Annotated in this window: 100 protein-coding genes, 2 pseudogenes and 1 riboswitch (1 of these 103 running past the window's edge); of the genes and pseudogenes, 76 read left to right on the top strand and 26 right to left on the bottom strand. The window is 72.1% G+C overall.

The features are described 5' to 3' along the window. The 3 genes from HHX33_RS26020 to HHX33_RS26010 all read left to right on the top strand — a co-directional run. Positions 1 to 252, top strand: partial view of an SPW repeat protein gene (locus HHX33_RS26020; protein ID WP_182876893.1) — the 3' portion only. 216 nt of this gene lie to the left of the window's left edge; the window shows 252 of its 468 coding nt (coding positions 217-468); its start codon lies beyond the left edge, outside the window; the stop codon is at positions 250 to 252. 315 nt (positions 253 to 567) lie between these two features. Next, positions 568 to 712: riboswitch (cyclic di-AMP (ydaO/yuaA leader) on the top strand. Positions 713 to 1,023: 311 nt separating this feature from the next. Continuing rightward, positions 1,024 to 1,824 (top strand): CHAP domain-containing protein, encoded by an 801-nt coding sequence (locus tag HHX33_RS36495; protein ID WP_259402860.1) that lies wholly within the window; start codon positions 1,024 to 1,026, stop codon positions 1,822 to 1,824. 149 nt (positions 1,825 to 1,973) lie between these two features. Beyond that, a complete protein-coding gene (locus HHX33_RS26010; RefSeq protein WP_182876892.1) occupies positions 1,974 to 2,567 on the top strand; it encodes a hypothetical protein in 594 nt (197 codons plus the stop codon). Between the two features lie 100 nt (positions 2,568 to 2,667). Here the strand turns inward: HHX33_RS26010 and HHX33_RS26005 are convergent, their stop codons facing one another. Further along, positions 2,668 to 3,171, bottom strand: coding sequence for a MarR family winged helix-turn-helix transcriptional regulator (locus tag HHX33_RS26005; RefSeq protein ID WP_182876891.1), 504 nt, complete (start codon positions 3,169 to 3,171; stop codon positions 2,668 to 2,670). Positions 3,172 to 3,358: 187 nt separating this feature from the next. On the opposite strand from HHX33_RS26005, the gene HHX33_RS26000 reads away from it, so the two are divergent. Next, complete coding sequence (locus HHX33_RS26000; protein ID WP_030505005.1) at positions 3,359 to 3,538, top strand: DUF4236 domain-containing protein; 180 nt, start codon at positions 3,359 to 3,361, stop codon at positions 3,536 to 3,538. 120 nt (positions 3,539 to 3,658) lie between these two features. On the opposite strand, the gene HHX33_RS25995 is transcribed toward HHX33_RS26000, so the two are convergent. Continuing rightward, entirely contained in the window at positions 3,659 to 3,886 is a 228-nt protein-coding gene (locus HHX33_RS25995) for a DUF2945 domain-containing protein (RefSeq protein ID WP_150938517.1), read from the bottom strand. A 300-nt stretch (positions 3,887 to 4,186) separates the two neighbouring features. On the opposite strand from HHX33_RS25995, the gene HHX33_RS25990 reads away from it, so the two are divergent. From HHX33_RS25990 to HHX33_RS25980, 3 genes are all read left to right on the top strand, one after another. Then, positions 4,187 to 4,783 (top strand): hypothetical protein, encoded by a 597-nt coding sequence (locus HHX33_RS25990; protein ID WP_182876890.1) that lies wholly within the window; start codon positions 4,187 to 4,189, stop codon positions 4,781 to 4,783. 89 nt (positions 4,784 to 4,872) lie between these two features. Further along, positions 4,873 to 5,535, top strand: a complete 663-nt coding sequence (locus HHX33_RS25985; RefSeq protein WP_182876888.1) for a fasciclin domain-containing protein — start codon at positions 4,873 to 4,875, stop codon at positions 5,533 to 5,535. A 230-nt stretch (positions 5,536 to 5,765) separates the two neighbouring features. After that, positions 5,766 to 6,470, top strand: coding sequence for a hypothetical protein (locus HHX33_RS25980; RefSeq protein ID WP_182876886.1), 705 nt, complete (start codon positions 5,766 to 5,768; stop codon positions 6,468 to 6,470). A 66-nt stretch (positions 6,471 to 6,536) separates the two neighbouring features. Here HHX33_RS25980 and HHX33_RS25975 read toward each other — a convergent pair whose 3' ends face one another. Continuing rightward, a complete protein-coding gene (locus tag HHX33_RS25975) occupies positions 6,537 to 6,737 on the bottom strand; it encodes a transposase (RefSeq protein ID WP_182876885.1) in 201 nt (66 codons plus the stop codon). A 151-nt stretch (positions 6,738 to 6,888) separates the two neighbouring features. Here HHX33_RS25975 and HHX33_RS25970 point away from each other — a divergent pair, with 151 nt between their 5' ends. The 4 genes from HHX33_RS25970 to HHX33_RS25955 all read left to right on the top strand — a co-directional run bounded on the left by HHX33_RS25970 (position 6,889) and on the right by HHX33_RS25955 (position 11,357). Further along, complete coding sequence (locus HHX33_RS25970; protein ID WP_259402859.1) at positions 6,889 to 9,093, top strand: glycogen debranching N-terminal domain-containing protein; 2,205 nt, start codon at positions 6,889 to 6,891, stop codon at positions 9,091 to 9,093. 58 nt (positions 9,094 to 9,151) lie between these two features. Further along, positions 9,152 to 9,613 (top strand): DUF6157 family protein, encoded by a 462-nt coding sequence (locus HHX33_RS25965; RefSeq protein WP_220502191.1) that lies wholly within the window; start codon positions 9,152 to 9,154, stop codon positions 9,611 to 9,613. 73 nt (positions 9,614 to 9,686) lie between these two features. Continuing rightward, positions 9,687 to 10,355, top strand: a complete 669-nt coding sequence (locus HHX33_RS25960; protein ID WP_111699801.1) for a dienelactone hydrolase family protein — start codon at positions 9,687 to 9,689, stop codon at positions 10,353 to 10,355. A gap of 24 nt (positions 10,356 to 10,379) precedes the next feature. After that, entirely contained in the window at positions 10,380 to 11,357 is a 978-nt protein-coding gene (locus tag HHX33_RS25955; RefSeq protein WP_111699802.1) for an aldo/keto reductase, read from the top strand. An 81-nt stretch (positions 11,358 to 11,438) separates the two neighbouring features. On the opposite strand, the gene HHX33_RS25950 is transcribed toward HHX33_RS25955, so the two are convergent. Beyond that, positions 11,439 to 11,807: a MerR family transcriptional regulator gene (locus tag HHX33_RS25950; protein WP_111699803.1), complete on the bottom strand. Its 369-nt coding sequence runs from the start codon at positions 11,805 to 11,807 to the stop codon at positions 11,439 to 11,441. Positions 11,808 to 11,932: 125 nt separating this feature from the next. Here HHX33_RS25950 and HHX33_RS25945 point away from each other — a divergent pair, with 125 nt between their 5' ends. Next, the gene (locus HHX33_RS25945; RefSeq protein ID WP_182876883.1) at positions 11,933 to 13,006 is read left to right on the top strand and encodes an alkene reductase; all 1,074 of its coding nucleotides are present in this window, start codon (positions 11,933 to 11,935) and stop codon (positions 13,004 to 13,006) included. A 147-nt stretch (positions 13,007 to 13,153) separates the two neighbouring features. Here HHX33_RS25945 and HHX33_RS37755 read toward each other — a convergent pair. Beyond that, a pseudogene (locus HHX33_RS37755) lies at positions 13,154 to 13,441 on the bottom strand (cellulose binding domain-containing protein); the annotation flags it as partial. On the opposite strand from HHX33_RS37755, the gene HHX33_RS37750 reads away from it, so the two are divergent. Further along, complete coding sequence (locus HHX33_RS37750) at positions 13,374 to 13,721, top strand: hypothetical protein (RefSeq protein WP_396785708.1); 348 nt, start codon at positions 13,374 to 13,376, stop codon at positions 13,719 to 13,721. The pseudogene HHX33_RS37755 and the gene HHX33_RS37750 overlap by 68 nt on opposite strands. Here the strand turns inward: HHX33_RS37750 and HHX33_RS25940 are convergent. Then, positions 13,661 to 15,451 (bottom strand): annotated as a pseudogene (locus HHX33_RS25940) (glycoside hydrolase family 9 protein); the annotation flags it as partial. The gene HHX33_RS37750 and the pseudogene HHX33_RS25940 sit on opposite strands and share 61 nt — an antisense overlap. A gap of 170 nt (positions 15,452 to 15,621) precedes the next feature. Here HHX33_RS25940 and HHX33_RS25935 point away from each other — a divergent pair. The 4 genes from HHX33_RS25935 to HHX33_RS25920 all read left to right on the top strand — a co-directional run bounded on the left by HHX33_RS25935 (position 15,622) and on the right by HHX33_RS25920 (position 20,844). Next, positions 15,622 to 16,662, top strand: coding sequence for a LacI family DNA-binding transcriptional regulator (locus HHX33_RS25935; RefSeq protein WP_310741531.1), 1,041 nt, complete (start codon positions 15,622 to 15,624; stop codon positions 16,660 to 16,662). A 125-nt stretch (positions 16,663 to 16,787) separates the two neighbouring features. Then, positions 16,788 to 17,825: a carotenoid biosynthesis protein gene (locus tag HHX33_RS25930; RefSeq protein ID WP_182876881.1), complete on the top strand. Its 1,038-nt coding sequence runs from the start codon at positions 16,788 to 16,790 to the stop codon at positions 17,823 to 17,825. Next, on the top strand, positions 17,813 to 19,420 hold the full coding sequence (locus HHX33_RS25925) for a phytoene desaturase family protein (protein ID WP_182876880.1): 1,608 nt from the start codon (positions 17,813 to 17,815) through the stop codon (positions 19,418 to 19,420). The genes HHX33_RS25930 and HHX33_RS25925 overlap by 13 nt, the downstream gene beginning before the upstream one ends. After that, a complete protein-coding gene (locus tag HHX33_RS25920) occupies positions 19,417 to 20,844 on the top strand; it encodes a glycosyltransferase family A protein (protein ID WP_310741530.1) in 1,428 nt (475 codons plus the stop codon). Before HHX33_RS25925 ends, HHX33_RS25920 begins: the two co-directional genes overlap by 4 nt. On the opposite strand, the gene HHX33_RS25915 is transcribed toward HHX33_RS25920, so the two are convergent. Further along, a complete protein-coding gene (locus HHX33_RS25915; protein WP_310741529.1) occupies positions 20,795 to 21,481 on the bottom strand; it encodes a glycerol-3-phosphate acyltransferase in 687 nt (228 codons plus the stop codon). The two genes, HHX33_RS25920 and HHX33_RS25915, sit on opposite strands and share 50 nt — an antisense overlap. 43 nt (positions 21,482 to 21,524) lie before the next feature. Between HHX33_RS25915 and HHX33_RS36490 the strand changes: the two genes are divergently transcribed. Further along, the gene (locus tag HHX33_RS36490; protein WP_259402858.1) at positions 21,525 to 22,526 is read left to right on the top strand and encodes a hypothetical protein; all 1,002 of its coding nucleotides are present in this window, start codon (positions 21,525 to 21,527) and stop codon (positions 22,524 to 22,526) included. A gap of 58 nt (positions 22,527 to 22,584) precedes the next feature. Here HHX33_RS36490 and plsX read toward each other — a convergent pair whose 3' ends face one another. Genes plsX through crtI form a run of 3 tightly spaced genes read right to left on the bottom strand, consistent with a single transcriptional unit; the run spans position 22,585 to position 26,064 of the window. Then, complete coding sequence (gene plsX, locus HHX33_RS25905) at positions 22,585 to 23,619, bottom strand: phosphate acyltransferase PlsX (protein ID WP_182876878.1); 1,035 nt, start codon at positions 23,617 to 23,619, stop codon at positions 22,585 to 22,587. Between the two features lies 1 nt (position 23,620). Next, positions 23,621 to 24,541 carry a phytoene/squalene synthase family protein gene (locus HHX33_RS25900; RefSeq protein WP_182876876.1) on the bottom strand — a complete coding sequence of 307 codons (921 nt, stop codon included), beginning with the start codon at positions 24,539 to 24,541 and terminating at the stop codon, positions 23,621 to 23,623. Then, complete coding sequence (crtI, locus tag HHX33_RS25895; protein WP_182876875.1) at positions 24,538 to 26,064, bottom strand: phytoene desaturase family protein; 1,527 nt, start codon at positions 26,062 to 26,064, stop codon at positions 24,538 to 24,540. Before crtI ends, HHX33_RS25900 begins: the two co-directional genes overlap by 4 nt. 347 nt (positions 26,065 to 26,411) lie before the next feature. Between crtI and HHX33_RS25890 the strand changes: the two genes are divergently transcribed. From HHX33_RS25890 to HHX33_RS25875, 4 genes are all read left to right on the top strand, one after another. Beyond that, a complete protein-coding gene (locus HHX33_RS25890) occupies positions 26,412 to 27,470 on the top strand; it encodes a MerR family transcriptional regulator (protein ID WP_182876874.1) in 1,059 nt (352 codons plus the stop codon). A 112-nt stretch (positions 27,471 to 27,582) separates the two neighbouring features. Further along, on the top strand, positions 27,583 to 28,101 hold the full coding sequence (locus tag HHX33_RS25885; protein WP_182876873.1) for an RNA polymerase sigma factor: 519 nt from the start codon (positions 27,583 to 27,585) through the stop codon (positions 28,099 to 28,101). Continuing rightward, positions 28,098 to 29,126 (top strand): DUF523 and DUF1722 domain-containing protein, encoded by a 1,029-nt coding sequence (locus HHX33_RS25880; protein WP_310741528.1) that lies wholly within the window; start codon positions 28,098 to 28,100, stop codon positions 29,124 to 29,126. Before HHX33_RS25885 ends, HHX33_RS25880 begins: the two co-directional genes overlap by 4 nt. A gap of 56 nt (positions 29,127 to 29,182) precedes the next feature. Beyond that, positions 29,183 to 29,662, top strand: a complete 480-nt coding sequence (locus tag HHX33_RS25875; RefSeq protein ID WP_138460203.1) for a TspO/MBR family protein — start codon at positions 29,183 to 29,185, stop codon at positions 29,660 to 29,662. 93 nt (positions 29,663 to 29,755) lie between these two features. Here the strand turns inward: HHX33_RS25875 and HHX33_RS25870 are convergent, their stop codons facing one another. Further along, positions 29,756 to 30,265 carry a MarR family winged helix-turn-helix transcriptional regulator gene (locus tag HHX33_RS25870; RefSeq protein ID WP_111700313.1) on the bottom strand — a complete coding sequence of 170 codons (510 nt, stop codon included), beginning with the start codon at positions 30,263 to 30,265 and terminating at the stop codon, positions 29,756 to 29,758. A gap of 84 nt (positions 30,266 to 30,349) precedes the next feature. Between HHX33_RS25870 and HHX33_RS25865 the strand changes: the two genes are divergently transcribed. The 3 genes from HHX33_RS25865 (at position 30,350) to HHX33_RS37390 (ending at position 36,264) form a co-directional block, all read left to right on the top strand. After that, positions 30,350 to 32,653, top strand: coding sequence for a phosphoketolase (locus HHX33_RS25865; RefSeq protein ID WP_182876872.1), 2,304 nt, complete (start codon positions 30,350 to 30,352; stop codon positions 32,651 to 32,653). 69 nt (positions 32,654 to 32,722) lie between these two features. After that, a complete protein-coding gene (locus HHX33_RS25860; RefSeq protein ID WP_182876871.1) occupies positions 32,723 to 33,133 on the top strand; it encodes a hypothetical protein in 411 nt (136 codons plus the stop codon). Between the two features lie 23 nt (positions 33,134 to 33,156). Further along, positions 33,157 to 36,264, top strand: a complete 3,108-nt coding sequence (locus HHX33_RS37390) for a tetratricopeptide repeat protein (RefSeq protein ID WP_182876870.1) — start codon at positions 33,157 to 33,159, stop codon at positions 36,262 to 36,264. A gap of 51 nt (positions 36,265 to 36,315) precedes the next feature. Here the strand turns inward: HHX33_RS37390 and HHX33_RS25850 are convergent, their stop codons facing one another. From HHX33_RS25850 to HHX33_RS25840, 3 genes are all read right to left on the bottom strand, one after another. Then, positions 36,316 to 36,981, bottom strand: a complete 666-nt coding sequence (locus HHX33_RS25850) for a response regulator transcription factor (RefSeq protein ID WP_182876868.1) — start codon at positions 36,979 to 36,981, stop codon at positions 36,316 to 36,318. Continuing rightward, positions 36,978 to 37,640, bottom strand: coding sequence for a sensor histidine kinase (locus HHX33_RS25845; protein WP_182876867.1), 663 nt, complete (start codon positions 37,638 to 37,640; stop codon positions 36,978 to 36,980). The genes HHX33_RS25850 and HHX33_RS25845 overlap by 4 nt, the downstream gene beginning before the upstream one ends. Before the next feature lie 283 nt (positions 37,641 to 37,923). Continuing rightward, positions 37,924 to 38,820: a virginiamycin B lyase gene (locus HHX33_RS25840; protein ID WP_182876866.1), complete on the bottom strand. Its 897-nt coding sequence runs from the start codon at positions 38,818 to 38,820 to the stop codon at positions 37,924 to 37,926. Positions 38,821 to 38,948: 128 nt separating this feature from the next. Here HHX33_RS25840 and HHX33_RS25835 point away from each other — a divergent pair, with 128 nt between their 5' ends. Next, the gene (locus tag HHX33_RS25835; RefSeq protein ID WP_182876865.1) at positions 38,949 to 40,112 is read left to right on the top strand and encodes a hypothetical protein; all 1,164 of its coding nucleotides are present in this window, start codon (positions 38,949 to 38,951) and stop codon (positions 40,110 to 40,112) included. A gap of 94 nt (positions 40,113 to 40,206) precedes the next feature. Here HHX33_RS25835 and HHX33_RS25830 read toward each other — a convergent pair whose 3' ends face one another. Together HHX33_RS25830 and HHX33_RS25825 are read right to left on the bottom strand one after the other, a co-directional pair. Then, on the bottom strand, positions 40,207 to 41,568 hold the full coding sequence (locus HHX33_RS25830) for a cytochrome P450 (RefSeq protein ID WP_396785679.1): 1,362 nt from the start codon (positions 41,566 to 41,568) through the stop codon (positions 40,207 to 40,209). 83 nt (positions 41,569 to 41,651) lie between these two features. After that, positions 41,652 to 41,816, bottom strand: coding sequence for a hypothetical protein (locus tag HHX33_RS25825; RefSeq protein WP_182876863.1), 165 nt, complete (start codon positions 41,814 to 41,816; stop codon positions 41,652 to 41,654). A 144-nt stretch (positions 41,817 to 41,960) separates the two neighbouring features. Here HHX33_RS25825 and thrS point away from each other — a divergent pair, with 144 nt between their 5' ends. Together thrS and HHX33_RS25815 are read left to right on the top strand one after the other, a co-directional pair. Further along, positions 41,961 to 43,937 carry a threonine--tRNA ligase gene (gene thrS, locus HHX33_RS25820; RefSeq protein WP_182876862.1) on the top strand — a complete coding sequence of 659 codons (1,977 nt, stop codon included), beginning with the start codon at positions 41,961 to 41,963 and terminating at the stop codon, positions 43,935 to 43,937. 266 nt (positions 43,938 to 44,203) lie between these two features. Then, a complete protein-coding gene (locus HHX33_RS25815) occupies positions 44,204 to 44,755 on the top strand; it encodes an HIT family protein (RefSeq protein ID WP_111700325.1) in 552 nt (183 codons plus the stop codon). A gap of 21 nt (positions 44,756 to 44,776) precedes the next feature. Here the strand turns inward: HHX33_RS25815 and HHX33_RS25810 are convergent, their stop codons facing one another. From HHX33_RS25810 to HHX33_RS25800, 3 genes are all read right to left on the bottom strand, one after another. Further along, a complete protein-coding gene (locus tag HHX33_RS25810) occupies positions 44,777 to 46,984 on the bottom strand; it encodes a hypothetical protein (RefSeq protein WP_182876861.1) in 2,208 nt (735 codons plus the stop codon). Between the two features lie 144 nt (positions 46,985 to 47,128). Beyond that, positions 47,129 to 48,724, bottom strand: coding sequence for a glycoside hydrolase family 10 protein (locus HHX33_RS25805; RefSeq protein ID WP_182876860.1), 1,596 nt, complete (start codon positions 48,722 to 48,724; stop codon positions 47,129 to 47,131). A gap of 389 nt (positions 48,725 to 49,113) precedes the next feature. Beyond that, positions 49,114 to 51,246, bottom strand: coding sequence for an elongation factor G-like protein EF-G2 (locus HHX33_RS25800; RefSeq protein WP_182876859.1), 2,133 nt, complete (start codon positions 51,244 to 51,246; stop codon positions 49,114 to 49,116). Positions 51,247 to 51,501: 255 nt separating this feature from the next. Between HHX33_RS25800 and pgsA the strand changes: the two genes are divergently transcribed. From pgsA to HHX33_RS25705, 19 genes are all read left to right on the top strand, one after another. Next, the gene (pgsA, locus tag HHX33_RS25795; RefSeq protein WP_182876858.1) at positions 51,502 to 52,107 is read left to right on the top strand and encodes a phosphatidylinositol phosphate synthase; all 606 of its coding nucleotides are present in this window, start codon (positions 51,502 to 51,504) and stop codon (positions 52,105 to 52,107) included. Further along, positions 52,104 to 53,084, top strand: coding sequence for a phosphatidylinositol mannoside acyltransferase (locus tag HHX33_RS25790; RefSeq protein ID WP_182876857.1), 981 nt, complete (start codon positions 52,104 to 52,106; stop codon positions 53,082 to 53,084). The genes pgsA and HHX33_RS25790 overlap by 4 nt, the downstream gene beginning before the upstream one ends. Then, positions 53,081 to 54,214, top strand: coding sequence for a glycosyltransferase family 4 protein (locus HHX33_RS25785; RefSeq protein WP_182876856.1), 1,134 nt, complete (start codon positions 53,081 to 53,083; stop codon positions 54,212 to 54,214). The genes HHX33_RS25790 and HHX33_RS25785 overlap by 4 nt, the downstream gene beginning before the upstream one ends. Further along, a complete protein-coding gene (locus tag HHX33_RS25780; RefSeq protein WP_182876855.1) occupies positions 54,211 to 54,759 on the top strand; it encodes a hypothetical protein in 549 nt (182 codons plus the stop codon). The genes HHX33_RS25785 and HHX33_RS25780 overlap by 4 nt, the downstream gene beginning before the upstream one ends. Positions 54,760 to 54,889: 130 nt before the next feature. Further along, positions 54,890 to 55,894: a DUF3048 domain-containing protein gene (locus tag HHX33_RS25775; RefSeq protein WP_117408947.1), complete on the top strand. Its 1,005-nt coding sequence runs from the start codon at positions 54,890 to 54,892 to the stop codon at positions 55,892 to 55,894. 151 nt (positions 55,895 to 56,045) lie between these two features. Continuing rightward, complete coding sequence (gene pdxS, locus HHX33_RS25770) at positions 56,046 to 56,960, top strand: pyridoxal 5'-phosphate synthase lyase subunit PdxS (RefSeq protein WP_117408946.1); 915 nt, start codon at positions 56,046 to 56,048, stop codon at positions 56,958 to 56,960. Between the two features lie 453 nt (positions 56,961 to 57,413). Further along, positions 57,414 to 58,988, top strand: coding sequence for an alkaline phosphatase D family protein (locus HHX33_RS25765; RefSeq protein ID WP_259402856.1), 1,575 nt, complete (start codon positions 57,414 to 57,416; stop codon positions 58,986 to 58,988). A gap of 153 nt (positions 58,989 to 59,141) precedes the next feature. Beyond that, positions 59,142 to 59,567 carry a MarR family winged helix-turn-helix transcriptional regulator gene (locus HHX33_RS25760; protein WP_182876853.1) on the top strand — a complete coding sequence of 142 codons (426 nt, stop codon included), beginning with the start codon at positions 59,142 to 59,144 and terminating at the stop codon, positions 59,565 to 59,567. Positions 59,568 to 59,792: 225 nt separating this feature from the next. Next, entirely contained in the window at positions 59,793 to 60,383 is a 591-nt protein-coding gene (pdxT, locus tag HHX33_RS25755) for a pyridoxal 5'-phosphate synthase glutaminase subunit PdxT (protein ID WP_182876852.1), read from the top strand. Between the two features lie 3 nt (positions 60,384 to 60,386). Further along, positions 60,387 to 61,139 carry a YebC/PmpR family DNA-binding transcriptional regulator gene (locus tag HHX33_RS25750; protein WP_117408942.1) on the top strand — a complete coding sequence of 251 codons (753 nt, stop codon included), beginning with the start codon at positions 60,387 to 60,389 and terminating at the stop codon, positions 61,137 to 61,139. A gap of 102 nt (positions 61,140 to 61,241) precedes the next feature. Next, on the top strand, positions 61,242 to 62,456 hold the full coding sequence (gene eis / locus HHX33_RS25745) for a GNAT family N-acetyltransferase (RefSeq protein ID WP_182876851.1): 1,215 nt from the start codon (positions 61,242 to 61,244) through the stop codon (positions 62,454 to 62,456). A gap of 95 nt (positions 62,457 to 62,551) precedes the next feature. After that, on the top strand, positions 62,552 to 63,103 hold the full coding sequence (ruvC, locus tag HHX33_RS25740) for a crossover junction endodeoxyribonuclease RuvC (protein ID WP_138460278.1): 552 nt from the start codon (positions 62,552 to 62,554) through the stop codon (positions 63,101 to 63,103). An 88-nt stretch (positions 63,104 to 63,191) separates the two neighbouring features. Next, positions 63,192 to 63,809, top strand: a complete 618-nt coding sequence (gene ruvA / locus HHX33_RS25735; RefSeq protein ID WP_117408939.1) for a Holliday junction branch migration protein RuvA — start codon at positions 63,192 to 63,194, stop codon at positions 63,807 to 63,809. A 163-nt stretch (positions 63,810 to 63,972) separates the two neighbouring features. After that, positions 63,973 to 65,052, top strand: a complete 1,080-nt coding sequence (ruvB, locus tag HHX33_RS25730) for a Holliday junction branch migration DNA helicase RuvB (protein ID WP_182876850.1) — start codon at positions 63,973 to 63,975, stop codon at positions 65,050 to 65,052. Positions 65,053 to 65,314: 262 nt separating this feature from the next. Further along, positions 65,315 to 65,680 carry a preprotein translocase subunit YajC gene (gene yajC / locus HHX33_RS25725; RefSeq protein WP_310741527.1) on the top strand — a complete coding sequence of 122 codons (366 nt, stop codon included), beginning with the start codon at positions 65,315 to 65,317 and terminating at the stop codon, positions 65,678 to 65,680. Positions 65,681 to 65,778: 98 nt separating this feature from the next. Beyond that, positions 65,779 to 67,488: a protein translocase subunit SecD gene (secD, locus tag HHX33_RS25720; protein ID WP_310741526.1), complete on the top strand. Its 1,710-nt coding sequence runs from the start codon at positions 65,779 to 65,781 to the stop codon at positions 67,486 to 67,488. Beyond that, entirely contained in the window at positions 67,488 to 68,534 is a 1,047-nt protein-coding gene (gene secF, locus HHX33_RS25715) for a protein translocase subunit SecF (RefSeq protein WP_182876849.1), read from the top strand. The genes secD and secF overlap by 1 nt, the downstream gene beginning before the upstream one ends. A gap of 216 nt (positions 68,535 to 68,750) precedes the next feature. Beyond that, positions 68,751 to 69,257, top strand: coding sequence for an adenine phosphoribosyltransferase (locus HHX33_RS25710; protein WP_117408952.1), 507 nt, complete (start codon positions 68,751 to 68,753; stop codon positions 69,255 to 69,257). Positions 69,258 to 69,582: 325 nt separating this feature from the next. Continuing rightward, a complete protein-coding gene (locus HHX33_RS25705) occupies positions 69,583 to 71,763 on the top strand; it encodes a RelA/SpoT family protein (RefSeq protein WP_182876916.1) in 2,181 nt (726 codons plus the stop codon). A gap of 57 nt (positions 71,764 to 71,820) precedes the next feature. Here the strand turns inward: HHX33_RS25705 and HHX33_RS25700 are convergent, their stop codons facing one another. Then, a complete protein-coding gene (locus tag HHX33_RS25700) occupies positions 71,821 to 73,050 on the bottom strand; it encodes a DUF349 domain-containing protein (RefSeq protein ID WP_117408950.1) in 1,230 nt (409 codons plus the stop codon). Positions 73,051 to 73,109: 59 nt separating this feature from the next. Beyond that, complete coding sequence (locus HHX33_RS25695) at positions 73,110 to 73,985, bottom strand: peptidylprolyl isomerase (RefSeq protein WP_182876848.1); 876 nt, start codon at positions 73,983 to 73,985, stop codon at positions 73,110 to 73,112. A 238-nt stretch (positions 73,986 to 74,223) separates the two neighbouring features. Between HHX33_RS25695 and HHX33_RS25690 the strand changes: the two genes are divergently transcribed. The 3 genes from HHX33_RS25690 to aspS are packed head-to-tail and all read left to right on the top strand — an operon-like array spanning position 74,224 to position 77,923. Continuing rightward, the gene (locus HHX33_RS25690; protein WP_182876915.1) at positions 74,224 to 74,907 is read left to right on the top strand and encodes an MBL fold metallo-hydrolase; all 684 of its coding nucleotides are present in this window, start codon (positions 74,224 to 74,226) and stop codon (positions 74,905 to 74,907) included. Next, positions 74,907 to 76,163 (top strand): histidine--tRNA ligase, encoded by a 1,257-nt coding sequence (hisS, locus tag HHX33_RS25685; RefSeq protein WP_117408933.1) that lies wholly within the window; start codon positions 74,907 to 74,909, stop codon positions 76,161 to 76,163. The genes HHX33_RS25690 and hisS overlap by 1 nt, the downstream gene beginning before the upstream one ends. Beyond that, the gene (gene aspS, locus HHX33_RS25680) at positions 76,160 to 77,923 is read left to right on the top strand and encodes an aspartate--tRNA ligase (RefSeq protein WP_182876847.1); all 1,764 of its coding nucleotides are present in this window, start codon (positions 76,160 to 76,162) and stop codon (positions 77,921 to 77,923) included. Before hisS ends, aspS begins: the two co-directional genes overlap by 4 nt. 91 nt (positions 77,924 to 78,014) lie before the next feature. Here aspS and HHX33_RS37385 read toward each other — a convergent pair whose 3' ends face one another. Continuing rightward, positions 78,015 to 78,923, bottom strand: coding sequence for a peptidylprolyl isomerase (locus HHX33_RS37385; protein ID WP_310741525.1), 909 nt, complete (start codon positions 78,921 to 78,923; stop codon positions 78,015 to 78,017). A 186-nt stretch (positions 78,924 to 79,109) separates the two neighbouring features. On the opposite strand from HHX33_RS37385, the gene HHX33_RS25670 reads away from it, so the two are divergent. The 16 genes from HHX33_RS25670 (at position 79,110) to HHX33_RS25595 (ending at position 95,879) form a co-directional block, all read left to right on the top strand. Continuing rightward, the gene (locus HHX33_RS25670) at positions 79,110 to 79,589 is read left to right on the top strand and encodes a hypothetical protein (RefSeq protein ID WP_182876845.1); all 480 of its coding nucleotides are present in this window, start codon (positions 79,110 to 79,112) and stop codon (positions 79,587 to 79,589) included. 16 nt (positions 79,590 to 79,605) lie between these two features. Next, positions 79,606 to 80,949, top strand: coding sequence for a replication-associated recombination protein A (locus tag HHX33_RS25665; protein WP_182876844.1), 1,344 nt, complete (start codon positions 79,606 to 79,608; stop codon positions 80,947 to 80,949). A gap of 149 nt (positions 80,950 to 81,098) precedes the next feature. Then, complete coding sequence (locus HHX33_RS25660) at positions 81,099 to 81,581, top strand: DUF948 domain-containing protein (RefSeq protein WP_138460224.1); 483 nt, start codon at positions 81,099 to 81,101, stop codon at positions 81,579 to 81,581. Further along, positions 81,578 to 81,847, top strand: coding sequence for a hypothetical protein (locus HHX33_RS25655; protein WP_117408927.1), 270 nt, complete (start codon positions 81,578 to 81,580; stop codon positions 81,845 to 81,847). The genes HHX33_RS25660 and HHX33_RS25655 overlap by 4 nt, the downstream gene beginning before the upstream one ends. 1 nt (position 81,848) lies before the next feature. Then, positions 81,849 to 84,521: an alanine--tRNA ligase gene (gene alaS / locus HHX33_RS25650; RefSeq protein ID WP_117408926.1), complete on the top strand. Its 2,673-nt coding sequence runs from the start codon at positions 81,849 to 81,851 to the stop codon at positions 84,519 to 84,521. 7 nt (positions 84,522 to 84,528) lie between these two features. After that, positions 84,529 to 85,032: a Holliday junction resolvase RuvX gene (gene ruvX, locus HHX33_RS25645; protein WP_117408925.1), complete on the top strand. Its 504-nt coding sequence runs from the start codon at positions 84,529 to 84,531 to the stop codon at positions 85,030 to 85,032. Then, positions 85,029 to 86,063, top strand: coding sequence for an endolytic transglycosylase MltG (mltG, locus tag HHX33_RS25640; RefSeq protein WP_182876843.1), 1,035 nt, complete (start codon positions 85,029 to 85,031; stop codon positions 86,061 to 86,063). The genes ruvX and mltG (HHX33_RS25640) overlap by 4 nt, the downstream gene beginning before the upstream one ends. A 328-nt stretch (positions 86,064 to 86,391) precedes the next feature. After that, positions 86,392 to 87,546, top strand: coding sequence for an endolytic transglycosylase MltG (mltG, locus tag HHX33_RS25635; protein ID WP_182876842.1), 1,155 nt, complete (start codon positions 86,392 to 86,394; stop codon positions 87,544 to 87,546). After that, positions 87,543 to 88,382, top strand: coding sequence for a shikimate dehydrogenase (locus HHX33_RS25630; protein ID WP_182876841.1), 840 nt, complete (start codon positions 87,543 to 87,545; stop codon positions 88,380 to 88,382). The genes mltG (HHX33_RS25635) and HHX33_RS25630 overlap by 4 nt, the downstream gene beginning before the upstream one ends. Before the next feature lie 264 nt (positions 88,383 to 88,646). Further along, positions 88,647 to 89,261 (top strand): translation initiation factor IF-3, encoded by a 615-nt coding sequence (infC, locus tag HHX33_RS25625; protein WP_117408921.1) that lies wholly within the window; start codon positions 88,647 to 88,649, stop codon positions 89,259 to 89,261. Between the two features lie 142 nt (positions 89,262 to 89,403). Further along, the gene (gene rpmI / locus HHX33_RS25620) at positions 89,404 to 89,598 is read left to right on the top strand and encodes a 50S ribosomal protein L35 (protein WP_030504936.1); all 195 of its coding nucleotides are present in this window, start codon (positions 89,404 to 89,406) and stop codon (positions 89,596 to 89,598) included. A 25-nt stretch (positions 89,599 to 89,623) separates the two neighbouring features. Further along, complete coding sequence (gene rplT, locus HHX33_RS25615; RefSeq protein WP_117408920.1) at positions 89,624 to 90,004, top strand: 50S ribosomal protein L20; 381 nt, start codon at positions 89,624 to 89,626, stop codon at positions 90,002 to 90,004. A gap of 68 nt (positions 90,005 to 90,072) precedes the next feature. After that, positions 90,073 to 90,906: a TrmH family RNA methyltransferase gene (locus tag HHX33_RS25610; RefSeq protein WP_117408919.1), complete on the top strand. Its 834-nt coding sequence runs from the start codon at positions 90,073 to 90,075 to the stop codon at positions 90,904 to 90,906. A gap of 96 nt (positions 90,907 to 91,002) precedes the next feature. Beyond that, positions 91,003 to 92,097, top strand: coding sequence for a sensor histidine kinase (locus HHX33_RS25605; RefSeq protein WP_182876840.1), 1,095 nt, complete (start codon positions 91,003 to 91,005; stop codon positions 92,095 to 92,097). A 108-nt stretch (positions 92,098 to 92,205) separates the two neighbouring features. Beyond that, complete coding sequence (gene pheS, locus HHX33_RS25600; protein WP_182876839.1) at positions 92,206 to 93,306, top strand: phenylalanine--tRNA ligase subunit alpha; 1,101 nt, start codon at positions 92,206 to 92,208, stop codon at positions 93,304 to 93,306. Beyond that, positions 93,306 to 95,879 carry a phenylalanine--tRNA ligase subunit beta gene (locus HHX33_RS25595; protein WP_182876838.1) on the top strand — a complete coding sequence of 858 codons (2,574 nt, stop codon included), beginning with the start codon at positions 93,306 to 93,308 and terminating at the stop codon, positions 95,877 to 95,879. The genes pheS and HHX33_RS25595 overlap by 1 nt, the downstream gene beginning before the upstream one ends. Positions 95,880 to 95,935: 56 nt before the next feature. Here HHX33_RS25595 and HHX33_RS25590 read toward each other — a convergent pair whose 3' ends face one another. The 3 genes from HHX33_RS25590 to HHX33_RS25580 all read right to left on the bottom strand — a co-directional run bounded on the left by HHX33_RS25590 (position 95,936) and on the right by HHX33_RS25580 (position 101,388). Next, entirely contained in the window at positions 95,936 to 99,118 is a 3,183-nt protein-coding gene (locus tag HHX33_RS25590; protein WP_182876837.1) for a penicillin acylase family protein, read from the bottom strand. A 242-nt stretch (positions 99,119 to 99,360) separates the two neighbouring features. Further along, entirely contained in the window at positions 99,361 to 99,972 is a 612-nt protein-coding gene (locus HHX33_RS25585) for a Uma2 family endonuclease (protein WP_396785664.1), read from the bottom strand. A gap of 249 nt (positions 99,973 to 100,221) precedes the next feature. Continuing rightward, positions 100,222 to 101,388, bottom strand: a complete 1,167-nt coding sequence (locus tag HHX33_RS25580; protein ID WP_182876836.1) for a polysaccharide deacetylase family protein — start codon at positions 101,386 to 101,388, stop codon at positions 100,222 to 100,224. A gap of 922 nt (positions 101,389 to 102,310) precedes the next feature. Between HHX33_RS25580 and HHX33_RS25575 the strand changes: the two genes are divergently transcribed. Further along, positions 102,311 to 103,042 (top strand): hypothetical protein, encoded by a 732-nt coding sequence (locus tag HHX33_RS25575; protein WP_182876835.1) that lies wholly within the window; start codon positions 102,311 to 102,313, stop codon positions 103,040 to 103,042. A 160-nt stretch (positions 103,043 to 103,202) separates the two neighbouring features. On the opposite strand, the gene HHX33_RS25570 is transcribed toward HHX33_RS25575, so the two are convergent. Then, positions 103,203 to 104,858, bottom strand: coding sequence for a class I adenylate-forming enzyme family protein (locus HHX33_RS25570; RefSeq protein ID WP_182876834.1), 1,656 nt, complete (start codon positions 104,856 to 104,858; stop codon positions 103,203 to 103,205). A gap of 184 nt (positions 104,859 to 105,042) precedes the next feature. Here HHX33_RS25570 and argC point away from each other — a divergent pair, with 184 nt between their 5' ends. The 9 genes from argC to tyrS all read left to right on the top strand — a co-directional run bounded on the left by argC (position 105,043) and on the right by tyrS (position 114,681). Continuing rightward, positions 105,043 to 106,065 (top strand): N-acetyl-gamma-glutamyl-phosphate reductase, encoded by a 1,023-nt coding sequence (gene argC, locus HHX33_RS25565; RefSeq protein WP_182876833.1) that lies wholly within the window; start codon positions 105,043 to 105,045, stop codon positions 106,063 to 106,065. Between the two features lie 28 nt (positions 106,066 to 106,093). Next, entirely contained in the window at positions 106,094 to 107,248 is a 1,155-nt protein-coding gene (gene argJ / locus HHX33_RS25560) for a bifunctional glutamate N-acetyltransferase/amino-acid acetyltransferase ArgJ (protein ID WP_117408337.1), read from the top strand. After that, complete coding sequence (gene argB, locus HHX33_RS25555) at positions 107,245 to 108,225, top strand: acetylglutamate kinase (RefSeq protein ID WP_117408338.1); 981 nt, start codon at positions 107,245 to 107,247, stop codon at positions 108,223 to 108,225. The genes argJ and argB overlap by 4 nt, the downstream gene beginning before the upstream one ends. Further along, on the top strand, positions 108,222 to 109,412 hold the full coding sequence (locus HHX33_RS25550) for an acetylornithine transaminase (protein ID WP_182876832.1): 1,191 nt from the start codon (positions 108,222 to 108,224) through the stop codon (positions 109,410 to 109,412). Before argB ends, HHX33_RS25550 begins: the two co-directional genes overlap by 4 nt. Continuing rightward, positions 109,405 to 110,370, top strand: coding sequence for an ornithine carbamoyltransferase (gene argF, locus HHX33_RS25545; RefSeq protein WP_182876831.1), 966 nt, complete (start codon positions 109,405 to 109,407; stop codon positions 110,368 to 110,370). The genes HHX33_RS25550 and argF overlap by 8 nt, the downstream gene beginning before the upstream one ends. Then, the gene (locus HHX33_RS25540) at positions 110,367 to 110,951 is read left to right on the top strand and encodes an arginine repressor (protein WP_117408341.1); all 585 of its coding nucleotides are present in this window, start codon (positions 110,367 to 110,369) and stop codon (positions 110,949 to 110,951) included. The genes argF and HHX33_RS25540 overlap by 4 nt, the downstream gene beginning before the upstream one ends. Positions 110,952 to 111,206: 255 nt before the next feature. Next, positions 111,207 to 112,619 (top strand): argininosuccinate lyase, encoded by a 1,413-nt coding sequence (gene argH / locus HHX33_RS25535; protein ID WP_182876913.1) that lies wholly within the window; start codon positions 111,207 to 111,209, stop codon positions 112,617 to 112,619. Continuing rightward, positions 112,601 to 113,284, top strand: coding sequence for a DNA-3-methyladenine glycosylase (locus HHX33_RS25530; protein WP_182876830.1), 684 nt, complete (start codon positions 112,601 to 112,603; stop codon positions 113,282 to 113,284). Before argH ends, HHX33_RS25530 begins: the two co-directional genes overlap by 19 nt. A gap of 131 nt (positions 113,285 to 113,415) precedes the next feature. Further along, positions 113,416 to 114,681, top strand: a complete 1,266-nt coding sequence (gene tyrS, locus HHX33_RS25525) for a tyrosine--tRNA ligase (protein ID WP_117408343.1) — start codon at positions 113,416 to 113,418, stop codon at positions 114,679 to 114,681. The last annotated feature ends 662 nt before the right edge of the window (positions 114,682 to 115,343 follow it).

Raw genomic sequence — 115,343 nt, 5'->3', positions numbered from 1 at the left:
CTGAGCTGCGCCTCCGCGTTCGGCCGGACGTACGGCGTGAGCTGGGTGACACCGGTGCTCGGCGTCTGGGCGATCATCGCGCCGTGGGTGATCAGAGGCCAGCCGGCGACCACCGCGACCATCTGGAACAACGTGGTCACCGGAGCGGTGATCTTCCTGTTCGGCCTCGGCGCGCTCGCGTTCGCGGCCAACTACCGGCAGCACGAGCACGGCCGGCGGAGAGGAGTCGGCGCACCCGGCGGTGAGTGGTAGCCGGCGCGGCAGCCCGCCGCCTGCGGTCCACGCCAGCGGTCCGACGCGGCGGGGCCGGCCGGATCGACGGGGCGTGAGAGGGCCCGAGCCCGCTCACGCCCCGCCATCGTGCTTATGGGAGTCCGAGTGCCAGACGGGCCCGTACCGGACGATGTGGCGCATATCACGATTAGGTGCCGTCAGTGCGAGGACCTGCGGAAGCATGGTGCAGAAGGTGCAGAAATGGACCTGTTTGCCGGTTTTTCGGTCGTGTCCTACTCGTGATCTACTATGCTTCCGGTCAGTACGCCGGTGCGTGGTCCTCAACCCGAGGACGACCGGCGACCGCCGAATCCCGGATGTCATCGAACCCGGGAACCGGGGACCCACGTCTCTTCTGGGGTGAATCCGGACCATCCGGTAGGGCTACTCCTGGCCCGAACCCGTCAGCTAACCCGGTAGGCGGCCAAGGAGAGGAGAGCGCGTGGAGTGTCCGCTCCACCTGCCCACCCGGTCCGGCCTCCGTCGCCGGACCACATGCCCGCCCTGGAACGTCTCCAGGCTTCCGGGGTGACGGCGCGCCCGTGACGGGCTGCCACATCTCCCGTTTCTGAATCCCGTCCGACCCCGCCCGCCCGGGGACCGCCGCGGCCGTGTCCGCCGGTGCGTCCGCCGGCGTGACGGTCGGTGTGACGGTCATGCCCGCATGCCGTCGTGCCCGGCGGCGGGTTCGTCATGTTCTGACGCGCGCCATAGGAGCCTTCGATTTCTACCGATCCGATAGCACAGCAGTTGCTCGACGCCGTACGCCCGGAGCTCGGCTACCGGGAACGGCCCGGGAAGCCGACCAAGTTCGGCGAGTGGTACGCCGACAACATCGCCATGGACTCCGACTTCAAGGCGGCTCCCTGGTGCGACATGTTCGTCTCGTGGGCGGCCAGCCGGGCGGGCGTGCAGGACCACGTCGGCGAGTTCGCGCTGACCACCCGGCACGCCAAGTGGTTCGAGCAGCAGGGCGCCTGGAGCCGCAAGCCGGAACCCGGTGCCGTGGTCTTCTTCGACTGGTCGGGGTCGAAGCGCATCAAGGACATCGACCACGTCGGCATCGTCGAGAAGGTCGTCGGCGGCAAGGTCCACACGATCGAGGGCAACGTCGACGGCGTCTGGCTCAAGCGCAAGGTGCGCGACTCCAGCAAGATCGTCGGGTACGGCCTGCCGCGCAAGGTCAAGGTGATCCCGAAGGTGACCGTCACCGTGCAGCCCGTGGCGGCGGACGCGGCGGTCCAGGGGGCGGTGGTCCAGGGGGCGGCGTCGGCCACGCGGAGCATGGCCGCGGGTCACGGGCAGCCGCCGGGCACGGCCTTCTCGCCGAGCGACGCCGTCCTGCCGGCCGGTCTGCTGTTCGCGCTCGTGTCGACCGCGGTGACCGGTCTGCGCTTCAGGGCAGCCGCGGCGGCGACGTCCGGCGGACGGCACCGCAGGGGTGGCCCGCGGCGGGAGGGGTACGGCGGCGAGCGGCGCGGCCAGGAGGTCGTGGGAGCCGGGGTGTCCGGCCCCGCCGCGGCGCAGGAGCCGTTCCACCTCCCCGGCTGACCGGCCGGAGAGGCGCCTGGGAACACTCTGGGAGTTTGAGATCGTTTGCGGATGTCTGTGAAATTCGGTGACTCGCGCGGCTAGGGTGGGCAGCCACCCGCGGAAGCCGTGGAGCCTTCCCCCGATACGACCGCTGGGAGTTGTCTCACATGTACGGGCGCGTCCCCTCACAGACGAGCCAGGATGATCAGTTTCGTCAGGAGATCCTCTCCAGCGACGAGCCGTCCGGCGCGAAGAGCAGGAAGCCCCTCGTCATCGTCGCCGTGATCCTGGTCGCCGTACTCGCGGCGGCGGGCGCGGGCTTCGCGTTGCGCGGCGCCACGGACCCGGGCCCCTCCGCGGGCGGTGCCGGGCAGCAGACGGCGCCGGCGCAGGAGAACGGCGCCGGTGATCCCGCCGAGGCGGGACCGGACTCCGGGACCGGTGCCGAGGACGGCACGGATGACGGCTCGGATGACGGCTCGGCGGGCGACGCCGAGGGTGGTGGCGCGGACGGCGGTGCGGACGGAGGCTCCGCGCAGGCGCCCGCCGGAGACGGCACGGGCACCGGCTCCGGCGCCGGTGGGTCCACCGGTCAGGCGCCCGGAGGCACGGGCCAGGCGAAGACCGGGCCGGCCGGAAAGGCGGGCGGCGGCACGAAGGGCGGCGCGGGCACCGGCTCCGGCGGAGGCGACGACACGCCCTCGACGGCCGGTGGCTCCGGCGGCCTCATCCCGGGGGAGTGCGCCGCCTCCGGATGCTGAGTCCGCATGACGACCGCGTGCCCGGCGAGTGCGCCGCCGCCGCGAACCTGGCCGGCTTCCGGCGGGCGTACCGGATCACCAGGTCCGTGCGGGCGCCGGCTCAGGAGGACGGATCGGGCCAGCCGAGCGGGAACGAGACGGTCGTGGGCGGTTCGCCGGCCGCGTCGGTGAACTCGCGCATGGCGGTGATCAGAGCCTGACGCCGGGGAGCGGGCATCCGGGCGAGTATCGCCGCGATCTCCGCCTTGCGCCGGGCCGTGACCTCGTCCACGATGCGCGAGCCGACGTCGGTCAGCCGCAGCAGCGTCTCCCGCCGGTTCTGCGGGTTCACCTCGCGCTTCAGCAGCCCGGCGGCGGCGAGGCGGTCCGCCATCCGCATCGCGGTCGAGGGATTCACGCCGAGTCTCTCGGCCAGCGTGACCAGTTTGGTCTCTCCCAGCCCGACCACCAGCAGCATCCGGAACTGCGGCAGTGTGACTCTGTCCTCCGCGGAGGCGAGGGAGCGTGCGGAGATCGCGACGAGCACCCGCGACGCGGTGAGCACGGCGGACGTGACGGCCTCCAGGTCGTCCGCGATCGGCTCCTCGTCCCCATCCTTAGCCATAGGCATCGTTTTTACACGGTCCCAGCCGCCGTCTCGTCATTGCACCGGACAAAGGTTCCCACCCTGTGACCAGGAGTTGTACGGCGAGGACGGTGGCGGTGCGTCCCGACATGCACCTCTGTGCGAGCGCGTGTGCTGATCGCTTCTGTGGGTAGTCGCGGGGGCACGGAAAACACGGAGGGAAACGATGGGCTGGAGCTACCGTAAGTCAATCAAGATGGGGCCTTTCAGACTCAACCTGTCGCGCGGCGGCGTGGGCCACAGCTACGGCGGCCGCGCCTTCCGCGTGACCAAGACGGCGGACGGGCGTCGCACCCTCACGGTGAACCTGCCCGGCGGCTTCCACTGGAAGAAGACGCTCAGTTAGAGCGGGTGCGTGACGCGCCGGGCGCGGCCTCCGGCCCGCCCGGCGCAGGACCCCCGGCGGCGTCACTTCTCCAGGCGTCACTTCCCCGAACTCGTTTCTCCGTGCTCGTTTCTCCGGGCGTCACTTCTTCGGGTGCAGAGCCGAGGGCTTGTGCACCGCCGAGCCGCCGCTCTTCTCACTGCGCACCTTGTACTGCGGTTCCTCCGGAGACGCGGCCACGGTGCGGCCGGCCTCCTCGGTCCGTTCGGTGATCTTCTTCTCGACCTTGCCTTCGGCGGTCCCGCCGTGGCTCTTCCAGGTCACCTCGTCGCCGACCTTCGGTTCCTCGGATTCGCGCTTGTCACTCATGGGCCCGCGCATACCCCCCCCGTCTCGCCGGCACTCGGGATGGGAATCCAGGAAAAGGGCGATCCCTTGGGCGCCTGATCTCCATGCCGTTTCCCCGGCGTTTCCGCAGGGCGCCGAACCCGTATGTTCCACGCCGCCGCGGCGGCCGTCAGGCGGGCCGCTTACAGGCGTGATGGGACCTTTGCGGGTGAAGCGCCCGATCACCATGCTTGACCGGACATTGGTCGTGGGATGCGTGATCACTCCCTGGTGCGGCGCTTACCGTCGTGCTCGTACCATCCATGACCTCGGGGGAGTCTCATGCCTCTCTGCACTGCCGTACTGGCCGCCGCCCTCCTCTCCGGGCCGGCCGTCGTGCCGCCGGACCCGGCTCCGACCGGGACGACGGCCACCGCGGACACGAACGACGCCACGCCGTCGTGGCGGCCGGCGGGACCATTCGCTCTCACGCCCGGCGGGGCGCCGCAGGACGGGGAGTCTCCGTTCATGCTTCCGCAGGCGCCGCCGTGGATGGCGCCCGGCGGGACGGCGCGCGAGCGGGGCGACGCCGGCGCGGACTCCGCTCCGGGGAGCGCCCCGGACGTGCCGCGTGATCCCGGTGCGGACGCCGGGCCGGACGCGGACGGCGACGTCGTCAGGCCGGAGGAGAAGGCCGGCGGCGCGGAGAACGTCAGCCCGTCGGGATCGAACACCTCGATCATCCCGCTGATCGATCCCAAGACGCGCGACGTCGTGTTCCAGCCGGCGTCGGCGCCCGGCAAGCCGGGCGAGGCGCCGAAGCCGTTCACCTTCCACTCCGCGCAGGGAGTGCAGAAGACCAGGTCGTTCCCGCCGGTCCACGTGCGGAAGAAGGTCATCCAGCGCCCCCGGCAGCAGCAGCGGCCGCGCGGCTGGTGAACAACGCGCCCGAGACGGCCTGACGGACAGGCCCGCGCGCCCGGCCCGCCACCCAGCAACGACCTTTCCACGACTAAGGAAGCACCATCATGAAAACCCGTCTGCTCGCCTTTGCCGCGCTGACCGCGGCGCTGTCGATGTCCGCGGCGTGCGGTAGCCAGGGCGGCGACTCCGCGGCCCCGGTCGCGGTCAACGAGACCGCCACCGACATGACCACCGAGACCCCCACCACCAGCGCCGAGCCGAGCGAGGGCGCCTCCGCGACGCCCTCGGCCTCGGTGGCCGCGTCGCCGGTCGGGCCCGCCTGCGCCTCGCTCCCGGCCTCGGGCAAGGGCAGTCCCGCCGAACTGGCCAAGGTGCCGGTGGGCGCCGCGCTCTCCGACGTTCCGTCGCTCTCCACGCTGGCCCGTGTGGTGAAGAAGGCCGGGCTCGCGGAGACGCTCAACTCCGCCCAGGACATCACCGTGTTCGCGCCCACCAACGAGGCGTTCGGCAAGATCCCGAAGAACCAGCTCGACCAGCTGCTGACCAACCGCAAGTCGCTCCGGGGGCTGCTGGCCTACCACGTGGTCAAGGGACGGAAGGCGCCCGCGGACCTGAAGGGCGAGCTGACCAGCCTGGAAGGCCGCAAGCTCACCGTCTCGGGCGCGGCGCCCAACCTCAAGGTCAACGACGCCGCCGTGACCTGCGGGAACCTCGCCACATCCAACGCGACCGTCTACCTGGTCGACAAGGTCCTCATGCCGAGGTGACCGGCCGCCGTCCAGGACGGTGTCCTCCGGGGGTGTGCCGCATGCGGCGCGCCCCCGGATTCGTTTCCACCCCTTTTTCGCTCCCGATTCTCCGCGTGGGGTGCGGCCTATGTCCTGAAGCGGCTGATTCTCTTATTTGACCGGACACTGAGTGTCAGGTCCGTGAACGCCCGGCATCAGCCGCTTACCTTCGTTCTTGTACCGTCCACCAATATTCGGGGGAAATACTCATGCCTATAGCTACTGCCGTACTCGCCGCGGCTCTCCTGTCGGGGCCGGCGCCCGCCGACCAGAGCCCGATGGCCGCCAAGGAGCAGCTGTCGCCCGGCAAGAAGATCGCCGCGATGGCGATGAACCACCCGGAGGAGCCCGACTTCGTCGCGTCCAAGGCGCTGGAGATCCTGGACAAGGGCGCGAAGGTCACCCCGTTCACCAAGCCGGACGACGAGGCCGGCGCCCAGGGCATGGGCGGCCCGGCGGCCGGAGGCCCGCGGAGCGCGCCCCAGGCGAACACCGGCCAGGCGGCCGGGGCTCCGCGGGGCGCGGGCCAGGAGGGCGGCAAGCAGGGGGCCGCCGGCCAGGAGCCCGGCGGCACGAGCGGCTTCATGCCGCTGGGCAACGGCGGCATGTTCACCATGCCGGCGAGGAACAACAGCGGCGACGCCAACAGCGGCGCCAACAGCGGCGCCAACGCCCAGAACGCGCCGCGGGACATCTTCCTCAACCCCTCCACGCAGAAGCCCACCTACGCGAAGCTGTCGGGCGACGACCTGACCGGCGCGCCCACCGGCCGGCAGAAGAAGGAGGACGACGAGGCGGCGGACGCATGGCTCCGGCCGGCGAAGCCGGCCACCGGGGCCAAGAAGGTGATCAAGGCCAAGGGCCAGGCCAGGCCGAGGAGCGCCGACCCCTTCTCGATGCCGGGCTGGGACTGACCCCCACCGCCGCATGGGCGGCAGTGGGACGACCGAGGGGTGAGCCGGCCGGGACCGGCTCACCCCTCATCGCCGTGCGCGCGGGCGCCCGGCCCGTCGCAGCTCCACGACCTCCACCAGGTCGGCCAGGTCCACGTGGGCGGCCACCTCCTCGACGGTGGCGCAGAAGCCGACGTGATACCCCAGATGGCGCACTCGCAGGAGCCGCCGGCCCTCGATGACGACGGAGTCCACCTCGTGCCCCTCCGCACTCACCCACCTGCGCATGACGGCAGAGTAGGAAACCCCGGGTCATGAAGGAGTAAACCCCGGCAGGGCCCCGCCGTGCCGGGACCGTGCGGCGCTCCGCCGCGGCGGCCGGACAGGCCATACCGACATAACTGGCGATAAGGGGTGAAAACCGGCGCGGCGGAAGGGTATGACGGCAGCGTTGACGGGCGTGCGGGCCGGGGGGATCGGCATGACGGGCGGGTGGACGTTCGAGGGGCAGCCCAGCCCCATCGGCGCGGGCGCCGTGACGCTGGTGGCCGGGGGCTCGTTCTGCGTGTCGTCCCGCAACGGCGACATCCTGCCGGGAGCGGCCCAGGGGATCTACTACGCCGACACCCGGCTGCTGTCGCAGTGGGAGCTGCGCGTCGACGACGGCCCGATCGAGGAACTGCAGGTCGTCACCGGCGAGCCGTACCACGCGATGTTCCTCGGCCGGGCCGCGCCCAGGCCGGGCCAGGTGGAGAGCACCCTGCTGGTGACGCGCGACCGGTACGTCGGCGGCGGACTGTCGGAGGACCTCGTCATCCGGAACATGTCCCACGAGCCGGCCGGCCTCGTCGTGACCCTGCTCGTCGGCTCCGACGTGTGCGACCTGTTCGAGGTGAAGACCCACAGGGTGCACTGGGTGGCCGACGTGACGACCGCGGCGGAGGACCGCTCGCTGCGCATGTTCTCCGTCAGCAAGGCCCGGGGAGCGCGGGTGACGGCCGAGGCCGGCGACACGCCGGTGCTGGCGGTGCCGGCTCCGCGCATGCTCCTGTTCCGGGCGGTGGTGCCGCCACGGGGCGAGTGGAGCGCCGCACTGAAGGTCAACCCGATCATCAACGGGGTCGAGACCGAGGCGTGGTACTGCCACAAGCGGCTGACGCCCGCGCTCGCCGAGCAGGCGGGGTGGCTGTTCGAGTGGGACCGGAGCCTGCCGGAGGTCACCACCTCCAACACCGCCCTCGGCGCGATCCTGCGGCAGTCCCACCAGGACATCGGCGCGCTGCGGCTGTTCGATCCCGAGCGCCCGGACCTGCCGCCCAGCGTGGCGGCCGGGGCGCCCTGGTTCATGACGCTGTTCGGCCGCGACTCGCTGCTCACCTCCCTGCTGGTCCTGCCGCTCGACCCCGGCTTGGCGTACGGCACGCTGTGCCGGCTGGCCGACCTGCAGGGCACGAAAGCCGACCCGATGACCGAGGAGGAGCCGGGCAAGATCCTGCACGAGCTGCGGTACGGCGCCCGGCCGGACGACGCGGGCGCGGGCGTGGGCGGGCACGCCTACTACGGCTCGGTGGACTCCAGCCCCCTGTTCGTCGTCCTCCTCGGCGAGCTGCGCCGCTGGGGTCTCGACACCGAGGCGGCCTGGCGGCTGCTCCCGCACGCGGACGCCGCGCTGGAGTGGATCGAGCGGTACGGCATGCGCGACGGGTTCCTGTGGTATCGGCGCAAGACCGACCAGGGCCTGGTCAACCAGGGGTGGAAGGACTCCTTCGACGGGATCAACTTCGCCGACGGCGCCCTCGCCCGGCCGCCCATCGCGCTGGCCGAGGTGCAGGGATACGTCTACGCCGCCTACCTCGCCCGCCACTACTTCGCCCGCGAGGCGGGGGACGCCGAGGCCGAGCGGCACTACCGCAGGCGGGCCGCGGAGCTGCGGGCCCGGTTCAACGAGCGGTTCTGGCTGCCCGACCGCGGCTACTTCGCCGTGGGGCTCGACCACGAGGGCCGGCCGATCGACGCCCTCGCCTCCAACATGGGCCACTGCCTGTGGTCGGGCATCGTCGACCGGGACAAGGCGGCGTCGGTGGCCGGGCACCTGCTCTCGCCCCGGATGTTCACCGGTTTCGGCATCCGCACGCTCGCCTCCGACATGGGCGCCTACAACCCGATGAGCTACCACAACGGCTCGGTGTGGCCGCACGACAGCGCGCTGGCCGCGGCCGGGCTCATGCGGTACGGCTTCGTGGAGGAGGCTCAGCGGGTGGCCTGCGGCCTGCTCGACGCCGCCCGGGCCTTCGGCGACCGGCTGCCCGAGCTGTTCTGCGGCTTCGACCGCGGCGAGTTCAACCTCCCGGTGCCCTACCCGACCTCGTGCTCCCCGCAGGCGTGGTCGTCGGCCGCGCCGATCCAGCTCGTGCGCCTCCTGCTGCGCATCGACCCCTGGGTGCCGCACGGCAAGGTGTGGATCGCGCCCGCACTGCCGGCGGGGTTCGGCGACCTGCGCATCTCCGGCATGCACCTCGCGGGGACCCGGGTCGACCTGGACGCCCGGGAGGGCAGCGGCGTGCCGCACGTGACCGGCCTGCCCGGCGACGTGCTCCTCATCCCGGAGCCCCGCCCGCCGGCCTCCTCCCGTACCGGCGCGTGACGGCCGGGCAGCCGTGTGGCCGGGCGGCCGTGCGCGTCGTCTCGGGCATAGTGAAAGCGTGGCCGACGACCTGAACTACTACTCGACGCTCATCGCGGTCGCCGACGACTGCCCGGTGACCACCGCGAAGGCGCCCGAACCCCGAGGCGGCAGGCCGACCGTCGCCGTCCTGCAGTACGAGATGATCTCCGCCGCGCCGTACGGCCTGACCCAGGAGGACGTGCTGTTCGAGAGCTGGCTGCGCCGGCAGGACCTTCCGGACCTGACGGAGGAGCGGCGCGCGGCGCTGCGGAAGGACTTCTTCTCCCGCCCGCAGGCGTGCCTGCGGGGATCGCCGCTGCCCAAGAAGTACGGCTGGGGGCTGCTGTTCGACGCCGACGGCCGGATCGGGCTGTGCCCGATGGAGTCGGAGGAGTACCGGCGCATCGTGGGCGGCGAGGGGGCCGGCGCGGGAAACGGCGCGGCGGGCGGGGACGGCGGAGTGCGGGTGCTGAAGGCGCTCCGCTCGCGTCGCGCCTGACGTCCGGTTTGTCGTAATTCGCCGGGGGTATGCCCCCTGGTCGCGGAGGCGCGGCGTGCCGGAGGAGGCTGCGATGAGCGAGGTCGAGCTCAGCGTGCGGATCCCGGTGGGCGAGGTCGTCCTCGACGCGGACGTGGCCGTGCCCCGGGACGCGCGCGGAGCGGTGCTGTTCGCCCACGGCAGCGGCAGCGGCCGGCACAGCCCGCGCAACCGCTACGTGGCGGGAGAACTGCAGCGGGCCGGTTTGGCCACGGTCCTCGCCGACCTGCTCACCGCCGAGGAGGAGCGGGCCGACGCCCTCACCGGGCACCTGCGGTTCGACATCGGCCTGCTCGCCGCCCGGGTGGGGGCGCTGGCCGACCGGCTGCCCGGCGACGACCTCACCCGGGGCCTGCCCGTCGGGCTGTTCGGGGCCAGCACGGGCGCCGCGGCCGCGCTCGTCGCCGCCGCCACCCGGCCGGGCGTCGTACAGGCGGTGGTCTCCCGCGGCGGCCGGCCGGATCTCGCGGGGAACGCGCTGCGGGCGGTGCGCCAGCCGACGCTGCTGATCGTGGGGGAGCGCGACCCCATCGTGATCGGCCTCAACCGGGAGGCGATGGAGTCGCTCACCGCGCACGTCCGCATGGAGGTCGTGCCCCACGCCACGCACCTGTTCGAGGAGCCCGGCGCCCTGGAGACGGTCGCGCGGCTCGCCCGCGACTGGTTCGTACGCCACCTCCAGTCCACGCCGCCTGCTCCCTGAGCTGCCCCGCTACGATCTGACATCATGGAGCAGCGCGTTTTGGGCAGGACAGGCAGGCGGGTGGGCGTGGTCGGGCTGGGCGCCTGGCAGCTCGGAGCCGACTGGGGCGAGGTGAGCGAGGCCGATGCGCTGGCCACGCTCGGGGCCGCGGTCGAGGCCGGGACCACCTTCATCGACACGGCCGACGTGTACGGCGACGGCCGCAGTGAGAAGATCATCGGCAAGCTCATCAAGGAGCGGCCCGGCCTGACGGTCGCCACCAAGATGGGCCGCAGGGTGCAGCAGACGCCCGACGCCTACACCCTGGACAACTTCCGCGCCTGGACCGACCGTTCCCGGGAGAACCTGGGCGTCGACACGCTCGACCTGGTGCAGTTGCACTGCCCGCCGAGCACGGTCTTCGACACCGACGAGGTCTTCGACGGGCTCGACACGCTGGTGGCCGAGGGCCGGATCGCCGCGTACGGCGTCAGCGTGGAGACGGTCGCCGAGGCGCTGACCGCGATCGCGCGGCCGGGGGTGGCCACCGTGCAGATCATCCTCAACGCCTTCCGGCTCAAGCCGCTCGAAGAGGTCCTGCCCGCCGCGGAGAAGGCCGGGGTCGGCATCATCGCCCGGGTCCCGCTGGCCAGCGGCCTCCTGTCGGGCAAGTACGGCCCGCAGACGGTCTTCGCCGAGAACGACCACCGCAACTTCAACCGCCAGGGCGCGGCGTTCGACGTCGGCGAGACCTTCTCCGGCGTGGAGTACGGCGTCGGCCTCCAGGCGGTCGACCGGCTGCGCGGACTCGTGCCCGAGGGCATGACGCTGGCGCAGTTCGCCCTGCGCTGGATCATCGACCAGCCGGGGGTGAGTGTCGTGATCCCCGGCGCCCGCAACCCGCAGCAGGCCCAGGCCAACGCCGCGGCGGCGCAGTTCCCGCCCCTCACGGCCGAGGCGCAGGACGAGGTCCGCAACGTCTACGACGACCTCATCCGCCCCCAGGTCCACCACCGCTGGTGACCACGGCCGCAGAACGCCCTGGGGTCCGCCGCCGATCGCACGGGCTCACCCGCCCGCACGACGGCGGCGCGTCCCCGAGGGTCAGCGGGCGGCGAGCCGCCCGTGGTGCGCGCGGTTGGCGTCGATGAGCCGGTCGAGGGCGTCGCGGGCTGTCACGAGTTCCTCGACGTGCCGGCTGATCCGGTCCCGCTCCCGCACCAGCCGCTCGAACGCCTCGGTGGAGTTCTGCTCGCTCGGCGATTCCACGCACGGCAACAGCTCGGCGATCGTACGGCTGGAGAGCCCGGCGGCGTACAGGCGTTGGATGAACTCCACCCGTTCGACCTCGCCGTCGGTGTAGTGACGCTGGCCGCCGGCGCTGCGGGTGCTGGTGATGAGGCCCTGCTCCTCGTAGTAGCGCAGGGACCGGACGCTCACCCCGGCCCGTGACGCCAGTTCCCCGATCCGCATCGAACCTCCCCTGGGGAAATCTTCACTCGAAACACTTGCATCTGACGTCAGTGTCAGGTTCTAGCGTGGTCATTGTCCAGCCGGCGGACGCGACCATCCGCGAAGCACCTGAGAGGCACGCAGTAATGACGTCCCTGTTCGATCACTACCGTCTCGGCGCGCTGACCCTGCCCAACCGTGTGGTGATGGCCCCGATGACCCGCGTACGCGCGGCCGCGGGCGGCCTGGCGACACCGTCCATGGCGACCTACTACGCCCAGCGTGCCACCGCCGGGCTCATCGTGACCGAAGGAGTGCAGCCGAGCCTCGTCGGGCAGTCCAATCCGGGCACCCCCGGGCTCTACACCGACGAGCAGACCGAATCCTGGCGGCCGGTGACCCGCGCGGTCCACGCCAACGGCGGTCGTGTTTTCGCCCAGATCATGCATGGGGGCCGCGTCTCCCACCCCGACACCACGGGCATGCGGCCGGTGGCCCCGTCGGCCGTCCCCGCGCCGGGGGAGGTGTTCACCCCGGCGGGGCCCAAGCCGGCGCCCGTGCCGCGGGAGCTGCCCACCGCCGAGGTGCCCGAGCACGCCCGGTCCTACGCCGAAGCCGCCCGCCGGGCGGTCGACGCCGGCTTCGACGGCGTGGAGCTGCACGGCGCGAACGGCTATCTCATCGCGCAGTTTCTCTCCAGCACCGCCAACCTGCGCACCGACGCCTACGGCGGCTCGATCGCCAACCGCATCCGGTTCGCCGTCGAGGCGGTGTCCGCGACCGTCGAGACGGTGGGCGGCCACCGGACCGGGATCCGCCTCTCACCCGGCGCCGGCTTCTGGGGCGCGGAGGACACGGAGGTTCCCGGCCTGTACGGCGCACTGCTCGCTGAGCTGGCCCCCTTGGGCCTGGCGTATGTCCACCTCGAGGCCACGGCCGACGAGGAGGTGCTCCTCGGGCTGCGCGAGGCCTGGCCCGGCACGCTCATCGTCAACCCGGTCTTCCCGATGGGCCCCCGGCAGACGGACAGGGCGGCGGCCGACCACTGGCTGGGGTGCGGCGCCGACCTGATCAGCTTCGGCCGCGCCTTCATCGCCAACCCCGACCTCGTGGAGCGGCTGCGCCAGGGGCTGCCGATCGCACCGCACGACGAGTCCACCTGGTACCAGGGCGGCGACACCGGGTACCTCACCTACTCCGCCTACCAGCACGCCGCCTGAAGAATCAGCGCTGTCAGGGACCGGCCGGCCGAGGAGGCCGGCCGTGTCGTCCGGACCACCGCTGGTGACCATGGCCCTGGCGACCACCCGGATGGCCCCGCGCGGGGTTGCCGCGCGGGGCCCGTGCTCGTCAGACGCCCGTGCTCGTCAGACGGCCGTGCAGGTCACCTGGGACGGATTCGAGTTGGCGCCGTTCCAGGAGCCGTTGAAGCCGAACGAGGTGGAGGCGCCGGCGCCGAGCGCGCCGTTCCAGGACAGGTTCACGGCCTTCACGTCCGATCCGTTCACCGTGTGCGAGGCGTTCCAGAGCTGGGTGATCGTCTGGCCGTTGGGGAAGGTCCAGGCGACCGTCCATCCGCTGGTGGCGATGGTGCCGGTGTTCTTGACGGTGACGGTCGCCCCGAAGCCGCCGGGCCACTGGCTGGTGACGGCGTACGTCGCGGTGCACGCCTTACCCGTGCTCGCCGAGGGTGAGGGCGACGGGGAAGGGCTCGCCGAAGGCGAGGGCGACGGCGAAGGACTCGGAGAGGGAGACGGGCTCTGTGAGGGGGACGGTGACGGGCTGGGGCTGGGCGATTCCGAGGGCGAAGCCGACGGCGACGGGCTCGCGGAGGCGCCGGCCTTCTCCGCGGTCCAGGCGCTCACCCAGGCCAGCACCGCGTTCCAGTTGATCGCGACCTCGTTGACCGACCAGGCGTTGATGTCGTCCAGGTAGCACCTCTGCGGCTTGCACCCGCCGAGCCTCTCCTGGGCGACCGGGTCCTGCAGGCCGCTGTTGGGGCCGCCGGCCAGCGCGCCGGGCGGCGCGATCGGCAGCGACGAGTCGAGCTGGTGGGCCCAGAACCGGTGGTGGACGTTGCGCGAGGGCTGGTCACCGTACCCGGTCACGTACGACTGGCCCAGCGGGTTGCGGCCGAACTCGTAGGCCATCGTCTCGAACACCCCGTTGCGGAAGCGTTCCTGCCCGCTGAAGTCGTAGGCGAGCGCGAGGAGCGCGGCGTTGTTGAGGATGAGGTTGTTCGAGCCCCAGATGTAGCCGCCGCCGGCCGGTGCGAACGGCACAGGGTAGCCCTGGTTGCGCATCGCGGTGAGCAGGGTGTCACCGTTGCTCACGAAACGGTTGCGCAGTTGCGTCCCGATCGTGGAGGTCAGGCCGTTCGGGACGAGCGCGAGCGTGATGTCGCCGAGCGAGCCGACCTCCGACCACTGGGCGCCCTCGTTGGTGAAGCTCCTGCCGTAGTAGAGGGACGAGCCGGTGAGGGCGTCGCGGTAGGTCTGCTTGCCCGTGGTGACGTACAGCTCGGCGGCCGCCCAGTAGAACTCGTCGGTCAGCTTGGTGTCGACGTACGAGCCGCCGCCCTGGTCGTCGTTGCTCGGGGCGATGATGGACGGGTTGGCCTTGGCCGCCGCGTACGCCTTCTCCGCGGCGGTGAGGCAGCGGCTGGAGAAGGCCGAGTCGATGGAGGCCCACACGCGGGCGCACTGCGCGGCCGACGCGGCGAGGTTCAGCGTGGCGGCGGTGGTGGGCGCCGACAACAGCCGGGGCTGGGGGTCCTGGTCGGGCCGCAGCGGCAGGCCGGTCCACGCCTGGTCGTGGATCTTGGCGTGTGCCATGCCCGCCAGCGACCTCCCGTCCGGGACCTGCATCTTCAGCATGAAGTCGATCTCCCAGCGGGCCTCGTCGAGGATGTCGGGCACGCCGTTGCCCCGCTCGGGAATGGCCATGGTGCCGTCGCCGAAGGCCGCGGGGTCGGCGCCGGAGACATACTTGGCCCGCTCGTAGACGTTGACGAGCTGCCACGCCGACATGCCGCCGTTCACCACGTACTTGCCGTGGTCACCGGCGTCGTACCAGCCGCCGCGGACGTCCAGGGTGTACCCGCAGCTCGTGCGGCAGGACACGTTGTTGTCGCCCTGGTTGGGGGAGACGTTCAGGTGCCCGGCGGGCCGGGCGTACTGGCCGCCAACGTACTGACCGTTGATGGCGATGCCGCTGCGCTGGTGGTAGAAGAACGCGAGCGCGTCGTACGGCAGCTTCTTCCAGGCGTCCGCGCCGATGTCGAAGGGCCGGCTGGACTCGTTGCCCACGGTGAGCACGTAGTTCGTGCCCGTCCCGGTGTACGAAGAAAAGTCGATCTTGTGAACGCTGTCGCCCGACGGCGAGTCCTGCCCGAAGACGGTCGTGGTCCCGGTCGCCACCACCTGGTCGGAGCCGTTGAGCAGGCTCCACGTCAGCGGAGAGGTGGAGGAGTTGACGACGGTCGCCTGCTTGGCCGCGCCCGGCGCGTAGGCGACCTGGTTGACCTTGATGTTCTGCCCGAGCGGCGGCCGCGTGACGGCGTGCACCGGGCTCGTCGCGGTCACGACGGCGACCGACGCCGCGCCGACGGCAAGCGCCAGGGACAGCGCCGCTCGGGGGCGGCGCGTCCATCCTGGCTTCTTCATGATTAACACCTCCGGCGTTTATGTTTCGTGACCCGCATCATGAGGGGGAGTCGTGGCCGGGGGACATTCCTCAGCCGCACGCGTTTCGCACCCGCAGGTCATAGAATCGGGCCGACGAACGATTCTGAATATTTCACGAACGCTTTCGCGGACTCTCTAAACTCTCGCGTGTGACCGGCACAAGCCTTCCCACCGAGCTAGGACCGCGGCGCCGCCAGGAGATCACGGTCGCGCAGATCGCCAGGCTGGCCGGGGTGTCCCCGCCGACCGTGTCCAAGGTGATCAACGGACGCCCCGGCGTGTCGGTCGCCACCCGGCGCCGGATCGAGGAACTGATCCGCGAGCACGGCTGGCAGCGCCGCCCGGAGAGGACCGAGTCCGCGGCCATCATCGAGGTCCTCTTCCAGGCCCTCGACAGCCTGTGGGCGCTGGAGCTCATCCGCGGCGTCAACGAGGTCGCCCAGTCCTACGGCCTGACCGTGGCCGTCACCGACATGCACGGGCACAACTCCCCGCACCGCGAGTGGATCGAGGAGGTCCTGGCCCGGCGCCCCACCGGTGTGATCGCCGTCTCCGCCGAGCTGAGCGACCACGAGTACGCCCAGCTCGCCAGCAGGTCCATCCCGCTCGTCGCGCTGGATCCGCACGGCGAGCCGAGCCATCGCGTCCCCTCGGTCGGCGCGACGAACTGGAACGGCGGCCTGTCGGCCACCCGCCACCTGCTGGAGCTCGGGCACCGCAGGATCGCGATGATCAACGGCCCGGCGGCGCTGATGTGCTGCCGCGCCCGGCTCGACGGCTACCGCGCGGCCATGGAGACCGCGGGCGTGCCCGTCGACCCCCGGTACCTGCGGACCGGTCCGCTCTACGTGGAGACCGGCCGTACCGAGGCGCGAGCGCTGTTCGCCCTCCCCGACCGGCCCACCGCCGTCTTCGCCGGCAACGATCTGCAGGCACTCGGGGTCTACCAGGCGGCCCTGCGGGCCGGGCTGCGCGTGCCCGACGACCTCAGCGTCGTCGGCTTCGACGACCTGCCGCTCGCCCACTGGACGGACCCGCCGATGACCACCGTCCATCAGCCGCTGGCCAAGATGGGCGCCGCCGCCGCGGAACTCGTCATGGCGGTCAGCGCGGGCGACACGTCCGAACACCACCGCATCGAGCTCGCCACCCACCTCGTCGTACGTGGGAGCACCGCCCCACCGGCCTGACCGGCGGCGGGCCGGAAACGGTTGCGAGGCGTCGGAGTCCTCGGGTCATCGGCGATCGAGGCGATGAGGTGAGGTTGTGTCCGCCCGGGGCATCCGGTCGCCGGGGTCCGTTCGAATGACCGTACGTGGAGAGATGGGAGACCGCTGAGAAGCGGGAGGCCGAGGCGGACGGCACGCCCCCCGCGCGGCGCGGCGGCCGGCCGCCCTCGCGACGGCCGGGCGGGCCGGACCACGGAGCGGCCGGCGGGTCGTCGCCCGTGCCGGGAGCGCCGGAGCCGCCGGACGCCCCCCGCCCGACCGTGCGACGGCGGGGCGGGCCCCGTCCGCCGCGGTGGTGGCTGAACGCCGGCGGCGCCGTGCTGCTCGGCGTCATGGTGGCCGCGCAGATCGCGACCGGCCTGCGGCCCGATGACCTGCGCCTGACCACCGTGGTCGTGGTGCTGGTCGCGGCGAGCGCGCTCGCCTTCGCCTCCGCGGCCACCTCGCCGCGCAGGGCGGCGGGGGCGTTCGGGGCGGCGGTGGCCGCGGGCTACGCCGCCGAGTGGATCGGCACGCGGACGGGCCTGCCCTTCGGCGACTACCACTACACCGATGTGCTGTGGCCGCGGCCCGGCGGAGTCCCGCTGATCGTCGCCCTCGCATGGGGCGGCATGGGCCTGGCCGCCCACGCCGTCGCCACCCGTGCCGTCCCTGGCGGCACCGCCCTTGGCGGCACCGTCTTCGGAGTCACCGTCTTCGGAGTCACCGTGCCGTACGGCGCGGTGGCCCGGGTCTGCGCCGGGGCCGTCGCGCTCACCGCGTGGGACCTCTTCCTCGATCCCCAGATGCTCCGGCTCGGGCTGTGGGTCTGGGCCGAGCCCGGGCCGTACCGCGGTGTGCCGCTCGGCAACTTCGCCGGATGGCTGCTGGTCTCGCTCCTGGTCATGACGTTGATCGAACGCATCGCGCACCACCCCGCCCCGGAGGCGGCCCCGCGACAGGGTGCCGAGGGCGGGCAGGCGGGGGCGACCGGGCTGGTCGCCCTCTACACGGTGATGGCGGTGATGGAGACCATCGGCTTCGCCGTGGTCTTCCGGCCGACCGACCCGCTGGTGGCCGCCGCCGGAGGGGTCGCGATGGGCACGTGCGCGCTGCTCGCCTGGAGGGGCACATGGCGGAGGTGATCGTGGTCGGGGGCGGCGTCGGCGGCATGGTGGCCGCCCTGCTGCTCGCGCGGGACGGGCACGACGTGCGAATCCACGAGCGGCTGCCCCGGCTCGGCGGCAAGCTGGCCGAGCACAGGCGCGACGGCTTCACGTTCTCGATCGGGCCCTCGCTGCTCACGCTGCCCGGCCTCTTCCTGGACCTCGGCGTCCCGCTCGACCTGCTCGAACTCGACGAACTGTGCCGGTACCGCTTCGCGGACGGCTCGGTGCTGTCCACGTACCGCGACCCCGGCCGCACGGCCGGCGAGGTGGACCGGCTCGCGCCGGGTGAGGGCCGCAACTGGCGGGCCTACCACCGCTGGGCCGAGCGGTGCCTGGACGCCGCGATGCGCACCTTCTTCGCGGGACCGCTGACCGGGTTCGTCGTCGAGCCGCCGGCCCCCCGGCGGGACGGTTCCGGGCCCGGGCGGCCGGGTGGCGTCTCGTCCGGAGCCGGCGAGGCGGCCGGTGGCGTGGGAGGAGACGGCTCGCGGGCCGGTGGCGCGGGAGGCGGGGGGCGGGGCGGGGCGGTCCCGCGGGCCCGGCTGGGCGACCTGTTCGCGGTCGCGCCCGGCCGCACCCTGGACGCGCTGGCCGGCGGATTCTTCCGGGACGCCCGCCTGCGCCAGTACGTGGACCGCTACGCGACCTACGCGGGATCGAATCCCTACCGCGCGCCCGCCGCCCTCGGCTGCGTCCCCGCGATCGAGCACGGCGACGGCGGGTGGTACGTCCGGGGCGGGCTGCCCCGCCTCGCCGACGCGCTGGCGGCGGCGCTCGACAAGGCGGGCGTGGAGGTCCGGACGGAGAGCGAGATCACCGAGGTGATCGCGGACGCGGACCGGGTCCGCGGCGTGCGCACGGCAGGAGGCGAGGTGGTACGCGCCGACGCCGTGGTCGTGAACGCCGACGCGGCCTCCCTCTACGGGCGGCTCCTGCCGGACCGCGCCCGGCTGCGCCGGATCGCCGGGCTGGGCCTGTCCTCGTCCGCCTTCCTGATGCTCGCCGCCGTCGAGGGCCGCACGGAGGACATGCCCCACCACTCGATCGTGTTCTCCGGCGACTACCGGCGGGAGTTCGGCGACATCTTCGACCGGCGGCGGCCACCGGAGGACCCCACGGTCTACATCGGCTGCCCGTCCGTGCACGACGCCACGATGGCCCCCGCCGGTGCGGAAAGCTGGAGCATGCTGGTGAACGTCCCAGCCGGCGACCCGGCCCGGTGGCCGATGTCGCCCGAGGCGTACGCGGAACTCGTCCTGGAGCGCCTGGCGAGCCGGGGGCACGACCTGTCCGGGCGGCTGCGCTTCCTCGACCTGCTGACCCCGGCCGACCTCCGGGACCGGTACGGCGCCTGGGGCGGTGCCATCTACGGCGGCGCGTACGGGGGCCCGCTCGCCCCCTTCCGCCGTCCCGGCAACCGGGGGCCCAGGCGCGGCCTCTACCTCGTGGGCGGGTCCGCGCACCCCGGGGGCGGCCTGCCGCTGGTGGCGATGGGCGGGCGCATCGTGGCCGAACTCGTGGCCCGCGACTTCTCCCGCTCCGACCGGCGACGGCGACGGGGAAGGGCGTGACCGTGACGACAGGCCGGAGGATGCTCGGGGCCGCCCAGGCGGCCGCCGCCCTGGTGGTGCTGGCGCGGCTCGCCCGCGGACGCCGGCGCCTGCCCCCGCTCCACCCGCCCGCCCTGCCCACGGAACCGGCCGGCGGCGGGACCCGGAGTGGCGGGATGCCGGGCGGCGGGGGTCCGGCGATATCCGTGGTGATCCCGGCGAGGAACGAGGAGCACCGGCTCGGGCCCTGCCTGCGCGCGGTGCCGGCCGATCCGGCCGTCGCCGAGGTGATCGTGGTGGACGACGAGTCCTCCGACGGCACGGCCCGCCTCGCCGCCGCGCTCGGCGCCCGCGTGGTGCCGGGCCGGCCGCTGCCGGACGGCTGGGTGGGCAAGCAGTGGGCGCTGCACCAGGGGCTGCGGGAGGCGCGCGGCGAGATCGTGGTGACCCTCGACGCCGACACGCGGCCCCGGCCCGGCCTGTTCGCGGCGCTGGCCGCCGCACTGGACGACCACGATCTGGTCAGCGCCGGTCCGCGCTTCGTCTGCGACGGACTCGCGGAGCAGGCGCTGCACGCCTCGTTCCTGGCGACGCTGGTGTACCGGTTCGGCCCGATCGGTCCCCCGGTCCCGCCGCCTCCGCACCGGGTGATGGCCAACGGCCAGTGCCTGGCCTTCCGCCGTGAGGCGATGCTCCGGGCCGACGGCTTCGCCCGGGTCCGGCGGCACATGACCGACGACGTCGCCCTGGCCAGGGCCCTCGCCGCGGACGGCTGGAAGGTCGCCTTCCTCGACGCCCGGGATCTGCTGGAGGTCGACATGCACGAGTCGGCCGCCGAGGTGTGGCGGGAATGGGGACGGTCGCTGCCGCTGGGCGACGTCACCCACCCCGCCTGGCAGGCCGCCGACCTCGCCGTCGTCTGGCTCGCCGCCGCGCTGCCGGTGCTCCGCCTGGCCGCCGGACGGCCGACCCGGCTGGATCTCGGGCTGCTCGCCGTGCGACTGCTGCTCACCACCGCCCTGCGCCCGGCCTATGCCCGGCCGGGGATGGGGGTGGCGCTGTCGTTGCTGCTCGACCCGGCGGCCGCCGTACGGCTGACGCAGGCGACCCTGCGGCCCGTGCGCACCTGGCGCGACCGTGCCTACCCCACAGCGCCGACGACCGCCCCCGCCACGACGACCGCCGCAGCGCCGCGGACCGTCCCCGCCACGCGGACCGCCGCAGCGCCGCGGACCGCCCCCGCCACGCGGACCGCCCCGGCGACGCAGATCGCCCCCGCGCCGACGACCGCCGAGGTCACGGAGCCTCCGGTGCCCGGGAAGGCTCCCCAGGACGCGCGCGTCGCGAAGGGCGCGCACGCTTCGCCGGCTGGAGAGGCCGCTCAGGTCATGCCGGTCAGGGGCGGCGGGCGGCCAGCGCCGCCTGCCCGAAGCGGAGACCGATGAGGCACATCAGCGCGCCCGTGGCGGCGACGTGCCCGATCGGCGAGAAGGCCAGTTGCAGCACCGGGATCGCGAACACCCCGGCCCTGGCGCCCAGCGCGAACGACCCGGTGGCCAGCCGCGTCACCGCCAGGACGGCGAGCGCGAGCACGAACGCGGGCGGGCAGATCACGGCCATCCCCCCGGCGAAGGTCAGCACCGACCGCCCGCCGCGGAACCCGGCGAACACCGGCCACGCGTGGCCGAGCATCGCCGCTCCCACCGCGAGATACGCGGCGGAGACGCTCGGGCCGGTGACCACTCCCAGCGTCGTCGTGTGGGCGCCCCCCGCCACCAGGCCGAGCAGCCCGGCGGCCACGCCCTTCGCCATGTCGCCGGCGAAGACGGGCGCCGCCGCCCGCGCGCCGAGCCGTTCGCGCACGTTCCAGAAGCCGGGGTTGCGGTCGCCCTCCTCACGGGGATCGACGCCGCGCCGCCCGGCGACCAGCACCGCAACCGGGATCGAGCCGAGAAGGTAGCCGCCGATGACCGCGACGAGCAGCGGAACGAGCGAGGGAGCCGGCGAGGGAGCCGGCGCGGAGACGAACGGGGGAACCAGCGCGGAAACGAACGGGGGGACGAGCAGCGGGAGCGTCGTCACATTCCACCTCCACAGGTACGCGGATCGGGGGGCGATGCGCCACATGGCCTTCGACCGTCCGGTGCTGCGCCGGACCCCCGGACTGCTGTTCTGGCGGCTGCTCGGCACCGGCCGGGGGCCGTCCACGACGCTCGGCGCCGACCTGCGCCGCTGGGCGCTGCTGGCCGTGTGGCGGGACGAGCGGGCGCTGGAGGAGTTCCTGGAGCGCTCGCCGATCCCGGCGCGCTGGCGGCGCGAGGCCGTCGAGACCTGGCACGTACGGCTCGCGCCGATCTCCTCGCGCGGCCGCTGGAACGGCGTCGAGCCGTTCACCCCCGCATCCTTCACCCCTGCGCCCCTCACCCCTCGGACCGGGCAGCACCCGATCCAGGGCATGACGCCGCCGGGCGTGGAGCATCTCGCCCAGGGCATGACGCCGCCGGGCGTGGAGCATCTCGCCCAGGGCATGACGCCGCCGGGCCTGGAGCATCTCGCCCAGGGCATGGCGCCTCCGCGCCTGGAGCATCTCGCTCAGGAGACAGTGCTTTCGGGCGCGGAACGTCTCACACAGGGGCGGGAGCCCTCGGGCCTGGAGCGCCTTGCCGCTCGGGAAAGGGCGTCCTCGCCGGCGGGGTCTCCGGGGGAGCGGGCGGGTGGCGGACCGGTGGCGGTGCTCACCCGGGCGTCGATCCGGCCGTCGCGGCTCCTGGCGTTCTACCGGTCCGTCCCCTCCGTCGACCGGCTCCTGCGGGCGCAGGAGGGCTGCCTCGCCTCGGTCGGGCTGGGGGAGTGGCCGCTGGCGCGGCAGGCGACCTTCTCCCTGTGGCGTGACGCCGCCGCCGTACGCGCGTTCGCCTACGCGGGCCGCGCGCACCGCGAGGTGATCGAGCGCGTCCGCGCGCACGACTGGTACTCCGAGGAGCTGTTCGCCCGGTTCGTGCCGTACGCGAGCACGGGCACCTGGGACGGTGCCGACCCCCTCGCCGATTCCGTCGCCGCCCTCCTCGCCGGCCCCCAGGCCGACCCGGGCGCCGGTCGCCCGCCGGGCGCGGCGCCAGGGTCGTGACGGTCCCACCCCCATGTCATCAGGGGTCACGAACGTCTCACCCCGTCTCACCGCTGTCTCAACGGGCGGGGCGGACGGCGAGACGATCGCCGAGGCGGGCCACGACCTCGCCCCGGGCCAGATCGTGGGCCACGACGCAGGCCCGCGCGATGGTCGAGGCCCGTGAGGAGCCGTGGGCCACCACGACGGTGCCGGTCAGGCCGAGCAGCGCCGCGCCGCCGTGCGTCTCAGGGTCGTAGCGGCCGGCCACCCGCCGCAGCGCCTCGGGACCGGCCGCGTCCTGGGCGCCGAGCCCCGCGCCGTCCACAGTGCCGACCCCCGCGCCGACCTCTGTGGCCAGCAGGGCGAGCGTGGCCCGGACGGTGCCCTCGACGTTCTTCAGCACGACGTTGCCGGTGAAGCCGTCGGTCACGATCACGTCGGCCACCCCGGTGAGCACGTCGCCGCCCTCGACCGGGCCGTGGAAGCGCAGCGGCAGGTCGCGCAGCAGGGTCTCGGCCCGGCGGGTCAGCCGGTTCCCCTTGCCGGGCTCGGCGCCGATCGACAGCAGCCCCACGCGGGGCTCCGCCACGCCCAGCACGAGCTGCGCGTACGACGCTCCGAGCAGGGCGAACTGGGCGAGCATCTCGGGAGTGGGGTCCACGGTGGCGCCGGCGTCGATCAGCACGGTGGCCCCGCCCGCCGTCGTCGGCAGCGCCACGGCCAGCGCGGGGCGCAGTACGGCGGGCGCGGGGCCCAGCCGGTCGGTCGCGCAGGCGGCGACGGCTCCCGTGGAACCGGCCGACACGAAGGCCGCGCCGGCTCCGTCCCGGACGAGGCCGAGCCCGACGGCCAGGCTGGAGTGGGCCATGCGGACCGCCCCCGCGCCGCGCTCGGTCATCGGGACGACGTCGTCGGCGTGCGCCACGTCGATCTCGCCCACCGCCCCGAGCCGGGCCAGTTCCGCGCGCACGACGCCCGCCCGGCCGGTGAGGACGACCGGCACGCCGTGCTCCCGCCGGGCCTGGACCGCCCCCCGGACGATCTCGGCGGGCCCGTGGTCTCCGCCCATGGCGTCCACCACGACCGGCGAGGCGTTCGGCACGTCCCGCATGTCAGGCCACCCCCACCCGGCGCTCGGCCTGCGCGGCGGCGCGGGCCGCGAGCAGGTTCCGGGTGAAGATCGCGAGCCTGCGCCCGCGTGGCACCGTGGCCCGCCTCGCCAGCACGTCGTGACCGGCCGCCGTGATCTCGTCCAGGATCCCGCCGTACAGCTCGTACGCCGCGCGGATGCAGGGCCGCGACGACGGCGCGAGCAGCGCGATCCCCTCCCACGCCCGGCGGTAGTGGTCACGGGCGCGTTCGCAGTTCAGGGCCACGAGGTCGCGTACGGCCGGGGTGGCGTGCGGCGCGGCGAGGTCGGCCGGGGTCACGCCGAACTTGTCGAGGTCGGCCAGCGGCAGGTAGATCCGGCCCCGCGCGAGGTCCTCGCGCACGTCGCGGATGAAGTTGGTGAGCTGGAATCCCAGTCCGAGCTGCCGCGCGGGCTCGCGGGCCCGCTCGTCCTCCCCGGGCAGGGGCTCCAGCACGGGCAGCATCATCGTCCCGATGGCCGCCGCCGAGCCCTCCATGTAACCCAGCAGGTCGTCGTACGTCGCGTACCTGCCCACGGTCAGGTCGGCCCGCATGGACGCCAGGAACGCCCTCACGTCGGCGTGGTCGATCCCGAAGGCCCTGACCGTGTGCGCGAAGGCGGGCAGCACCGGGTCGCGGACCGGCTCCCCGCCCAGCGCGGCGGTCAGCCGGGAGGCCAGCCGCTCCAGCGCCTGGGACCGGTCGCCGCTCATCCCGAAGGAGTCGACGATCTCGTCGGCGTAGCGGGCGAAGCCGTACAACGCGTGGACGTGCGGCCGTTTCCAGGAGGGCAGCAGCCGGGTGGCCAGGTAGTAGGAGCGGCCGTAGCGGGCGTGCAGCCTGCGGCACCGCTCATAGGCCGCCGTCAGCGTGGCGGACGACGGAGGGGACGACGTTCTCATGGAGTGCTCTCCAGGATGCGTTCGGCGGCCAGGCGGCCGGAGATCAGCACGGGCGGCACTCCGACGCCGGGGGCCGTGTACATGCCCGCGAAGTGGAGGCCGGGGACCCGCCGGGCCGCGCCGGACGGCCGGAACCAGGCCGTCTGGGTGAAACGGGCGTCGAGGGCGAACGGCGTGCCCGCGGAGTGGCCACGCCGCCGCCAGGCGGGGGGATCGAACACGAGCCGGGGTGTCGCGGACAGGTCGCCGTACCCGAGGCCGGAGAGCCGGTCGAGCATGCGGTCCACGAGACGTGGGGTGAGGGCGGCCCAGTCCGCGCCGCCCTCCAGGTTCGCGGTGGGCTCCAGCACGCTCAGCACGGCGGGGCCCGCCTCACCGGGCCCGAGGTCGCCGGGCCCGTGGTCGTGTGGTCCGTGGTGGTCTTGTGGCCCGTGGTTCTGTGGACAGGTCACCAGCAGGCTCGGGTCCGGCTGCGGGCGACCGGCCTCCAGCGCCCCGAACGTCGCCCGCCATTCCCGCCCGAAGTGCAGGGTGTGGTGGGCCTGGCCGTCCGGCCGCCGGTCGAGGGCGAAGTGCGCCACCAGGCACGAAGGGGAGAACCGGGGACGGCGCAGCCGCCAGTCGGCCGCCTCCTCCGGCAGCAGGCCGTCGCCGCCGGCGCCGTGGGCCCGGACGAGGTCGCAGGCCACCACCGCGTGCCGGGCCGCGAGCCGCTCGCCCGTGTCGAGCCGTACGGCCGTCACCCCGGCGCCGTCGGTCTCGATCCGGGTGGCCCGCACGCCGTACCGGAGGACCGCCCCGGCCTTCTCCGCGGCGGCGGCCATGGCCCGGGGGACGGCGTGCATGCCACCCTCGCGGGGGAAGTAGACCCCGCCGACGGTGTCCATGTGGGCGATCACCGCGTACACGCCGAGCGCGCGCTGCGGCGACCTGCCGACGTACAGCGACTGGAACGTGTGCGCCCTGATCAGCCGCTCGTCGGTGAGGTGGCTCCGCACGAGGCGGTCCAGCCGGCGGAAGCCGCCGAGCGCGGTCAGCCGGGCCAGCGCGTACGGCCGGGCCAGCGCGCGCAGCCGGGTCATGTCCCGGTCGATGAACGCGTCCCACTCGGCCTCGAACATCTCTCCGAGCAGCCGGCGGAACCGGCGGTAACGGGCGGCCTCCGCGGGCCCGCACAGCTCCCGCACCTGGTCCTCCATGGCGTCCGCGCCCGCGACCACGTCGAGTCGCGACCCGTCGTGGAAGGTCAGCCGGTAGTACGGGTCGAGCCGGCGCAGCGGCAGCCAGCGCTCCATGTCCTGCCCGGCCGCGGCGAAGGCGTCGGCCAGCACCCCCGGCATGGTCAGCACGGAGGGGCCGGTGTCGACGCGGTGCTCGCCCAGGGCGGCCGTGCCGCAGCAGCCGCCCGGTGCGTCGGAGGCCTCGACCACCGTCACCTCACGGCCGGCTCCGGCGAGGCGCATGGCGGCGGCCAGGCCGCCGAGGCCCGCGCCGACGACCACGACCGGCCCGCCCGCGGTCACCAGACGGTCCTGCGGGTCGTCGTCATGCGCGGTGCTCCTTCGGTCGGTGATCGGCGGACGCTTCGGTGATCGGCGGCCGGTTCCGTGATCGGCGGCGCCGTCAGTAGAGTTTTCGCGCCCTCCCGCTCCGGCGGTTGCATCCGCGCGGTTGCATCCGTACGGGGCCTCCCGGCCGAAACAAGGCGAGGGGCGGCCGGAACGACGTGGTGGCCGGAGGACGGGAGCGGCGGGACGGCAGGGGCCCGAGCCACGACGGGCCGCGGGAAACGGCGGCCGTAAGCGGAAGCGCGGGCCGGAAGCAGCGGCTGGAAGCACTCGGAAGCAGCGGACGGACACGGGGTGAGCGGGTGAGGCGGGAGGGGCAGCCGGAGACGGGCGGCGACGCCGTCTCCGAGGAGGAGCCGGGGTACGGCATCGGAGCCGTCGCCCGCCGGCTCGGCGTGCCCGCGTCCACGCTGCGCACCTGGAACCTCAGATACGGCATCGGCCCGAGCAGGCGCAGCCCCGGCGGACACCGTCGCTACGACGAGGCGGACCTGCGCCGCCTCCAGGAGATGAACAGGCTGGTCCGGTCGGGGATGCCGCCGGCCGACGCCGCCAGGCTGGCGCTGCGGCAGCGCCCGCCCGCGGCGGGGGAGCGGAGCACCGGGGAGCCGGGGGCCGGTGAGCAGGCGGCGCCCCCGCCAGGAGGGGCGGCCGCGGCATCGGGGCGCCCGGCGCGCCGCGACGCGGGCCGCCTCGCGGGCCCCTCCGCGCCGCCCGAGGCCGCGCGTGAGGCCGAATCGCCGGCCGCGGAACCCGGCCTGCTGTCCGCGGCCATGCTGGCCCGCGCCGTGGCGGCGATGGACGCCCCGGCCGTGAGCGTGGCCCTGGACGCGGCGCTGGCCGCGCACGGCGTGCTGTGGACGTGGGAGCGGCTCGCGCTGCCGGTGTTCGCGGCGATCAGCCGCCGGCAGTGGGAGACCGGAGCCGGGATCGACATCGAGCACCTGTTCTCCAACAGGCTCCAGGCCGCCCTGGTGCGCTTCTCCGCGCACGCGCCCGCGCCCGTCCACCCCCGGCCGGTCCTGCTGGCCGCCGCCGAGGAGGAGCAGCACACCCTGGCGATCCAGGCGCTCGCCGCCGCGCTCGCCGGCCTCGCGGTGGAGACCCGGGTGCTGGGGGCCCGCACGCCGTACTCCGCGCTGGCGGACGCCATGCGCCGGGTCGGCCCGGCGGCGGTGTTCGTCTGGTCGCAGACCCCCGCGACCGGTGAGCCGGCCCCGCTCGGCGGCCTGCCGGGGCTCCGCCCCGCGTGCCGGGTCATCGCCGGTGGCCCGGGGTGGGGCGAGGGCATGCCTACGGAAGTCGTTCGGGTGACTACGTTTCGTGACGCCATCTCGGCGGTAATGACCACTCTGCGGTAATTCGCCCTCTTTGGCGCACTCTTGACCTGGGGCTCGGTCGATTTTGTTGCCATGACGACGCGCGGGGGGCTATGAATAGGTTTTGAATAAGTTCTTGGGGCATGGGGGGACCATGGAGACGACGCTGGAGTTCCGCCTCGCCGCGGGTGACACGGGCGCCCTGGGAGAGTGCTACCGAGAGCACTCCCCGGCCGTGCGCTCCTACCTGCGCAAACTTGTGCCGCCGCAGGATGTGGAAGACGTCCTCCAGGTCGTCTTCACGGAGGTCTGGCGGTTCCGGCACCGCTTCGACCCGGGCCGGAGCCTGCCGGCCTGGCTGTTCGGGATCGCCCACAACCGCGCCGTCGACCACCTGCGGGCGCGCACGCCGACGACGGTGCCGCTGGAGGCGGTCCCCGACCCGGCGGGACACGACGGGCGGCAGGACGGCGACGAACTCGCCGACCGCGACCGGGTGCTCCGGGCGCTGGCCGCGCTGCCGCAGGTGCAGCGCCAGGCGATCGAGCTGGCGTACTACGGCGACCTGACCCAGCGCGAGATCGCCGAGCACCTGCGGGTCCCGCTCGGCACCGTCAAGGCTCGCACGGCCCGGGGTCTGCACCGGCTGTCCGCACTGCTGGAGGCGGCGTGAACACGACGGAGAGCACGACGGAGAGCACGACGGAGGCCGCGGTGGAGAGCACACTGGAGAGCGCGGCGACGCAGGTCAGGCCGAGGGTGGCGGTGTCGAGCTGCCTGCTGGGCGCTCCCGTGCGGTTCAACGGCGGCCACAGCCGCGACCGGTTCCTCGCCGGCGAGCTGGACGAGTACGTGGACTGGGTGCCGATCTGCCCCGAGATGGAGATCGGCCTCGGCGCGCCCCGCGAGACGCTCCGGCTGGAGCGCGGCACGGACGGGCCCCGGCTGATGACCCGGCGGACGCGCCGGGACCTGACCGCCGAGATGGCCGGCCTCGCCGCCGAGCGGGCGGCGGAGATCGGCGCCGTCGACGGCTACGTCTTCAAGTCGAAGAGCCCGAGCTGCGGGCTCCACGGCGTCCCCGTGTACGGCGGGTCCGCCCCCGGCGCCCCCGGGCGCCGCGGTCCCGGCCTCTTCGCCTCCGCGATCACCGGCGCCCACCCGTCTCTGGTCGTCGAGGACGAGGGCCGGCTGCACGACGCCGTGCTGCGGGAGGCGTTCGTCGAACGGATCTTCGCCGCGGCCCGGCTGCGGGCGCTGCTGTCCGGCGACTGGCGCCCCCGCGACCTGGTCGGCTTCCACGCCCGGCACAAGATGCAGATCCTCGCCCACTCGCCCGCGGCGTACCGCGTGATCGGGCGGCTCGTGGCCGCCGCGGGCGACCTGCCCCGGGAGACGCTGGCCCGCGAGTACGGCTGGGCCTTCCGCACCGCCCTCCTGGTCAGGGCCACGATCGGGCGCCACGTCAACGTGCTGCACCACTTCCTCGGCCGGATCAGCGGTGACCTCGACCCGGTCCGCCGGGCCGACCTCACCGAGGTCATCGAGGCGTACCGGGCGCACCGGGTCGCCCTCGCCGTGCCGCTGGCCCTGCTGCGCCACCACGCGAAGGGCGCCGGAGCCGGCCAGGTCCAGGAGCAGACCTACCTGTCGCCCTACCCGGACGCGCTGCGCCTGCGCAACCACGTCCCCGCCTGACGGGGGCATGCGGGGACCGGTGCATACGGCTGGCTGGAAGGGAAGAAAGGCTCCTTATGGGACGCACCTCGAAGAAGACGCTGACCGGCACCGCCCTCGCCGTGACCGCCGCCGCCGTGGCCGGCGGCCTCGGCACCGACCCCCGTTCCTCCTGGTACCACCGGCTGCGCAAGCCCTCCTGGCAGCCGCCGAGGCAGGCGTACGGACTGGTGTGGACGCCGCTGTACGCGACGATCGCCTACGCGTCCGCCCGCGCGCTCTCCGTGGGGGACGAGCGCTCCCGGCCGGCCCTGCGCCGGGCGCTCGCGGCGAACCTGGCGCTGAACGCGGCCTGGCCGCCGCTGTTCTTCAAGGCCCGCAACCCGCGCCTCGCGCTCGCCGAACTGGTCGCGCTCAACGCGTCGAACGTCCTGCTGACCCGCCGCTTCCTGCGCCAGGACCGCGCGGCGGGGCTCCTGCTGCTGCCGTACACGGGGTGGACGCTCTTCGCCACCGCGCTCAACGCCTCCATCGCCCGCCGCAACCCCCGGGCCTGACCGGTCCCGCTCGGCCTGCCGCCGTGACCCGCCGCGAAAGCGGTCAGACCCGCGCGGCTGCAAGATGCCGGCGGACTGGATCTCAGGAGGCCGTCATGGAGCCGCGGGGTCGAGCTGGCGGGGCCGCTCGTCCTCGCCCGGCGGTTCCTGGGATTCAAAAGCCGTGAGGATCGTGGTGAGGACCTCCCGGAACCTCCGCACCTGGGCCGGGGTGAGGGGGTCGAACAGCACGCGGCGGACCTCCTCCACGTGGCCCGGCGCGGCCTGCACGAGCGCCGCGAAGCCCTCGTCGGTGAGCTCGGCGACGGTCGTGCGCCGGTCCTCGGGCCGCTTGACCCGCCGCACCCAGCCCTTCTCCTCCAGCCGCGAGACGGCGTGGGAGAGGCGGCTGACGGAGTATCGGAGAATGGAGGACAACTCGCTCATCGTCATGGTCCGGCCCGGCGACTCGGAGAGCACCACGAGGATCATGTAATAGGTGTGCGGGATGCCCGAGTCACGCTGCAACTGCCGTTCTAGGGCGTCCTGGAGGAGCTGGCTCGTCCTGATGTAAGCGCGCCAGGTGCGCTGCTCCTCATCGTCGAGCCATCGCGTGCCGGACATGCGCCAAGACTACCGGTCGGTCGGCACAATCTTTGTGGGCCAAAGACCCTGGTTCGATCGTTCCCGTCAGGAAAGTCTCAGGGCATGGACGAAATGGAGCGCATCGACGCCTATTGGCGGGCCGCGAACTACCTGTCCGTCGGGCAGATCTACCTGATGGACAACCCGCTGCTGACCGAGCCGCTGATCGCCGAGCACGTCAAGCCGCGGCTGCTGGGCCACTGGGGCACCACCCCCGGGCTCAACTTCTGCTTCGCCCACCTGAACCGGGTCATCCGGGAACGCGACCAAGAGATGATCTACATCGCCGGTCCCGGGCACGGCGGCCCGGCCGCGGTGGCCCACGCCTGGCTGGAGGGCACCTACACCGAGCGCTATCCCCACGTCACCCGCGACGCGACCGGCATGCGCCGGCTGTTCCGCCAGTTCTCCTTCCCCGGCGGCATCCCCAGCCACGTGGCCCCTGAGACTCCCGGCTCCATCCACGAGGGCGGCGAACTCGGCTACGCCCTGTCCCACGCGTACGGCGCGGCCTTCGACAACCCCCGCCTGGTGGTGGCGTGCGTCGTCGGGGACGGCGAGGCCGAGACCGGCCCGCTGGCCACCGCCTGGCACTCCAACAAGTTCCTCAACCGGGCCGGCGACGGGGTGGTGCTGCCGATCCTGCACCTCAACGGCTACAAGATCGCCAACCCCACCGTGCTGGCCCGTATCCCCGAGCCCGAGCTGCTCAAGCTGTTCGAGGGGTACGGCTACCGCCCCCACGTCGTCTCCGGCGACGAGCCGGCCGAGATGCACGAGCTGATGGCGCGGACCCTGGACACGGTGTTCGACGAGATGGCCGACGGCGGCCCGCTGCCGATGATCGTGCTGCGTACGCCCAAGGGCTGGACCGGCCCCCGGGAGGTGGACGGGCTGCCGGTGGAGGGCACCTGGCGCGCCCACCAGGTGCCGCTGACCGATGTGCGCGACCGCCCCGACCGCCTGGAGGCGCTGCGGGAGTGGATGCTCTCCTACCGGCCCGGGGAGCTGTTCGACGCCGACGGCCGGCCGGTCGAGGCCGTCACGGCCACGGTGCCGGACGGGCCGCTGCGGATGAGCGCGAACCCGCACGCCAACGGCGGTGAGCTGCTGCGCCCCCTCGTGCTGCCCGACTTCCGCGACTACGCCGTGGAGGTCAAGAGCCCGGCCACCGCCTCCAGCGAGCCGACCCGCGTGCTGGGCGGGTTCCTGCGGGACGTGATCGCCGCCAACCCGGAGAACTTCCGGCTCCTCGGCCCGGACGAGACCGCGTCCAACCGGCTGTCGGCGGTGTTCGAGGCCACCGGCAAGGAGTGGGAGGCGGCCCTGCTGCCGACGGACGAGAACCTCGGCCCGGCCGGCCGCGTGATGGAGGTGCTCAGCGAGCACCAGTGCCAGGGCTGGCTGGAGGGCTACCTGCTGACCGGCCGCCACGGGCTGTTCAACTGCTACGAGGCGTTCATCCACATCGTCGACGCGATGTTCAACCAGCACGCCAAGTGGCTGGAGTCGTCCCGCAAGATCCCCTGGCGCAGGCCGGTGGCCTCGCTGAACTACCTGCTGTCCTCGCACGTGTGGCGGCAGGACCACAACGGCTTCAGCCACCAGGACCCCGGGTTCCTCGACGTGGTGGTCAACAAGAAGGCCGAGGTGGTGCGGGTGTACCTGCCGCCGGACGCCAACACGCTGCTGTCGACCGCCGACCACTGCCTGCGCTCCCGCGACTACGTCAACGTCGTCGTCGCCGGCAAGCAGCCCGTGCTCGACCTGATGAGCATGGACGAGGCGGCCGTCCACTGCGCCCGCGGGCTGGGGATCCTGGAGTGGGCCTCCACCGACGAGGGCGCCCATCCCGACGTGGTGCTGGCCTGCGCCGGCGACGTGCCGACCCTGGAGACCCTCGCCGCCGCGGCGATGCTGCGCGAGCACCTGCCCGAACTGAAGGTGCGGGTGGTCAACGTGGTCGACCTCATGCGGCTGCAGCCGGCCTCCGAGCACCCGCACGGGCTGCGCGACGTGGAGTTCGACGCGCTGTTCACCACCGACCGGCCGATCATCTTCAACTTCCACGGCTACCCATGGCTGATCCACCGCCTGACCTACCGGCGTACGGGACACGAGAACCTGCACGTGCGCGGATACAAGGAGGAGGGCACCACCACCACGCCGTTCGACATGGCGATGCTCAACGACATCGACCGCTACCACCTGGTGATGGACGTGATCGACCGGGTGCCCGGCCTGGGCAGCACGGCCGCCCACCTGCGCCAGCGCATGGCCGACGCCCGGTTGCGCGCCCGCGCCCACACCCGCGAGTACGGCGAGGACCCCGCCGAGATCCGCGACTGGACCTGGCCCGCCTCCTGAACCGGGACGCCGGCCTGTGTGTCGGGCAATCACCTGACGTGATCCTGATGGGTGGTCGATGATGCCGGTATGCGCGGAGCGGTGCCGGTATGGGGCGGGGCCGGGGTCGCGGTGGCGGCCCTGGCCGGGCTGGGCGTCTACCTGTCCCGGGTGGGGCTGGACAAGGCGGACAAGCTGGCCAGCGTGGTCGGGTTGTTCGTCGGCCTGGCCGGGCTGGGGGTGGCGGTGTACGGGCTGGTCGCCGAGCGGGGAAGCGGCGGCGGCGGTGGTGTGCGGCAGCGGGCCAGGGCCACCGGCCGTGGCCGCGTTTCTCAGGCCGGCCGTGACATCACCGCCGGTCCGGCGCGGCGGGTCGGAGGCGACGACCACGCTGCGGCGGGTGGCGTGGCCGGCGGTGAAGCACGGTCGGTGTGGCAGCGGGCCGAGGCCGCCGAGGACGGCCAGGTGGATCAGGCCGGCCGAGACGTCGACGAGCGGTGAGGCCGTCGCGTGGGTCACGCAAAGTGGTCCAGCATGCGGAGGGTTCGGGGCTGGCCCGGATCTACCAGGCGGCCGGGGACCTGATCGTGTACGGGGGCGAGGAGCCGTACCGGTGGGCGCCGTGGCCCGCACCGGCGTCGCCTCCGGCTGCGGGGGAGGCGCGGGCGCAGCCCAGTGAGCTGCTGCGTGCCTCGCACGCGCTCGTCGCCTTCACCGGCCGCCACGATCTGCTGGAAGAGCTGACGAGCTGGCGGGATACGGCCACCGGGCAGAACGTGGCGGTGCATCTGATCCATGGGCCGGGTGGTCAGGGCAAGACCCGGCTGGCCGGACACGTGGCGGGCCTGTGGCGGCAGCGGGGGTGGGTGGTGCTGGCGGCCCATCACCGGCGTGATCGATCCACCGCATCAGAGTTCGAGGTTCCCACCTTCGAAGAGGCGGCCGGGGTGCTGGTGGTGGTGGACTACGCCGAGCGGTGGGACACCGCCGACCTGCTCACCCTGTTGCGTGACGCGCATCTGCCCGGGCGGCTGCCGGTGCGGGTGCTGCTGCTGGCCCGCCCGGCCGGCACCTGGTGGGACAGCCTGAGGGGGCGGATGCACCGCGATCTTGGCCTGATGCCCGGCCGACGGGAGCTGGAGCCGCTGGAGCAGGAGACCGGGATCAGCCGTGCGGGGCTTTTCGCCGCGGCCCGTGACCGGTTCGCCGAACTTCTGCAGGTGCCCGGAGCCGGCTCGGTGGCGGTGCCGTCCGCGCTGGAGCGGCATGAGGCCTATCGGCTGGTGCTGACCGTGCACATGGCCGCGTTGGCCGCGGTGCTGGCGGCCGAGCGTGGCCAGCAACCGCCCGCCGATCCGGTGCGGGTGTCGCAGTTCCTGCTGGCGCGTGAGCGGGATCACTGGGAGGCGATGGCCTCCCCCCGCCGGGACAGACCCCTGGCGACCTCGCCGGAGGCGATGGGGCAGATCGTCTACACCGCGACGCTGACCGGCCCGCTCGGCTACGACGACGGCAAAGCCGCCCTGGCACGCGCCGACATCGAGTCCACCCAGGCGACCGGGCAACTCCTCAAGGACCACGCGGTGTGCTACCCACCCGCAACAGCTCCCGCCGCGGGGCCGGCCTCACCGGAAGCGGTATCGGCTCCTCACCCGAGCATCACGGTGCTGGAGCCGTTGTACCCCGACCGTCTGGGCGAGGACTTCATCGCCTTGTCCACCCCCGGCCATTCCTGCGACTTTCCCGCCGATCCGTGGGCGGAGGCGGCGCCCGCCCGGCTGCTGGCCCCGCCCGCCGGCGCCGGTGACGGGCCGGCTGAGGGCGGGAGCATGCCGACGTGGGCGCGGCATGCGGTGACCACGCTGATCGAGGCCGCTCACCGATGGCCCCACCTGGCCCGGCAGCAGTTGTATCCGCTGCTGGCCGCCGCCCCTGACCTGGCTGTGCACGCCGGTGGCGCCGCTTTGACCAGGCTGGCCGACCTGGACGACATCGATGCCCGGCTGCTGGCGGCCATCGCGGCGAGGCTGCCCACCCAGCGGCATATCGATCTCGACATCGGGGCCGCCGCGGTCGCCTCCCGCCTGGCCGAGAACCGGCTGGCCGCCGCCACCGACCCGGCCACCCGTGCCCGCCTCCACGAAGCCTTGGCCATCCGCCTGTCCTACGCGGAGCTGCACACACGCGCGCTGGCCGAAGGCCACCAGGCCGTCGGACTCTGGCGCCGGCTCGCCGCGCTGAACCCGGACGCCTACCTGCCCCTACTGGCCGACTCGTTGAACAACCATGCGAACCGGCTGACGGAGGTCGGACAGTGGGGCGAGGCGGTCCCGGTCAGTGAGGAGGCCGTCCGCCTGCGCCGCGAACTGGCCGCGCTGAACCCGGACGCCTACCTGCCCGACCTGGCCGTCTCGTTGAACAATTACGCTCTGCGGTTGACGGAGGTCGGGCGGCGGGCCGAGGCGGTCCCGGTCAGCGAGGAGGCCGTCCGCCTCTTCGGTGAGCTGGCTCAGCTCAACCGGGAGGCCTATCTGCCCAACGTGGCCGGCTCGCTGAGCAACCAGGCTGTCTTGCTGGGGGAGGTCGGGCGGCGGGGCGAGGCGGTCCCGATCGGTGAGGAGGCCGTCCGCCTCTTCGGTGAGCTGGCTCAGCTCAACCGGGAGGCCCACCTGCCCGGCCTGGCCGTCTCGTTGAACAATTACGCTCTGCGGTTGGCGGACGTCGGGCGGCGGGCCGAGGCGGTCCCGGTCAGCGAGGAGGCCGTCCGCCTCTACGGCGAACTGGCCGCGCTCAACCGGGACGCCTATCTGCCCGACCTGGCCGGCTCGCTGACCAACCACGCTGCCTTGCTGGGGCGGGTCGGGCGGGGGGCCGAGGCGGTCCCGGTCAGCGAGGAGGCCGTCCGCCTCTACGGCGAACTGGCCGCGCTCAACCGGGACGCCTATCTGCCCGGCCTGGCCGCCTCGTTGACCAACCAGGCTGCCTTGCTGGGGCGGGTCGGGCGGGGGGCCGAGGCGGTCCCGGTCAGTGAGGAGGCCGTCCGCCTTTTCGCGGAGCTGGCTGCCCTCAACCGGGAGGCCTATCTGCCCGACCTGGCCGGCTCGTTGCAGAGCAATGCTCTGCGGCTGGCGGAGGTCGGGCGGCGGGCCGAGGCGGTCCCGGTCAATCAGGAGGCCGTCCGCCTTTTCGCGGAGCTGGCTGCCCTCAACCGGGAGGCCTATCTGCCCGACCTGGCCTCCTCGTTGAACAACCACGCTGCCTTGCTGGCGCAGGTCGGGCGGGGGGTCGAGGCGGTCCCGGTCAGCGAGGAGGCCGTCCGCCTCTACGGCGAGCTGGCCGCGCTCAACCGCGACGCTCACCTGCCCGAAGCCCTGAGAAGTCTTACGGCTTGGGGGTATGTGCTGATCGAGAACTCCCGGTTCCGTGCCGCCGTCACACCGCTTGCCGCGGCGTTACTGACGTCGCGGGAACTGCCCGAGTACGTCGCCCAGGACATCATCGGCTCGGCCTCCGATCTGCTCCGTCTCGCCTATGCGGGAGATGCCGCCGCTGTGGCCGACGAGTTCCGCGTGGTCACCGGCCAGGACGTCCCGACCTGGATGAAGGAACCACCCTCCGCCACCGAAGGCTGACGAGAGCGACCTCCACAGCCTCCGGGATCCCGGATCCGACTGATCCCGATGTCACGTGCCGGGCCGGATCAGGCCGCTCTCGTAGGCCAGGATGACCAGCTGGACCCTGTCGCGCACGTTCAGCTTGGCGATGGCCCGGGTGATGTGGGTCTTGGCGGTGAGCGGACTGATGACGAGGCGCTCGGCGATCTCGTTGTTGGAGAGTCCGAGCGCCACGAGCCTGACCGTCTCCAGCTCCCGGGCGGTGAGGACGGCCAGCCGCTTCCCGATGCCGGGCGTGAGGTCCTGCCGGTGGGCGAACTGCTCGATGACGCGGCGCGTCACCCCTGGAGACAGGAGCGCGTCTCCGTCGGCGACGGCGGCGACCGCCCGGCGGAGTTCGGCGGGTTCGACCTCTTTGGTGAGGAAGCCGCTGGCTCCCGCGCGCAGGGCGGCGAAGACGTGTTCGTCGGTGTCGAACGTGGTGAGGATGACGACGCGACAGCCCGGAGCGGCCGGGTCGGTGACGATGCGGCGCGTGGCGGTGATCCCATCGGTGCCCGGCATGCGGATGTCCATGAGGATCACGTCGGGGCGGGTGCTCGCGGCCAGCCGTACGGCTTCGTCGCCGTCCTGGGCTTCGCCGACGACCGTGATGTCCCGGGCTCGGGCCAGCAGGCTGCGGAAACCGGCCCGTACGAGTGCCTGGTCGTCCGCGAGAAGCACCTTGATCGTCACGCTGTCGAGCCTGCCACAGGGATGTCGGCCCGCACGGCGAAGCCGCCGGGGACCGGCCCTGCGGTGAGCGTGCCCCCGAGTGCGCTCACCCGCTCGCGCATGCCGGTCAGGCCATGGCCCTCAGTGACGTCGGCGCCGCCTGGAGTACTGCCGCCGTTGTCGGTGATCTCGACGGTGACCGAGTGAGGCCGGTAGTCGATCGTCACCTCGGCCTTGCTCGCCCCCGCGTGCTTGAGCGTGTTGGCGAGGGACTCCTGCACGACACGGCGAACGGCGATGGCGGTGATGGCGGGGACGACCGCGCGGTCGCCGTGCTCGTCGAGGGTCACCTCAAGCCCGGCGGCGCGGGTGTCGGCGATGAGAGCGTCCAAGGAGGCCAGATCCGCCTGGGGTGCGGTGTCGGCGGGGTCGTCGCGCAGGACCGTGATGAGGGAGCCGAGGTCGGCCATCGCCCGGTTCCTGACGTTCTTCGCCAGGCGCAACGCGGCGGCCGCCGCGGCCGGGTCCTCTTCCAGAGCGTCGGCGGCGACATTGAGCTGAACGCCGACGACGGCCAGCGTGTGGGCGATGACGTCGTGAACCTCGTGCGAGACGCGTAGCCGTTCCTCGGCCACGCGCGCACGGCTGTCGATTTCGCGCAGCCGCTCGCGCCAGCGCATCGCGGCGGCGTACGTGAGACCCGCGGCGACGACATGTCCGGCTTTCCGTAGCCGCGCGGACCGGCGGACTCAAGGGCTGCGGAAGCTCCGGCCGTCTCGACGAGAAACGCTAGGCCGGGCCGCAGCGGGAACGCGTCGTCCGTCGATCGTCACTTGACCCTGCACCGTTCGCCGTACGCACTACACCGAAGGGAGCAGGCGTCAGGCCGCAACCGGCCGCACAAGGCCGAGACCCTCGGGCTTCAGGACGGGCACGTCCAGGCAGTGCGGAGGGAGTGCGGCATCACGGCGCCAGCCAGGCGACCGCTCCTGTTTCCAGGGCGGTCCACACAGCACCGTCCGGGCCCACGGCGATGCCGTGGGGTTCCGACGAGGGGGTGGGCAGGTCGTACTGGGTGATCACCCCGGCGGGGGTGACGCACCCGATGCGGTTGGCGCCCCATTCGGTGAACCAGCACTCTCCGGAGGGCGCCGTGGTGATGGCGTGGGGCCTGGCGCTCCGATCGGGCAGCGGGAACTCCTGGATCGCGCCGTCCGCACCGAGCCTGCCGATCTGCCCCGCGGCGATCTCCACGAACCACACCGCGTCGTCGGCCCCGCGCGTGATGCCCACCGGTGCGGCGCCGTCGGTGGGCAGCCTGTGGAGCGTCACGGTGCCGTCCAGGCCGAGCCGGCCGATGGCGTTGGCCTGGTTGAGGGTGAACCACAGGGCGTCGCCGGGGCCGGAGGTGATCATGGAGGGGAACGCTCCCTGTGCGGGCAGGGCGAAGTGGGTGATCTGTCCGTCCGTGGTGATGCGGCCGATCCGGTCGGTGTTCATCTCGGTGAACCACAGGGCGCCGTCCGGGCCCGCGCAGATGCCGAAGGGGCCGGCGCCGGGATCGGGCAACGCGAACGCCGTGAGGGTTCCGTCGACGGTGATCCGGCCGATGTGGTCGTCCGCGGACCGGGTGAACCACAGTGCCCCGTCCGGGCCCGCGGTGATGACGCTCGGCCTGCACTCGGCGGAACCCGCGGGATATCGGCTGAGCTCACCGTCGACGGCCAGGCGGGCGATCTCACCGCTGTGGACCAGGGTGAGCCACAACGCGGCGTCGGGCCCGGTCGTGATGCCGTAGGGACCGGCCTTCGCATCCGCGACCGAGAGTTCCCGGACCGATGAACGATCGGAGTGTCGCAACTTCTGCTCCAGGGTCAGGGCGCTCGTGCGGCGTCGGGAACGAGGCGGTCGTCGACTCCCTGCCCGTCAGCGCCAAAGCACGGCAACCCGTTAAAAGGCCGTTTCTGCGATCGGCGACAATCCTCATCGTGACGCCTCCCGATGTGACCACGTGGCTGGCCGGTCCGCGCGGCACGCGCGTGGAGTTGCGACGGCGCGGTTCCCGGGTCAGCGAGCGTCACGGAAACAGGGCCGAGGTGCTGATCGACGACGTGGACGAGGACGTCGCCGCCGTGCACTTCGAGCTGGCCGTGGACCGATACGTCGCCGGCGGATACTCCCCCCGAACGCAGGAGGCCGCGCGCAGCGTCCTCGGCACACCGGCGGACGACGCCGGATACGCGTTCGCGTTCGCCGCGAAGGTCGGCGGCGCCCGGGGCGAGCTCATCAGGGCACAGGCGCTGCGGCTGTGGGAGGACGATCAGGCGGCACGGGACGCCGAGCGGGCGGCGATCGAGGCGATCGACTCCCCGGTGTCCTTCTACGGACTGCTGGACGACCACCTCCTCCTGATCCCGGACGGACCCGCGATCCACGCGTACGTCGACGGGCACGATGTGGTCTCACTCGTCGACGGGCTGGCCACCGCCAAGGGCATGACACCGGGCCGGCTGGGCTTCGACCCCCGGCGCGAGCCCTGGCGGATCGATCTCATGGGACGGCACCGGCTCCGGAGCCTGCTCGCCGGCGAACACATGAGCCGGCTGCGCTCGCTCCGGATCCGCACCTGGGGCGGCACCGCCCGGCTCGACCCGGTCCTGAGCTCCTACTCCGCCGGTGACCGGCTCAGCCACCTGTGCCTGCCGAGCCAGCGCGACGACCTCGCCGAAGCGCCGGTCGCGGGGCGATACCCCGGCCTGCGCGCACTGGAGTGCCCCGTGTGGCAGGTGGCGCGGCTGCTCCGGGACGGGGCGCACCGGCTGCACACGCTCGTGGCGTACGGCATCGACGAGCGCACGCCCTCCCTGCTGGACATGCTGGCCGGCCTCTCCCTGCCCGCCCTCCGCCAACCTCGCCCTGTGGGAGACAGACGTGGATCCCACGAGCCTGGGCACCTCTCCGGTCGTCGCGAGGCTGGTCACCCTCGACCTGTGGAAGGTCAACGACGCCCACCGGTTCGACTTCCCCGCACTGCTGCGGCAGCGGCGGGAGCTGGTGCATCTGGAACGGATCGTCCTCCCCGGGCACTGCGTCCCCTCCGCCACCCGCAGCCGCTTCGCCGACTGGCCACAGGTGACCTTCGCCGGCCATGACCGCCGCGAGCTGCTCGCGCTCGACCTCGACACCCGGGGATACCCGCTCGCCATGTGATCCGGGCTCACTCACCGCCGACTCCTCAACGGCAGGTCAGCGCGGTGTTCGTTCGGTCAGTCGCAGGGTGAGGGCGTGCGGCTCCAGGTGCAGTCGTGGCCGTGGGCGTACGGAGCCGGGGCAGGGTCGCAGGCGCCAGGACCGGATGATGCCGGCGAGGGACAACGTCAGGTCCATGAAGGCGAGTTCGTAGCCGATGCATTTCGACTCTCCTGCCCCGAAGGGCAGCCAGCCCTTGACCTGATGCGGGTCACGTCCGTCCCACCTGTACGGATCGAAGGCCTCCGGGGAGGGGAACAGGTCGGGCCGGTGGTGCAGCACGTACGGGCTCAGCAGCACCTGCGCGCCGGCCGGGATGCGCCGGGAGCCGATGGTGGTGTCGGTGACGGCCACCCGCGGGAAGATCCAGCTGGGAGAGCGCATTCGCAGGACCTCGGCGACGACGCCTCGGGTGAGGGGTAGCCGGGCCATCACGTCGGCGGCGGTGTGCCCCTGGTCGAGCCGGGCGACGGCCTGCGCTTCGTGGGCCACTTCGGCGTCCAGCGCGGAGTCCTGGGAGAGCTGGTGCAGGGCCCAGGCGTGGCCGACGGCGGTCGCGGTGATCCCGCCGAGGAGCACGGTCATGGCCGTGTCGCGCACTTCCTTGTCGCTGAGCCGGTCGCTGTCGAGGGCGGTGGTGAACATGGACATCAGGTCGCCGTGGTCCGCGCCGTCCCGGCGGTAGGCGGCGATCTCCTCGTCCAGGAAGCGCAGCAGCCTGGCCTCGCTCTCGCGATAGCGGCGATTGCGGCCGGTGGGCAGGCGGTTGAGGCCGGGGGCGATCATCCGCAGGATGGTCTGGTGGTCGACGAAGTCGGTGACGGCCTGCCGCAGCCCGGCGACTTCGGGGCCGAGATCGCGGCGGCAGAACATGGTCGCGAGGGTGGAGCGGGTGGCCAGCGACCGCATCTCCGGCAGTACGTCCAGGATCTGTCCGTGGCGCCAGGTCGCGGTGACAGCCTGAACCTGGGCGTGGATGGTATGGGCGTAGCCGGTCATCCGGCCGGTGTGGAAGGCGGGCTGTGCGAGCCGGCGGAGTCGTTTGTGCCGGGCCAGGGGGCAGGTGGCCATGCCGTCACCGACGATCGACCGCATGTTCTCGTAGAACACCCCGCCTTTGTCGAAGGCGTGGTCGGAGTTCCTCAGCACGCGCTGGGCCGCCTCCGGCGAGCACACCACATAGGTCGGCGTGCGGCCGAATCGCAGCTCCACGACCTCGCCGTGGCGTGGCAGTGCCGCCAGCAGGCCCAGCGGGTCGGTGAGCAGGGGTTTCATGTGTCCGAGCAGTGGCCGGCCACCCGGTGCCCTGGGCGGCCGGCCGGCACGTTCCGGCGCTTTCCTGCCCTCGGGGAGTGTCATGGGGTGCCGCGGCCGTCGTGGTCGAGGCCGACTCCCGGGGCGCGTCGAAGTGGGGAGCGCATGATCCTCCAGCCGCACCGAGGTCACTGATCGCTGTAGTCCGGCGACTCCACGTAATCACCGCCGGGCCTGGCCGGGAACTGGCGGCACGGTGACAGGTGCATGGCGAGCAGGTCCCGGCCCGTGGCCGCGTACGGGACCAGCCGCCGCCCACCGGCCGCCCCGGCGCCGGAAGCGACCCGCCGCACCCTCGGTACCGGGAGCGACCCGCCCACCCCCGGCGCCCGGAGCCGGCACGAGAAATCGGGATGACGGCACCGGTAGCATCGGAGGCATCGGAGCCGCCGCCTCTCCGCGTGCGCGCTACATCGACACTGTCCTAAGGAGCTACCGTGTCCGCCGCCCTTGAGATACGCATCACCCTCGCCGGAGCCGAGCGCGTGGTGGCGGCGGGCACGACGGCCGGGGAGGCGCTCGGTGCCGACGGGCGGTCGGTGATCGCCGCCCGGATCAACGGAGAGCTCCGCGACCTCGCGGCCGAGGTGGCCGAGGGCGACCTCGTCGAGCCGGTCGCGATCGACAGCCCGGACGGGCGGGCGATCCTGCGTCACTCCACCGCGCACGTCATGGCCCAGGCCGTGCAGGAGATCTTCCCCGAGGCGAAGCTGGGCATCGGCCCGCCGGTGGAGAACGGCTTCTACTACGACTTCGACGTCCGCGAGCCGTTCACCCCCGACGACCTCAAGCGCGTCGAGAAGCGCATGCGCGAGATCGTCAAGCAGGGGCAGACCTTCCGCCGGCGCCCGGTCGGCGACGACGAGGCCCGCGAGGAGCTGGCCGGCGAGCCGTACAAGCTGGAGCTGATCGGGCTCAAGGGCGGCGCCGCCGAGTCGGCCGACGGCGCGGACGTCGAGGTGGGCGGCGGGCAGCTGACCATCTACGACAACCTCGACCCCAAGTCGGGCGAGCTGTGCTGGAAGGACCTGTGCCGCGGGCCGCACCTGCCCAGCACCCGGGTCATCCCGGCGTTCAAGCTCATGCGGTCCGGCGGCGCCTACTGGCGGGGCAGCGAGAAGAACCCGCAGCTCCAGCGCATCTACGGCACCGCCTGGGAGACCCGCGAGAAGCAGGACGAGTACCTGCGCCTGCTGGAGGAGGCCGAGAAGCGCGACCACCGCAAGCTCGGCGCCGAGCTCGACCTGTTCTCGTTCCCCGACGAGCTGGGCTCGGGGCTGCCGGTCTTCCACCCCAAGGGCGGGGTGATCCGCCGGGTGATGGAGGACTACTCGCGCCGCCGGCACGAGGAGGCGGGATACTCCTTCGTCAACACCCCGCACATCACCAAGGACAACCTGTACAAGATCTCCGGGCACCTCGACTGGTACGCCGACGGCATGTTCCCTCCCATGGAGCTGGAGGGGGCGCGTTACTACCTCAAGCCGATGAACTGCCCGATGCACAACCTGATCTTCCGGGCGCGCGGGCGGTCCTACCGTGAGCTGCCGCTGCGGCTGTTCGAGTTCGGCACGGTCTACCGGTACGAGAAGTCGGGCGTGGTGCACGGCCTGACCCGCGTACGCGGCCTGACCCAGGACGACGCGCACATCTACTGCACCCAGGAGCAGATGCGCGACGAGCTGAAGTCGCTGCTGCGGTTCGTGCTCGACCTGCTGCGCGACTACGGCCTGGAGGACTTCTACCTGGAGCTGTCCACCAAGAACCCGGAGAAGTCCGTCGGCGACGACGAGACGTGGGAGCAGGCCACCGAGACACTGCGGGAGGTGGCCGAGTCCGAGAAGCTGGAGCTGGTCCTCGACCCGGCCGGCGCCGCCTTCTACGGCCCGAAGATCTCCGTGCAGGCCCGGGACGCCATCGGCCGGTCGTGGCAGATGTCGACCATCCAGCTCGACTTCAACCTGCCCGAGCTCTTCGGCCTGGAATACCAGGCCGCCGACGGCACCCGGAAGCGGCCGGTCATGATCCACCGGGCGCTGTTCGGGTCGATCGAGCGGTTCTTCGGCGTGCTGGTCGAGCACTACGCGGGAGCCTTCCCCGCGTGGCTCGCGCCGGTGCAGGTCGTCGGCATCCCGATCGCCGACGCCCACGCGCCGTACCTCCAGGACGTCGCCAAGAGGCTGCGCGAGCAGGGCATCCGGATCGAGGTCGACGAGAGCGACGACCGCATGCAGAAGAAGATCCGCAACGCGCAGAAGGCCAAGGTGCCGTACATGCTCCTCGCGGGCGACGACGACATCGCGGCCGGCGCGGTCTCCTTCCGCTACCGGAGCGGCGAGCAGAAGAACGGCGTGCCGGTCGACCAGGCGATCGAGGAGATCGTCGAGGCGGTCCGCCGCCGCGTCCAGGTCTGACGCCTGCGGGCCCGGCCCGTCCGGCCCCGGCTCCGTCACCTGGACGGAACGTCGTACGGCGAACCCGGGCGTCCCCTCCGTGGGGACGCCCGCTGCGCCCGACGGCGCTCCGGTACGGTGAACCCGGCGGGCCGGGGGAGATCCGCCGGGTCATATGCTGCTGCACAGTGCTAAGGATGCACAGTGCCGCCGGTCGTCGTACGGGCAGGCAGCGGCAGCGGCGGTGGCCTGGGGCGCAGGGGACGGACCGGAGGGAAGCGACGACCGTGGATTCAGAGCCGATCGAGCAGGCCGGCGCCGGGGTTCCGGACAACTTCCAGCGCCTGTGGACTCCGCACCGGATGGCCTACATCAAGGGCGAGAACAAGCCCACGGGCTCCGGCGCGGACGACGGCTGCCCGTTCTGCGAGATCCCCAAGCTCTCCGACGAGGACGGGCTGATCGTGGCCCGGGGATCGGCCGTGTTCGCCGTGCTCAACCTCTACCCGTACAACTCCGGGCACCTGATGGTCTGCCCGTACCGGCACGTGTCCGACTACGCCGACCTCGACGGGCCCGAGACCGCCGAGCTCGCCGAGTTCACCAAGCGCGCCACGCAGGCGCTGCGCAAGGCGAGCGGGGCGCAGGGCTTCAACGTCGGCATGAACCTCGGCGGCGTGGCGGGCGCGGGCATCGCCGCCCACCTCCACCAGCACGTCGTGCCCCGGTGGGGCGGCGACACCAACTTCATGCCGGTGGTCGGGCACACCAGGGTGCTGCCGCAGCTGCTGCGCGACACCCGCGACCTGCTCGCCGGCGCCTGGCCCGCCGACTCCTGACCGCGCCCCGGCCACCGGGGCTCAGCCCGCCAGACCCGCCGGGGGGATCGGCGCGGTGGCGGCCGGGGCGGGCTCGCCGTACTGCAGGGCGCGGATCCCCGCGCTGAGCACCAGTGGCACGGCGAGGGCCAGGGCCATGGACAGCACGGCGGCACCGGAGTCGTTGACGAGCATGCCGACCACCCCGCTCACGAGCGCGCCGAGCAGGCCCGCCTTGAGCGTGGGCGCCCGCTCGAACGCGACCGGCAGCACCCCGGCGCTGGCCGTGCCGGGCCGCAGCAGCGCGAAGACGAGGAACGCGAAGGCGGCGATCACCACCGGCATCAGGTTGGGGCTGAGCAACGTGGCGAGCATCGCCCCGAGCTTGCGGGAGATCACCGGCAGGAACGTGCCGTCGGCGACCTGACCGGCGAACCGCCCGAGATGCGTCTGGCTGGCCGGGGGACGCAGGTAGTCGAGGTAGGCGATCGTCATCACCAGCACGCCGCCCGCCGCGCAGAACGCGCCCAGCTTGACCACCGACACCCGCCTGCCCGCGACGATCATCGCGGTGACCGCGATGCCGGGGACGAAGGCGATCACGCCGCCGAAGTCGCTGCCCACGCCGGGCCAGCCGTCGAGCAGCATCGCGAAGGCCCCGAGCACGGCGATCAGGGCCACCGCGACGGACTTGCGGCCCGACCGCACGAGCCGGTCCGCGACGGCAGTGGTCACGAGCAGCACGGCCGTGGCCAGCAACGCGAAGGGGATGTTCCCCAGGCCGTAGTAGCGGGCGCCGACCACTCCCGTGTAGCCCATCAGGCTGTTGAGCTGCAGGGGCGTGCCGGTCAGCAGGTCGCCGAGCAGCACGGCCGCGGTCACCGCCGCGATCACGGTCAGCGGCCCGAGCACGGCGCGCCGCCACGGCCCGGCGAGGGCCACCAGGGTCAGCGCCGCCGCGATGGCCGTGATCGAGGCGAAGAGCGTGAGCACCGGCTGCGCCGTACGGGCCCACGGGAGGAGGTTGACCAGATAGGTCGAGGCGGGGATCGCCGCCAGCGCCACGGCCGCGGACCGTACGGCCGGCAGCCGGTCGCGGCGGCGCAGCAACAGGAACGCGGTCAGGTAGAACAGCACCTGGAGCACGGCGAGGGTGGTGAAGAAGACGCCGGTGGTGTTCCTGATCGTCTGCCCGGCCACGTCGGCGGTCCGCAGGGCCGCGACGGCCTCCGCGAGACTGCCGCCGCCGGTCCCGTGCGTGTCGACCGGGACGCCGACGACGTTCGGGGGAGCGGCCACTCCGGCCCGGGCGAGGATCGTGGCGGTGAGGTCCGGCAGGATGATCATGTCGTCACGGTGGGTGGACCTGGCCCCGAGCGTGCGTCCCGGCCCGGCCGCACCCGCGCTGTCCGGGCCGGTTGTGGCCGGGCCGCGCAGCATCGCCACCCGCAGGTGCGGCACCGGCCCGTGGTCGCCGACGCCCGCCACCAGCACCGTCGCCTGTCCCAGGCGCGGCAGGAGCGCGCCGAGCTTCGCGTCGGCCGCCCGCGCCGCCGCCCGGCGCGCCTGCGGGGACACCGCCTCCGGCACCTCGCTCAGCCGGTCGGCCGAGATGTAGGGCGCGATGAGATCGGGGATCTCCACCGCGACGACGTCCGCCCGGGTCCAGTCCGAGACCTGCCCGGCGCCGGCGGCGTAGACGTCCACGCGCCCGGCGCGGTCGGCCAGCGCGAGCGCCGCGCCCGGGCCCACGGCCATCGTGGTCCGCCCGGCCGTGTGCAGGGCCTGTCCGAGGGCTCCGGCGTCGCGCTGCTCGCGCACCTCCCACAGCCAGGAGAACTCGGGGACCACCGCGCCCGCGCCGCTCGCCTCGGGCGTGGGCGCCATGCCGCAGCGTCCGCCCACCGCCGACCGGACCCCGGCCGAGACCGTGAGCCATCCGTCGTAGGGGCAGGTGCCGTCCTTGCGGACGGTCCGGGCGGACAGGGAGCCGATGGCTGACTCACCGGCGAGCCGCCACAGGGCGGGGGTGTCCGCCGGGGTGACGTCGCTCCACATCAGCCCTGGGATCCCGACCAGGACCATCCGCTCGCCGGCCGCCTTCTCGCCCGCGGCCGTCCCGCCCTGGCCGGGCCTCTGCTCCGGTCCGGCCGCGAGTCCGGCGTACGCGGCCGTGGTGGGCGCGAGAGTCACGACCGACACACCGAACACGACGGCGACGAGCGCGCGCCTCACCCACGTGCCACTCACCGGCGACCCCCAGGCCCGTACATGATCTTGGAAAAACCCGCGACCACGCTATCGGACCCGTGGACGTCCGCGCAGCGACTCGGTGCGTCCCGGGCGGCCCGGATCAGGCGGACGGGATCGGGCCGCCGGAGCCGGGCGTACGGGTCATGTCGCCAGGGTGGCGGCGCTCTCGTTGCCGAGGCGGTCGAGCGCGGTGACGTAGTAGGCGCCCGAGCCCGCTGCGGCGTACTGCGGCGCGGCGGAGGCCGGCACGACGGCGAGCAGGTTGCGCGCGTCGGCCGTGGCGCAGGAGGCGTCCTCGCCGGTCACCCGGTACACGGCGTACGCCTGCGCGCCGGGCTGGGCCTGCCAGGTCAGCGCCCCCGAGGCGGCCTTCACCCCGCGCGGGGCGGCCGGCGCGGCGGTGGACCCCGTCCTGAGCACCGGCGGCAGCGCGGGCCGCGTGTAGTGCTCCTTCACGATCCGGTCGAGCACGCCCAGGGGGTTCCGCACGAGCTGGGCGGCGCTGAAGTAGACGTCGCCGGAGATCTCCGGGTGCTTGCGGTTCAGCGTGAGGTGCGCGGGCAGCTCGCCGGCCTTGGTCCAGGCCGGGGTGTCGGTCGCGCCGACCCGGTAGAGCGCCTGCCCGATGTAGAGATCCACGTCGGTGCCCCTCACCGCGTCGGCCCACCACTTGGCGAGGACGGTGTAGTCGGCGGCGGCGAAGCCCCGGGGCCAGTAGAGCTGGGGCATCACGTAGTCGACCGAGCCCTTCTTGATCCACGCCTTCGCGTCCGCGTAGATCGAGTCGTAGGCCGACATGCCCTTGGTGGCCGACCCCGCCGGGTCCTCGGCCTTGTTGCGCCAGATGCCGAAAGGGCTGATCCCGAAGACGGCGTACGGCCTCGCCGCGTGGACCGCGCCCGAGACCTGGGCGACGAGGTCGTTGACGTTGCGCCGCCGCCAGTCGGCGAGGCTCAGGCCCTTGCCGTACTTCTTGTACGCCGCCTGGTCGGCGAACCTCGTGCCCCGGCCCGGGTAGGGGTAGAAGTAGTCGTCGAAGTGGACGCCGTCGACGTCGTAACGCTGCACGACGTCCGTCACGACCTTGGTCACCCAGTCGCGCACCTGGGGCAGCCCGGGGTTGTAGTAGAGCTTGCCCTCGTGCTTGACGACCCAGTCGGGGTGCAGCCGCGCCGGATGCCCGGCGGGCAGCTTCGCGGTGGCCGAGTCGGCCGCCCGATAGGGGTTGAACCACGCGTGGAACTGCAGCCCCCGCCTGTGGGCCTCCTCCACGAGGAACGGCAGCGGATCCCAGCCCGGGTCCCGGCCGGCCGTGCCGGTGAGCCACTGCGACCACGGCTCCAGCGACGAGCGGTAGATCGCGTCCGAGGCGGGACGCACCTGGAAGAACACGGCGTTCAGCCGGCGCTTGACCGCGTTGTCGAGGATCCTCAGGTACTCGGCCTTCTGCCGGTCGGGCGACAGCCCGGGCTTCGACGGCCAGTCGACGTTGTGCACGGTCGCGATCCAGACACCGCGGAGCTGGCGCTTGGGATATTTCGCGCTGGTCGCGCAGGCGCCCGTCGCCGTCAGCGTCTCCGCCTTCACCACCTGGGTCCGCCCGTCCTTCGCTTTCGCCGTGCTGCCGACCTTCTCGGCCTGGGCCCCGGGGCCGAACGTGTAGGCGGCGCCGATGGCGGCGGCGGCGATGACGGTGGTGGCGATCAACGGGCGGACGACCTGTCTCCGCTCGGTCACGTGGCTGCCCCTCCGATTTGCCGGTAAGTCCGGCGACCAGTCTTACATCGGCATAAGAGCGGTTTAGCCAGAAAAAACGAAACGCACTTGTGATGCGGATGTGACGCGGGGCACGTCGTGAGGCTCCCCGGGCGGCTGTCCGGTCAAACCCGGCGGTACGGATGACCTGCGCGAACGGCCCGTCCGGCGGCGGCGCGGCCCGATCCGGCCGGAGGAGGGGCCGCCGGGGCGCGGGGGAATGGTTGTGAGGCGGATTGGTGACATCCGTACGCCCGGCGGCGGGAGGCGTGCCGCCGGGCGTCCGTGTCCGATCGTCGTCCGGACGGTCGTCCGGACGGTCGTCCAGCCGATCGTCCAGACGGTCGTCCGAGCCGTCGTCCGATGCGGGCCTACTGCTCGCCCGCCGCGGCCACCTTGTCCACCAGGTGCGCGGGCAGCGGCTCGTACCGCAGGAAGGAGCGGGTGAACGTGCCCGTCCCGTGGGACAGCGAGCGCAGGTCGACGGCGTACCGGGTGATCTCCAGCTGCGGGACCTCGGCGCGCACCAGCGTGCGGCCCGTGCCGACCGGCTCGGTGCCGAGCACCCTGCCCCGGCGTGAGGACAGGTCGGACATCACGGCGCCGACGTAGTCGTCGGGCACCAGCACCGCGACCTCGTCCACGGGTTCGAGCAGGTGCGTGGCCACCTTCGCCGCGGCCTCCTTGAGCGCGAGCTGACCGGCGATCTGGAAGGCCATGTCGGAGGAGTCCACCGAGTGGGCCTTGCCGTCGTAGAGCGTGACGCGGATGTCGACCATCGGGTAGCCGGCGACGACCCCCCGTTCCATCTGCGCGCGCACGCCCTTCTCGACCGACGGGATGAACTGCCGCGGGACCACCCCGCCCACGATCTTGTCGACGAACTCGAACCCGCCGCCCGACGGCAGCGGCTCGACCTCGATGTGGCAGATGGCGTACTGCCCGTGGCCGCCGGTCTGCTTGACGTTGCGCCCCATGGCCTGCGCCCGGCCGCCGAACGTCTCCCGCAGCGGCACGCGCAGGCCGACCTTCTCGACCTCCACGCCGTGCCGCTTGGCCAGGCGGTCGAGCAGGACGTCGGAGTGCGCCTCGCCCATGCACCACAGCACGAGCTGGCGGGTCTCGGCGTTGTTCTCCAGCCGCAGTGTCGGGTCCTCGGCGACGAGGCGGCCGAGGGCCTGGCTCAGCTTGTCCTCGTCGGCCTTCGACCGCGCCCTGATCGCGACCGGCAGCAGCGGGTCGGGCATGGTCCACGCCTCGACCAGCAGCGGCTCGTCCTTGGCGGAGAGCGTGTCGCCGGTCTCGGTGCGCGACAGCTTGGCGACCGCGCAGACGTCCCCGGCGACGCACTTGCCCACGGTCCGCTGCAGTTTGCCGAGAGGCGAGGACAGCGCGCCCACCCGCTCGTCGACGTCGTGGTCCTCGTGACCCCGGTCGGCCAGGCCGTGACCGGAGACGTGCACCGTCATGTCGGGCCGCAGCGTGCCGGAGAAGACCCGGACCAGGCTGATCCGCCCGACGTACGGGTCGCTGGTCGTTTTGACGACCTCCGCCACCAGCGGGCCGTCCGGGTCGGCGGTGATCTCCTTGCACGGCTTGCCGTCGATCGCGGTGATGTGCGGCAGCGGGTGTTCCAGGGGCGAGGGGAAGCCCTGTGTGACGATCTCCAGGAGCTCCAGCGTGCCGACGCCGGGCGCGGTGGCGAGCACCGGGTAGAAGCTGCCCCGGGCCACCGCCTTCTCCAGGTCGTCGATGAGCACCTTGGTGTCGATCGTCTCCCCGGAGAGGTAGCGGTCCATGAGGGACTCGTCCTCGCTCTCCTGGATGATCCCCTCGATGAGGTCGCCGCGGTACTGCTCGATGAGCGCGAGCTGGTCCGGGTCCGGCTCCCGCTCCGACCTGCGGCCGCCGCCGTAGTCGAACAGCCGCTGCGACAGCAGGCCGAGCAGGCCGGTGCCGTCCACCGGCAGGTAGAGCGGCGCCACGCCGTCGCCGAACGAGTCCTGGCAGGTGGCGAGGACGTCGTCGAAGGCGGCCCGCTGGTGGTCGATCTTGCTGATCACCACCGCGCGCGGCATGCCGACGAGCGCGCACTCGTCCCAGATCATCCGGGTGAGCCCGTCGACGCCCTCGACGGCCGAGACCACGAACAGCGCGGCGTCCGCGGCACGCAGCCCGGCCCGCAGGTCGCCGACGAAGTCCGCGTACCCCGGGGTGTCCAGAAAGTTGATCTTGATGCCGTTGTGGACGACCGGGGCGACCGACAGGTTCACCGAGCGCTGCTGGCGCACCTCCACCTCGTCGAAGTCGCTGACCGTGGTGCCGTCCTCGACCCGGCCGGGACGCTGCACGGTGCCCGTCTCCGCGAGCAGCGCCTCGATCAGGGTCGTCTTCCCGGCTCCGGAATGGCCGACCAGCACGACATTGCGCACCATGTCCGGCCGATCGGCCACGGGTGCCCTGCCCGCGGCCCCTGTTGTCGCGCCGGTTGATCTTTCGGCCACATCGCCTCCCGAATCTCGGAGCGGCGGAGAGGGGGCGCACGGACGCGCCCCGCGCCGGCCGCTCGTGCCGTCGCTTCCCGCGCCCGGGGCCCGCCCTCTCACGACCACACGACGGGGTTCACCTCCGCGTCATCTCCGTGCGGTCCTGCGGGCGCGTGCTCTTCACCCTTTACCCATGTGGCGCATATCACAAGACTTTTCGGCGAATGTGCTTGCGAGGTGCGGCGGCCCTGGATGGCCTACGATCGGACGGCGATGTTGAACATCCTGCGCCCCGCCGTCACCCGAGTCATGACCCCCCTGGGACGGGCCCTCGCCCGCCGCGGGATCTCGCCCGATGTGATCACCACGGTCGGCACGCTCGGAGTGGTGGCCTCGGCCCTCGTCTTCTACCCGTCCGGACATCTGTTCGCGGGATCAGCCGTCATCACGTTCTTCGTGCTCGCCGACGCCCTTGACGGGGTGCTCGCCCGGATGACGGGCAAGGGGAGCACGTGGGGTGCCTTCCTCGACTCCACGCTCGACCGCCTCGGTGACGCCTCGATCTTCTCCGGGCTGATCCTCTACTTCGTCCTCGAGGACGAGCCCGAGATCGTCCTCGCGGCCGTCGCGCTCTTCTGCCTGGTCGCGGGAGCATTGGTCTCCTACGCGAAGGCCAGGGCCGAAGGGCTCGGCATGACCGCGAACGTGGGCATCGCCGAGCGGGGGGAGCGCCTGGTGGTCGTGCTCGTCGCGGCCGGGCTCTCCGGCCTCGGCGTGCCGTACATCCTGGCGGCCGGGCTCTGGCTGCTCGCCGCGGCCAGCGCCGTCACGGTCGTCCAGCGGATGGTGCGCGTCTACAGACAGGCGGTGGACAGATGAGCGACACGGGCGGCCCGCCCGGCCCGCCCCGGCGGCCCCCGCGGCCCCACGGGACGCCGCTCGCCGACCGGGCGGTCGCGGCCGCGTACGCCGCCGGCTGGGCCGTGGTGCGCCACGTGCCGGAGCGGGCGGCCGCCTGGTTCTTCCGGACGATCGCCGACCGGCTGTGGCGCAGGCGCGGCCGGTCCGTGCGCCGCCTGGAGGCCAACCTGGCCCGGGTCGTCGGCGCGGACTCAGCGGACCCCGCCGTACGGGACCTGAGCCGGGCGGGCATGCGCTCCTACTTCAGGTACTGGATGGAGTCGTTCCGCTTCACCGCCTACACCCGGGAGCGGATCCTCGAACGCACCCGGTTCACCGGTGCCGAGGGCATCTTCGACAACCTCGCCCGGGGCAGGGGAGTGGTGGTCGCACTGCCCCACATGGGCAACTACGACCTCGCCGGGGCCTGGCTGGTGCACATGGGCCACCCCTTCACCACCGTGGCCGAGCGGCTGAAGCCCGAGTCGCTGTTCGAGCGGTTCGTGGCCTACCGCGAGAGCCTCGGCATGGAGGTGCTGCCGCTCACCGCGAAGGGCGGCGGCAGCGCCATGGCGTTCGGCACGCTCGCCAAGCGCCTGCGCGAGGGCCGCCCCGTCTGCCTGCCCGCCGAGCGCGACCTGACCGAACGCGGGATCGAGGTCGAGTTCTTCGGCGCGCGCACCCGGATGGTCGCCGGGCCCGCGCTGCTGGCCGTCCAGACCGGCGCCGCGCTGCTGCCGGCCGTGCTGTGGTTCGAGGAGGACGGCTGGGGCATCCGGGTGCACGACGAGGTCCCGGTGCCGGCCGAGGGGACCCGGCAGGAGAAGGTCGTGGTCATGACCCAGGCACTGGCGGCGGTCTTCGAGAAGGGGATCGCCGAGCACCCGGAGGACTGGCACATGCTCCAGCGCGTCTGGCTCGACGACGTCGAACCCCCCGCCGGGGCCGGGTCGTGAAGGTCGGGATCGTCTGCCCGTACACCTGGGAGGTTCCCGGGGGCGTGCAGGCGCACATCAGGGACCTCGCCGAGGCGCTGATCGAGGACGGGCACGAGGTGTCCGTCATCGCGCCCGCCGCCGACGACGCCGAACTGCCGGCGTACGTGACCTCGGCCGGCCGCGCCGTGCCCGTGCCGTACAACGGCTCGGTGGCCCGCCTCGCGTTCGGCTTCCTGTCGGCGAACCGGGTGCGCAAGTGGATCAGGGAGGGCGGGTTCGACGTGCTGCACGTGCACGAGCCCGCCGTGCCGTCGCTCGGGGTGCTCGCCTGCTGGGTCGCCAAGGGGCCGATCGTGGCGACGTTCCACGCCTCCTACGAGCGCTCGCGGGCGATGTCCGTGGCCGCGCCGATGCTGCAGAGCGCGCTGGAGAAGATCACGGGCAGGATCGCGGTCTCCGACGCGGCCCGCAAGACGCTGGTCGAGCACCTCGGCGGCGACGCGGTGCTGATCCCGAACGGCGTGACCGTGCGCAGGTACGCCGAGGGCGAGCCGCTGCCGGGCTGGGGCCCCGATGGCAACGTGATCGGGTTCCTCGGGCGGATGGACGAGCCGCGCAAGGGCCTGCCCGTGCTGCTGGAGGCGTTCGCCACGCTCGCCGCCGAGCGGCCCGCGCTGCGGCTGCTGGTCGCCGGCCCGGGGGACGCCGACGACGTGCTCGGCCGGGTGCCCAAGCCGTACCGCGACCGGGTCGGGCTGCTCGGCATGGTCAGCGAGGCCGACAAGGTGCGCGCCTACCACTCCGTCGACGTCTTCTGCGCGCCCAACCTGGGCGGCGAGAGCTTCGGCATCGTGCTCACCGAGGCCATGTCGGCCGGCGCGCCGATCCTCGCCAGCGACATCCCCGCCTTCCGGCGCGTGCTGGGCGAGGGGCAGGCCGGGGCGCTGTTCGCCACCGGAGACCCCGCCGCCCTCGCCCGGGAGGCCGCCCGGCTGCTGGACGACCCCGGGCGGCGGGCCAAGCTCTCCGACGAGGCCCGCCAGGCGGTGTGGAAGTACGACTGGTCGACGGTCGCGCGGGAGGTCGTCCGCGTGTACGAGACCGTCGCCCACGCGGAGGCGGGAGTAGTGGAGGACGCGCTGCCGTGACGTCGACCCTGATCATCGTGGTGGCCGTGGCCCTCGTGGCCGTCGTGCTGTTCGCCGTCTACGTCTCCTGGCGGGCCGGACGGCTCGACCGGCTGCACATCCGGCTGGAGACCGCGCAGGCCGCCCTCGACGCCGCGCTGCTGCGCCGCGCGGCGGTCTGCCTGGAACTGGCCGGCTCGCGCATCCTCGACCCCGCCACCTCCCTGGTGCTCGCCGCGGCCGCCCACGAGGCCCGTACGGCCGGGCCGGACGAGCGCGAGCACGCCGAGAGCGACCTGTCGCGGGCCCTGCGCGTGGTCGCCGACCAGGAGCGGTTCCGCGAGAGGCTGGCGGAGCACCCCACCGGGGAGGCGCTGCTGGAGGAACTGGACTCGGCGGTCGCCAAGGTCGTCTACTCGCGCCGGTTCTACAACAACGCCGCCGCGGTCACCCGTACGGCGCAGCGGCGCTGGCTGGCCCGCGCGCTGCACCTCGCCGGGCACACCGACCCGCCCCGGTTCTTCGACATCGACGACGAGCCCCCGGAAGCCCTGATGGCCGCATAGTCGCTATTTGACGGGCATTAGGGGTATTCCCGGTAAGCTCATGCCGTTTCATTGCCATGCTGGGCGACGGTCCGCGTGCCGGTCGCGTCATGCCCGGTGACGGGGGCTCTCCACCGGGAGGAGCGGGACGGTGCGGGCAGGGATCGGCTTCACACTGGCCATGGCGGTCGTCCTCACCGGAGCCGCGTGCTCGGGTGACGACAGGCCCGCCGCCCAGTCGGAAGGGGCCGCGAGCCCGGTGGCCTCGCCGTCGCCGACCGCCCCTCCGGAACACCCCTTCACCGGGCGCCCGGTCGGCTCCCGCAGGCCGGTCCTCGCCGTGAAGATCGAGAACACCCACGCGGGCAAGCCGCAGATCGGCCTGCGCAGCGCCGACGTCGTCTACGTCGAGCAGGTCGAGGGCGGGCTCACCCGGCTCATGGCGATCTTCTCCTCCAAGCTTCCCGCGCAGGTGGGGCCGGTCCGCAGCGCCCGGATCTCCGACCTGCACATCCTGCCGATGTTCGGCAAGCCCGCCCTCGCCTACTCCGGCGTGCAGACGAAGATGATCCCCTTCGTCCAGAAGGCGTCGCTGTTCGACGTGTCCGACAGCCGCGCCCCTGGCGCGTACGTCCGCGCGCCGGGCCGGGTCGCGCCGTACAACCTGGTCGGCAGCCCCAGGAAGCTGCTGGCCAAGGCGCCGCAGGCGAGCAAGGCGAAGGACATCGGGTTCGTCTTCTCCGACGAGCCGCCCGCCGGGGGCACGCCGCAGAAGACCGTCAACGTGCGCTACCCGGCCGCCCGCTTCGCCTTCACCTGGTCCGAGGCCCAGAAGCGCTGGCTGGTCACGCAGGACGGCGAGAAGGACATGGCCGCCGAGGGCGGCCAGCAGGGCGCGCCCACGATCGTCGTGCAGTGGGTGAAGACCGACCGCTCGGAGTTCCACGACTTCACCGGGAGCTACACCCCGCTCGTGCACACCGTCGGCAAGGGCACCGGCGTGGTGCTGCGGGACGGCCAGGCGTACCGGGTCAAGTGGTCACGCGCCTCGGAGAAGGAGGGCACCGTCTACACCATGGCCGACGGGAAGCCGATGCCGTTCGCCCGGGGCCAGGTCTGGGTGGTGCTCGCGTCGCGCAAGCCCGTCGCCCCATGAGCTCGCGGCCGTGCCCGCGTGGCCGCGCCCGGGGTTCGACCTGACGGACAAACGGCGTGATCGGTTTCGACACGTGGGCACTGCGGTCGCGGGAGCGGCCAGCACCTACCATGGAGAGGAATCCGTAGGCCCGCCGTCGTGAGGTAGCACCGTGTCCAGCAGCGCCCCCGAAGTCAACGAGACCGCCGCCGTCGGCACCGCCCGCGTGAAGCGGGGCATGGCCGAGATGCTCAAGGGCGGGGTCATCATGGACGTCGTCACCCCCGAGCAGGCCAAGATCGCCGAGGACGCCGGCGCCGTCGCCGTCATGGCGCTGGAGCGCGTCCCCGCCGACATCCGCGCCCAGGGCGGGGTGTCCAGGATGAGCGATCCCGACATGATCGAGGGCATCGTCAACACCGTGTCCATCCCCGTGATGGCCAAGGCCAGGATCGGCCACTTCGTCGAGGCCCAGGTGCTCCAGGCGCTGGGCGTCGACTACGTCGACGAGTCCGAGGTGCTGACCCCCGCGGACTTCGCCAACCACATCGACAAGTGGCAGTTCACCGTGCCCTTCGTCTGCGGGGCCACCAACCTGGGCGAGGCGCTGCGCCGCATCACCGAGGGCGCCGCGATGATCCGCTCCAAGGGCGAGGCCGGGACCGGCGACGTGTCCAACGCCACCACCCACATGCGCAAGATCCGGGGCGAGATCAAGCGCCTCACCTCGCTGCCCGAAGACGAGCTGTTCGTCGCCGCCAAGGAGCTCCAGGCGCCGTACGAGCTGGTGGCCGAGGTCGCGAAGACCGGCAAGCTGCCGGTGGTGCTGTTCACCGCGGGCGGCATCGCCACCCCCGCCGACGCCGCGATGATGATGCAGCTCGGCGCCGAGGGCGTGTTCGTCGGGTCGGGCATCTTCAAGTCCGGCGACCCCGCCAAGCGGGCCGCCGCCATCGTCAAGGCCACCACCTTCTACGACGACCCCGACGTGATCGCCAAGGTCTCCCGTGGCCTCGGCGAGGCGATGGTCGGCATCAACGTCGACGACATCCCGGTGCCGCACCGCCTCGCCGAGCGCGGCTGGTAGGCGTCGCCGGCAGGCACGGCGTTTCCCGAAAAGGCAAAAGAGGGTCCCGGCGGCGGCGTGTCGGCCGCGGGGGACCGGCGGTGAGGCGATTCGCTCGGCTGGGACGTCCCGGCCGGGCGTTTTCGCTGTGTGCCGGCGACCGTGCGGTCGCCGATCCGCGTGGCGGGAGATCCGGGTGCCCGGAATCCGCAATGGCCGCTGATCCGGGTGTCCGGCGCCGGGTGTCCAGCGCCGGGCGGCAGGGCGCCGACGTCGCCGGGTCGTCACCTGTCACGCCGATCTGCACCACGTCGATCGCCTGGCCACGGGCGTCCCACCCGCTGATCGTCCCAGGGAGCCCAGTTGCCCGGCCTCGATCGTCGTGCCTTCCTCGTCACCGGACTCGCCGCAGCCGCCGCCGCGATCCCCGGGCCCGTCTCGGCGGCTTCATCCCCTGTGCCCCCTCCGTCCCCGATGCCCGGGGCGGGGGCCGCGCGCGGCCTGTGCTCCGACCCGTTCACGCTCGGCGTGGCCTCGGGCGACCCCGACGACGCGGGTTTCGTGATCTGGACCCGGCTCGCCCCGCGGCCGCTCGCCGAGGACGGCCTCGGCGGCATGCCGCCGGTCGTCGTCCCCGTGGAGTGGCAGGTCTACGACGACGAGTGCTGCCGCCGGATCGTACGGGCGGGCGTGGCCGATGCGAGCCCCGAGTGGGGGCACAGCGTCCACGTCGAGGTCGGCCACCTGGCGCCCGGCAGGGAGTACTGGTACCGCTTCCGCGCGGGGCCGTACCTCTCGCCGGCCGGCCGGGCGCTGACCGCCCCGCACCCCGCGTCGTTCGGCGGGCCGCTGACGATGGCGTTCGTCTCGTGCGCCCAGTACGAGCACGGCTACTTCACCGCCTACCGCCGCCTCGCCGAGGACCACCCCGACCTGGTCCTCCACCTGGGCGACTACCAGTACGAGTACGCCCGGGACACCTACGTCGCCCCCAGCGGCAACGTGCGCGACCACGAGGGGCCGGAGACGGTGACACTGGCGGACTACCGCCGGCGGCACGCGCAGTACAAGACCGACCCCGACCTGCGGGCGGCCCACGCCGCCGCGCCGTGGCTGGTCGTCTTCGACGACCACGAGGTGGACAACAACTGGGCCGGGGAGACGCCGGCGCACCCGGACGAGGGGCCCGCCTTCCGGCGGCGCCGGGAGGCCGCGTTCCGCGCCTACTACGAGAACATGCCGCTGCGCCGCACCTCGATCCCGTGCGGTGCCGGCCTGCGGCTCTACCGGAGGGTCGAATGGGGCAGGATGGCGAGCTTCCACCTGCTCGACACCCGGCAGTACCGCGACGACCAGGCCTGCGGCGACGGCTACAAGGACTGCCCCGAGGCGGCCGACCCCGCGCGGTCGATCCTCGGCGCCGAGCAGGAGGCCTGGCTGCTCGACGGCTTCCGGCGCTCGCGGGCGCGGTGGGACGTCATCGGCCAGCAGGTGTTCTTCGCCCGGCGCGACAGCGACGCCGGGCCCGGCACGCGCACCAGTCAGGACGCCTGGGACGGGTACGCGGCCTCGCGCCGGCGCGTCACGCAGGGCTGGATGGACGCCGGCGTGCGCAACCCCGTCGTGCTCACCGGCGACGTGCACGCGCACTGGGCGAGCGACCTGAAGCTGGACTACGACGACCCGGCCGGGCCCACGGTCGGCTCCGAGCTCGTCACGACCTCCGTCAGCACCACCGGCGACGGGGCCGACTCCGACCCGGCCGACCACCCCTTCCTGCGGATCAACCCGCACCTGAGGTTCTACAACAACCAGCGGGGCTACGTCCTGACCCGCGTCGGGCGGGAGGCGATGACCGCGGACTTCAAGGTGGTGCCCCGGGTCAGCGTCCCCGGCGCGGAGGCCTGCACCAGGGCCACCTTCGTCGTCGAGGACCGGGTGCCCGGGGTCCGGCAGGCCTACCTGCGCCCGTACTCGCCGCCGATCGCGGCCCGGACGGCGGACGTCACGGCCGAGGACACGATCCGGCAGGAGACCGAGCGCCCCTGAGCGGCGAGGCCGTACGGCGGTGTCCTCCCGGGCGTGCTCCCGGGCGTCCGCCTCGGCTCCTCGGGAGACGTCCTCGCGCGGAGGGCCCTCCGGCGGGCGTCCTCGCCGAGACGCCGCCCGCGTCGTTCCCCGGCGGCGTTATCGTCACCTGCTATGACGACCGACGACACCGGGCGGCTCGCGGAGCATCTGTCGCGTGAGCTGCGTCACCTCGTGATGCTGCTGCGCCGTACGACGGCCGGGCAGCCGGTCACGGCTCAGCAGTACTCCGTGCTCGGCTCGCTGGAGGAGGCGCCCCGCCGGATGACCGAGCTGGCCGAGGAGCACGGAGTGCAGCTCCCGACGATGAGCGTGCAGGTCAACCGCCTGGAGGAGGCCGGCCTGGTGGCGCGGGGCACCGACGCCTCCGACGCCCGGGTCCGCACCGTCGAGCTCACCGACGAGGGCCGCGACCGCCTGCGGGCCGTACGGCGGGCGCGTATCGCGTATCTTTCCCGCAGACTCGGCGCGCTGACCCCCGAGGAGCGCTCGGCCATCGAGAGCGCCCTGCCCGCCCTGGCCAAGCTAGGTCGTGTCTGACAGATCACGGCCCTGCTGCGCGTGACCCAGGCGGCGCCTCGCTGCGTTGTCGTCGTCGCCCATAGCTCCGCTATGGCCTCCTCCTCCGCCTTGCGATGCATCCACCTGGATCCACGCTCGCGACGGGCAGCATCTGTCGGACACTCCCTGGGACGGACATGACCGCGTTTTGGGCGGGGGAGGCCGGGGCCATACCCTGAACGGGTCACCACAGGAGGGGAAACCGTGACGTCCGCACCGAAGATCGGCGTGCTCGCCCTGCAGGGCGACGTGCGCGAGCACGTCCGCGCACTGGAGGAGTCGGGGGCGGCCGCGGTCCCGGTGCGCCGCCCGGGGGAGCTCGCCGCGGTGGACGCGCTGGTCGTCCCGGGCGGGGAGTCGACCACGATGTGGAAGCTCGCCGTCACCTTCGAGATGCTCGACCCGATCCGGATGCGGATCAAGGAGGGCATGCCCGCCTACGGGTCCTGCGCCGGGATGATCATGCTGGCCGACCGGATCGAGGGCGGCGTCGAGGGCCAGGAGACGCTCGGCGGCATCGACATGGTGGTCCGCCGCAACGCCTTCGGCCGCCAGGTCGACTCCTTCGAGGCCGATCTCGACTTCGCCGGGCGCGGGGAGATCAGGGCCGTGTTCATCCGCGCGCCCTGGGTCGAGTCGGTGGGGCCGGATGTCGAGGTGCTGGGCCGGACCGCGGCTGGGGATAGGATCGTCGCGGTCCGACAGGGACCGCTGCTCGCGACGTCCTTCCACCCGGAGCTGACCGGCGACGCGCGCGTGCACTCGTATTTTGTCGAAATGGTGAGGGAGTTCTAGGCGATGTCCGGCCACTCCAAATGGGCGACGACGAAGCACAAGAAGGCGGCGCTGGACTCCAAGCGCGGCAAGCTGTTCGCCAAGCTCATCAAGAACGTCGAGGTCGCGGCCAGGACCGGCGGGCCCGATCCGGACGGCAACCCCACGCTGTACGACGCCATCACCAAGGCCAGGAAGAACTCGGTCCCGATCGACAACATCGAGCGGGCCCGCAAGCGCGGCGGCGGCCTGGAGGCCGGTGGAGCCGACTGGCAGACCATCATGTACGAGGGCTACGCCCCGGGCGGTGTCGCGGTCCTCATCGAGTGCCTCACCGACAACCGCAACCGCGCGGCGTCCGAGGTGCGTGTGGCGCTGACCCGCAACGGCGGCTCGCTCGCCGACCCGGGCTCGGTGTCGTACATGTTCAACCGCAAGGGCGTCGTGCTCGTCCCCAAGGGGTCGCTGAGCGAGGACGACGTGCTCATGGCCGTCCTCGACGCGGGCGCCGAGGAGGTCAACGACCTCGGTGACAACTTCGAGGTGGTCTCCGAGGCCTCCGACCTGATCCCCGTGCGCAAGGCGCTGCAGGACGCCGGCATCGACTACGAGTCGGCCGAGATGAGCTTCATGCCGACCCTCAACGTCCCGCTGGACGAGGACGGCGCCCGCAAGGTCTTCAAGCTCATCGACGCGCTGGAGGACAGCGACGACGTGCAGAACGTCTGGGCGAACTTCGACGTCAGCGACGACGTCATGGAGAAGCTGGACGTCTGACCCGGCCCGCCGCACCGGGGTACGCGTGATCGGGGCCGCCGGGCCGGGGCCGGCGGAAAACCGCTGGCCCGCCCCACCGGGATCGGCATAGTTTGGCGCGTCGTGGAAATCCGCGATCTGACCGCCGCCGACCTGGACGCCGTGCTCGACGACCGGAGGCGCGCCTTCGGCCCGCTGTCCGCCGAAGGCGAGCGGACCTGGCGTGAGCTGGTCGCCCCGATGCTGCCGGAGGGCCGTTACCTTGGCGCGTTCGACGGGCCGAGGCTCGTCGGCGCGGCCAGGATCAACCCGTACCTCCAGTGGTGGCACGGCCGGCCCTTGTCGATGGGCGGCGTGTCCAGCGTGACCGTCTCACCCGAGGACCGCGGCAGGGGAGTGGGCCGCGCGCTCGTGGAGGCGGCCGTGGACCGCTGTGCCGCGCTCGGCCACGTGGTGTCGGCGCTCTACCCGGCGACCACCCCGCTGTACCGGAGCGTGGGCTTCGAGCACGCGGGCGGCATGACGAGGATCACGCTGCCCGCGGAGGCGCTGCGCACGCTCGGCCGCACCGGCGGTCAGGGTGGCTCCGGCGGTCAGGGCGGCGCGGCGGGGCTGCGCCGCGCGGGCCCGGACGACGCGGCCGAACTGGTGGCCCTGATCGGCGGGGTCCACGCCGCCACCCGCGCGAGCGGCCCGCTGTGCTACGACGAGCGCACCTGGCGGCTGTGGCTCGCCGACGAGGACGACTACTGCTACCTCGCCGGCGACGGGTTCGTCGTCTACCGCTTCAGCGACGGCGACATCGAGGTCGACAACCTGGTGGCGGGGTCGGAGGCGACGGCCAGGGCGCTGTGGTCGCTGGTCGGCAGCGCCTCGTCCGTCGCGAAGTCGGTGCACGCCTGCGTCGACCCGGCCGACCCCGTGCTCTGGTTGCTGCGCGAGCGGTCGGACGACGACGTCACGGTGCGCCGGTGGATGCTCCGGCTGATCGACCTGCCCGCCGCGGTCGCGGGACGCGGCTTCCCCGCCGGGGTCTCGATGGAGACCGTCGTCGAGGTGACCGACCTGCGGCGTCCCGGCAACTCGGGAGCGTGGACGCTCAGCGTGGCGGGCGGCTCCGGCTCCGTGACGCCGTCGCGTACGCCGCCGGGAGCCGGGCCGGGCACGGGGACGGGCGAGGCGACGCGGCTGACGATCGGCGGCGCGTCCGCGCTCTTCGCCGGGGTGCCCACGGCCACGCTGCGGCGCTCGGGCAGGCTGACCGGCGGTTCCCCGGAGATCGACGACGCGCTGGACGCCGCCTTCGCCTGCGCCGCCTACATGATCGACGCGTTCTGACGCCGCGTCGCGGCCCCCGCGCCGCCGGTGATCGCGGTAGAGTGACCGACCGAACTGATGTTCGGCGGAGAGGCGAGCCGGTGCGATTGCCCCACGTGCGGGTGATGGGGGTGGACCCGGGGCTGACGCGATGCGGCCTCGGCGCCGTGGAGGGCAGGCCCGGCGCGCCGCTGAGCCTGGTGTCGGTCGGGGTCGTGCGGACTCCGGCCGACGACGACATCGGCGCCCGGCTGGTCGCCATCGAGGCCGAGATCGAGCGGTGGCTCGACGAGCTGAAGCCGGACGCGGTCGCGGTCGAGCGGGTGTTCGCCCAGCACAACGTGCGCACGGTCATGGGGACGGCGCAGGCGTCGGCCGTCGCGATCGTCTGCGCGGCCCGGCGCGGGCTGCCGGTCGCCCTGCACACGCCGAGCGAGGTCAAGGCCGCGATCACGGGCCACGGCAACGCCGACAAGAAGCAGGTCGGCACCATGGTCACCCGGCTGCTGCGGCTCGACGCCATGCCGAAGCCCGCGGACGCGGCCGACGCGCTCGCCCTGGCCATCTGCCACGTCTGGCGCGGCGGTGTGCAGCACCGCCTGGCCGACGCCCTGGCCCGCGCCCGCTCCGCCCCGCGACCTGCCCCCGTACGCCGGGAGGACGCGTGACCCCGTACGCGGCCCCCAGGGGCTCTGGTAGGACTGGGAGGCCCGGTGCGGTCGCGGCCGGGCGTCCGGTCCGGGGAGGGAGCACGCGGTGATCGCATCCGTTGCGGGGCAGGTGACGGCGGTGGGCGCCGACAGCGCCGTGGTCGAGGTGGGCGGGGTCGGAGTGCTCGTCCACTGCGCGCCGGGGACCCTGGCCGGGCTGCGCGCCGGCGAGCCCGCCCGGCTGTCCACCTCGCTCGTGGTGCGTGAGGACTCGCTCACGTTGTACGGCTTCGCCTCCGACGACGAGCGCGCCGTCTTCGAGCTGCTGCAGACGGCCAGCGGGGTCGGCCCGCGCCTCGCCCTCGCCATGCTCGCCGTGCACGCGCCCAACGCGCTGCGGATGGCCGTCGCGAGCGCCGATCTCAAGGCCCTGACGATGGTGCCCGGGATCGGGCAGAAGGGCGCGCAGCGGATCGTGCTCGAACTGAAGGACAGGCTCGGCGCGCCCGCGCAGGCCGTCGACGCGGCGCTGAACGGCGGCGCCCGCCCCGCGTGGCGCGACCAGGTGCATTCCGGCCTGGTCGGGCTCGGCTACTCGGCCAGGGACGCCGACGAGGCGGTCGCGGCCGTGGCCCCGGAGGCCGACGCGGAGGTCGCGGCCGGTCGCGCCCCGCAGGTGGCCGCGTTGCTGAAGTCGGCCCTGCGCGCCCTGAGCGTCCGGTGAGCATCGGCGGTCACGGGGGAGGCGGGCCCGATACGGCGACGGGTCCGGCAGCGGGTCTGCCGGCCGGACTCGGGAGGCGGGTTCGGAGGGCGCCGGGCGGGCCGGCCGGGCCGGGTGGTTCGCGAGGGCCGGGCGGTTCGATGAAAGATTCACCGGGAAGCGGATGGTTCCCGGCAGGCCGAGCGGATGGTGCCGAGTGAGTGTGGAGCGGGATCTCGTGTCGCCCGAGCCCGAGGGCGACGAGCGGGCGATCGAGGCCGCGCTGCGTCCGAGGCGCCTCGACGAGTTCATCGGGCAGGGCCGCGTGCGCGAGCAGCTCTCGCTGGTCCTGGAGAGCGCGCTGCGTCGCAACCGGCCGCCCGACCACGTGCTGATGAGCGGCGGCCCGGGGCTGGGCAAGACCACGCTCGCCATGATCATCGCAGCGGAGCTGGGCGCTCCGCTGCGGATGACCTCCGGCCCCGCGCTGGAGCGCGCGGGCGACCTCGCCGCGATCCTGTCCACCCTGACGGAGGGCGAGGTCCTGTTCATCGACGAGATCCACCGGATGGCCCGGCCCGCCGAGGAGATGCTCTACCTCGCGATGGAGGACTTCCGGGTCGACATCGTCGTCGGCAAGGGCCCCGGCGCCACCTCGATCCCCCTCGACATCGCCCCGTTCACGCTGGTGGGGGCCACCACCCGGGCGGGCCTGCTGCCCGCGCCGCTGCGCGACAGGTTCGGCTTCACCGCCCACATGGACTTCTACGAGGTGGGGGAGCTGGAGCGGGTGCTGCGGCGCTCCGCCCGCCTGCTGTCGGTGGAGCTGCCCGACGACAGCGCCCTGGAGATCGCCCGCCGCTCGCGCGGCACGCCCCGGATCGCCAACCGCCTGCTCAGGCGGGTGCGCGACTTCGCCGAGGTCCGCGCGGAGGGCGTGGTGACCAGGGAGATCGCGGCGGCGGCGCTGAACCTCTACGAGGTGGACGCGGAGGGGCTCGACCGGCTCGACCGGGCGGTGCTCGACGCGCTGCTGCGCAAGTTCGGCGGCGGCCCGGTGGGCCTGTCGACGCTCGCGGTCGCGGTGGGGGAGGAGCCGGAGACCGTCGAGGTCGTGGCCGAGCCCTTCCTCGTGCGGCAGGGCCTGCTGGCCCGGACCCCGCGCGGCCGGGTCGCCACCGCCTCCGCGTGGGCGCACCTCGGTCTGACACCGCCTCCTGACAGCTTCGGGTCGCCCGCGGCGCCCACGCTCTTCGAGGGCTGATCTCCCTCGCTGTGGAGCGCCCTCCAGACCCCCAGCTGGAAGCGGAAACCGGGGCAAAGAGGTAACAGACCGATTGCGAAGCCCATGAAACGGGAACTTTCCTGCTCGCCGAGCCGTGGGTTCGTTGCCGGGCTTCGGCGGGCTCGCATACACTGCGTGGCTTGACTGGCCGCTCACGCCGGCGCGAGCAGCGCCGCGGTGGCCCGCGTGTCGCAGCGCACCAGACCTCCGGCGTCAGGCCGGTTCATCACGTTACGGAAGGGTGGCCCCCGTGGGTAACAACCCGCTTGGGACGTTCCTGCCACTGATCTTGCTGGTAGTGGTTTTCTACTTCCTGTTGATCCGCCCGCAGCGCAAGCGGCAGCAGGAGCAGGTCCAGATGCAGAACTCCCTCACCCCGGGCGTCCGGGTCATGACCACGACAGGCCTGTTCGCGACGGTCGTCGCCCTTGAGGACGACGACGTCGTGCTGGAGCTCGCGCCGGGCGTCGAGACCCGCTGGGTCAAGGCGGCGATCGGCCGGGTGCTCACTCCGGTGGACGACGTGACCGACGTGGAGACCGAGGAGACCGTGACCGGCGGTCCCGACACGGGGAACGGCGACGATACGAGCACCAAGCAGTCCTGAGTAGGCTGATCGCAACCTTTCGACGAAAGAACTGACCTCCAGTGGCCCCACCGACCAGTAGCCAGAGCAAGCCGGGACGCACACTCCTGCTGCTCCTTGTGCTCATCCTTGTCATGGGCGCGACGGTCGCCCTCCAGAAGGCGTTCGTCCCCAAGTTCGGCCTTGACCTCGCGGGCGGCACCACCGTGACGCTCTCGCCGGTGACGGCGAACGGGAAGGCTCCCTCGCAGGAGAGCCTCGACCGCGCCGTGACGATCATCCGGCAGCGCGTCAACGGCACCGGCATCTCCGACGCCCAGGTCGCGAAGTCGAACGACAACATCGTGATCCAGATCCCGGGCGCGGGCCGGGACGAGGCGCTCAAGCTGGTGTCCACCACGGCCGAACTGCGCATGCGGCAGGTGCTCGCGGTGGCCGCGGCCAAGGCGCCTCCGGTCCAGGTGTCCACCGCCGCGCCGACTCCGGGCGGCTCGGCCGCGGCGACGCCGGCGGCCTCTCCCGGCGTGGCCTCGACGGCCAAGGCCAGCGCGGCCCCGAGCGGGAACGCCACGCCGGCGGGCCGGGCGCTGTCGAAGGCGCTGACCGCGCCGACGCCGGAGCCGAGCACGAGCAAGCGGGCCACGACGTCAGGCGGCCGGGCCGCGAAGGCCTCTCCCTCGGCCTCCGCCGCGCCGTCGTCGAGCGCCGCCCCCGAGGACACGAGCGACCCGCTGGCGGGCCAGGACACGAGCGGCATCGACCAGGCGCTGCTCGCCGAGTTCCGCAAGATCGACTGCAGCGCGAAGGACCGCGGCCAGGGCGCCATCGACGACCCGAACAAGCAGATCGTCGCCTGCAGCGACGACGGCTCGGCCCGCTACATCCTGGACAAGGCCGCCGTTCAGGGCACCGAGATCAGCGGCGCCCAGGCAGGCACGGACCCCACCACCGGTGAGTGGATCGTTCAGGTGAACTTCAAGTCGAAGGGCGCCACGCAGTTCGCCGACATCACCCGGCGCATCACCAGCCTGCCGGCCCCGCGCAACCAGCTCGCCAACGTGCTGGACGGCGTCGTCATCGTCGCACCGACGATCGAGGAGGCCATCCCCGGCGGCAGCGCCCGCATCTCCGGCAGCTTCACCCAGGTGACCGCCACCGACCTGGCCGACCAGCTCAAGTACGGCGCGCTGCCGCTGAAGTTCCAGCAGAGCTCGGTCGTGTCGGTCTCCTCGACCCTCGGCCAGGACCAGCTCCACGGCGGCCTCATCTCCGGCGCCATCGGACTGATCATCGTCATGCTCTACCTGCTGCTCTACTACCGCGGCCTCGGGCTCATCGGCATGGCCAGCCTGTGCGTGGCGGCGATCGTCACGTTCCTGACCGTCGACGTCCTGAGCCACAACGCGGGCTTCCGGCTCTCGCTGCCGCACATCATCGGCCTCGTGGTCTCCATCGGCATCACGGCCGACTCGTTCATCGTCTACTTCGAGCGGATCCGGGACGAGATCAAGGAAGGCCGCCGTACGCTGCGCTCGGCGGTGGAGGTGGCCTGGCGGCGCGCCCGGCGCACCATCCTGGTGGCCGACGCCGTCATGTTCATCGCCGCGGTGGTGCTCTACTTCCTCGCGGTGGGCGACGTGGCCGGCTTCGCGTTCGCGATGGGCCTGACGACGCTCATCGACATCGTGGTCGTGTTCCTCTTCACCAAGCCGCTGATGTCCCTCGTGGCGCGGATGCGGTTCTTCGCCAAGGGCCACAAGCTGTCCGGACTCGACGCGGAGCGCATGGGCCGCACCGGCCGCGCCGAGCAGACCCTGCAGGAGGCGTGATGCCGGGAGTGATCAGCCGCCTCTACCGCGGCGACATCGACATCGACTTCGTCGGCAAGCGCAAGACCTGGTACGGCCTTTCGGCACTCCTGCTGGCCCTGTCGATCCTGGGCCTCATCGTCAACCAGGGGCTGAACCTGGGCGTGGAGTTCCGCGGCGGCTCGGTCTTCGACTTCGCCCGCACGCCCGGCTCCAGCATCGAGCAGGTCCGGGAGACGGTCGCGGAGGCCGGGCCCCACCAGGTCATCGTCCAGCAGGCCGGTCCGAACTGGCGGGTCACCACCGAGAGCCTCAAGGCCGAGGAGGTGACCAAGGTCCAGCAGACGGTCTCCCAGAAGTACGGCGTCCCGGAGAGCCAGGTCAGCTCGCAGGTAATCGGCGCGACCTGGGGTGGCGAGGTCTCCCAGAAGGCCTGGATCGGCCTCGCGGTCTTCATGATCGCGATCATGCTGTACCTGTCCGTGGCGTTCGAGTGGCGGATGGCCCTCGCGGCGATCGTCGCCCTCGTCCACGACCTCGTCATCACGGCGGGCGTCTACGCCTGGTCGGGCTTCGAGGTCACGCCGGCGACCATGCTCGGCTTCCTCACCATCCTCGGTTACTCGCTGTACGACGCGGTCGTCGTCTTCGACATGATCAAGGAGGTCACGGGCAAGCTCGGCACGAGCGCGAAGATGACCTACACGCAGGCCGCCAACAACGCGCTCAGCCACACGCTGATCCGGTCGCTGAACACCTCGCTGGTCGCGATCCTGCCGGTGGCGGCGATCCTGTTCATCGGCACCACGCTGCTCGGCGCGGGCACGCTGAAGGACCTGTCGCTGGCCCTGTTCGTCGGCATGATCGTCGGCACCTACTCCTCCCTGTGCGTGGCGACGCCGATCCTGGTCACGCTCAAGGAGCGGGAGCCCAAGTGGCAGGCGCTCGCCCGGCGGGTGCACGCCAAGGAGGTCTCCACCGCCAAGGCCACCCGTACGGTCAAGGAGCCGGTCTCGGCGGGCTCGCAGGGCACGACCCCGCCCGACGACAAGCGCAAGAAGCGCTGAGCGCGTCGCGCACACCACGGAGGCGCCCCCGGAACCCGCTCGGGTTCTGGGGGCGCCTTCACGTGTGCCCGGGCCCTCCCGCGACGCCCCTGGCTGCCATTCCGTCCACGACGGCCGGATCTTCGCGGCGGACCCCGGCGGCCGGGGCACTAGCGCCCCTCCCGCCGATCTTCGCCCCGGGCGAATCCCGGCGGTCGCGGCACTAGGGTGAACGTCGTGACTGACTGGACGGCACTCATCAGGGATGTCCCCGACTACCCCAAGCCGGGCATCCTCTTCAAGGACATCACCCCGCTGCTGGCGGACCACGCGGCCTTCACGCAGGTCGTGGACGAACTCGGCGACGGCCTGGCGTTCGACAAGGTGGTCGGCATCGAGGCGCGCGGGTTCATCCTCGCCGCCCCGGTGGCCTACCGCAGCGGCGCGGGATTCGTACCGGTGCGCAAAGAGGGCAAACTGCCCTCGGAGACGTACGAGGCGTCCTATGATCTGGAGTACGGCTCCGCGACGATCGAGGTGCACGCCGACGCCTTCGAGCCCGGCGACCGCGTGCTGATCGTGGACGACGTCCTCGCCACGGGCGGCACCGCCCGGGCCGCCGTGGAGCTGGTCAGGCGGACCGGCGCGCAGGTGGTGGCGGTCTCCTTCCTGATGGAGCTGTCCTTCCTCTCCGGCCGCGACCGGCTGCCCGGGCTGGAGGTGCGCACCCTGCTCACCGTCTGAACGAACCAGACCGAGGGAACAGGGCTGGGCAAACCGGACCGGGTGCACCAGACTGGGCGAATCGGGGGTACGCGGCCGAGAGCGCTGTGGCAGCACGGATACACTGTGGAATCTGGACTCGACGTGAGGAGTCTGTGTGCCCCGTGATGTGGTCGTGCCCGACGACGCGCGGGTCGATCGCGGTGAGACCCCCCGCGACGTCCCCGAGCCCGTCACCGACGTGCCCCCCGAGGAGGCGCGCGACCCTGCGGCGGGCCCTGAGGACAAGCCGGCGTCGCCGGCCACGCGACGTAGGCTCTCCCGTTTCGGGGGGCAGTGGGGTGCTATGAATCCGGTGTTGGAACCGCTCTTCAAGACGGTCCGTGCCACCCATCCCAAGGCCGACCTGCGCCTGATAGAGCGCGCGTACGACGTCGCCGCCTACCACCACCGCGACCAGAAGCGGAAGAGCGGCGATCCGTACATCACGCACCCGCTCGCGGTGGCGACGATCCTCGCGGAACTGGGCACCGACGACGAGACGCTGTGCGCCGCCCTGCTGCACGACACCGTCGAGGACACCGCCTACAGCCTCGACGAGTTACGAGCCGACTTCGGCGACAACATCGCGTTGCTCGTCGACGGGGTGACCAAGCTCGACAAGGTGAAGTTCGGCGACGCGGCGCAGGCGGAGACCGTGCGCAAGATGGTCGTCGCGATGTCGCGCGACATCCGCGTGCTGGTGATCAAGCTGGCCGACCGGCTGCACAACATGCGGACCATGCGCTACATGCCCGAGCACAAGCGCCAGCAGAAGTCGCGCGAGACGCTGGAGATCTTCGCCCCGCTGGCCCACCGGCTCGGCATGAACACCATCAAGTGGGAGCTGGAGGACCTCGCGTTCGCCATGCTCTACCCCAAGCGGTACGACGAGATCGCCCGGATGGTGTCGGAGCGGGCGCCGCGCCGCGACCTGTACCTGCACGAGGTAATCGAGAAGGTCTCCGCCGACCTGCGCGAGGCGAAGATCAAGGCGACTGTCCGGGGCCGGCCCAAGCACTACTACTCGATCTACCAGAAGATGATCGCCAAGGCCGTGGCCTTCGACGACATCTACGACCTGGTGGGCATCCGCGTGCTGGTCGACACGGTCCGCGACTGCTACGCCGCGCTCGGAACGATCCACGCCCAGTGGAAGCCGGTGCCGGGGCGGTTCAAGGACTACATCGCCATGCCGAAGTTCAACATGTACCAGTCGCTGCACACGACGGTCATGGGACCCGAGGGCAAGGCCATCGAGCTGCAGATCCGCACGCGGGCGATGCACAACCGCGCCGAGTACGGCGTGGCGGCGCACTGGAAGTACAAGGAGGAGATGATCGGGGCGGGCCCCGGCAAGGTGAAGCAGGTCGGCGACATGGCCTGGCTGCGCCAGCTCCTCGACTGGCAGAAGGAGACCTCCGACCCCGGCGAGTTCCTGGAGTCGCTGCGCTTCGACCTGTCGGTCTCGGAGGTCTTCGTCTTCACCCCGCGCGGCCAGGTGATCGCCCTGCCCGAGGGCGCCACCCCGGTCGACTTCGCGTACGCGGTGCACACGGAGGTCGGCCACCGGTGCATCGGCGCGCGGGTGAACGGCCGGCTGGTCCCGCTGGAGTCCCGTCTCGGCAACGGCGACACCGTCGAGATCTTCACCTCGAAGTCGCCGGACGCGGGCCCGTCGCGCGACTGGCTCAAGTTCGTCAAGAGCGGCCGGGCCCGCAACAAGATCCGCCAGTGGTTCACCAAGGAGCGCCGCGAGACCGCTATCGAGGCGGGCAAGGAGGCGATCGGGCGGGCCATGCGCAAGCAGGGCCTGCCGCTGCAGCGGCTGATGTCCGGCGAGGCGCTGCTGGCGCTCGCCCGCGACCTGCGCTACGCCGACGTGTCCGCCCTGTACGCCGCGGTGGGCGAGGGGCACGTCGCCGCCCAGTCGGTCGTGGACAAGCTCGTGCAGGCCCTGGGAGGCGTCGAGGGGGCCGAGGAGGACATCGCCGAGGCCCAGGTCCCGACGCGGCTCAAGGGCAGGCCGAGGGCCGGCTCGAACGCCGGGGTGATGGTGGCGGGCGACCCCGACGTGTGGGTGCGCCTGTCGCGCTGCTGCACCCCGGTGCCGGGGGACGACATCGTCGGGTTCGTCACCCGCGGGCACGGCGTTTCGGTGCACCGGGCGAACTGCCCGAACGTCGAGCAGCTCAGCTCCCACCCCGACCGGCTGGTGGAGGTGGCCTGGTCGCCCGGGGACGACTCGGTCTTCCTCGTCGCGATCCAGGTGGAGGCGCTCGACCGGCCCCGACTGCTGTCGGACGTCACGCGGACCCTGTCGGACCAGCACGTGAACATCCTGTCCGCCTCGGTCGCGACCAGCAGGGACAGGGTCGCCATCAGCAAGTTCACCTTCGAGATGGGCGACCCGAAGCACCTGGGGCACGTGCTCAAGGCGGTGCGGGGCGTCCCCGGCGTCTACGACGTCTACCGAGTGACCAACTGACGCCTGCCGCCGTCCCCGGCGGGCGCCGCGGCCGCGCCGGGGAGGGGAGCGAAAGGGTCAGGAGAACTCGGCGAGGGTGCGCTCGGCCTCCTCCAGCCAGGAGCGGCGGGCGGCCAGGGCCTCCTCCGTCTCCTTGACGTCCTTGTCCCGGCCCGCCGTCTGGGCCTTGGACAGCCGGGTCTCCAGCTGCTCGATGGACCTGCGGAGCTGGTTGACGGTGTCCTGGGCACGCGCCCTGGCCTCGGGGTTCGAGCGCTTCCACTCGTTCTCCTCGGCCCTGCGGACGGCCTCGTCGACCTTGCGCAGCCCGCCCTCCAGGCGGTCGCGCTGGTCGCGCGGCACCGGGCCGGCCGCCTCCCACCGCTCCAGGATGCCGCGCAGCGCCGACCGCGCCGCGCGCGCGTCGCCGACCGGGAGCAGCCGCTCGGCCTCGGTCAGCAGCCCCTCCTTGACCTCGGCGTTGGCGGCGAACGAGGCGTCCCGCTCGGCGAACACCGCCGACCGGGCGTGGAAGAACTCGTCCTGGGCGGCCTTGAAGCGCGTCCACAGCTCGTCCTCGGCCTCCCGGGAGGCCCGGCCCGCGGCCTTCCACTGGCGCATCAGCTCCCGGTAGGCCGCCGCGGTGGCGTTCCACTCCGTCGAGCCGGAGAGGGCCTCCGCCTCGTTCACGATGCGCTCCTTGGCGCCCCGCACCGCGTCCCGCTGCTCGTCCAGGGAGGAGAAGTACGCCTTGCGCCGCTTGGCGAAGGCCGTACGGGCCGTGGACAGCCGCTTCCACAGCGTCGCCTCGGTGGCCCGGTCGACCCGCTCGGCCGCCTTCCACTCCTCGACGAGCTGCCGCAGCCGCTCGCCGCCGGACTTCCAGTGGGTCGTCTCGTCGGCGATGCGCTCGGCCTCGGCGACGATGCGCTCCTTGACCTCCCGGGCGTGCACGCGGGCCTGGTCGCGGGCCGCCCGCAACTCCTCGCGCCGCTTGCCGACGAGCTCGCTCAGCGCCCCGAGCCGGTCGTGCAGCGAGCCCAGGTCGCCGACGGCGTGCGCCTCGGCGACCGACTCCCGCAGCTTGGCGATGCTCGCCTCGGCCTGGGCGGGGGCGAGGTCGGTGCCGCGCACCCGCTGCTCCAGCAACTGGACCTGGCCGGCCAGCTCGTCGAACTTGCGGCGGTAATAGGCCAGCGCCTCCTCCGGCTCACCGGCCTGCCAGGACCCGACGGCCCGTTCTCCCTCAGCCGTACGCACGTAGACGGTGCCGTCCTCGTCTACCCGGCCCCACGGGTCGGTGCTCACCGTGTCCTCCCGCACTTGAATCAGCCTCCAGGGCCCGATGTGCCCTTGGTTGTATTACGTCAGCTCTTGCTGGTGATTGTCACGTCTTTGATGACTACGGGCTGCTTCGGGGCTCCGGTGCCATCGCCGGTGGCACCGGCGATCACGCCCTTCTTGGCCACCTTGTCCAGGATTTCGAGTCCTGTGGTCACGGTACCGAAAGGCGTGTAGTCGGGCGACAGCCCGGTGTCCCCGAACACGATGAAGAACTGGCTGCCGTTGGTGTTCGGCCCGCTGTTCGCCATCGCGAGCACGCCGCGCGTGTACTTGGCGCCCGTCAGGTTCTCGTTGGCGAAGCGGTAGCCGGGGCCGCCCTGGCCGTCGGTCGGGTTCTTCCCGTCGGCCTTGGCCAGCGGGTCGCCGCACTGCAGGATCGGGAAGTCCGTGCCCATCCGGTGGCACCTGGTGTCGTCGAAGTAGTCCTTCGACGCCAGGTACTTGAACGAGTTGACCGTGCACGGCGCCTTGGCGCTGTCCAGCGTGGCGACGATGGGACCGAGGTTGGTCCTGATGGTCATCGTCGCCGGGGCCGTGCTCACCTTCTCCGGCGGCACGCCGACGTCCTTGACCTGGCCGCTGCTCTTGTCGGCCACGTACCCGCAGGTGCCGGAGGCCGGATCGTACGGCTTGGGGTCGTTCGCGAGGGCGCTGGCGGTCGGCGCGGCCGAGGCGGCGGGATCGGCTTTGTCGTCACCGCCGAGGAGGGTCGTCGCCGCCACGACGCCGCCGATCACGACCACCACCGCCGTGGTGGTGCCGATGATCGCGTTGCGCCGCGCCTTCTGCTCGCGCTCCACGCGCGCCTGCATCTGCCGCTGGTAGTGCTCCCGGGCCAGCTGCTTCTGCCGGTCCTTGCCGGTGACCACTTCGACCTCCCGACTCGTCGTGTTTCCCATGGTCGTTACGCCCGGGCGCGGTCGCGCCCGAACGGCCACCCGCGCCGGAGGGGTCCTCCGGGGCGGTGGCCCGTTCTATAGCATCCGGCTCGACTGCTCCAAGAATGACTATTGAGGTGGGCGAATCGTATCGGCTGACGGGTATCGGTTCGCAGCCTGCCGACCCGCACCGGTACCCTTCGGTTACATTCGCTCGCGCAATCCTTGATTGATCCGTACAGACGCAGAGGCCGCTTCCGTGCTCGTCGCCGGGTTTCCCGCAGGTTCGTTCCAGACCAACTGTTACGTCGTCGCTCCCGCGGCAGGCGCGGAGTGCGTGGTCATCGACCCAGGTCAGGACGCTGTCGGCGACCTCGACGCGCTGCTCGGCGAGCACCGCCTGAAGCCGGTCGCGGTGCTGCTCACCCACGGTCACATCGACCACGTGTGGTCGGTGGCCCCGGTGTGCGGCGCCCGCGACGTGCCCGCGTGGATCCATCCGGAGGACCGCGACCTGCTGTCGGACCCGGCGAAGGGATTTCCGCCGCAGGCCGGTGGGGTGTTCGGCGGTCTGAAACTTTCCGAGCCCGACGACGTGCGCGAGCTGGCCGACGGCGCCGTGCTGAGCCTGGCGGGGCTCGAGTTCACGGTCGAGCACCGGCCCGGCCATACCAGGGGGTCGGTGACGTTCCGGGCGCCCGCCGAGGACATCCAGGTCCTGTTCGCGGGCGACCTGCTCTTCGCCGGCTCCATCGGCCGCACCGACCTGCCCGGCGGCGACCACGCCGCCATACTGCGCAGCCTCGCCAAGACGCTGACGCTGCCGGACGAGACCTTGGTCCTGCCCGGCCACGGACCTCAGACGACAATCGGCCGCGAGCGCGCGACCAACCCCTTCCTCAGGGACGCCGCGCCGCCCGTCGGCCCGACCAGGGGATTGTGATGACGTTTCAGGCGCCGAAGGGCACCTTCGACTGGATGCCCCCGCGCTCGGAGTGGGCGCTCACCGTGCGGGACGCGCTGTCCGCGCCCGCCCGCCGCGCCGGCTACGGCTACATCGAGACGCCTGCCTTCGAGGACACCGCGCTGTTCTCCCGCGGCGTCGGCGAGTCGACCGACATCGTCACCAAGGAGATGTACACGTTCACCAGCCGGGGCGGCCAGTCGCTGACGCTGCGCCCGGAGGGCACGGCGAGCGTGGTGCGGGCCGTGCTCGAACACGGCCTGTACGGCGGCCCGCTGCCGATCAAGCTCTGGTACTCCGGCAGCTACTTCCGCTACGAGCGGGCCCAGGCCGGCCGCTACCGCCACTTCTCCCAGGTGGGGGCCGAGGCACTGGGATCCGAGGACCCGGCGCTCGACGCCGAGCTGATCGTCCTGGCGATGGACGGCTACGCATCCCTCGGCCTGCGCGGGGTCCGGCTGCTGCTCAACTCGCTGGGCTGCCGCGAGTGCCGCCCGGCCTATCGCGCCGCGCTCCAGGACTTCCTACGCGGGCTCGACCTCGACGAGGCCACCCGTGCCCGGGTGGAGATCAACCCGCTGCGCGTGCTCGACGACAAGCGCCCGGAGGTGCGGGCACAGCTCACGGGCGCGCCGCTGGTCACCGACCACCTGTGCGGGGCCTGCAAGGCCTACCACGAGGAGGTCAGGGGACTGCTGACGGCCGCCGGGGTAGCCTACGAAGACGACCCCCGGCTGGTCCGCGGCCTCGACTACTACACCCGTACGACGTTCGAGTTCCTGCACGACGGGCTGGGCGCGCAGTCGGCGGTCGGCGGGGGAGGGCGCTACGACGGCCTGAGCGAGCAGATCGGCGGCCCCGCCCTGCCCAGCGTCGGCTGGGCCCTCGGGGTGGACCGCACGGTGCTCGCGATGGAGGCGGAGGGGCTGCTGACCGAGCGGCCGCGCGCTCTCGGCGCGTTCGCCGTCCCGCTCGGCGAGGAGGCGAGGCGGCGGATCTTCCCGCTGGTCAGCGAGCTGCGCCGGGCCGGTCTCGCGGTCGACATGGCCTTCGGCGGCCGGGGCGTGAAGGGCGCGATGAAGGCCGCCGACCGCAGCGGCGCGCGCTACGCGCTCATCCTCGGCGACCGGGACATCGAGGCGGGAGCCGTACAGGTGAAGGATTTGGCAACAGGCGACCAGACCGCGGTCCCGCTCGCGGAGGTCGTCGAGTTCTTGAAGGGGAAAGACTCGTGATCCGCACCCACGAGGCAGGCACACTCCGCAAGGGGCAGGCGGGCCAGAAGGTGACGCTGGCCGGATGGGTGGCGCGCCGGCGCGACCACGGCGGCGTGGTCTTCATCGACCTGCGCGACGCCTCCGGCTCCGCCCAGGTGGTCTTCCGCGAGGAGGACCACGCCCACGACCTGCGCGCGGAGTACTGCGTGAGGGTCACGGGGGAGGTCCGCACGCGGCCGGAGGGCAACGAGAACCCCGACCTGCCCACGGGTGAGATCGAGGTCGTCGCCTCCGAGGTGGAGGTGCTGAGCGAGTCCGCGCCGCTGCCGTTCCCGATCGAGGGCGGCTCCGGCGTGTCGGAGGAGGCGCGGCTGAGGTACCGCTACCTCGACATCCGCCGCCAGCAGGTCGCCCACGCGCTGCGCACCCGGTCGCAGGCGACCTACCTCGCCAACGAGGTCATGCGCGAGCACGGGTTCGTCTACGTCGAGACCCCCGCCCTGACGCGCTCCACGCCCGAGGGCGCCCGCGACTTCCTGGTGCCCGTGCGGCTCCAGCCGGGCAGCTGGTACGCCCTGCCGCAGTCGCCGCAGCTGTTCAAGCAGCTCCTCATGGTCTCCGGCCTGGAGCGCTACTACCAGCTCGCCCGGTGCTTCCGCGACGAGGACCTGCGGGCCGACCGGCAGCCGGAGTTCACCCAGATCGACATCGAGATGTCGTTCGTCGACCAGGACGACGTGATCGCCCTGGGCGAGGCCCTGATCGGGCGCATCTGGAAGGAGACGCTCGGCTACGAGCTGCCCGTCCCGCTGCCCCGGATGACGTACGCCGAGGCGATGGCGCGGTACGGCTCGGACAAGCCCGACCTGCGCTTCGGGGTCGAGCTGACCGACCTCACCGGCTACTTCGCGGACACCGCGTTCCGGGTCTTCCAGGCTCCGTACGTGGGAGCCGTCGTGATGCCCGGCGGCGCCTCGCAGACCCGCAGGGAGCTGGACGCCTGGCAGGAGTGGGCCAAGTCGCGCGGGGCGCGCGGCCTGGCGTACGTGCTGGTGCAGGACGACGGCACCCTCGGCGGCCCGGTGGCGAAGAACCTCTCGGAGACCGAGCTGGCCGGTCTCGCCGAACGGACCGGGGCCCGGCCCGGCGACGCGGTCTTCTTCGCCGCGGGCGCGCCCGCGGCCTCCCGCGACCTGCTCGGCGCGGCCCGCCTGGAGATCGGCCGCCGCTGCGGCCTGATCGACGAGTCGCGGTGGTCGTTCCTGTGGATCGTGGACGCGCCGATGTTCGAGGAGGACGGGGAAGGCGGCTGGACCCCGGTCCACCACCCGTTCACCGCGCCCAGGCCGGAGTGGGCCGACAACTTCCAGGACCACCCCGGGGAGGCGCTCGCCTACGCCTACGACATGGTCTGCAACGGCATGGAGATCGGCGGGGGCTCGATCCGTATCCACCGGGCCGAGATGCAGCAGCGCGTCTTCGACGTGCTCGGCATCTCCAAGGAAGAGGCCGAGAGCAAGTTCGGCTGGCTGCTGGAGGCGTTCAAGTACGGCCCGCCGCCGCACGGCGGCATCGCCTACGGCTGGGACCGGGTCTGCATGCTGCTGGCGGGCGGCGAGTCGATCCGCGACGTGATCGCCTTCCCGAAGACGGCCTCCGGGTACGACCCGCTGACCGGCGCGCCCAGCCCGATCACGGTGGAGCAGCGCAAGGAGGCCGGCGTGGACGCCGCGCCGAAGGGCGACAGGTCCGGCGCCGACGCCGCCCCCCGCTCGTGACCGGGTAGCACCGGAGCCCGGCGGCTTCGCCCCGCCGGCACGTGAACGGCCCGCGATCACGAGATCGCGGGCCGTTTCCGATCAGGACGGGTCAGGACACGATGACGTCCTTGATCCGGACCTTGATCTTGGGGGCGTTGGAGCCGCCGTCGTCGCTGGTGATGTCGACGCCGTCCTTGGCCGTGTTGACACCACCCTTGGCGATCTTGTCGACGATCTCCAAGCCCTTGCTGACGATGCCGAACGGCGTGTACGACTGGGGCAGCTGCGCGTTCTCGTCGGTGTAGGAGATGACGAACTGGCTGCCGTTGGAGTTCGACGCGTCGCCCGGCTGGGCCATGAAGACGACGCCCCGGCTGTACTGCGGCCCCAGGTTCTCGTCGTTGAACAGGTAGCCCGGCCCGCCGGTGCCGTCCGTCGGGTTCTCGCCGTCCCCCTTGGCCTGCGGGTCCCCGCACTGCAGGAGGCCGAGGCCGTTCGTCTCGACCGTCGTGAGCCGGTGGCAGACGGTGTTGTCGAAGTAGTTCTTCTTCGCCAGGAACGCGAACGAGTTCACCGTGCACGGCGCGTCGCCGGTGGCCAGGTCGATGACGATGTTCCCCAGGTTGGTCCTGACCGTCATCTTGGACGCCTTGATCACCGCCCTGTTCAGCTTCTTGGGCGGGAAGCCCACGAACTTCGCCGGGCTGCCCGTGTCGTCCTTGCGATACTCGCAGCTGACCTTACGCAGGTCGGTGGGCTTGGCGGACGGCGTCGCCGCCGGCAACTCGGACGGGACCGCGGAGGGGCCCGTCGAAGGGCCCGCCGAGGCGGAGGCCGAGGGGGTCGCCCCGGCCGCTTCCTGGGCCGAGCCGTCACTGCAGGCCGCCAGGCCGCCCACGAGCGCGAGAACCCCCAGTCCGGCGCCGAGGGTGCCCCCCAGACGCCGACGGGGGTTGGTGGTGCGCCCGGTCGTGCTCACGCGCGAAGCCGGCTGCTTCTGCCGATCAGTGTCGGTCACCGCTATGCCTTCCATTTCCCCTTTTGTATGACGCTGAGTCACTCTATCCGCGATCCCGTCGGGTTCGTGTAAAACAGGCGTCGCATGGGTATCACCGGTGTTTGCGCTCATCTAGCTCTCAGAACCGCCTGAGAACCTCCTGACGAACCAAACCCGGACCACGCGCCCGGCCCTCTCGTCTCAGGAGTGACGACCACGATGTTCGACCAGATCTTCGGACTTCCCGTCCACGCCCTCGTCGTCCACGCCGCGGTGATCTTCGCGCCGCTGCTCGCGGCGCTGTCGATCGCGTACGCCGTCCTGCCCCGCGTGCGGCATCGGCTCGACTGGGCGCTGGTCGCGACGGCTCTGGCGGCGCTCGCCTCCGTGTTCGCGGCCAAGGAGAGCGGGGAGCGGCTGGAGCACCGGATGTTCGGGGGCCGGGTCTCCGAGGCGATCGAGGTCCACTCGGGGTTCGCCGAGACCCTCCTGCCGCTGACCGCGCTGCTGACCGTCGTCTCCCTGGCGCTGGTGTGGCTCACCCGGGCGCGCCGGGCCCCGGTGGGGACGGGCCCCCGGGCGGCCGTCCTGGTCGCGTCGGCCGTCGCCGTGATCCTTGCCGTGGCCGTCGGCTACTACGCCGTACGCACCGGGCACACCGGCGCGACCGCCGTGTGGGGCGCCTGAGGGTAGTGTCGGCGGCGTGGAGAGCCTGTTCGATTCGGCGGCCGAGGAGGCCCACCGCGGCCAGGAGCCGCTCGCCGTGCGGATGCGGCCGCGCTCGCTGGAGGAGGTGATCGGCCAGCGGCACCTGCTCGGTCCCGGCACCCCGCTGCGCCGCCTGGTGGAGAGCGACGCCCCGATGTCGCTCTTCCTGTGGGGGCCGCCCGGCACCGGCAAGACCACGCTGGCCTACGTCGTCGCGGGCGCCACCAAGCGGAGGTTCGTCGAGGTCTCGGCCGTCTCGGCCGGGGTCAAGGACGTGCGCGCCGCCATCGACCAGGCCCGGCGCGACCTCGGCATGACCGGCAGGCAGACCGTGCTGTTCGTGGACGAGGTCCACCGCTTCAACAAGGCGCAGCAGGACGCGCTGCTGCCGGCGGTGGAGAACCGCTGGGTGACCTTCATCGGCGCGACCACGGAGAACCCCTTCTTCTCGGTCATCTCGCCGCTGCTGTCCCGCTCGCTGCTGCTCACCCTCGAACCGCTGACCGACGACGACGTGCGCGCCGTGCTGGAGCGCGCGGTGACCGACCCGCGCGGCCTCGCCGGGCGCGTCACCCTGCGGCCCGAGGCCCTCGACCAGCTCGTACGGCTGGCCGGCGGCGACGCGCGGCGCTCGCTGACCTATCTGGAGGCGGCGGCGATGCTGGTCGACGACGCCCCGCCGGGCGCCGGGCCGGACGTCACGCCGGAGGTCACGGTCGAGGTCGTCGAGCGGGCCGTGGACAAGGCCGCCGTGCGCTACGACCGGCAGGGCGACCAGCACTACGACGTGACCAGCGCGTTCATCAAGAGCATGCGCGGCTCGGACGCCGACGCCGCCCTGCACTACCTGGCCCGGATGGTCGAGGCGGGAGAGGACCCGCGCTTCATCGCCCGCCGGATCGTGATCTTCGCGAGCGAGGACGTGGGGATGGCCGACCCGACGTGCCTGCAGGTCGCGGTGGCCGCCGCCCAGGCGGTGGACTTCATCGGCCTGCCCGAGGGCAGGATCAACCTCGCGCAGGCCGTCATCCACTGCGCGCTGGCGCCCAAGTCCAACGCGGTCGTCAAGGCCATCGGCGCCGCCTCCGACGACGTGCGGCGCGGCCTGGTCGGGCGCGTCCCCGGCCACCTGCGCGACGCGCACTACCCCGGCGCGAAGAAGCTCGGCCACGGCAGGGGCTACCAGTACCCCCACGACTTCGAGCACGGCCTCGTCGGCCAGGACTACGCGCCGGAGGAGCTGCGCGAGCGCCGCTACTACGAACCGACCTCCCACGGCGCGGAGGCGCGGTTCGCCGAGCGCTGGGCGAGGATCCGGGCCTTCCTGCGAGGCGGCTGAGCGCCCCCGGCACGCCGCCCGCCTGCGCGCCGTCTTCGGTGCTCTCTTAGGTGCGGCCCGCGTGCCGGGTGTGTGCTGCGGAACGGCGGGCAGGGCGTTCGCGATAGGGTCTTGCCATTCCAGCTCCGGTGATCCAGGGAGATCGGCACATGCTTACCGCGGGAGAGCTGGCGGGCCTCGTGGTCGCCATTTTCTGGGCGATCCTGGTCTGCTTCATGGTCGTCGTGCTGGTCAGGCTGGCCAGACTGCTGACCGAGACCCGCAAGTCGGTGGCCGAGCTGAGCGACCGCCTCGGGCCGCTCCTGGACGACATGAGCCAGACCGTCACCGAGGCGAACCGGCGGCTGGTCGCGGCCGAGGCGATCTCGGACAACATGCGGGACGTCAGCGGCAACATGGTCAGGATCACCGGGGTGGCGTCCACGGTGTTCGCCGGCCCGGTGCTCAAGATCGCCGCCTTCCGCGACGGCTTCCGCCTCGCGCTGGCCCGCCGCGCCGCCCGCAGGGCCCCGGCCCGGAGGGTGGCCCGCGGCGGTCCCCGCACCGGTCCCCACACCAGGGACAGGATCAGGGAGCGGCACACCGCCGAGCGCGTGGCCGAGCCGCGCGCCATCGGAAGGGGGCGCGGATGATCCGCCGTCTCTTCTACATGTCCCTCGGCGCGTATCTCGCGGTCTGGGCCATGCGTAAGCTTCAGTCGTTGCGGCCCGACCACGTGGCCAGGCGCACCGCCGGCCGCGCGGCGGCCCTCGCGGACCAGCTCAGGGACTTCGCCGGCGAGGTGCGTCACCTGTCGGCGAGCAGGGAAACCGAGTTGCGCGCCGGGCTCGGGCTGGACACCGTTGATGACACCACTACCGGCAACAGCAGAATCTACGACGTAAAGGATGGCCGCTGAGATGGAGTCGGCAGAGATCGCGCGCCGCTTCCTGCGCTTCTTCGAGGAGCGCGGGCACACAGTCGTGCCCTCGGCCAGCCTGGTCGCCGAGGACCCGACGCTGCTTCTGGTGAACGCGGGGATGGTCCCGTTCAAGCCCTACTTCCTGGCGCAGCAGACGCCGCCGTTCCGGCGGGCGACCAGCGCCCAGAAGGTCATGCGCACCCTCGACATCGACGAGGTCGGCAAGACCACCCGGCACGCCAGCTTCTTCCAGATGCTCGGCAACTTCTCCTTCGGCGACTACTTCAAGGCGCAGGCGATCCCGTTCGCCTGGGAGCTGCTGACCCGCCCCGAGTCCGAGGGCGGCTTCGGTTTCCCCGAGGACCGCCTGTGGGCGACCGTCTACCTGGACGACGACGAGGCCCAGGACATCTGGCACCGCGAGGTGGGACTGCCGCTCGACCGCATCCAGCGCCGCGACCTCGCCGACAACTACTGGCACATGGGCGTGCCCGGCCCCGGCGGCCCGTGCTCGGAGATCTACTACGACCGCGGCCCCGAGTACGGCCGCGAGGGCGGGCCGATCGCCGACGAGAACCGCTACCTCGAGGTCTGGAACCTCGTCTTCATGCAGTTCCAGCTCAGCAAGGTCCGCACCAAGGTCGACTTCGACGTGGCGGGCGAGCTGCCGGCCAAGAACATCGACACCGGCATGGGCCTGGAGCGCATGGCCGCGATCCTCCAGGGCGTCGACAACATCTACGAGATCGACACCACGTACAAGATCCTCGACACGGCGGCCGAGCTCACCCGGTCGCGTTACGGGCGCGACAAGCGGGCGGACGTCTCGCTGCGGGTGATCGCCGACCACATGCGGGCGGGAGTCATGCTCGTCGGCGACGGCGTGCTGCCGTCCAACGAGGGCCGCGGCTACGTGCTGCGCCGCATGCTGCGCCGCGCGATCCGCAACCTCCGCCTGCTCGGCGCGGGCGAGGAGCGGCACATGCACGCGCTCACCGCCGTCACCATCGAGGCCATGGGCCAGCAGTACCCCGAGCTCAAGGCGGACGCCGCCAACATCCACACGGTCATCGACGCCGAGGAGGCGTCGTTCATCGGCACGCTCCGCACCGGTACGGCGATCTTCGACGTCGCGGTGGAGGAGACCAGGCGCAAGGGCGGCGGCACGCTCGGCGGCGAGCAGGCGTTCCAGCTCCACGACACCTACGGCTTCCCGATCGACCTCACCCTGGAGATGGCGGCCGAGCAGGGCCTCCAGGTGGACGAGGAGGGCTTCCGCCGGCTCATGAAGGAGCAGCGGGACCGCGCCAAGGCCGACGCCGCGGCGAAGAAGACCGGCAACGCCGACATCTCGGTCTTCACCACCATCCTGGAGAAGGCCGGGAAGGTCGACTTCCTCGGCTACGACCACACCACCTCCGAGGCCGATGTCATCGGCCTGCTGGTCGACGGCGCGTCGGTCCCGGCGGCGGGTGCGGGGACCACCCTGGAGATCGTGCTCGACCGCACCCCGTTCTACGCGGAGGGCGGCGGCCAGCTCGCCGACCAGGGCCTGATCCGCACCGGCGGCGCCGAGATCGAGATCGTGGACGTCCAGTCGCCGGTGCCGGGCCTGATCGTGCACCGCGGCAAGGTGCGCACGGGCGAGGTGCGGGTCGGCGACCAGGCGCAGGCCGACATCGACCTGGAGCGGCGCCGGGCGATCTCCCGCAGCCACACCGCGACCCACCTGGTCCACCGCGGGTTCCGCAACGCGCTCGGCGAGTCGGCGGCCCAGGCGGGCTCGGAGAACTCCCCGGGACGCTTCCGCTTCGACTTCACCGCCGCGGGCGCCGTGCCGGCGTCGATGCTGCGCGACGTCGAGGACGAGGTGAACGCCGTCCTGATCGGCGACCTCAAGGTCAACGCGTTCTACACCAGCCAGGCCCAGGCCCGCGCGATGGGCGCGCTCGCGCTGTTCGGCGAGAAGTACGGCGACGAGGTCCGGGTCGTCGAGGTCGGCGACTACTCCCGCGAGCTGTGCGGCGGCACCCACGTGGCCAGCTCCGGCCAGCTCGGCCTGGTGAAGGTGCTGGGCGAGTCGTCCATCGGCGCGGGCGTGCGCCGGGTCGAGGCGCTCGTCGGTCTCGACGCGTTCCGGTTCCTCGCCCGGGAGAGCGTGCTCGTCGCGCAGCTCAGCGAGCAGCTCAAGACCCGCCGCGAGGAGCTGCCCGAGCGCATCGAGGGCATCGTCACCCGGCTGCGCGCCGCCGAGAAGGAGCTGGAGAAGGTCCGCTCGGCCCAGGTGCTCGCGGTGGCCGGAGAGCTCGCCGCGCAGGCCCGCGACGTCCAGGGCGTCTCGGTGGTCACGCACCGCGCGCCTGATGGCACCTCCGCCGACGACCTGCGTAAACTCGCCCTCGATGTGCGCGGCAGGTTCCCTGGCGACCGCGCCGCGGTCGTCGTCGTCTCCGGCGTCCCCTCCGACCGGCCGGTCGTCGTCGCCGCGGTCAGCGAGGCGGGACGCGAGCGTGGCCTGAAGGCGGGCCGTCTCGTCGGCGTCGCCGCCAAGGCTCTCGGGGGTGGCGGTGGCGGCAAGGACGACGTGGCGCAGGGCGGTGGCACGCGGCCCGAGGCGATCGGTGACGCGCTTCGCGCGGTCGAGGAGGCCATCTCCTCCGCGGTGGCCTGATCCGCCGATGAGACATGGCGTCAGGATCGGGGTCGACGTCGGCTCCGTCCGCGTCGGCGTGGCCCGCAGCGACCCCTCGGGCCTGCTGGCCACGCCGGTGGAGACCGTACGGCGCGGCCGGGGCGACCTGGCGAGGATCGCCGAGATCGCGGCCGAGCACGAGGCGATCGAGATCGTCGTCGGCCTGCCCACGTCGCTGTCGGGCCGGGAGAGCCACGCCGCGGAGGCCGCGCGGGCGTTCGCCGCGCGGCTGGCCAGGACGGTCGCGCCGGTCCCGATCCGGCTCGTGGACGAGCGGCTCACCACCGTGGGCGCCCAGCAGCGGCTGCGCTCCAGCGGCGTGAAGGCCCGCGACCAGCGTGACGTGATCGACCAGGCGGCCGCCGTCCTGCTGCTGCAGGCCGCGCTCGACGGAGAGCGGGCCACCGGCAATCCCCCCGGCAGGCCTCTCGGACCACCGGGCCCCCCCGCGGGGCCGGGTGAGGAAGCGAGCGGCGGGACCGCACGGTGAGGCGGGCGGCGCTCGTCGCCGGCGGAGGGTTCGCCCTGGTCGCGGCGGCGGTGGCGTACGGCGTGCACGCGGTCGTCGGCCAGCCCGGCAGCCCGCCCGACTACTCCGGCGGCGGTTCGGGGACGGTGACGATCGAGATCACACCGGGGACGAGCGCCGGCGAGGTCGGCCAGACGCTGGCCAAGGCCGGCGTGGTCGCCAGCGCCCAGTCGTTCGTGGAGCAGGTGATCAGCCGTTCCAAGGAGAGCGGCCTGCACCCGGGCCGCTTCGTCCTACGGCGCCGGATGTCGGCCTCCGCGGCGCTCGACCTGCTCCTGGCGCCCGCGAGCCGGGTGGTGCGCAAGGTCACCGTGCCCGAGGGACTGCGCCTGCGCGAGGTGCTGCGCGTCCTCGCGGACGGGACGGGCATCCCGCTGAAGGACTTCACCGAGGCCGCCGGCGAGACCCGGCGCCTGCGCCTGCCCGCGTACGCCGAGGGAGAGGCCGAGGGGTTCCTGTTCCCGGCCACGTACGAGATAGAGCCGGGGGCGACCGCCGGCGACATGCTCAGGAAGATGGTGGCCCGGTTCCGCCTCGCGGCGAAGAAGGTGGGCCTGGAGGATCTGGCGCCGCGCCTGAACCTCACGCCCCGGCAGGCGGTGACGGTCGCGAGCATCGTGCAGGCCGAGGGCGGGGTCCCGGCCGATTACCCCAAGATCGCCAGAGTGGTGTACAACCGCTTGGCGCGGGGCGCGAAGCTGGAGATGGACAGCACGGTCAACTACGCGTTGAACCGGCACACGCTGAAGGTCACCGCCGAGGACACGCGCAACGGCTCCCCGTACAACACCTACGCGCGCCCCGGGCTGCCGCCCGGACCGATCGGCAACCCGGGGGAGAGCGCGCTGCTGGCGACGCTCCATCCCGCCGAGGGTGGCTGGTACTGGTTCGTGACCACCGATCCTCGTCGTAAAATCACCAAATTCACTGACAAAGAGATGGAGTTCAGGAAATATCGGGAGGAGCTGAACAGGTATCTCGGGACGAACTAGGGAGTGTCTGACGATTGCTGTCCGTCGCGAGCGGGGATCCAGGTGGATGCATCGCAAGGCGGAGGAGGAGGTCGGAGCGGAGCCTCCGGCCGACGACGACAACGCAGCGAGGCGCCGCCTGGGCCCCGCGCAGCAGGGCATGATTTGTCAGACACGACCAAGCGGTGGCCCAGGTGCGTCCAGGGCACCGCCCGGACGGCCCGCGGTAGGCGAACGTCCCCCTGTCCGGACTCATACCGGACCCGTACCGGACCCCCACCGGACCCCCTCGGTCTGGCACACTCGCTTGACGGGAGGCCTCTCGTACCGAGAGATTGGCCAGCGCACTATGAACGAACTGGACATGGACTTCCTGCTCGGCGCCGAGGACGACGACGGCTCTCCCCGGCGTCGCCCTTCCGGCGGCCGGGCCCAGCAGCGACGCAGCCGCAGACGCCGCAAGCGGCAGCGGCGCAAGGGCAGGGTCGCCACGCTCTTCGCCATTGTGATCATCGTCGGGGTCCTCGCCGGTCTCGGCTACCTGGGCTTCACGTGGGCGCGCGGCGTCATGATCCCCAAGGACTTCACCGGCGAGGGGACGGGTGAGGTCGTCGTCGAGATCCAGGAGGGCGAGAGCGCCACCGATGTCGCCCAGATGCTGGAGGAGCAGGGCGTCGTGGCCAGCGCGCGGGCGTTCGTCAACGCCATCGGCGCGGCCGGGAAGAGCTCCTCGCTCCAGCCGGGCCAGTACGCGATGCGCAAGGGCATGTCCGCCGCCTCGGCGCTGACCCTGCTCGACCCGAAGAACCGTGTGCTCAACCGTCTCACCATCCGTGAGGGGCTGCGGCTCAGCAAGATCTTCGAGGAGCTGTCCACCGCCTCGGGCAAGCCGGTCGAGGACTTCAAGAAGGCGGCCCGCGCCGACATCGGTCTCCCCGCCTACGCGAAGGGCCGGCTGGAGGGCTACGCGTTCCCCGCGACGTACGAGATCAACAGCAAGCTCACGCCGCAGCAGATCCTCACCAACATGGTCGACCGGTTCAACCAGACCGCCGACAAGATCGACCTGGAAGGTCAGGCCAGGCAGGTCGGCTTCTCGCCCCGCCAGGTCATGATCATCGCGAGCATCGTCCAGGCCGAGTCGGGCAGCGCCGAGGACATGCCCAAGGTGGCCCGCGTCATCTACAACCGGCTGCTGTCGAACCCCCCGATGAAGCTGGGCATGGACAGCACGGTCATGTACGGCCTGAACAAGTACGGCATCGCCGCGTCGCACGCGGACCTGACCAGCACCTCGCGGTACAACACCTACAAGTACGCCGGCCTGCCGCCGGGCCCGATCAGCAACCCGGGCGACCACGCGATCGAGGCCGCGCTGCATCCGGCGGACGGCAACTGGCTGTACTTCGTGACGGTCGACCCGAAGCGGGGCATCACCAAGTTCACCGACAAGGAGTCGGAGTTCTGGAAGCTGCGCGACGAGTTCAACAGGAACTACCAGTGAGCGGGACCGTCCGCCGGGCCGCCGTCCTGGGCTCGCCCGTCGCCCACTCGCTCTCCCCGGTGCTGCACCGGGCGGCGTACGCGGAGATGGGTCTGGACGGCTGGCGCTACGACGCGATCGAGTGCGCCGAGGACGGGCTCGCCGGCCTCGTCGCCGGGCTGGGCCCGGAGTGGGCGGGCCTGTCGCTCACGATGCCGCTCAAGCGTGCCGTGCTCCCGCTGCTCGACACCGTCTCGGACCTCGCGCTGGCGGTCGGCGGCGCGAACACGGTCGTGTTCCGCGACGGCGGGCGGCACGGGCACAACACCGACGTGTACGGCATCGTCGAGGCGCTCGCCGAGGCGGGCGTGCCCGCGCCGTCCTCGGCGGTCGTCCTCGGCGGCGGCGCCACCGCCGCCTCGGCCCTCGCGGCCCTGCGGGAGACGGGCCTGGCGGAGGCCACCCTGGTCGTGCGCGACCCGGCCCGCGCCGGGGAGACCCTGCGCGTCGCCGAGCGCCTCGGCGTCGCGGTGACCGTGCGCTCCTTCGACGACTTCGACCCCGCGGCCGGCCTGGTCGTCTCCACGCTGCCGTCCGGCGCGGCCGACGCGCTCGCCGAGCGGGTCGCGGCCCGCCTGCCCGACAAGGGGGCCCTGTTCGACGTCGTCTACGCGCCCTGGCCGACGGCGCTGGCCCGGGCCGTCCGGGCGCGTGGGCGCACCGTCGTGGGCGGTTTCCCCATGCTGCTGCACCAGGCGGCGCGGCAGGTCGAGCTCATGACGGGACGGGCGGACGTGCCGGTCGCGGCGATGCGCGCGGCCGGCGAGGCCGAGATCGCCCGGCGCGCGGCATCCTGAGCGGTCGTCTCCTGGGCGGGGCGGCCCGGGCCGGAATACGCCGGGGGCCGTGCGGGTTTGTGGTAACGTAGGAACTCGATCGGTCCGGCATGAGCTGGACGCGCAAGCGGAGGTCCTCCTCCCACCTGCTTCGCCGAAAGGCGGACGGGTTCAGGATCACAACGGAGTTTTCGGCAGGAGAGCTCAGTGACCCCGCATGCGTGACGTGCGGGGTTTTCGTTTTTCCCGCACGGTCGAGACAAGCGGAAGTCTTTTGGAGGTCCCATCAGCACCGAGCCCCGCATCAACGACCGTATTCGTGTGCCCGAGGTCCGCCTCGTCGGCCCGAACGGCGAACAGGTCGGCATCGTCTCCATCGGCGACGCGTTGAAGCTGGCGCAGGAGAGCGATCTCGACCTGGTGGAGGTCGCGGCCACCGCCCGCCCGCCCGTCTGCAAGCTCATGGACTACGGCAAGTTCAAGTACGAGTCGGCCATGAAGGCGCGCGAGGCCCGTCGCAACCAGGCACACACGATCATCAAAGAGATCAAGCTCCGGCCGAAGATCGACCCGCACGACTACGAGACCAAGAAGGGTCACGTCGTGCGCTTCCTCAAGGCTGGAGACAAGGTCAAGGTCACGATCATGTTCCGGGGCCGTGAGCAGTCCCGGCCAGAGCTGGGCTTCCGGCTCCTGCAGCGCCTCGCGGAAGACGTCACCGATCTGGGGTTCGTCGAGTCGCAGCCGAAGCAGGACGGCCGAAACATGATCATGGTGATCGGGCCGCACAAGAAGAAGGCCGAGGCGAAGGCCGAGAAGGCCGCCGCCAAGGCGCAGCGTGGCGAGGACCGCCCGGCGGAGGAGTCCGCGCAGGAGCAGCAGCCCGCGCAGGCGCAGTGACGCCCGCCTGAACCACCGGGCAGGGCGCCCGAAACGACACGGAGAATCCGAGACCGGGACGGTCTCGCGGAGTCAGGCAGCCGCCGGCTCGGGTTACCGGCCCGGGCCGTCGGCACGGACCAAAGAGGGAGAGACGGCTGAGATGCCGAAGATGAAGACGCACAGCGGTGCGAAGAAGCGGTTCCGGCTCACCGGATCCGGCAAGGTTGTCCGCCGCCGCGCCAACCGGCAGCACCTGTTCGAGCACAAGCCGTCCACCCGTACGCGCCGTCTCGAGGGTGTCGTCGTCATGTCCGACGCCGACACCAAGAAGATCAAGAAGCTGCTCGCCAAGTAGTAACGACCCGGGGAGATAGAACAACATGGCACGCGTGAAGCGGGCGCTCAACGCCAAGAAGAAGCGCCGGGTCGTACTCGAGCGGGCAAGCGGTTACCGGGGGCAGCGGTCGCGCCTCTACCGCAAGGCCAAGGAGCAGATGCTCCACTCGATGACCTATGCGTACCGGGACCGCAAGGACAAGAAGGGCACGTTCCGCCGTCTGTGGATCCAGCGGATCAACGCGGCGGCCCGCGCCAACGGCATGACCTACAACCGGTTCGTCCAGGGCCTGCGTCTGGCGGGCATCGAGGTGGACCGCAAGATCCTCGCGGACCTCGCGGTCAACGACGCCCCGACCTTCGCCACGCTGGTCGAGTCCGCCAAGAAGGCGCTCCCGTCCGACGTGAACGCGCCGGTCGCCTGAGACCTGCTCCGACGAGGGCCCGCCGCCTGCGGTGGGCCCTCATCGACGTTGAGGGGGAATGAGCAGGGATGGCGGAGCTCACCAACATCAGGTCGCCGCGGGTCAAGGCGGCCCGCAGGCTGACCAAACGCGCCTTCCGCGACCGCGACCGGGCGTTCCTGGCCGAGGGGCCGCAGGCGGTACGCGAGGCGCTCGCGGTCAAGGACGTCACGGCGGAGCTGTTCACGACGGTCGAGGCCGAGGCCCGGCACGCCGACATCGTGGCCGCCGCCCACGCGGCCGGCGTGCCCGTGCACCGCGCGAGCGGCGAGGTCATGGCCGAGCTGACCCAGACCGTCACCCCGCAGGGGCTGCTGGCCGTGTGCCGGTTCGTGCACGTCCCGCTGGCGGAGGCCGTCGCGCCCACGTCCCGGCTGGTGGCGATCCTCGCCCACGTCCGCGACCCCGGCAACGCGGGCACCGTCCTGCGTACGGCCGACGCCGCCGGCGCCGACTCCGTGGTCTTCACCGACGCCTCGGTCGACCCGTACAACGGCAAGTGCGTGCGGGCGAGCGCGGGGAGCCTCTTCCACCTGCCCGTGGTGACGGGCACCTCCGTGGCCGACGCCGTGCGGCACGTGCGCGAGGCCGGGCTGCGCGTGCTGGCGGCCGACGGAGCGGGCACCCGGACGCTCGACGAGGTCGCGCTGGACGAGCCCACCGCCTGGCTGTTCGGCAACGAGGCGTGGGGGCTGCCGCCCGAGCTCCTCGCCCTGGCCGACGAGGTCGTCCGCGTCCCGATCTACGGACGGGCCGAGAGCCTCAACCTCGCCACCGCCGCGGCGGTGTGTCTCTACTCTTCCGCGCGGGTTCAGCGGCAGACCTTACAAACCGTGGAAGATCCCACCACCCCCGGCGGCTGAGGCTGCTGCCGGGCCGCGGAAACCCGCTATTGTCGGCGAAGGAGCCGTGCAGGAAGGGGCGGCGCGCGCAGTTCCGGAGCGTCAGGAGGCGGTCTCGTGCGAGGTGACGACACCCCCGGCGGCACCCCTGAAGGGGACGCCGGAGGGCGGGCGCTCATCGACGTCGACGACCTTCCCGACGGCCTCGTCGCGACCGACCCCGACGGTGTGATCCTGATGGTCAACCGGGCGGCGGAGCGGCTGACCGGGGTGACCCGGCGGGCGGCCGTGGGCCGGCTCATCGGCGACGTGCTGCCGCTGCGCGACCAGGACGGCCGCGACTGGTGGAAGTGGCTCGACCCGCACGGCGGGCTGCGTACCCGCAGCCGCCAGCCCGAACGGCCGCTGCACCTGCCCGGACGGCAGGAACTGCTGGTCGCCGCGCGCTTCGTCCGGGAGCCGGCGCGCGGCGGCGAGGTGGAGCGGGTCGTCATCACGCTGCGCGACGCGTCGGCGCGCGCGCGGGTCGAACGCAGCCGCGCCGACCTGGTGTCCACGGTCGCGCACGAGCTGCGCTCACCGCTGACCAGCGTCAAGGGGTTCACCGCGACGCTGCTGGCGAAGTGGGAGCGGCTCACCGACGCCCAGAAGCTCGTCATGCTGGAGACGGTCAACGCGGACGCCGACCGGGTGACGCGGCTGATCACCGAGCTCCTCGACGTCTCGCGGATCGAGTCGGGCCGGGTGGAGATCCACCGGCAGGTCGTGGACGTACCGGCGCGGGCGCGCCGGATCATCGCCGGCCGGGTGGCCGCGGGGGAGCCGGAGGACCGTTTCCGGCTGGAGGTCCTCGGCGAGCCGCCCGAGACGTGGCTCGACCAGGACAAGATCGACCAGGTTCTCGGGAACCTGGTGGAAAACGCGGTGCGCCACGGACGCGGTACGGTGACCATAGTGGTGGAGCCGGTCGAGTGGGGTGTGGCGGTGTCGGTGCGGGACCAGGGTGAGGGCGTGGCGCCCGAGCTGGTCGACCGCGTCTTCCGTCAGTTCTGGCGGGGCAACGGCCGCCGCCGCGGGGGCACCGGCCTCGGCCTGTTCATCGTCAAGGGCCTCGTCGAGGCCCACGGCGGCACGATCATCGTGCAGCGCGCGCCCGGCGGCGGCGCCGAGTTCCGATTTACCTTGCCCACCGGCACCCCCGACTTCGCCTGAGCTTTTCCACAGGCCCTCGCGCGGAGGACGGCCCGGTGGGCTGATCGGACTAGACTCGTTGCCGCTGAGCGCAGGGCGCTCGCAGGCCCCTGGATACGGAGCTCTCTCTTGTCGAACACCTATGACCCGGTCGAGGTGACGCCGCTGCACGCCGACGAGGTCGCGCGGGCACAGGCCGACGCCCTCGCCGCCATCGCGGCGGCGCGCGACCTCGACGATCTGAAGCAGGCCAGGCTGGCGCACGCGGGCGACCGCTCGCCGATCGCGCTGGCCAACCGTGAGATCGGCGCGCTCCCGCCCGCCGCCCGCGCAGAGGCGGGCAAGCGGATCGGCACCGCGCGCAAGGCGATCGGCGAGGCGCTGGCCGCCCGTCAGGCCGAGCTGGAGGCCGAGCGTGACGCGCGGGTCCTCGTCGAGGAGACCGTCGACGTCACGCTGCCGTGGGACCACGCGCCGCGCGGCGCCCGCCACCCGCTCACCACCCTGCAGGAGCGCATCGCCGACGCCTTCGTCGCGATGGGCTACGAGGTTGCCGAGGGGCCGGAGCTCGAAGGCGAGTGGTTCAACTTCGACGCGCTGAACATCGCGCCCGACCACCCCGCGAGGTCCGACCACGACACGTTCTTCGTGGAGAGCGTCGAGTCGGGGAAGGTCCTGCGCACTCAGACCTCGCCGGTGCAGATCAGGGCCCTGCTGTCGCGCTCGCTGCCCGTCTACGTGGTGTCGCCGGGCAAGACCTTCCGCACCGACGAGCTCGACGCCACGCACACGCCGGTCTTCCACCAGGTCGAGGGCCTGGCGGTCGACAAGGGGCTCACGATGGCCCACCTGAAGGGCACGCTCGACCGGTTCGCCGAGGTGATGTTCGGTGACGGCATCACGACCCGGTTCCGGCCGCACTACTTCCCGTTCACCGAGCCGTCGGCCGAGCTCGACCTGCGCTGCTTCGTCTGCCGCGGCTCCTCCGCGGTGCCCGGCAACCCGCCCTGCCGCACCTGCAAGTCGGAGGGCTGGATCGAGTGGGGCGGCTGCGGGATGGTCAACCCGCGCGTGCTGATCGCCTGCGGCGCCGACCCCGCCGTCTACTCCGGGTTCGCCTTCGGCATGGGCGTGGAGCGGACGCTGATGTTCCGCCACAACGCCGCGGACATGCGTGACATGGTCGAGGGCGACATCCGGTTCACCCTGCCGTTCGGGATGGAGGTCTGATGAAGGTCCCGCTTTCATGGCTGCGGGAGTACGTCGATCTCCCCGCGGTCACCGCACAGGAGGTGGCCGACCGGCTCACCGCCGCCGGCCTCAAGCTGGAGGCCCTCCACTCGCACGGCCACGAGATCAAGAACATCGTGGTCGGCCGGGTCCTCGAGATCGAGGAGCTGACCGGGTTCAAGAAGCCCATCCGGCACTGCCGGGTCGAGGTCGGCGAGGCCACGCCGCGCGAGATCGTCTGCGGCGCGACGAACTTCTCCGAGGGCGCGGTGGTCCCGGTCGCGCTGCCGGGCGCGGTGCTGCCCGGTGGTTTCGAGATCGGGTCCCGCAAGACGTACGGGCGGCTGTCGGACGGCATGATCTGCTCGGAGGCCGAGCTCGGCGTCGCCGATTCGTCCCCGGGCATCCTGCTGCTGCCGCCGGACACCCCGATCGGCGCGGACGTCGTCGAGCTGCTTGGCCTGCGTGACGACGTGCTCGAACTGGAGGTCGCCACCGACCGCGGATACGCCCTGTCCATCCGGGGCGTCGCCCGCGAGGCGGCGACCGCCTTCGGCGTGCCGTTCCGCGATCCCGCCGCGATCGAGACGCCGGACGGCGACGGCGAGTCCTGGCCGGCGTCGATCGGCGACCCGACCGCCTGCGACCGGTTCGTGCTGCGCTCGGTGACCGGGTTCGACCCCGCCGCGGAGTCGCCGCTGTGGATGCGGGTGCGGCTGGCCCGCGCCGGCGTGCGCTCGGTCTCGCTGGCCGTCGACGTCACCAACTACGTGATGCTGGAGCTCGGCCAGCCCCTGCACGCCTTCGACCGGTCGCGCCTGTCCGGCCCGCTCGTCGTACGGCGGGCCCGTCCGGGGGAGACGCTGGAGACGCTCGACCACGTGGTGCGGACGCTCCACGAGGAGGACATCCTCATCACCGACGACTCCGGCCCGATCTCGATGGCCGGCACGATGGGCGGCCTGCACACGGAGATCTCCGGGACCTCGACCGACATCGTCATCGAGGCCGCCCACTTCTCCGCCACCGGCATCGCCCGGGAGTCGCGGCGGCACAACCTGGTGAGCGAGGCGTCCAAGCGGTTCGAGCGCGGCGTCGACCGGGAGCTGCCGCTGGCCGCGTCGTGGCGCGCCGTCCGGCTCCTCGCCGAGCTGGGCGGGGCCGTCGCCGACGCCGGCGTGACGCACGCGCAGGTGGACGTCGCCCCGGTGCGGATCACGATCCCGGCCGGCCACCCGGACCGCGTCGCGGGCGTGGCCTACGGGCGGGAGACGGTGATCCGCCGGCTGGAGCAGGTCGGCTGCGTGGTGACCGAGGGCGCCGCCGCCTCCCGGCCGGACGGCGGCCAGGGCGTCGCCGCGACCGGAGTGCTCGCGTCGGGCGACCTCGCCGGGAAGCTGTCCGTCGACGGCGAGGACCCGATCACGGTCGTCCCGCCGAGCTGGCGGCCCGACCTCACCGACCCGAACGACCTCGCGGAGGAGGTCATCCGGCTCGAAGGCTACGACCGCATCCCGTCGGTGCTGCCGCCCGCCCCCGCCGGCGGCGGGCTGACCGAGGGGCAGCGGCTGCGCCGCCGCGTCGGCCGGGCGCTGGCCCACGCGGGATACGTCGAGGTGCTCGCCTACCCGTTCATGGGCCCCCGCGACCTCGACAACCTCCTGCTGCCCGAGGGGGACCCGCGCAGGCGGACGACCCGGCTGGTCAACCCGCTCAGCGAGGACGAGCCGTACATGCGGACCACGCTGCTGCCGGGGCTGCTGAAGACGCTGGTGCGCAACGTGGGCCGCGGGTTCGCCGACGTGGCCCTGTTCGAGTCGGGGCTAATCTACCGGCCCGAGCCGGACGCGCCCGCGTCGGCCCCGATTCTCGCGGTCGACCGCCGGCCCTCGGAGGAGGAGCTGGCGGCGATCGAGATCGCGCTGCCGCGGCAGCCGTTCCGGGTGGCCGTGGTGCTCGCCGGGGAGTTCCACCGCTCCGGCTGGTGGGGCGAGGGCAGGCAGGCGACCTGGGCGGACGCCGTCGAGGCGGCCCGCACGGCCGCGCGGGCGGCCGGTGGCGAGCTCGTCATACGGGCCGACCAGCGCGAGCCCTGGCACCCCGGGCGCTGCGCCGCGCTGACCGTGCCGGACCCGGAGACCGGGGAGCAGGTCCTCGCCGGTCATGCCGGTGAGCTGCATCCCCGGGTGATCGAGGCGTACGGCCTGCCCCCGCGCACGTGCGCGATGGAGCTGGAGCTGTCGCTGCTGCGGCCCGCCGGGCCGGTGCAGGCGCCCCCCGTGTCCGCCTACCCGGTCGCGACCCAGGACGTCGCGCTGACCGTCCCCGCCGCGACCCCGGTCGCGGAGGTGGCGGCCGCCCTGGCGGAGGGCGCGGGCGGCCTGCTGGAGTCGGTCAGGCTGTTCGACGTCTACACCGGGCCGCAGGTCGGCGAGGGCAACAAGTCGCTGGCGTACACGCTGCGGTTCCGGGCGCCGGACCGCACGCTCACGGCCGAGGAGACCACGGCGGCGCGGGACGCCGCCGTCGCCCTCGCCGCGGAGCGCACCGGAGCCCACCTCCGCGGCGCTTGACGAGCACGATCGCGGGCGGGCGCCGGTCTGTCGCCGGCGCCCGCCCGCGGGCCGCGTCACCTGCCGTACACCTCGAAGGAGTACAGCGAGTAGCCGAAGAGGGTGGCGCGCTTGACCCCTTGCATGCGCACGTACCGCGCGCTGACCGGGGCGAAGGTCACGGTGTCCACGCCGCCGTCGCCGGTCGTCGTCTGCGCGGCGGTGGTCCACGCGGCGCCGTCGGGCGACGTCTGGATCCGGTACGACGAGCCGTAGGCCGACTCCCAGCGCAGGATGACCCGCCCCACGGTGCTCGCGGAGCCGAGATCGACCTGGATGTACTGGTTGTTGCTCCATCCGCTGGCCCACCGGGTCGCCGGATCTCCGTCCACCGCCCGCCCCGGCGCGTTGGAGCCCTCGGTGCTGGAGGCGCTCGCCGTACGGCCCAGCGCGAGGTCGCTCACGTCGTCGCCCCGGTGCGCCGGAAACGAGACCACCTGCTGATAGGTCGGCCGGTTCTGCCAGGAGATCAGCGAGTGCTTGATCCCGCCGAGCGGCGACTGCCGCACGGCGTCGGCGCACCACTGGTCCCCGGCGGAGCAGGAGTCGTCACCGGGGTAGGTCGTCGCCGCCGGTTCGGCCAGCGCGGCCGACAGGCTGTCCAGCAGGACCGTGCGGCAGGCCGCCACGGTCGCGCCGCAGTACCTGGCGGGCAGGGGAGCGGTCACCGGGTCGCCCAGCACGGCCCGGATGTCCTTGTCGACGTAACCCCACCAGCCGTACTGGAACGCCGAGCCCTTGTGCGGCTGTGACTCGTTGGCCGACCCGGGCAGCGCGGAGACGTCGCCCTGCTGGTGCCCGGACGGCGACTCGTTGATCTGCAGCGCGCCGGTCAGCGACTGGTAGAGCCCGTCGCCGAGGCCGGGCCGGAACTCCGCCCGAACCAGCTTCGGCCACCACGCGTCGAATATCCGGATGGCGTCGGCATGCGCGTACGTCTTGCTGCCCTTGGCGGCCTCCTGCCGCCGGGCGCCCGCCTCGGCCCAAGCGGACAGTTTGGCGACGGCGGAGGCCAGGGCGGGATCGGGCACGGACGACGCGCTGCCGATCACGCGGAGCAGGTTCGGCAGCACCTTCCACCCGCGCAGGTCGGTCACGGCGGCCGAGGCCATGATCTTCACCACCCCGGCCCGGTCGACCGTGCCCGCGGACAGGGCGGCCCGGAGCGGCGCGTCCAGCAGGTCGGCGCGGTGCACCGGGCCGAAGCTGAAGTTGCCGTCGGCCGCGCCGTAGTCCTTGGCTTGCTTGTTGTTCCAGCTCACGAAGTAGTCCTGGTTGACGGCCTGCGGGTGGGCCGAGGGCGGCGTGTAGGCCGCCGTGTTGACCGCCGGGTCGAAGCCGCTCCACTCGTGCGCCGCGTCGCCCGCCATCGGCAGGTTCGGGTCGGACACCGCCGACCGCACCGGGACGTTGCCGGACATGAAGTACGCCGTGTCGGCGGAGTTGACGTAGAACCAGTTGAAGGCGAAGCCGATCTTGGAAGCGGAGTTCGTGAAGGCCGCCGGTGAGCCCATCTCGGCCGGGTCGTTGAACATCTGGAAGCCGACCGCCGAGTCCGTCTCGTGCTGGTAGGTCGAGCGCAGCGCCGTGAACGCCGTCGGCACGCCGCCGGCCATCCCCCGCCAGGTGACCAGGCCGTACTTGGTCCGCTTGATGACCAGGTCGTATGAGCCGGCGGCGGTGGAGTCGGCCGTGTTCGGCTTCCAGGAGTTGGTCTTCTTCAGCGTCTCCATGGCGGTGCAGGTGCCGTGGTAGAGGTAGTGGTCCGACGACAGGGCGGGCGTGCCGCCGTTCGGGTCGCACAGCGTCACCGCGTACGTGTCGGTGATGTCCTCGGCGGCCGACGTGGCGCTCCAGGCGTAGTCGGTCCCGCGGCCGAGCAGCACGTAGAGGTTGAGCCCGGCGAAGGCGGCCCCCCGCGCCCGGATGCCGGGCCCGGACAGCTCCTCCAGCATGAGCAGTTGCGGCGCGAAGTAGCCGGTCTGCGGGCCGAACACGGCGATCGGGTGGCCGCCGGTCGCCTTGGCGGCCGAGACCACGAGCGCGTTCGACATGCCGGGCCGGGAGTTGTCCACCGTCAGCCCGGTCAGCGCGCTCGTGACCGCCGTCGTGGGGGAGGTCGCGCTGCCGGTCTCGTTCGCCGTGACGTCGACCGGGGCCGCCGTGCCCGCGTCGGGCAGCACCACGCCGGTCGCGCCGGACGGCGTCGTGCCGGAGGGGAAGCTCTGCCCGTCGTGCAGCGTGAGCACGGTCTCCGGGTCGTTCTGGGAGCGGAAGGCCGCCCAGGCCCGGTCGCCCTCGGTGGCGCCGTACTTCGCCCGCGCGGCCACCCGTACGAGGGCGGACCGCATCTCCGCGCCGCCGCCACCGCCGAACAGGCCGCCGATGACCCCGGAGACGGCGACCAGGTCGGTCATCTTGAAGTACTGCGGGCCTCCCGCGTTCGTGATCGCGTCGAGGTGGCCGGTGAGGACGTACTCGCCGGGGCAGTTGCGGGCGGACATGCACCGGTCGATGTAGGCGTTGATCCCGGCGATGTAGTTCTGCACGTCGGTGTAGAGCTGGGCGCCGCGGCCGCCGGAGGCCCGCAGCCGGTCGATCTGGGCCTGGAGATCGGCCTCCGTGTAGGGGGAGTTGCGCCAGACGCTCTGCTCCAGCTCCCGGTTTCCCGCCGCGCCGCCGGCGAACGGCGTCAGCTCGCCCCGGCCGACGTGCCGCATGAGGTCCATGAGCCACAGGCGGTCCTGGGCTCCGGCGTACCCGGCGCCGAACATCGTGCCCTCGCGGGTGGTGCCGGTGACGTGCGGCACGCCGGTCGCCTTGTCCCGGACGATCGTGACGTCGGACCGCGGGCTGACCGTGCTCTCGACCTGGTTCGCCGGCACGCCGAAGCCGCTGTCGCCGAAGAACGCGGAGATCTGCTCGTCGGTCAGCCCGGTGTAGCCGGAGATCAGGTCGGCGTACCTGCCGAGCTGGTCCCTGCTGTGGGCCGGGTAGGTGCCCAGGGTCTGGTTGCCCAGGATGTCCACGAGCGTGGCGTTGCCGTTCTGCCCGGGCGGCAGGACGTCCGCGCACTGGCCCAGACAGTAGTCGTCGGGCGGGTAGTAGGGGGCGGCGGTGGCCGTCTCCGCCGGCAGGCCGACGGAGACGAGGACCAGCGCGGCGGCAGCGGTGATCGCCCGTCGGAGGCGCGCGTGCATGGGGGAACTTCCCTTCGCGGTGTCAGGGGGTGAAGGGACGGCAGGATGGTGCTGTCACGCGCGTGAATGTGAGTGGGGCTCAACTCTGGACGATACGCGGGGGTAACCAGAGGAGCAATGCCGACTTTGCCGCGATCGTGGCAGAACCTGCCGATCGCAGTCAACGTAAGGCCCGCCGCCGCTCGCGGAGCCGGAGCGCTCGGCTACGGGCCGTCGCCGGTGGGGATCAGAGGTTCCGGAGCCTACAGCTCGTCGATCTCGGCCAGGTCGATGTCGGCGTCGAAGGGCACCGACACCTTGAGCCGGTCGTGGTAGATGCCGGTCAGCGCGTACGCGGCGGTGGCGGGGTCGAGTTCGTACACGTAGACCGTGGGCCGCCCGGACTGGTTCTCGATCCGCCAGAAGTGCTCGATCCCCGCCTCGGCGTAGAGCTGCGGCTTGCGCTTGCGGTCCCGCTCCTCGGACTCGGGCGAGACGACCTCCACAACCAGGATCACATCGCCGGCCTCGTACGCCGTCTGGTCCGGCCCGCGATCCGCCTCCGCCTGAATAACGCACACGTCCGGCTCGGGCCGCTGACGCAGGTCGAGAATCACGCTCATTTCACGACGTACGCGTAGCCCCGAGGGCAGGTGGCGGCGCAGGCCACTTGTGAGGAGGTCGACGGCTCGTGTGTGGAAGGAGGCTTGGGGGCTCACGAAGACCAAGCTTCCATCAATCAACTCTGTGTGCGCAGGGAGTTGCGGTATGTGGTCGAGGTCGGTGGCCCGAAATCCTTCCGGTGGAGGGAAAACCCAACGGGGGACGCCGCATATATCGCTCATGGGCACTTCGCTCCGCACCTCAGCCGTCATGCACTCACGGTAGCAACGCGTGAGCGTCACGCGAAGTGATTCCCTGGCTGTCCCCTGCCGGAACGCGGGTTTTCCGTGGCGGTGCCACGGTCGCGGAGCATGCCCGGACAGTGAGAAGGTGCGGCGCTCCCGGAGAGCGCCGCACCGTTCCGGCGGTCAGCCCACGAGACAGGAGACTGACTGCCGGCCCAAGGGCCGTGGCCCGCGGTGCGGCGGGGTGTCCGACATCGCGGGCCACGGGCGGGGGGGCTATCTGGTCCAGGTCCACTTCTGGTTGTTGCCGCCGTGGCAGGAGTACAGCTGGAGCTTGGTGCCGTTGCCGGTGCCGGCTCCGGCGGCGTCGAGACACAGGTTGGACTGGACGCCCTGGATGCTGCCGTCGCCGTTGACCCGCCACTTCTGGTTGTCGCCCCCGTGGCAGGAGTAGATCTGCACGACGGCGCCGTTGCCGGTGCCGCCGGCGTCGAGGCACTTGCTGCCGTAGACCCGGATCTCACCGGAGGACGAGGACGACCAGGTCTGGTTGCTCTGGCCGTTGCAGTCGTACAACTGCACCTGGGTACCGTCGTTCTGGCTGGCGTTGGGCACGTCCAGGCAGCGGCCGGAGGCCACGCCCTTGATCGGCCCACTGCCACCACCGGAGGTGGGGGTGGCGCTGGGGGACTGCGGCGGGATCGACGGGGACGGGGAGCCCGGGCTGCTGCCGTCGGGGGCGACGGCGCGTCCGGTGGTGGGGGAGATCATGCCGGCGCAGAGGTTGCGGCTGCGGAGGTTGGCGGCGATCTGGGAGATGGCGGCGACGGTGGTGGAGTACTGGTCGTGCATGAGGATGATCTGGCCGTTTTGGAGGCGTCCGGCGGCCTGGACGATCTGGGAGGTGCTGGCGCCGTTCCAGTCCTGGGAGTCGACGTCCCAGATGATCTCTCGGAGGCCGAGCTGCTGTTCGACGGACTTGAGGGTGTTGTTGGTCTCGCCGTACGGGGGGCGGAACAGCTTGGGTGCGGTTCCGGTGGCCTGCTGGATGGCCTGCTGGGTCCGCTGGAGCTCCGACTGGATCTGGGAGCTGCTCTGCTGGGTGAGGTGGGGGTGGGTGTAGCTGTGGTTGCCGACCCACATCCCGGCGTCGACCTGCGCCCTCACGAGTGAGGGGTTGTTCTGGGCGTTCTGCCCGATGTTGAACATGGTGGCGCGCAGGCCGTTGGCCTTGAGGGTGTTGAGCAGGTTGGTGGTGTTGCTGGGGTTGGGTCCGTCGTCGTAGGTGAGGCCGACGTATCCGGCGCTGCAGTCGGCGGCGTTGGCCGCGGTCGGGGACAGGGCCACGGTCGCCATGGCCGCGGCGGCGACGCTCGCGAGCGCCGTGGCGAGGGTCTTGCGTAAACCGGGACGTCTGACGACGGGCACGGCGCTGTCGGCCATCTTCGCTCCTCAAGTCGGAACCCTGTGATCGGGCACGGTGGCTGGCCGGGCGGCGCGGTGCCCTGGTGGGGAGCGCCGCCCGGCCCCGGGGGTTCGCCGAGGCCTCATTCTGGAAACCACCACCGAAACATGTCAAAGATTGGATAGAAATGTTTCAGTCGGATGCTGATCAGTCCAGGCCTGAGCTGCGGGAAGTCCGATGAACTTTTCACGTCGCGGTGGAGGCCCTCCGCTCCGCGCAGGGGTGAGCGCGTGCTCGGCGGCCCTCCCGTCGCACTGCCGGATCGTCGGCGACGGCGCCCCCGCTGTTAGGCCGGCCGCCGCGCGACGCACAGTGACCCTTCCGGCGTCGGGCTATGAGCGCTTCCTGGACACTGCGGCACCTGTAGTCGATATGGGGGAAATGAACCAAAGTGCGACTCTCGGCCTACATGGAGTCCGCCAATGCGCACCGTGAAATGTGCCATGCCGTTTCATGGATTACGGCCATGGTTCTGGTGTCGAGGCCTCGGCGACGGGTCCCAAAACGATGTAATCCTGTGCGGGCCGCGCCTTTCTCCCAAAATCCTGTGATACCGTGCGGCGGTCATGGCGTCGGATCAGGAGCATGCGGATGAATTCACGCACCTCATCGGCCGGTCATTGGACGAGAACCGTCAACTGGCTGAAACGTCCAGTCGTCATGAAATGGACCGGCACCACGATCGCGGCGCCTGTGGTGGCCGGGCTCATCACATGGGCGATCCAGAACGCGTTGTCCGGTTCCTCTTCTCCTACGGCGGTCGCGCCACCGTCAAGTCAGCCGATCCCTTCGTCGTCGAGGAACCTGCCTTCCATTTCCCCGCCTCTGACCCTTACGCCCACAGCCTCGCCTACTCCTTCTGCTTCCCCTTCACATACCCCCGACCAAGGCCCTCCTGTCGTGGTCGATCTGGTGGAGGAGGGTGCTGACGCCGATCACACGAGTCCTACATGGGCGCTGGCCGAGCCTCTAGTGCTCAACAAGTCCCAGCTTGGCTGGGTCACCAGGATCACTCTCGGGATGAAGAGCGACAGTTCGTGGTTCTACCGCCACACGGCGGCGCGTGACGGCAGCACGTCAATCAAACTCGTAGTACACGGAAACAGGGATAAGAAGGTCCGTATCATGGACATACGGACCGTGAAGCAGTGCGGTCGTCCACTCGACGGAACGCTGTTTTACAATCCCCCTGGCGGGGCCTCGGACGAGATCATTCGGCTGTACTTCGATTTGGACAAGCCTCGGCCGCGAGCTCAGATGCTGAAGGGCTTCGATCCCAAAGGGGACTACTTCTCGCTCAGAACCGTCTCCCTGAAGCGAGACGAGGATATGGTATTTCTGATCTACGCCGCCACCTCGAAGCATTCTTGCTCGTTCTCTTTGGCCTTGGACGTGCTCGCCGACGGCCGTCAGCGAACGGTCACCGTGACCAATCATGGTCAACCTTTCCGGGTGACCGCTCTGTACACGAAGAAGGATAAGGATGGTGATGCGGACGTCGACGTCGAGAAGTACAGGGTTCTGTACGTCGCCGGCAACGGCGACTTCTCAGGAAAGCATGCCGGTATGTGGCGGCGGTGGGATCCGAGCGAGTATGCCCACGCCGTTGCGAAGTGGCGGCAATCGTACTGACCCCTCGACCGGGCGGTCCGCGAGGACTCTCCCGCCGCCGTACGGATGCCGCTCAACTACACGAGCGGGGTCCCGAGCACGTCACCGGATGTCCGCGCGCCCTACATCCAGGCCTACAGCAAGGACCGCCTCTCCCGGTTCGAACCGTCCTGGGGCCCGGTCAGAGACCGAGCGTCTCCTTGCGCAGACGGGTCTTGAGCACCTTGCCGCCCGGGTTGCGCGGCAGTTCGGCCTCCCTGAACCAGAACCGCGACGGCACCTTGAACGCCGCGATCCGGCCGCGCAGGAAGCCGCTCAGGTCCTCACCGGTGGCCTCGGCGCCCGGCTTCAACCGGACCACCGCGCCGACCTGCTCGCCCATCTCGTCGTCGGGTACGCCGATCACGGCCACGTCGTCCACCGCCGGGTGTTCGAACAGGGCGGCCTCGACCTCGGCGCAGTAGACGTTCTCGCCACCCCGGATGACCATGTCCTTGGCCCGGTCGACGATGTAGACGAAGCCCTCCTCGTCGACGCGGGCCAGGTCGCCGGTGTGCAGCCAGCCGTCCACGAACGTCTCGGCGGTCGCGTCCGGACGGTTCCAGTAGCCGCTGATCACGATCGGCCCGCGCACGCACAGCTCGCCGACCTCGCCGGGCGGCAGTTCGGCGCCGTACGGGTCGCAGATCTTCACGTCCACCACCGCGAGCGGGCGGCCGATGCTGCCGGGCTTGGCCAGGTAGTCCCGGCCGCTGTTGTAGATGGCCAGCGCGGTCGTCTCGGTCATGCCGTACCCGTTCGCGGGCGTGCGCTCGGGAAGCGTCTCGGTGATCCGTTCCAGCAGCCTGGGCGGCGCGGGCGCGCCGCCGTACGAGATCGAGCCGAGCGACGAGATGTCGTGGCCGCCCAGGTCGGGATGGGACAGCAGCTGCCAGGCGTTGGTCGGGACGCCGCTCAGTATGGTGACGCGCTCTCGCTCGATGAGCTCCAGGGCCCGCTTGGGGTCCCACCTGTACATCAGCACGAGCCCGCCGCCGCTGAACATCGTGGTCATCAGTACGGCGAAGCATCCGGTGACGTGGAAGAGCGGCACGGTGAGCAGGGTGATCCTGCGCTTCCCGGCCGCCGAGGACACGTCTCTGCCCGCCAGGGCCACGGTGCGCATCATGGCGTACGCCACGGTCATCGGCGCCTGGCCGAGGTTGCGGTGGCTGCCGAGGGCGCCCTTGGACCTGCCGGTCGTGCCGGAGGTGTAGAAGATGGTCGCCGGGTCGTCGGGGTGGACGTCGACCGGGGGCAGCGTCACGTCGGCGCGCACCTCGCCGAGGACGCCGGCCCAGTTGGCGCCCTCCCCGCGGGCGACGATCATGGGCAGGCCGCTGCCGGACATCCGCGCGGCGCGCTCGCTGTCGGCGATCACCAGCTTGGCGCCCGAGTCGCCGAGGCCGTACTCCAGTTCCTGCTCGGTCCACCAGGCGTTCAGCGGGACGGCGACCGCGCCGGCGGCGAGCACGGCGGAGAAGGAGACGATCCATTCCGGATAGTTGCGCATGGCGAGGGCGACGCGGTCGCCCGCGCGTACGCCGTAGTCGTCCACGAGCCGGTTGGCGAGGGTCGCGACCAGCCGGAAGTGCTCCTCGTAGGTGATCCGCTCGCCCTCGTAGACGACGAACACCTTGTCCCCGTGGAAGCGGGTGATCTCCAGGAGTGCGCGGAAGGTCGCGGGGGCGTGTTTCCACGCCCGGATCCTGCTGCCGCCGACCTCGACCTCTTCCATCTCGAAGAGCTGACCGGGCGCGGTGAGCTGGGCCTGGACCTGTTCGTGCGTGATCGTCATGATGGACGTGCTCCCGGATGAATACGTTAACCGGAGGTTTCACGATACCGACCGGTAGGTATGGCCGCCAGGTGTCCACCTCGCGAAACGCCGCTTGCATGCCCATGCCTGGCGGTGCATACTCTCTACACAAGCAAGAACATGAGGTTGCCTGCATAGCCATGCAGGGGAGTCTGGGGGGCCGATGAGGGCGGCGATCGCCGGAGCGAGCGGATACGCGGGGGGAGAGCTCCTCCGCCTGCTGCTGGGCCACCCCGACGTCGAGATCGGCGCGCTCACCGCGGCGTCCAGCGCTGGCACGAGACTGGGCGCGCACCAGCCCCACCTGCCGTCCCTGGCCGACCGGGTCATCGAGCAGACTACCCCGCAGGCGCTGGCCGGGCACGATGTGGTCTTCCTCGCGCTGCCGCACGGTCAGTCGGCCGCCGTCGCGGCCGAACTCGGCGACGGCACGCTGGTCGTCGACTGCGGCGCCGACTTCCGGCTGGCCAGCGCGGAGGAGTGGACGGCCTTCTACGGAGGCGTCCACGCGGGCACCTGGCCCTACGGCCTTCCCGAACTGCCCGGCCAGCGGGAGGTCCTGCGGGGCGCCCGGCGGATCGCCGTGCCCGGCTGCTACCCGACCGCCGCGACCCTGGCGCTGTTCCCCGCCTTCGCGGCCGGGCTCGCCGAGCCCGACGTGGTGGTGGTCGCGGCCAGCGGCACCTCCGGGGCCGGCCGTGCCCCCAAGGCCCACCTGCTCGGCAGCGAGGTCATGGGCTCGGTCGGTGCGTACGGAGTCGGCGGGGTCCACCGGCACACGCCGGAGATGGAGCAGAACCTGTCGGCGGTCGCCGGGCGGCCCGTCCGCGTGTCGTTCACGCCGACCCTCGCGCCCATGAGCCGCGGCATCCTCGCCACCTGTACGGCTCCCGCCGCCTCCGGGACGACCCCCGCCGCCGTGCGGGAGGCGTACGAGGCGGCGGTCAAGGACGAGCCGTTCCTCCACCTGCTGCCCGAGGGCGTGTGGCCGGCCACGGCGATGACGGTCGGGGCGAACACCGCGGTCCTGCAGGTCGCCCTGGACCAGCGGGCCGGGCGGATCGTGGCCGTCGTCGCCGTCGACAACCTCACCAAGGGCACCGCGGGCGGCGCGATCCAGAGCGCCAACCTCGCGCTCGGTCTTCCGGAAGAACTCGGCCTTCCCACCAATGGAGTCGCCCCGTGAGCAAGACCTTCCCTTCCGAGGAGCGTGCATGAGCGTCACCGCACCCCTGGGCTTCCGCGCCGCCGGAGTCGTCGCCGGGATCAAGAGCGGCGGCGCCCGCGATCTCGCCCTGGTCGTGAACGACGGCCCCTCGCGGGCCGCGGCGGGGGTCTTCACCCGCAACCGGTTCAAGGCCGCGCCGGTCCTGTGGTCCGCCCAGGTTCTCGACGGCGGCCGGGTCAGGGCGGTCGTGCTCAACTCCGGCGGTGCCAACGCCTGCACCGGCCCTCTCGGCTTCCAGGACACCCACGCCACCGCCGAGAAGGCGGCCGAGGTCCTCGGCGACTCCGCCGCCGAGATCGCGGTGTGCTCGACCGGGCTGATCGGCGAGAGGCTCCCGCTCGACGCGCTGCTCGGCGGCGTGGGAACGGCCGCGGCCCAGCTCAGCCGGGACGGCGGGCTGGCCGCCGCGGACGCGATCCGGACCACCGACACCGTGAGCAAGATTTCCTTCCGCCGTGGCGAGGGAGGTTACATGGTGGGCGGCATGGCCAAGGGCGCGGGGATGCTCGCACCCGGCCTGGCCACCATGCTGTGCGTGCTGACCACCGACGCCGAGCTCGGTTCCGAGGAGCTCGACACGGTGCTGCGCAAGGCGACGGCGGTGACGTTCGACCGGCTCGACACCGACGGCTGCATGTCGACGAACGACACGGTGCTGCTGCTCGCCAGCGGCGCGTCCGGCGTCCGCCCCGACCTCGCCGAGTTCGAGAAGGTCGTCACCGCCGTCTGCGCCGACCTGTCCCGGCAGCTTCTGGTCGACGCCGAGGGCGCCACCAAGGCGATCGCGATCGAGGTCGTGGGCGCGGCGTCGGAGGACGACGCGGTGGCGGTGGGCCGGGCAGTGGCCCGCTCGAACCTGCTGAAGTGCGCGATCCACGGCGAGGACCCCAACTGGGGCCGGGTGGTCAGCGCGGTCGGCACGACCGACGCGGTCTTCGAGGCGGAGCGGGTCAACGTGGCCGTCAACGGCATCTGGATCTGCCGGGGAGGCGCCGCCGGCGACGACCGCTCGAAGGTCGACCTGCGCCCGCGCGACGTGACCATCACGATCGACCTGTCCGCCGGCCCGCACAGCGCGACCGTGCACACCACCGACCTCACGGCGGCCTACGTGCACGAGAACTCGGCGTACTCGTCATGAGCGTCCGACGCAACGGCGCCCTGGACAAGGCGCACACGCTGATCGAGGCCCTGCCCTGGCTCGCCCGCTTCCACGGCGCGACCGTCGTCATCAAGTACGGCGGGAACGCGATGACCGAGGAGCACCTGCGGGCCAAGTTCGCCGCCGACGTGGTCTTCCTGCGCTACGCGGGACTGCGCCCGGTCATCGTGCACGGCGGCGGGCCGCAGATCCAGTCGCACCTCGACCTGCTCGGGATCGACAGCCACTTCGTGTCCGGCCTGCGGGTGACCACACCCGAGGCCATGCAGGTCGTCCGGATGGTGCTCGTGGGGCAGGTCAACCGCGACGTCGTCGGGCTGATCAACGGCCACGGGCCGTTCGCGGTCGGCATGTCCGGCGAGGACGCCCACCTGTTCACGGCCGAGCGCAAGCACGTGACGGTCGACGGCGTCAAAGTCGACATCGGGCAGGTGGGGGAGATCGTCCGCGTCGAGGCGGGAGCCGTGCAGGCCCTGCTGGACGACGGGCGCATCCCGGTGGTGTCGTCGGTGGCCCGCGGCGACGACGGCGGGATCTACAACGTCAACGCCGACACCGCGGCCGCGGCGCTCGCCGTCGCGCTCAAGGCGTCGAAGCTGATCGTCCTGACCGACGTCGAGGGGCTGTACGCGGATTGGCAGCCTCCGGGCGAAGGCGAGGAACCGGGCTCGGGCTTGGAAGTGGTCAGCCGGATCACCGCCTCGGAACTCGCCGCGCTGCTGCCCTCGCTGTCCAGCGGGATGGTGCCGAAGATGGAAGCATGCCTGACGGCCGTGCGCGGCGGCGTCCCGCAGGCACACGTGCTCGACGGGCGGGTGCCGCACGCCCTGCTGCTGGAGGTCTTCACCGACGAGGGAATCGGCACGATGGTCGAGCCGGACGCCGGCCCGGGGACGGACGGCCGGAGCCCGGTGAAAGTCGCGAACGGCGTCGTGAGCGGAGGGGATGCCAGGTGACCGGCAACGACGAACTGCGCGAACGATTCGCGTCGGCGTTCATGCACAACTACGGGGTGCCACCCGTCGCCCTGGCACGCGGCGAGGGCTGCGCCGTCTGGGACGTGGACGGGCGCCGCTACCTCGACCTCATCGGCGGCATCGCGGTGAGTTCGCTCGGGCACGGCCACCCGGCCCTGGTCGAAGCGGTGTCGCGGCAGGTCGCCACGCTCGCCCACACCTCCAATCTGTTCCTGCACGAGCAGGAGGTGCTGCTCGCCGAGAGGCTGCGCACCCTGCTCGGGGAGCCGGCCCGGGTCTTCCTCGCCAACTCCGGCACCGAGGCCAACGAGGCCGCGCTGAAGATCGCCATCAAGTATGGCCGGACCCACGGCCGCGGCTACATGGTGGCGGCGGAGAACGGGTTCCACGGCCGCACGCTCGGCGCGCTGTCACTCACCGGCAAGCAGTCGATCCGCGACCAGTTCGGCCCGTTCCCGCTCGACGTGCGGTTCGTTCCGTACGGCGACGCGGACGCGCTCAAGAACGCCGTGACCGAGGACTGCGCCGCGGTCTTCCTGGAGCCCACGCAGGGCGAGGCCGGGGTCGTCCCGCCGCCCGAGGGCTATTTCCGCGCGGCCCGGGAGATCTGCTCCGCCACCGGCGCCCTCCTGGTCGCCGACGAGATCCAGTCGGCCATCGGCCGCACCGGGCACTGGTTCGCCCACCAGGCGGAGGGAGTCGTCCCGGACATCGTGACCCTGGCCAAGGGACTGGGCGGGGGCATGCCGATCGGAGCCTGCGTCGGCCTGGGAGAGGCCGGCGAGGTCTTCGCCAAGGGAGACCACGGCTCGACCTTCGGCGGCAACCCGGTCTCGTGCGCAGCGGCGCTGGCGGTGCTCGGCACCATCGAGCGCGACGGCCTGCTCGGAAACGCCGCGCGTGTGGGAGCGCTCCTCTCCGAGGGCATCGCCGCCGTGCGGCACCCGCTGCTCAAGGGCGTCAGGGGACGCGGACTGTGGCTCGCCGCCGTGCTGACCGCCCCCAAATCGGCACAGGTGCAGGCCGCGGCCCAGGAGGCCGGTTTCCTGGTCAACGCGCTGCAGCCCGACGCGGTCCGGCTCGCGCCGCCGCTTGTGATCACCGAACCCGACGCGCGGGTCTTCCTCGACGCGCTGCCCGGCATCCTGGAGGCCGCCGATGCCTGACGACAACCTCGTGAACACCGCCGCGCGGGTCCGGCACTTCCTGCGCGACGACGACCTGTCCCCCCAGGAGCAGGCGCAGGTGCTCGACCTCGCCGAGGCGATGAAGAAGGACCGGTTCGGTTACCGGCCGTTCGAAGGCCCCCGGGCGGTCGCCCTCCTCTTCGACAAGCCGTCGACCCGGACTCGCGTCTCGTTCTCCGTGGGGGTGGCGGAGCTGGGCGGGCTGCCGCTGATCATGGACGGCGGCACCTCGCAGATGGGACGAGGCGAGCCCGTCGAGGACACCGCGCGGGTGCTGTCCCGGCAGGTCGCGGCGATCGTCTGGCGGACGGGAGGCCAGGAGCGCATCGAGACGATGGCGGCCTACTCGTCGGTGCCGGTGGTGAACTCGCTGACCGACGAGTTCCACCCCTGCCAGATCCTCGCCGACCTGCAGACGATCCGGGAGCACAAGGGCACGGCCGGCGGGCTGACACTCGCCTACCTCGGCGACGGCGCCAACAACATGGCGCACTCCTACCTTCTGGGCTGCGCCATGGCCGGGATGCACGTCCGGATCGGGGCGCCCGCGGGTTACCTGCCCGATGCCGCGGTGCTGGACCGGGCCGCCGAGATCGCGGCGTCCACCGGGGGATCGGTCGTGGCGCTCAGCGACCCCGAGGCGGCCGCGGCCGGGGCGCACGTGATCGCCACCGACACCTGGGTCTCGATGGGTCAGGACGGCAAGGACGAGCGGGTGGCGGCCTTCACCCCCTACCAGGTGAACACGGCTCTGCTCGCCCTGACCGACCCTGACGCGATCGTGCTGCACTGCCTGCCGGCGTACCGGGGACTGGAGATCGCCGCCGACGTCATCGACGGACCGCGCAGCGTCGTGTGGGACCAGGCGGAGAACCGGCTGCACGCGCAGAAGGCGTTGCTGCACTGGCTCGTGACGCGGAGCGCGGAGGGGTTGTGAGCATCCCGCTCACCAAGGCGGCGCGGCACGCCCGGATCGTCGAGTTGCTGACCCGGCACAAGGTCCGCTCGCAGCCCGAGCTGGCCAGGCTGCTGGCGGAGCAGGGAGTGGAGGTGACCCAGGCCACCCTCTCCCGGGATCTCGACGAGCTCGGCGCGCTCAAGCTGCGGGCCGACGACGGCACTCTGGTCTACGCGCTGCCCGGTGAGGGCGGCGGCCGGATCCCGATCTACCGGGCCGGCGCCGCCAACGGATTCACCGAGAATCCCGACGCGCGCCTGCGCAGGATCGCCGAGGAACTCCTGGTGTCGGCGGAGGCGTCCGCCAACCTGGTGATCCTCCGCACGCCTCCGGGGGCGGCCCAGTTTCTCGCCTCGGCCGTCGACCACGCGGGCTGGGACTCGATCCTCGGCACGGTGGCCGGTGACGACACGATCCTCGTGATCAGCAGGAGCCCCACGGGAGGGCAGGCGCTGGCGGAATCCCTGCTCAGCCTGGCCACCCGCAGGACGCCGGACGTGACCAGGCACAAGCTCACCGCCGACGTCCATGATCACTCTCATGGAGACGAGGAAGCGTGACTGTGCGGGGCCGGTCCGTGTGCGGGGACCGGTCCACCCGTCGGCTAAGGTCGCGGATTAGTCCCGCACGAGGATCCGTCAGGAGGATCCACCACGAGGATTCATACGGAGAAACGCGCCGAGCGCTCGTCCAGGGGACGACCGGAAGGGCGTGAGATCTCCGTACGAGGGCTCCTCGCGGAAACGCACGCGGTCGCCTTTTGCCGGCGGAGATATGGAAATCGGAGGGAGAAGACGGTGGCGGACAACAAGCCGATGCGGCTCTGGGGTGGCAGGTTCGAGGGGGGACCCGCGGACGCCCTCACGCGCCTGTCGGTGAGTGTGCAGTTCGACTGGCGCCTCGCGCCGTACGATCTGCTGGCTTCGCGCGCGCACGCACGCGTGCTGCACCGCGCCGGCCTCCTGACGCAGGAGGAACTCGACCGCATGCTGGGGGCGCTCGACGATCTCGACCGGGCCTGCCGGAAGGGGGAGTTCCGTCCCACCGTCGCCGACGAGGACGTGCACACGGCGCTGGAGCGCGGCCTGCTGGAGCGGCTCGGCTCGCTGGGCGGCAAGCTCCGGGCCGGCCGCAGCCGCAACGACCAGGTGGCCACCGACCTGCGCCTCTACCTGCGTGACCACGTCCGCACGATCGTCTCCAGGCTGGTCGAACTGGAGACCGCGCTGATCAGCCAGGCCGAGGAGAACGCCGACGTCGCGGCGCCCGGCATGACGCACCTGCAGCACGCCCAGCCGGTGTCGTTCGGCCACCAGCTTCTCGCCCACGTCCACCCGCTGACCCGGGACGTGGACCGGCTGCGGGACTGGGACAGGCGCGCGGCGGTCTCGCCGCTGGGCTCCGGCGCGCTGGCCGGATCCTCGCTGCCGCTCGACCCCGCCGCCGTCGCCGCCGAACTCGGGTTCGACGCCCCCGCGCCGAACTCGATGGACGCGGTCGCCGACCGTGATTTCGCCGCCGAGTTCCTGTTCTGCGCGGCAATGATCGGCGTGCACGTCTCCCGGCTCGGCGAGGAGGTCGTGCTGTGGGCCTCGCAGGAGTTCCGGTGGATCGAGGTGGACGACGCCTACTCGACCGGATCCTCGATCATGCCGCAGAAGAAGAATCCCGACGTCGCCGAGCTGGCCAGGGGCAAGAGCGGCCGGCTGATCGGCGCGCTGATGTCACTGCTGACGACGCTGAAGGGCCTGCCGCTCACCTACAACCGCGACCTCCAGGAGGACAAGGAGCCCGTCTTCGACGCGGTCGACACCCTGCTCCTGGTGCTCCCGGCCGTGTCCGGCATGATCGCCACGATGCGGGTCAACAAGGCCAAGCTGGAGACCAGCGCGCCCGACGGGTTCGCGCTGGCGACCGACCTCGCCGAGCTGCTGGTCCGCCGCGGCGTCCCGTTCCGGGACGCGCACGAGGCCGTCGGCCATCTGGTGGTGTGGTGCCAGGTGAACGACAAGGACCTCGGCGAACTGACCGACGAGGAACTGGCGAAGGTCTCGCCGCACTTCGCGGTGGACGAGACGGGCGCGAGCGTCCGCGACGTGCTGAACGTGCACGGGGCGCTGGCCGCCCGCAGCGCCTTCGGCGGCACGGCGCCCGACCGGGTCCGTGACCAGGTCGCGAACCTCCGGGAGATCGTCGACGGCCAGGCGGCATGGGCGAACGAGAACTGATCGACGACGTCGCGGGCGAGCCGCTCGGCCGCGACTTCTTCGACCGCCCTTCGGAGGTGGTCGCCCCCGATCTCCTCGGCCGGGTGGTCGTGCACGGGTCGGTGGCGGTCCGGCTGAGCGAGGTCGAGGCGTACGGCGGCCCGGGGCAGGACCCGGCCTCCCACACCTACCGGGGGCGCACGCCACGCAACGCCGTCATGTTCGGCGAGCCGGGACACCTCTACGTCTACTTCACGTACGGCATGCACTACTGCGCGAACCTCGTGTGCATGCCCGCGGGCACCGGTTCGGCCGTCCTGTTACGGGCGGGCGAGGTGGTCGCGGGCGTGCACACCGCCCGCATCCGCCGCATGCCGCACGCCGACGGTCCCGGGATGGAGGGCCTGGCCCGCCGGGTTCCCGACCGGGATCTCGCCAGGGGACCGGCCCGGCTCGCGGTGGCCCTCGGCCTGGTGAAGGAGCACAACGGCACGGACTGCTGCTCGGGTGGCCCCATTCAGGTGCACGAGGGCCGGCCGGTGCCGTCCGGCCAGGTGAGGACGGGTCCGCGCACCGGAGTGTCCGCCGGCGCCGACACCCCCTGGAGGTTCTGGATCGACGGTGACCCCACCGTCTCTCCGTACCGCGCGCACGTCCCCAGGCGCCGTGGCCGAGCCGCGCGCTGACGCGTCGCCAAGAAGTGGCGATAGGGTTCCGTGATCAGGCAGGCTTGTACGGAAGCCCGTACACCCACCATCGATAAGCGAAAGCCACGACCGTGACCGTAACTTCAGGCAATATCGTGCCGACGTCGGAGATGGGTGACATCCTCGACGAACTCGAGTGGCGCGATGTGATCGCGCAGACCACCGACATCGACGCGCTGCGCAAGGCGCTGGCCGACGGTCCGATCACCGTGTATGCGGGCTTCGACCCGACCGCGCCCTCGCTGCACGTGGGCAACCTCGCGACCCTGCTCATCCTGACCCGCTTCCAGCGGGCGGGACACCGCCCGATCGGGCTGGTCGGCGGCGCGACAGGCCTGATCGGGGATCCGAGCGGGCGCAGCACGGAGCGGGCGCTCAACTCGAGCGACATCGTCGCCGAATGGGTGTCCCGCATCAGGGTGCAGGTGGAGAAGTTTCTCACCTTCGAGGAAGGGCCGACCGCGGCCACGCTGGTCAGCAACCTCGACTGGACGGCCGAGCTGAGCGCGATCGACTTCCTGCGCGACATCGGCAAGCACTTCCCGGTCAACCGGATGCTCGCCAGGGAGTCGGTCTCCGCGCGGCTGGCCGGTGAAGGACTCAGCTACACGGAGTTCAGCTACCAGATCCTGCAGGCCAACGACTACCTGGAGCTGTACCGCCGGCATGGGTGCACGCTCCAGCTGGGCGGCAGCGACCAGTGGGGCAACATCACCGCCGGTGTCGATCTCATCCGGCGGGTGGAGAGCGCCCATGTCCACGCGCTCACCGGCAAGCTGATCACCAAGGCCGACGGCACCAAGTTCGGCAAGACGGCCGGCGGCGCAGTATGGCTCGACCCCGCGCTGACCTCGCCCTACGCGTTCTACCAGTACTGGCTCAACGCCGACGACCGGGACGTCGTGCGGTTCCTCAAGGTCTTCACCTTCCGTACGAGGGAGGAGATCGAGGAGCTGGAGAAGGCGGTGGCGGAACGGCCGGCGGCCCGGGCGGCGCAGCGCGCGCTGGCCGAGGACCTGACCACCCTGGTGCACGGCGCCGACGAGCTCGCCCGGGTGATCGCGGCCTCGCGTGCGTTGTTCGGGCAGGGTTCGCTCGCGGAACTGGACGCCCGCACCCTGGAGTCGGCTCTCGCGGAGGTGCCGAAGGCGGTCGTCCCCGCCCTGGGGGCGTCGTACGTCGACCTGCTCGCGCAGAGCGGGCTCGTCGAGTCCAAGTCCGCGGCGCGCCGGGCCGTGAAGGAGGGCGGCGCGTACCTGAACAACACGAAGATCACCGATGAGGAGTACGTGCCCTCCGCGGAGGATCTGCTGCACGGCCGGTTCCTCGTGCTCCGCCGCGGCAAGAAGACGGTCGGCGGCATCGAGGTCGCCTGATCGTCGGTACGTCGATCGCTTGGAGCCGTCCCGGCCGACCGGTCCGGGGCGGCTCTTTCGCGGTCAAGGTTCCTTGTGGCGCAGGTAACAATCTTGTGGCCTTGGCGGCAGCGATGGCCAGAAGTCGCTGTCTGGCCTGGGGTTTTGGCCATCTCGGCGTGATTTGACGGCCGGGCGGACGTTGCCTAATGTTTTCCTCGTCCCCGGGGAGAGCGGGACGCCGAGAGGCGGCCGGACCCCAACGGGCAAGCCACTCCGACAACCACCCAGACGAGGCGCTCGCGCCGGGTCGGGGTCGTCTGCGGCACGGCGGAACCGAGAGGTTTGACGTGAGGCAGGCGAGGGTTTAAGATGGAGTGGTTGCCCCGAAAGGGGAAGGTCACTCTGACAAGAGCATCGGCCGAGATCGCATGACTCGCTTCGGGTCTGTGACACGGTGATCGCCGAAGAGTCGGCCGGACGGAAGTAATCGCCCTGGATCTCGGGACCCGTCACGGGTTTCGGGTGATGGTGGTCGCGTCCGTTTCTTGAGAACTCAACAGTGTGCTAAAAGCCAGTGCATGAATCATGCATGACCCCGTCACCGTTGATTGGTGGCGGATTCCTTTGACGGTGCCTTTCCTTAGCCGGGGGGTGCCGGCCAGGGGTGACACTTTTCAGAC

Origin of the sequence: Microbispora sp. H10670, from assembly GCF_014161385.1 — a bacterium.
In the GTDB taxonomy this organism is placed as follows: domain Bacteria; phylum Actinomycetota; class Actinomycetes; order Streptosporangiales; family Streptosporangiaceae; genus Microbispora; species Microbispora triticiradicis.
This window is presented reverse-complemented; position numbering and strand designations above follow the sequence as displayed.

Excerpts from the sequence above, each read along its gene's own strand:
- HHX33_RS26010 (WP_182876892.1), top strand. The coding sequence starts at position 1,974 with ATGTACGGGCGCGTCCCCTCACAGACGAGCCAGGATGATCAGTTTCGT.
- HHX33_RS26005 (WP_182876891.1), bottom strand. The coding sequence starts at position 3,171 with ATGGCTAAGGATGGGGACGAGGAGCCGATCGCGGACGACCTGGAGGCC.
- HHX33_RS26000 (WP_030505005.1), top strand. The coding sequence starts at position 3,359 with ATGGGCTGGAGCTACCGTAAGTCAATCAAGATGGGGCCTTTCAGACTC.
- HHX33_RS25995 (WP_150938517.1), bottom strand. The coding sequence starts at position 3,886 with ATGAGTGACAAGCGCGAATCCGAGGAACCGAAGGTCGGCGACGAGGTG.
- HHX33_RS25990 (WP_182876890.1), top strand. The coding sequence starts at position 4,187 with ATGCCTCTCTGCACTGCCGTACTGGCCGCCGCCCTCCTCTCCGGGCCG.
- HHX33_RS25985 (WP_182876888.1), top strand. The coding sequence starts at position 4,873 with ATGAAAACCCGTCTGCTCGCCTTTGCCGCGCTGACCGCGGCGCTGTCG.
- HHX33_RS25980 (WP_182876886.1), top strand. The coding sequence starts at position 5,766 with ATGCCTATAGCTACTGCCGTACTCGCCGCGGCTCTCCTGTCGGGGCCG.
- HHX33_RS25975 (WP_182876885.1), bottom strand. The coding sequence starts at position 6,737 with ATGCGCAGGTGGGTGAGTGCGGAGGGGCACGAGGTGGACTCCGTCGTC.
- HHX33_RS25970 (WP_259402859.1), top strand. The coding sequence starts at position 6,889 with ATGACGGCAGCGTTGACGGGCGTGCGGGCCGGGGGGATCGGCATGACG.
- HHX33_RS25960 (WP_111699801.1), top strand. The coding sequence starts at position 9,687 with ATGAGCGAGGTCGAGCTCAGCGTGCGGATCCCGGTGGGCGAGGTCGTC.
- HHX33_RS25955 (WP_111699802.1), top strand. The coding sequence starts at position 10,380 with ATGGAGCAGCGCGTTTTGGGCAGGACAGGCAGGCGGGTGGGCGTGGTC.
- HHX33_RS25950 (WP_111699803.1), bottom strand. The coding sequence starts at position 11,807 with ATGCGGATCGGGGAACTGGCGTCACGGGCCGGGGTGAGCGTCCGGTCC.
- HHX33_RS25945 (WP_182876883.1), top strand. The coding sequence starts at position 11,933 with ATGACGTCCCTGTTCGATCACTACCGTCTCGGCGCGCTGACCCTGCCC.
- HHX33_RS37750 (WP_396785708.1), top strand. The coding sequence starts at position 13,374 with ATGGTGCCGGTGTTCTTGACGGTGACGGTCGCCCCGAAGCCGCCGGGC.
- HHX33_RS25925 (WP_182876880.1), top strand. The coding sequence starts at position 17,813 with ATGGCGGAGGTGATCGTGGTCGGGGGCGGCGTCGGCGGCATGGTGGCC.
- HHX33_RS36490 (WP_259402858.1), top strand. The coding sequence starts at position 21,525 with ATGGCCTTCGACCGTCCGGTGCTGCGCCGGACCCCCGGACTGCTGTTC.
- plsX (WP_182876878.1), bottom strand. The coding sequence starts at position 23,619 with ATGCGGGACGTGCCGAACGCCTCGCCGGTCGTGGTGGACGCCATGGGC.
- HHX33_RS25900 (WP_182876876.1), bottom strand. The coding sequence starts at position 24,541 with ATGAGAACGTCGTCCCCTCCGTCGTCCGCCACGCTGACGGCGGCCTAT.
- HHX33_RS25885 (WP_182876873.1), top strand. The coding sequence starts at position 27,583 with ATGGAGACGACGCTGGAGTTCCGCCTCGCCGCGGGTGACACGGGCGCC.
- HHX33_RS25875 (WP_138460203.1), top strand. The coding sequence starts at position 29,183 with ATGGGACGCACCTCGAAGAAGACGCTGACCGGCACCGCCCTCGCCGTG.
- HHX33_RS25870 (WP_111700313.1), bottom strand. The coding sequence starts at position 30,265 with ATGTCCGGCACGCGATGGCTCGACGATGAGGAGCAGCGCACCTGGCGC.
- HHX33_RS25865 (WP_182876872.1), top strand. The coding sequence starts at position 30,350 with ATGGACGAAATGGAGCGCATCGACGCCTATTGGCGGGCCGCGAACTAC.
- HHX33_RS25860 (WP_182876871.1), top strand. The coding sequence starts at position 32,723 with ATGCGCGGAGCGGTGCCGGTATGGGGCGGGGCCGGGGTCGCGGTGGCG.
- HHX33_RS25845 (WP_182876867.1), bottom strand. The coding sequence starts at position 37,640 with ATGCGCTGGCGCGAGCGGCTGCGCGAAATCGACAGCCGTGCGCGCGTG.
- HHX33_RS25830 (WP_396785679.1), bottom strand. The coding sequence starts at position 41,568 with ATGACACTCCCCGAGGGCAGGAAAGCGCCGGAACGTGCCGGCCGGCCG.
- pgsA (WP_182876858.1), top strand. The coding sequence starts at position 51,502 with ATGTTGAACATCCTGCGCCCCGCCGTCACCCGAGTCATGACCCCCCTG.
- HHX33_RS25790 (WP_182876857.1), top strand. The coding sequence starts at position 52,104 with ATGAGCGACACGGGCGGCCCGCCCGGCCCGCCCCGGCGGCCCCCGCGG.
- HHX33_RS25765 (WP_259402856.1), top strand. The coding sequence starts at position 57,414 with ATGCCCGGGGCGGGGGCCGCGCGCGGCCTGTGCTCCGACCCGTTCACG.
- HHX33_RS25760 (WP_182876853.1), top strand. The coding sequence starts at position 59,142 with ATGACGACCGACGACACCGGGCGGCTCGCGGAGCATCTGTCGCGTGAG.
- HHX33_RS25750 (WP_117408942.1), top strand. The coding sequence starts at position 60,387 with ATGTCCGGCCACTCCAAATGGGCGACGACGAAGCACAAGAAGGCGGCG.
- ruvB (WP_182876850.1), top strand. The coding sequence starts at position 63,973 with ATGGTTCCCGGCAGGCCGAGCGGATGGTGCCGAGTGAGTGTGGAGCGG.
- secF (WP_182876849.1), top strand. The coding sequence starts at position 67,488 with ATGCCGGGAGTGATCAGCCGCCTCTACCGCGGCGACATCGACATCGAC.
- HHX33_RS25705 (WP_182876916.1), top strand. The coding sequence starts at position 69,583 with ATGAATCCGGTGTTGGAACCGCTCTTCAAGACGGTCCGTGCCACCCAT.
- HHX33_RS25695 (WP_182876848.1), bottom strand. The coding sequence starts at position 73,985 with ATGGGAAACACGACGAGTCGGGAGGTCGAAGTGGTCACCGGCAAGGAC.
- hisS (WP_117408933.1), top strand. The coding sequence starts at position 74,907 with ATGACGTTTCAGGCGCCGAAGGGCACCTTCGACTGGATGCCCCCGCGC.
- HHX33_RS25660 (WP_138460224.1), top strand. The coding sequence starts at position 81,099 with ATGCTTACCGCGGGAGAGCTGGCGGGCCTCGTGGTCGCCATTTTCTGG.
- HHX33_RS25655 (WP_117408927.1), top strand. The coding sequence starts at position 81,578 with ATGATCCGCCGTCTCTTCTACATGTCCCTCGGCGCGTATCTCGCGGTC.
- alaS (WP_117408926.1), top strand. The coding sequence starts at position 81,849 with ATGGAGTCGGCAGAGATCGCGCGCCGCTTCCTGCGCTTCTTCGAGGAG.
- ruvX (WP_117408925.1), top strand. The coding sequence starts at position 84,529 with ATGAGACATGGCGTCAGGATCGGGGTCGACGTCGGCTCCGTCCGCGTC.
- mltG (WP_182876842.1), top strand. The coding sequence starts at position 86,392 with ATGAACGAACTGGACATGGACTTCCTGCTCGGCGCCGAGGACGACGAC.
- rpmI (WP_030504936.1), top strand. The coding sequence starts at position 89,404 with ATGCCGAAGATGAAGACGCACAGCGGTGCGAAGAAGCGGTTCCGGCTC.
- rplT (WP_117408920.1), top strand. The coding sequence starts at position 89,624 with ATGGCACGCGTGAAGCGGGCGCTCAACGCCAAGAAGAAGCGCCGGGTC.
- HHX33_RS25610 (WP_117408919.1), top strand. The coding sequence starts at position 90,073 with ATGGCGGAGCTCACCAACATCAGGTCGCCGCGGGTCAAGGCGGCCCGC.
- HHX33_RS25595 (WP_182876838.1), top strand. The coding sequence starts at position 93,306 with ATGAAGGTCCCGCTTTCATGGCTGCGGGAGTACGTCGATCTCCCCGCG.
- HHX33_RS25590 (WP_182876837.1), bottom strand. The coding sequence starts at position 99,118 with ATGCACGCGCGCCTCCGACGGGCGATCACCGCTGCCGCCGCGCTGGTC.
- HHX33_RS25585 (WP_396785664.1), bottom strand. The coding sequence starts at position 99,972 with ATGACGGCTGAGGTGCGGAGCGAAGTGCCCATGAGCGATATATGCGGC.
- HHX33_RS25580 (WP_182876836.1), bottom strand. The coding sequence starts at position 101,388 with ATGGCCGACAGCGCCGTGCCCGTCGTCAGACGTCCCGGTTTACGCAAG.
- HHX33_RS25570 (WP_182876834.1), bottom strand. The coding sequence starts at position 104,858 with ATGACGATCACGCACGAACAGGTCCAGGCCCAGCTCACCGCGCCCGGT.
- argC (WP_182876833.1), top strand. The coding sequence starts at position 105,043 with ATGAGGGCGGCGATCGCCGGAGCGAGCGGATACGCGGGGGGAGAGCTC.
- argJ (WP_117408337.1), top strand. The coding sequence starts at position 106,094 with ATGAGCGTCACCGCACCCCTGGGCTTCCGCGCCGCCGGAGTCGTCGCC.
- argB (WP_117408338.1), top strand. The coding sequence starts at position 107,245 with ATGAGCGTCCGACGCAACGGCGCCCTGGACAAGGCGCACACGCTGATC.
- argF (WP_182876831.1), top strand. The coding sequence starts at position 109,405 with ATGCCTGACGACAACCTCGTGAACACCGCCGCGCGGGTCCGGCACTTC.
- argH (WP_182876913.1), top strand. The coding sequence starts at position 111,207 with ATGCGGCTCTGGGGTGGCAGGTTCGAGGGGGGACCCGCGGACGCCCTC.
- HHX33_RS25530 (WP_182876830.1), top strand. The coding sequence starts at position 112,601 with ATGGGCGAACGAGAACTGATCGACGACGTCGCGGGCGAGCCGCTCGGC.
- tyrS (WP_117408343.1), top strand. The coding sequence starts at position 113,416 with ATGGGTGACATCCTCGACGAACTCGAGTGGCGCGATGTGATCGCGCAG.